This is a genomic window from Niallia circulans (assembly GCF_003726095.1).
GTDB classification, from domain to species: Bacteria; Bacillota; Bacilli; order Bacillales; family Cytobacillaceae; genus Niallia; species Niallia circulans_A.
This window is the reverse complement of sequence record NZ_CP026031.1, coordinates 3,962,501-4,077,843: the sequence shown is the minus strand read 5'-3', so window position 1 is coordinate 4,077,843 and position 115,343 is coordinate 3,962,501. Positions and strand designations below refer to the sequence as shown.

The window sequence follows — 115,343 nt, the reverse complement described above, 5'->3', positions numbered from 1 at the left end:
ACCACCAGCAAGATTATTAAAACCGTATGACATACCAAAACCTTGGATAAGAGCTAGAACGATTGTAAAGTAACGCGTAAATTGCGTTAACTTTCTTCGTCCAGCCTCACCCTGCTTTGACCATTCCGTAAATTTTGGCACAACATCCATTTGTAATAAGCTTACTATAATAGATGCTGTAATATACGGCATGATCCCCATCGCAAGAATAGAAAAGTTTTTTAGTGCTCCACCACCGAAAGTATTTAAAATTCCGAAGGCGCTAAAAGCATCTTGTGCTTTTAAAAAGTCTGCATTCACGTATGGTACAGGAATAAATGTACCAAGGCGAAATATAATCAACATTAATAGGGTGAATATGATTTTTCGTCTTATTTCACCCACGCGCATAAAATTGGAGATTGTCTGAAACATCAGATCACCTCTGTTTGACCGCCGGCAGCTTCAATAGCTTCCTTTGCAGCAGAGGAGAATTTATGAGCTTTAACAGTAAGCTTTTTCTCTACATTGCCTTTTGCAAGAATCTTAATTCCTGCTTTTTCGTTGCTAACAACTCCTGTTTCGATAAGAAGTTCTGGAGTTACTTCAGTTCCCTCTTCAAAACGATTTAGAGTATCTAAATTAACAATAGCGTATTCTTTACGGTTGATATTAGTAAAACCACGTTTAGGTAAACGACGGAATAAAGGCGTTTGACCACCTTCGAATCCAGGTCTTACACCCCCACCTGAACGTGCGTTTTGACCTTTATGACCTTTACCAGCAGTTTTACCATTACCTGAACCGATACCGCGCCCTTTGCGTTTACGTTCTTGACGAGAACCTTCTGCAGGTTTTAATTCATGAAGTTTCATTTTGGCACCTCCTTATTGAAGAAGAATGATTTTTAGTTTTCTTTTACAGTTACAAGATGTGATACTTTATTGATCATACCGCGAATTGCAGCATTATCTTGTTGAACAACTGTTTGATTTACCTTACGTAATCCTAAAGCTTTAACTGTTTCGCGTTGGTCTTGCGGACGACCAATTACGCTTCTAGTGAGGGTAATTTCCAGATTGTTTGCCATTTAATTTCCCTCCTTATCCTAACAGTTCTTCTACTGATTTTCCACGTAACTTCGCTACGTCTTCAGCACGTTTTAATTGTTTTAAACCGTCTAAAGTTGCACGAACCATGTTAATTGGTGTGTTAGTACCTAATGACTTAGATAAGATATCAGCTACACCAGCTAATTCAAGCACAGCACGTACTGGACCACCAGCGATAACTCCTGTACCTGCAGAAGCAGGCTTTAATAGAATTTCACCAGCTCCGAAATGTCCGATAATTTCGTGTGGAATTGTTGTACCAACCATTGGTACTTCAATAAGATTTTTCTTCGCATCTTCAACCGCTTTGCGAATTGCATCAGGTACTTCTTGAGCTTTACCAGTACCAAAACCAACGTTACCATTTTTGTCCCCAACTACTACTAGAGCAGAGAAACGAAAACGACGTCCACCTTTAACAACTTTCGCTACACGGTTAACTGTAACTACGCGTTCTTCAAGTTCAAGTTTGTTTGGATCAATACGACGCATCTTTTTATGTCCCTCCTTTGTCTATTAAAATTCTAGGCCGTTCTCACGAGCAGCATCAGCTAAAGCTTTTACGCGACCATGATATAAATATCCTCCGCGGTCAAATACTACTGATTTAATTCCTTTTTCTACAGCACGTTTAGCTACTAATTCACCGATCTTAACTGCAGCTTCTAAATTACCAGTAGATTCAAGGTTAAGCTCTTTATCTAATGAAGATGCACTTGCGATTGTTACACCGTTAACATCATCAATTAATTGAGCGTAAATGTGTTTGTTTGAACGGAACACATTTAAACGAGGACGAGCTTCAGTTCCGCTAAGTTTAGAACGCACACGTGCGTGTCTTTTCTTACGAACTTGATTTTTATCAGCCTTCGTAATCATTTAGGTCACTCCTTTCGTTTACCTATGCGGCATTACTTACCAGTTTTACCTTCTTTTCTACGTACATATTCGCCTTCATAACGGATACCTTTCCCTTTATAAGGTTCTGGTGGACGAACGTCACGAATGTTAGCAGCAAGTGCTCCAACACGCTCTTTACTAGTTCCTTTTACAACTACTTTCGTAGCAGATGGTACTTCGATTTCAATACCAGCTTCTGGTTCGATTTCTACTGGATGAGAGTAACCTACGTTCAATACAAGTTTGCTTCCTTGTTTTTGAGCACGGTAACCGACACCGATTAATTCAAGACCTCTCTCAAAGCCTTTTGAAACACCCTCCACCATGTTAGATAACAATGCACGAGTTGTTCCATGTAATGCACGATGTTCCTTCACATCAGAAGGACGAGTTACATTAATCACGTTTTCTTCTAAGCTGATCGCAATATCAGAATTAAAAGTACGAGTTAATTCACCTTTAGGACCTTTCACCGTTACAGTACTTTTATCAATAGTAACTGTAACGCCTGCTGGTACTTCGATTGGTTTTTTACCTACACGAGACATTTAGTTGCACCTCCATTCATTAAACCTATTATTACCAAACGTATGCTAATACTTCTCCGCCAACTTGTTTCGCACGAGCTTCTTTATCAGTAAGTACTCCTTGAGAAGTAGAAACTAATGCAATTCCAAGACCGTTTAATACACGAGGTACTTCTGTTGCTTTCGCATAAACACGAAGACCAGGTTTACTAATTCTTTTAAGTCCAGTTATTACACGCTCGTTGCTTGAACCGTATTTTAAGAAAATGCGGATAATACCTTGTTTGTTGTCTTCGATATATTCTACATCACGTACAAAACCTTCACGCTTTAAAATTTCAGCGATCTCTTTTTTGATGTTAGAAGCAGGAACTTCTAATTTTTCGTGACGAACCATATTCGCATTACGGATTCTTGTAAGCAAATCTGCAATTGGATCTGTCATAACCATTTGTATTTACCTCCTTCCCAATATCGGGTTTTACCAGCTAGCTTTTTTCACACCAGGAATTTGTCCCTTATACGCTAATTCGCGGAAACAAATACGGCAAAGCTTAAATTTACGGTACACAGAATGTGGACGACCACAACGTTCGCAACGTGTGTATTCTTGTACTTTATATTTAGGCGTGCGTTTTTGTTTCGCAATCATTGACTTCTTAGCCACATCTTCGCCTCCCTCTAATTAGAGATTACTTTTGGAACGGCATTCCAAATTGAGTTAACAGTTCACGAGCTTCTTCATCTGTTTTTGCAGTTGTAACGATAACAATATCCATTCCTCTAACTTTGTTTACTTTATCGTAATCAATTTCAGGGAAAATCAATTGTTCTTTAACACCTAGAGTGTAGTTACCGCGTCCATCAAATGATTTTTTAGATACACCACGGAAGTCACGTACACGTGGAAGAGAAACAGATACAAGTTTATCAAGGAATTGATACATGCGTTCTCCACGAAGAGTAACTTTTGCTCCGATAGGCATTCCTTCACGTAGACGGAAACCTGCAATTGACTTCTTAGCACGAGTGATTACTGGCTTTTGACCTGTAATTTGTGCTAATTCTTCAACAGCAACATCTAATGCTTTAGCGTTTGCTACCGCATCACCGACACCCATGTTAACAACGATTTTTTCCAGTTTTGGAACTTCCATAACTGATTTATAATTGAACTTGCTCATAAGAGCAGGAGTAGTTTCTTTAACAAATTTTTCTTTTAGGCGGTTCATTCATTGTACCTCCCTTCTTCATTTGAACTATTTATCTAGAATTTCACCGGATTTTTTCGCTACGCGTACTTTTTTACCATCAACCGTTTTTGATCCTACACGAGTAGGTTCACCAGTTTTAGGGTCGATAGGCATAACGTTGGATACATGAATAGCAGCTTCCTGGTCATTGATTCCACCTTGTGGATTCAATTGGGATGGCTTAGAGTGCTTCTTAACAATGTTGATTCCTTCAACGATCACGCGATCTTTTTTAGGGAATGCAGCAAGAACAACACCAGTTTTGCCTTTATCCTTACCAGAGATGACCATTACTTTGTCACCTTTTTTAACATGCATCTTTTCGCACCTCCTTAAAGGCAATTAAAATTTATATTATAGTACTTCTGGAGCTAATGATACAATCTTCATAAAGTTGTTATCGCGAAGTTCGCGTGCAACTGGTCCAAAGATACGTGTTCCACGTGGACTCTTATCATCACGGATAATTACACATGCGTTTTCATCGAAACGAATGTAAGTACCGTCTGCACGACGAACACCACTTTTAGTTCTAACGACTACTGCTTTAACTACGTCACCTTTTTTAACAACGCCACCTGGTGTTGCTTGTTTCACAGTAACGACGATGATATCACCGATGTTTGCAGTTTTACGTCCTGAACCACCAAGAACTTTAATAGTAAGTACTTCACGAGCACCAGAGTTGTCAGCAACTTTCAAACGTGATTCTTGTTGAATCATGTGTGTAACCTCCCTTCGGGATGCTTAATTCCGAACAATTATATAATAACTGCTTTTTCTACTACTTCTACAAGACGGAAACGTTTTGTAGCTGATAACGGGCGAGTTTCCATAATGCGTACGATATCGCCAGTTTTTGCTGTGTTTTGCTCATCATGAGCTTTATACTTCTTAGAGTATTTCACGCGTTTGCCATATAAAGGGTGTTTTTTGTATGTTTCAACAACAACTGTAATGGTTTTATCCATTTTATCAGATACAACACGACCAGTATAGACTTTGCGTTGATTGCGTTCGCTCATTCTACGAACCTCCTCTCAACTTATCGATTATTGACGCCGATTTCTCTCTCACGAATGACAGTTTTCATTCGAGCGATCGCTTTGCGTACTTCACGAATGCGAGCTGTATTTTCAAGTTGTCCAGTCGCTAATTGAAAGCGAAGGTTGAAAAGCTCTTCTTTTAAGGATTTAACTTTTTGTTCAATTTCAGCAGTGGTAAGGTCACGAATTTCATTAGCTTTCATTAGTTTCACCACCAATTTCTTCACGTTTTACAAACTTACATTTAACAGGAAGTTTGTGCGCTGCAAGACGAAGAGCTTCACGAGCGATCTCTTCAGATACACCAGCTACTTCGAACATAATTTTTCCAGGCTTAACTACCGCTACCCAACCTTCAGGAGCACCCTTACCGGAACCCATTCGGACTTCAAGAGGCTTAGCAGTATAAGGCTTATGAGGGAAAATTTTAATCCAAACTTTACCGCCACGTTTCATATAACGTGTCATTGCAATACGAGCAGACTCGATTTGACGGTTTGTAATCCAAGAAGCTTCTAAAGATTGTAAACCATATTCACCGAATGCAACTTCTGTACCACCTTTTGCTTGACCACGCATTTTACCACGATGAACACGACGATATTTTACACGTTTAGGTAGTAACATATTATTTGCCTCCTTCCTCAGTTTTCTTCTTCGTTGGAAGGATCTCTCCACGATAGATCCAAACTTTTACACCTAATTTACCATAAGTTGTATCAGCTTCAGCAGTTGCATAGTCGATATCTGCGCGTAGAGTGTGCAATGGAACAGTTCCTTCGCTATAAGACTCTGAACGAGCGATATCTGCGCCGCCTAGACGACCTGATACCATTGTTTTGATACCTTTAGCACCAGCACGCATTGAACGTTGGATTGCTTGTTTTTGAGCACGACGGAAAGATACACGGTTTTCTAATTGACGAGCAATGTTCTCAGCAACTAGTTTCGCATCCATATCTGCTCTTTTAATTTCTAAAATATTGATGTGTACACGTTTGCCAGTAAGTGAGTTAAGAGCTTTACGTAAAGCTTCAACTTCTGTTCCACCTTTACCAATAACCATACCTGGTTTAGCAGTGTGGATAGTAACATTTAAGCGGTTAGCAGCACGCTCGATTTCTACTTTAGAAACAGAAGCATCACTTAGGCGTTTTGTAATATACTCACGTACCTTTAGGTCTTCGTGTAAAAGATCAGCATAGTCTTTACCTGCGAACCATTTAGATTCCCAGTCACGAATGATCCCGACACGTAAACCGACTGGATTTACTTTTTGACCCACTAATTACCCCTCCTTCTTTTCTGATACAACGATAGTGATGTGGCTAGTACGTTTGTTAATTTGACTTGCACGACCTTGTGCACGTGGACGGAATCTCTTTAGAGTTGGTCCTTCATTAACGTATGCTTGCTCAACCACTAGGTTATTAATATCCATTTCGTAGTTATGCTCTGCGTTAGCAATAGCAGATTTTAAAACTTTCTCTACGATTGGAGAAGCTGCTTTTGGAGTTAACTTCAAAATAGCTACCGCTTCACCAACTTGCTTTCCTCGAATTAAATCTACGACTAAACGAGCTTTACGAGGAGCAATACGAACTGTATTTGCAACAGCTTTTGCTTGCATTAGAATGCCCTCCTCTCATTAACGTCTTGTTTTCTTATCGTCACTTGCATGACCTTTGTAAGTACGAGTTGGAGCAAATTCTCCAAGTTTGTGACCTACCATGTCTTCAGTAACATAAACTGGAACATGTTTACGACCATCATAAACAGCGATTGTTTGACCGATGAATTGTGGGAAGATCGTAGAACGACGAGACCAAGTTTTCACAACTTGCTTCTTATCACTATCACTTAATTTTTCGATCTTTGTTAGTAAATGATCATCAACAAAAGGTCCTTTTTTTAAGCTGCGACCCATAATGGAACCTCCCTTCGTGATTGTTCTACGGTTCTATCATTGAACCGTAGTTCAACCCCGTTATTTTTTACGGCTACGTACAATAAATTTATCAGATTTATTTTTCTTGCTACGCGTTTTGTAACCAAGTGTTGGTTTACCCCATGGAGACATTGGTGATTTACGTCCGATTGGAGCGCGTCCTTCACCACCACCGTGTGGATGGTCATTAGGGTTCATTACAGATCCACGTACAGTTGGGCGTTTACCTAACCAACGATTACGACCTGCTTTACCAATGTTGATTAATTCATGTTGTTCATTACCAACTTGACCGATTGATGCACGGCAAGTAGCAAGAATTAAACGAACTTCACCAGAATTTAAACGTACAAGTACGTATTTCCCTTCTTTACCAAGCACTTGAGCGCTTGTTCCAGCAGAGCGAACTAATTGTCCACCTTTACCTGGTTTTAACTCGATGTTGTGGATTACTGTACCAACTGGAATGTTAGCAAGTGGTAATGCATTACCTGGCTTGATATCAGCCTCAGGCCCTGACATAACTTCTAATCCAACTTCTAAATTTTTCGGTGCAAGAATGTAGCGTTTTTCACCGTCTACATAATTGATTAACGCGATATTAGCAGATCTATTTGGATCGTACTCAATTGTAGCAACGCGTCCTGGAATGCCATCTTTGTCACGTTTAAAATCGATTACACGATATTGACGCTTATGACCTCCACCTTGATGACGAACAGTTAACTTACCTTGGTTATTACGGCCGCCTTTTCTGTGTAAAGGAGCAAGTAATGACTTTTCAGGAGTACTTGTAGTGATTTCACTAAAGTCTGAAGACGTCATATTACGTCGACCGTTGGAGGTAGGTTTATATTTTTTAATCGCCATTTGTGTTCCCTCCTCTTCTAAATATTATTATTAAGCTTCAAAGAATTCGATTTCTTTGCTGTCAGCTGTTAATTTAACAATTGCCTTACGACGTTTGTTTGTGTATCCACCAAAACGTCCCATACGCTTGAATTTACCTTTGTAGTTCATGATGTTAACTTTTTCAACTTTAACGCCAAAGATTTCTTCGACAGCATCTTTAACTTGAGTTTTATTAGCTCTTACATCAACTTCAAACGTGTATTTTTTATCAACCATTAAATCAGTAGAACGTTCAGTGATAACGGGGCGCTTAATCGTATCGCGTGCATCCATTATGCAAGCACCTCCTCTACTTTTTCAACCGCTGCTTTTGTCATGATTAATTTATCATGGTTTAAAACATCTAATACTGTAATTCCAGAAGCAGTAACAACTGTTACCCCCGGGATGTTACGAGCAGATAATGCTACGTTTTCATCAAGGTCAGCTGTAACGATTAATGCTTTCTTTTCTACAGAAAGATTACCTAATACGGCTTTGAAATCTTTAGTTTTAGGTGCATCAAAAGCAAGGCTTTGTAATACTAAAATATTTTCTTCTAATACTTTAGTAGATAATGCGGATTTAATTGCTAATCTACGAACTTTTTTAGGTAATTTATAGCTATAGCTACGCGGAACCGGTCCAAATACCGTACCACCACCACGCCATTGTGGAGATCTGATAGATCCTTGACGTGCACGTCCTGTACCTTTTTGGCGCCATGGCTTACGTCCACCACCAGCAACCTCAGAACGAATTTTAGTTTTATGAGTTCCTTGACGTAAAGAAGCTCTTTGCATAACAACTGCTTCAAATAAAACACTTTTGTTAGGCTCGATACCAAATACTGATTCATTTAATTCGATATCTCCAGCTTGCTTACCGTCTTGGTTGAATAATGCAACTTTAGGCATTCTTATTTCCTCCTTTCCAGATTAATAATTATGCTTTAACAGCAGTTTTGATTTTTAATAAAGCTTTTCTAGCTCCAGGTACATTACCTTTAATTAATAGAAGATTGCGTTCTGCATCTACTTTAACGATTTCTAAGTTTTGAACAGTAATTTGTTCTCCACCCATACGTCCTGGTAATGCTTTCCCTTTAAATACACGGTTTGGTGCTACAGGTCCCATTGAACCCGGACGACGATGGTAACGAGATCCGTGAGCCATTGGTCCGCGGGATTGTCCATGGCGCTTAATTGAACCTTGGAAACCTTTCCCTTTAGAAACACCTGTTACATCCACTATATCGCCTTCAGCGAAAATACTTACATTGACTTCTTGACCAACCTCGTACTCTTCCACGCTAACATCTCTAAATTCACGAACGAAGCGCTTAGGAGCAGTACTTGCTTTAGCAACATGTCCTTGTTCAGGTTTGTTAGCTAACTTTTCACGTTTGTTTTCAAATCCGATTTGTACTGCTGCATAGCCATCAGCTTCAACAGTTTTCTTTTGAAGAACAACGTTCTCAGCAGCTTCCACTACAGTTACAGGGATAAGATTGCCGTTATCAGCGAATACTTGAGTCATACCTATTTTTCTTCCTAAGATTCCTTTGGTCATTTAAGTCACACCTCCTGATTGTTTAAATGTTTATTTCAATTATAATTTAATTTCGATATCTACACCTGATGGTAAATCCAGACGCATTAGTGAATCAACTGTTTGTGGAGTTGGGTTCACGATGTCGATTAGACGTTTATGCGTACGCATTTCAAACTGTTCACGAGAATCTTTATATTTATGAACCGCACGTAGGATTGTGTATATAGACTTCTCTGTTGGTAACGGAATCGGTCCAGATACAGCAGCACCAGAACGTTTTGCAGTTTCAACGATTTTCTCAGCTGATTGATCCAAAATTCTATGATCATACGCTTTTAAACGAATACGAATTTTTTGTTTTGCCATTATTTTCCCTCCTTTTCGCCTATTTTAGAATAGACATTCTCCGCAGGAATTTCCCACACACTCGCCATGGCAAAGCGGCCGGGTGTGTCAGCAACCTCCCACATCATCGCAAGTCAAAGACCAACATTGTCTATTATACATAAAAACGCCTAGAAAAGCAACAACATTTATTATTTTTCTTTCGTTTTAGTACACTCAGATTATTATACATATTCCATGATCATATTTCAACCCAATGTATAATTGTCAGTCAATTGGTAATGAACCGTTTAGATTGAGAAAACTATTATTAAGACTTTTATATTCTAACAAAAAATAGTGAAAGATTATATAGAAAGATTTTGGAAAACGTCTTTCTTCTATATTAATAACCCTATCTATTATAGCTAACCTGAGAATATTTAAACATTATTCCTTTATACAATCATTATCCAAATAGCATAATAACTATTTGCGCTCCTAAATCTATTTTAATACGATAGATTTGTTCACAAAAAAAACAAGCTGATTCGTCAGCTTGTTTTTTATCAAAGGTTATTATTCAACGATAGTAGCAACGACACCAGCGCCTACTGTACGTCCACCTTCACGAATAGAGAATTTAGTTCCTTCTTCGATAGCGATAGAAGAAATTAATTCAACATCCATTTCGATGTTATCGCCAGGCATAACCATTTCTACACCTTCAGGTAAGTTACAAATACCAGTTACATCAGTTGTACGGAAGTAGAACTGAGGACGGTAGTTTGTGAAGAATGGAGTATGACGTCCACCTTCTTCTTTTGATAATACGTAAACTTCTGCTTTGAATTTTACGTGTGGAGTAATTGAACCTGGTTTTGCTAATACTTGACCACGTTGGATTTCTTCACGAGCAACCCCACGAAGAAGTGCACCAATGTTATCTCCAGCTTCAGCATAATCAAGTAATTTACGGAACATTTCAACACCAGTTACAGTAGTTGATTTTTTCTCTTCAGCTAAACCGATGATGTCTACAACGTCACCAACTTTAACTTGTCCACGCTCAACACGACCTGTTGCAACTGTACCACGACCAGTGATTGAGAATACATCCTCAACTGGCATCATGAATGGTTTGTCAGTGTCACGAGTTGGAGTTGGGATATATTCATCAACTGCAGCCATAAGCTCAGTGATTTTTTCTTCCCAAGCAGCATCTCCTTCAAGAGCTTTAAGAGCAGAACCTTTAATTACAGGAATATCATCACCAGGGAATTCATATTCTGTTAATAGGTCACGTACTTCCATTTCTACTAATTCTAATAATTCTTCATCATCAACCATATCACATTTGTTTAAGAATACTACTAAGTGAGGTACACCAACTTGACGAGAAAGAAGGATGTGCTCACGAGTTTGTGGCATTGGACCATCAGTAGCAGATACTACTAAGATACCACCATCCATTTGAGCAGCACCAGTGATCATGTTTTTAACATAGTCAGCATGTCCTGGGCAGTCAACGTGTGCATAGTGACGAGTAGCAGTTTCGTACTCAACGTGTGCAGTTGAGATTGTGATTCCACGCTCACGCTCTTCTGGAGCAGCGTCGATTTGATCATAACCGCGAGCTTCACCGCCACCAACTTTAGAAAGTACAGTTGTGATAGCAGCTGTTAATGTAGTTTTACCATGGTCAACGTGACCAATTGTTCCAATATTTACGTGTGGCTTAGAACGATCGTATTTAGCTTTTGCCATTAGGAAAATCCTCCTTTGATTTGTAAAAAATAAGTATTTTTATAGAGCTGTGATTAATGATCACAGCTTTATTGCCTACATAGTAGTTATACTTCATTAAAAAGGTAAAATCAACAATTACCCTTTATTTTTTTTGATGATCTCTTCAGAGATTGATTTTGGTACTTCTTCATAGTGATCAAACACCATAGAGAATACTCCACGACCTTGCGTGCTTGAACGTAATGTCGTAGCATAACCAAACATTTCAGAAAGAGGAACCATCGCACGAACAACTTGTGCGTTACCACGAGCTTCCATACCTTCAACACGTCCACGACGTGAAGTGATATTACCCATGATATCACCCATGTATTCTTCAGGGATGATAACTTCTACCTTCATAACAGGTTCAAGAATTACAGGATTACATTTAGATGCTGCATTTTTCAATGCCATTGAAGCAGCGATTTTGAACGCCATTTCAGATGAGTCAACATCATGGTATGATCCATCAAATAATTTAGCTTTGATGTCTACCATTGGATAACCAGCAAGTACTCCTCTTTGTAATGCATCTTCTAAACCAGCTTGAACCGGAGCGATGTATTCACGTGGAACAACACCACCGACGATAGCATTTTCAAATTCGAATCCTTTACCTTCTTCGTTTGGTGAGAACTCAATCCAAACGTGACCATATTGTCCACGTCCACCAGATTGACGTGTGAATTTCCCTTCAACTGCAGCAGATGAACGGAATGTTTCACGGTAAGCAACCTGAGGAGCACCAACATTAGCTTCAACTTTGAACTCACGACGCATACGGTCTACAAGAATATCTAAGTGAAGTTCACCCATACCAGCGATGATAACCTGACCAGTTTCCTGGTTTGTATGCGCGCGGAATGTTGGATCTTCTTCTTGTAATTTTTGTAGTGCAGTTGTCATTTTATCTTGGTCAGCTTTTGATTTTGGCTCAATAGACAATTCGATAACCGGCTCTGGGAATTCCATTGATTCTAAGATTACTAAATCCTTTTCATCACATAGAGTATCTCCAGTAGTAGTATCTTTTAAACCTACAGCTGCTGCGATATCACCAGCATATACTTCTGTAATCTCTTGACGACTGTTTGCGTGCATTTGTAGAATACGTCCTACGCGCTCACGCTTACCTTTTGTAGAGTTTTGTACATATGAACCAGAGCTCAATGTACCAGAGTATACACGGAAGAATGTCAGTTTACCAACGAATGGATCTGTCATTACTTTGAATGCAAGAGCAGCGAATGGCTCATCATCACTTGAATGCTTTTCGATCACTTCATCTGAATCAGGAGCAGTACCTTTAATTGCTGGTACGTCTAATGGAGATGGTAAGTATTCAATAACAGCATCAAGCATTTTTTGAACACCTTTGTTTTTGAAAGCAGAACCACAGATTACTGGGTAGAATTCAACGTTAACTGTACCTTTACGGATAGCAGCTTTTAATTCATCAGTAGTGATTTCCTCACCACCAAGATATTTTTCCATTAACTCTTCATCAAGTTCAGCTACAGCTTCAACCAATTTCTCATGGTATTCTTCTGCTAACTCTCTGTAGTCTTCTGGAATTTCACGTTCTTGAATATCTGTTCCTAAGTCATTTCCGTAGAAAGTTGCTTTCATTTCAACTAAGTCAATGATACCTTCGAATTGATCTTCAGCACCAATTGGTAGTTGAATTGCATGAGCGTTTGCTTGTAAACGGTCATGTAAAGTTTTTAATGAATAAAGGAAATCTGCACCGATTTTATCCATTTTGTTTACGAATACTACACGAGGTACACCATATGTTGTTGCTTGACGCCAAACAGTTTCTGTTTGTGGCTCAACACCAGATTGTGCATCAAGTACTGCAACAGCACCATCAAGTACACGCAGAGAACGTTCAACTTCAACAGTGAAGTCTACGTGTCCTGGAGTATCAATGATGTTTACACGGTTACCTTTCCATTGTGCAGTTGTTGCTGCTGATGTGATGGTAATTCCACGCTCTTGTTCTTGCTCCATCCAGTCCATTTGAGATGCACCTTCGTGAGTTTCACCAATTTTGTGGATACGACCAGTGTAGTAAAGTACACGCTCAGTTGTAGTCGTTTTACCAGCATCAATATGTGCCATGATACCAATATTACGAGTGTTTTCTAAGGAGAACTCTCTTGCCATTTGGTCTTTCTCCTTTCATAATGAAAGTATTTTTGTAAATTATAATTTTACCAACGGTAGTGAGCAAACGCTTTGTTCGCTTCTGCCATTTTGTGTGTATCTTCACGTTTCTTAACTGATGCACCAGTGTTGTTAGCTGCATCTAAGATTTCGTTAGCTAGTCTCTCTTCCATTGTTTTCTCTCCGCGAAGACGAGCATAGTTAACTAACCAGCGAAGACCTAAAGTTGTACGTCTTTCAGGACGAACCTCCACTGGAACTTGATAGTTAGAACCACCAACACGGCGTGCTCTTACTTCAAGAACTGGCATGATATTCTTTAATGCTTGATCAAATACTTCAATCGCTTCTTTTCCAGAACGCTCAGCAACGATTTCGAATGCTGAATATAGGATAGCTTGCGATTTCCCTCTTTTACCATCAATCATCATTTTGTTGATTAAACGAGATACAAGCTTTGAATTGTAAATCGGATCTGGTAATACGTCTCTTTTTGCTACAGGACCTTTACGTGGCATTTGATTTCCTCCTTTCAATTATGCTATAAATTCTATTTTATTATTTTTTAGCTGCTTTTGGTTTTTTAGTACCGTATTTAGAACGACCTTGCATACGGTTGTTAACTCCAGCAGTATCAAGCGCACCGCGTACGATATGATAACGTACCCCCGGTAAGTCTTTTACACGTCCTCCACGGATTAGTACAACACTATGTTCTTGTAGGTTGTGACCAATACCAGGAATGTATGCTGTTACTTCGATACCATTTGTTAAACGAACACGTGCATATTTACGTAATGCAGAGTTTGGTTTTTTCGGTGTCATTGTACCAACACGAGTACATACCCCACGTTTTTGAGGTGAAGATACGTTTGTTTGTGCTTTTTTGAAACTGTTATAACCTTTGTTTAACGCAGGAGACTTCGACTTCTCTTCAGTAGATTGACGAGGCTTGCGCACTAATTGGTTAATTGTTGGCATTTCTTTTTCCTCCCTTCCTTTATGTTTGAAGCCCACACATCCAGGTGGTTCATATTAGGGCAAAAACAAAGTTCTCATGGTTAATTCCATAAAAACAGTTTTAAATAATTATGGCAACAGTTGCTGCGCCTACTTCTATTCCGCATGATTCGCCAAGCTTCTTCATGGATTCAACAAGTATAATAGGAATATTCACTTCTTCAGCTACCTCAGATACCTTTCTAATGATCATCGGATCGGCATCCTCTGCAACGATAACCTCAGTTGCAATCCCTTTTTTTAACGCTTTTACTGTTTGCTTTGTTCCTACTACTATTTTACTTGCCTGTCGTACTTTTTCATAAGACATTTTTATATCCTCCAAAGCAACAGGTGAATAGGAGCACCTTTGATATAGTATCATCTATAAAATTAGATGTCAATTATTTTCCTAAAAAACTTTCCTTTAAAAAATAGATATATTCATAAAAGGTATGGATGTTGACCTATCTATCAATTCACAAATGATAGATAGGTCAACGTAATAACCATATGCCTTTTTTGGAAAAGATCTAATTTATCGCTATTACTCTACAGTAACAGACTCTTCTGTTAGTTCTTCTGCAGTAATAGGTTCAGCATGACGATATCTTGGCATACCAGTTCCAGCAGGAACTAATTTACCAATAATTACATTCTCTTTCAATCCTAGTAATTCATCGCGTTTACCTTTAATCGCAGCATCTGTCAGAACTCTTGTAGTTTCTTGGAATGATGCAGCTGATAAGAATGAATCTGTTTCAAGAGATGCTTTTGTGATACCAAGTAATACCGGTCTTCCTGTTGCAGGAAGTTTTCCTTCTCTTAAAGCTTTTGCGTTTGCATCAGTAAATTGGTGAATGTCTAATAGAGTACCTGGTAATACATCTGTCTCACCAGCATCTACCACTCTGATTTTGCGTAGCATTTGGCGAACCATTACTTCTACGTGCTTATCACCAATTTCTACCCCTTGCATACGATAAACTTTTTGTACTTCACGAAGTAGATATTCTTGTACTGCTGTAACGTTTTTCACTTTAATTAATTCTTTCGGATCAATAGAACCTTCTGTTAATTCCTGCCCTTGCTCTACTACATCATCAACTTTTACTTTAAGCCTTGCTGTATAAGGAGCAGTATATGTTCTAGTTTCTAATTCACCTTGAACAACAATTTCATGTTGACGGTCTCTACCTTCGTTGATACCAACAACAACCCCTGCCATTTCCGTAATAACCGCTTGCCCTTTTGGATTACGAGCTTCGAATATTTCTTGGATACGAGGTAAACCTTGTGTGATATCGTCTCCAGCAACCCCACCAGTATGGAATGTACGCATTGTTAACTGTGTACCCGGTTCCCCGATAGATTGTGCTGCAATAATACCAACAGCTTCTCCAACTTCCACTTCTTGACCAGTTGCTAGGTTGCGACCATAACATTTTTTACATACACCATGACGAGTATTACATGTAAACGCCGAACGGATCCATACTTCTTCGATATTAGCTTCAACAATTTCCACTGCTAAATCTTCTGTAATAAGTCCATTTTCAGGAACAATAACTTCGTTCGTTTCTGGGTGTTTAATTGATCTTCTTGCATATCTTCCGATTAAACGCTCATCTAGTGATTCGATAATTTCTGTACCTTCTTTAAGCGCCGAAACTAATAATCCTCTGTCTGTACCACAATCATCCTCACGAACAATGACATCTTGTGCTACGTCAACAAGACGACGAGTCAAGTAACCAGAGTCTGCTGTTTTTAGTGCTGTATCGGCAAGACCTTTACGCGCACCATGTGTAGAGATAAAGTACTCTAATACCGTTAAACCTTCACGGAAACTTGAGATAATCGGTAATTCGATGATTCTACCAGCCGGGTTGGCCATCAAACCACGCATACCAGCAAGCTGTGTAAAGTTAGATGCGTTACCACGGGCTCCGGAGTCACTCATCATAAAGATTGGATTACGTTTATCTAAGGATTTCATCAGTTTTGCCTGGATTGTATCTTTTGCAGCACTCCAGATAGAAATAACGCGATCATAACGCTCTTCCTCTGTGATTAATCCACGTCTAAACTGTTTCATTACATTATCTACTTTGCTTTGTGCTTCTTCGATAATTTCTTGTTTTTCGCCTAATACTACGATGTCAGCTACACCAACAGTAATACCAGCTTTAGTAGAATGTTTAAATCCTAAGTCTTTCATTCTATCCAACATCTTAGAAGTTTCTGTTATCTTGAATCGTTTAAAGACTTCAGCAATTATATTACCTAAAATTTTCTTTTTGAACGGTTCGATAATTGGCAACTCTCTAATTGCAGCAGGTACATCTACACCTGGCTCAACAAAGTATCTTTCAGGAGTTTTTTCTTCTAAGTTTGTTTTCGTTGGTTCGTTAATGTACGGGAAAGATTTTGGTAAAATTTCATTGAACACTAACTTACCTACTGTTGTTAACAACAATTGTTTATTCTGTTCTTCTGTAAATGTTTCGTTATTTAAAGAACTAGCACGTACCGCTACACGAGTGTGTAAATGCACATAACCATTTTGATAAGCTAATAAAGCCTCATTTGTATCATTGAAGATCATACCTTCTCCAACTGCACCTTCACGCTCTAATGTTAGGTAGTAGTTTCCTAATACCATATCCTGCGAAGGAGTAACAACTGGCTTACCATCTTTAGGGTTCAAAATGTTTTGGGCTGCAAGCATAAGTAAACGAGCTTCTGCTTGTGCTTCAGATGATAACGGAACGTGAACCGCCATTTGGTCTCCGTCAAAGTCAGCGTTGTAAGCTGTACATACTAGCGGATGTAGACGAATTGCACGGCCTTCTACTAGCGTTGGTTCAAATGCTTGAATACCTAATCTGTGTAAAGTTGGGGCGCGGTTAAGTAAAACAGGGTGCTCCTTAATAACTTCCTCCAGCACATCCCAAACTTCCGGTTGAAGTCTTTCGATTTTTCTTTTCGCAGATTTAATATTGTGGGCAATACCCTTTTCTACTAACTCTTTCATTACGAAAGGCTTAAATAATTCAATCGCCATTTCTCTAGGTAGACCACATTGATACATCTTTAAGTTCGGACCTACAACGATAACAGAACGACCAGAATAATCAACACGTTTTCCTAATAAGTTTTGACGGAAACGTCCTTGTTTACCTTTAAGCATATGTGACAATGACTTAAGTGGTCTGTTACCAGGACCAGTTACTGGACGTCCGCGACGGCCGTTATCAATCAACGCATCTACAGCTTCTTGGAGCATACGTTTTTCGTTTTGTACGATAATGCTTGGTGCACCTAAGTCTAATAATCTTTTTAGACGATTATTACGGTTAATAACACGACGGTATAAATCATTTAGGTCAGAAGTCGCAAAGCGGCCACCATCTAATTGAACCATCGGGCGCAATTCTGGAGGAATTACTGGAAGCACGTCAAGAATCATCCAAGAAGGCTCATTTCCAGAACCACGGAACGCTTCTAATACTTCTAGTCTTTTAATCGCACGAGTTCTTCTTTGCCCTTGTGCTGTTTTTAATTCTTCTTTTAATGCATCTACTTCTTTATTTAAATCAATATCTGATAATAACTTCTTTATAGATTCAGCACCCATTGAAGCTTGGAACTTCACACCGTATTTATCACGGTATGCTCTATACTCTTTCTCTGAAAGAAGTTGTTTCTTCTCAAGAGCAGTGTCACCTGGATCTGTTACAACATAAGAAGCAAAATAAATAACTTCTTCCAGTGCACGTGGAGACATATCTAACACTAGACCCATACGGCTTGGGATTCCTTTGAAATACCAAATATGTGATACCGGAGCCGCTAATTCGATGTGTCCCATACGTTCACGACGAACCTTTGCACGAGTAACTTCTACTCCACAACGGTCACAGACTACCCCTTTGTATCTAACACGCTTGTATTTACCACAGTGACATTCCCAGTCTTTTGTAGGACCAAAAATACGCTCACAGAACAAGCCATCTTTTTCCGGTTTTAAAGTACGATAGTTAATTGTTTCTGGCTTTTTGACTTCACCAAATGACCATGAACGGATTTTATCTGGCGAAGCTAGACCTATTTTCATATATTCAAAATTATTAACATCCAACAAGGGTCCTACCTCCCTTTCGATCTTCAGGCTTTTGCCTTACTTAAAAACTTCTAAAAACATTTATAATCAAAGACAGGCCGTCACAAAAGGGTCTGACTTCACTTGAATAATCTATTTTAAAAGATATAAAAGGATCTTCTATCTAGATGTCTTCGCAGTGGAGTCTGACCCTTTTGTTTTTAGACAGGCCATGTTCATTACTTTATTATTCTTGCATGCCTACCTTTTCTGACTCAGGCTCTTGTGTTTCGGAAACAATTGTCAGAGATTCAGCTTGATGAATATCATCGTCATCATCTGTGTCTCTCATTTCAATTTCTTCTTCTGTGCTAGATAAGATTTTCACATCTAATCCTAAACTTTGCAGCTCTTTCATTAATACGCGGAATGATTCAGGAACTCCTGGTTCTGGAACGTTTTCTCCTTTAACAATCGCTTCATATGTTTTCACACGACCAACAACGTCATCTGATTTAACAGTAAGAATTTCTTGTAAAGTATAAGCAGCTCCATAAGCCTCCAGCGCCCAAACCTCCATCTCTCCAAAACGCTGACCACCGAACTGAGCTTTTCCTCCTAGTGGTTGTTGCGTTACTAAAGAATATGGTCCTGTTGAACGAGCATGTAGTTTATCATCAACCATATGAGCAAGTTTGATCATATACATAACTCCAACGGATACACGGTTATCAAAAGGTTCACCTGAACGTCCGTCATATAGTACTGTTTTCGCATCTTGCGCCATTCCAGCTTCTCTAATTGTTTCCCATACATCTTCCTCACGAGCACCATCAAATACTGGTGATGCAACATGGATATTTAAGCTTCTTGCAGCCATTCCCAGATGCAATTCTAAAACCTGACCGATATTCATACGTGATGGTACACCTAGTGGATTTAACATGATATCAACTGGTGTTCCGTCTGGTAAGTATGGCATATCTTCTTCAGGTAAAATTCGGGAAATAACCCCTTTGTTACCGTGACGACCTGCCATCTTATCGCCTTCATGGATTTTACGTTTTTGAACAATATATACACGTACTAATTGGTTAACACCTGGTGGTAATTCGTCTCCATCTTCTCTATTGAAGACTTTAACATCGTGGACGATTCCGCCGCCACCATGTGGAACGCGTAAACTTGTATCACGTACTTCACGTGCTTTTTCACCAAAGATAGCATGTAATAATCTTTCTTCTGCTGTTAATTCAGTTACCCCTTTAGGTGTAACTTTACCAACAAGCAAATCACCATCTTTTACTTCGGCACCGATACGAATAATACCACGATCATCTAAGTTACGTAACGCATCTTCTCCGACATTCGGAATATCACGCGTAATTTCTTCTGGTCCTAATTTTGTATCACGAGATTCTGATTCATATTCTTCAATATGAATAGAAGTATAAACATCATCTTTTACTAAGCGTTCACTCATGATAATAGCATCCTCATAGTTGTATCCGTCCCATGTCATAAAGGCAACTAATACGTTACGTCCAAGGGCTAATTCACCAAGTTCCATAGAAGGACCATCAGCTAAAACCTCACCTTTTGTTACTTTATCACCTACAGCAACAATCGGGCGTTGATTATAACAAGTACCTTGGTTTGAACGAACAAACTTAAGCATCTTATATTTATCAAGATTTCCTTTTACTTCTTGACCATCTACTTCAGAAATACGTCTAACCCATACTTCACGAGCTTCTACATGTTCAACAATACCAGGATGCTTACAGATAACAGCTGCCCCTGAGTCTTTTCCTGAAACGTATTCCATTCCAGTTCCTACTCTTGGAGCTTCTGGCTGCATTAAAGGTACTGCTTGACGCTGCATGTTCGCACCCATTAAGGCACGGTTAGAGTCATCATTTTCTAAGAACGGGATACACGCTGTTGCAGCAGATACAACCTGCTTTGGAGATACGTCCATATAGTCTACACGATCACGCTTAACAACAACGTTCTCATCACGGAAACGTGCTACTACATCTTCATCTAAGAAAGAACCATCTTCCCCTAAACGAGCATTCGCTTGGGCAACAACATAGTTATCTTGTTCATCAGCTGTTAAATAATCAATTCGTGACGATACTTTACCTGTCTCAGGATCAACACGTCTGTATGGTGTTTCAATAAAACCAAAACGGTTTACTTTTGCATAAGAAGATAAAGAGTTAATCAAACCAATGTTTGGTCCCTCAGGTGTTTCAATCGGACACATACGGCCATAGTGAGAATAGTGAACGTCACGAACTTCCATTCCTGCACGTTCTCTTGTTAAACCACCAGGTCCTAATGCAGATAAACGACGTTTGTGTGTTAATTCTGCTAATGGATTTGTTTGGTCCATGAATTGAGAAAGCTGAGAGCTTCCAAAGAATTCTTTAATAGATGCAATAACAGGTCTGATATTAATTAACTGCTGCGGTGTAATAGTATTCGTGTCTTGAATAGACATTCTTTCACGAACAACACGCTCCATTCTTGATAAACCAATACGGAATTGATTTTGCAACAATTCGCCTACAGAACGAAGACGTCTGTTACCTAAATGGTCAATATCATCTGTTAGACCTACTCCATGTAATAAATTAAAGAAATAACTGATAGAAGCAATGATATCTGAAGGAGAGATGTTTTTCACAGCTTCTTCTACATATGCATTACTAATAACATTAATTTCTTTATCCCCTTCATCTAGTGGTGAATAAATTTTCACTGATTGTACAACAACATCATCTTCTAATACTCCGCCATACGGGCTCAGCTTTTTAAAGCCGATATTGTTTTCTAGATTAGGAATAATACGGTCAAGCGCACGGCGATCTAAAAGAGTTCCTTTTTCAGCGATAATCTCGCCAGTTTCAGGATCCACTAATGTTTCTGCTAAACGCTGATTAAATAATCTATTTTTAATATGAAGCTTTTTATTGATTTTATAACGACCTACATTCGCAAGGTCGTATCTTTTTGGATCGAAAAATCTCGATACCAATAGACTTTTTGCGTTTTCAACAGTAGGTGGTTCTCCTGGACGAAGACGCTCATAAATTTCTAATAGCGCTTTGTCTGTTCCTTCTGTGTTATCTTTTTCTAAAGTATTACGCAAATACTCATTGTCACCAATCAATTCAATAATCTCTTGATCGGAACCAAATCCTAATGCGCGTAAAAGAACAGTAACAGGAAGTTTACGTGTACGATCAATACGCACATATACTACATCCTTTGCATCTGTTTCATACTCTAGCCATGCTCCACGGTTAGGAATTACTGTTGCAGTAAATCCTTTTTTACCGTTTTTATCAAGTTTTCCATTATAATAAACACTTGGAGAACGTACTAACTGAGAAACGATAACTCGTTCCGCACCATTAATAACAAAAGTACCAGTTTCAGTCATAAGCGGGAAATCACCCATGAATACATCTTGGTCTTTTACTTCTCCTGTTTCTTTATTTACAAGACGAACCTTCACACGCAAAGGTGCAGAATATGTAACATCTCGCTCTTTCGATTCTTCCACTGAATACTTAGGATCTCCCAAGCTATAATCAATGAAATCAAGTGATAAATTGCCAGTAAAATCTTCAATAGGCGAAATGTCCTGGAACATTTCTCGCAATCCCTCATCTAAAAACCATTGATAGGAAGAGGTTTGGATTTCAATAAGATTTGGTAATTCTAAAACCTCACTAATTCGTGCGTAGCTTCTCCGCTGGCGGTGTCGTCCATACTGAACAAGTTGACCTGTCAACTGATTCACCCCTCAAATCAAACGTTATAGTACATCTATTAACATCTTATAAAAAAGGATATTAGACCCATTTTTATAAGACAAAAAGAAAAAGGGTTTTCCAATCAAAAAACCACATTTTCATATTTCTAATATTATTCTGTTAGTTTTTCCTTCTTACACCAATTTTATACAGTAACTTAGATAAAATTGCGAGTTTCAGAAAAATATTATATTGGCATTATACAATGCTATCACAACAAAAAGGACTAGTCAATCTTTTTTGCTTGAATTATAAAATAGCCTTTTTTCTTTTCTACTATGTTTACCTCTTTAAAGAATTCTTCTAATTTCGCAATAGCAGAGGGTGCTCCTTGTTTCTTTTGAATCACAACCCATAATTCCCCATTAGGTACTAAACACTCATAGCTTTGCTCAAAAATATCATGAACTACTTTCTTCCCCGCTCTTATCGGCGGATTAGTTAAAATAGAGGCAAACTTTTGTCCTTTCACACGAAGAAGTCGATCACTTTCATATACGCGAACATTTTCAACGCCGTTTTGTCTGGCATTTTCTTCTGCTAATTCAATAGCACGTAAATTAACATCAACCATATGGACCATTCTATTTGGGGAAGTCTTCGCAATAGATATACCTATCGGGCCATATCCACAGCCTACATCTAATATATCTCCATCTAAATCAGGCAAGGTATACGTCTCTATCAATAATCTAGACCCAAAGTCCACTTCTTTTTTAGAAAAGACTCCATTATCTGTTTTAAAACGTATTGTATTACCTTTAAGCGTAAAATTCCAGTAATTTGGATCGCTATTTACATTTTGGGTTCGGGAATAATAATGTTCCGTCATACGAACACCTCCTTAGGAGAATTTATTTAAGGAAGACTACTTGAGGATTGACTACAAAGCACAGCATCGTAATCAATTAAAAAGCGCAGACGACTTTTCCTAAAGTTATCTTATACCATCAGTAGCTTATTCATAGAACTCCTTAGAAGATAAATTCCCCCAGCAGTTCACATTCACTTCTAACTTGGTAAATTGCGCCTAACTTTTCTTAAGTCCTTCTCACTTTTCAGGAAAAAAAAGCCCGCTAAAATAGCGAGCTTCTTTTCAACTAACATTACTTAACTTCAACGTTAGCTCCAACTTCTTCAAGTTTAGCTTTGATTTCTTCAGCTTCTTCTTTAGAAGCTCCTTCTTTAACTGCTTTTGGAGTGTTGTCAACAAGTTCTTTTGCTTCTTTAAGACCAAGACCTGTGATTTCACGTACAACTTTGATAACTTTGATTTTTTGATCTCCAGCAGATGCAAGAACTACATCAAACTCAGATTTTTCAGCAGCAGCTTCTCCGCCACCTGCAACTACAGCTACAGGAGCAGCAGCAGTTACTCCAAATTCTTCTTCAATTGCTTTTACTAAATCGTTTAATTCTAAAACAGTCATATTTTTAACTGCTTCTAAGATTTGTTCTTTAGACATTATATGTTTCCTCCTTGTTTTTTGGGGTTTTATGATACGTTTCCGTATAAAATATTAAGCGCCTTGTTCTTCTTTTTGATCTGCAACTGCTTTTGTAGCAAGAGCAAGGTTGCGGATTGGTGCTTGAAGAACGCTGAGTAACATAGAAAGTAAACCTTCGCGTGATGGAAGTTCTGCTAGAGCTTTCACTTCTTCAACTGTCGCTAAGTTCCCTTCGATTACTCCCGCTTTAATTTCTAATGCTTCATGGTTTTTAGCGAAGTCATTTAGAATTTTTGCTGGTGCAACAACATCCTCATTACTGAACGCAATAGCGTTTGGACCAGTTAAGGATTCGTTTAAACCTGCTAATTCAACAGATTCTGCAGCACGGCGAGTTAAAGAGTTTTTGAAAACTTTAAACTCGATTCCTGCATCACGAAGTTGTTTACGAAGTTCAGTTACTTCTGAAACAGTCAAACCACGGTAGTCAACAACGATAGTTGATTTACTTGCTTTGAATTTCTCCGCAATATCAGATACTATTTGTTTCTTTTGTTCGATTACGCTGCTCATCTTTACACCTCCTGTAGAATTTCTACATTCATACCGACAAATAAAATCCTCCATATCTATTAGACATGGAGGTGTATACAATAGTCGTTCTCACAACTGATCAAATAATCTATCGTATTACCTCGGCAGGAAATTAAGCTAAAATTTAGCACCTACTGTCTACGGTACAAATGTTATTTATTTTTTCAACAAGATGAAGTATATGCTATCCATCTTGTTTTGTCAAATACCAATTTTTATCAAACAGTAGATGGATCTACTTTTACGCCAGGTCCCATTGTTGAAGTAACAGATACATTCTTCATGTAAGTACCTTTCGCAGCAGCTGGTTTAGCTTTTGACATTGTGTCAAAGATAGTTTGGAAGTTCTCAACTAGTTTAGCTTCATCGAAAGAAACTTTACCGATTGGAACATGTACGTTACCAGCTTTGTCTACACGGTATTCTACTTTACCAGCTTTGATTTCGTTAACTGCTTTTGTTACATCAAATGTAACTGTACCAGTTTTAGGGTTTGGCATTAAACCTTTAGGTCCTAATACACGACCAAGTTTACCAACTTCACCCATCATATCTGGAGTTGCAACGATTACGTCAAAATCGAACCAACCTTGTTGGATTTTATTTATAAATTCAGCATCGCCTACATAGTCTGCTCCTGCTGCTTCTGCTTCTTTTAATTTTTCACCTTTAGCGAAAACTAAAACGCGTTGAGTTTTACCAGTACCGTTTGGAAGAACTACTGCTCCACGGATTTGTTGGTCTGCTTTCTTAGGATCTACTCCTAGACGGAAAGCAACTTCAACTGATGCATCAAATTTTGTAGTGCTAGTTTTTTTCACTAACTCAATTGCTTCTTGAATTGGGTAAGCTTTAGTACGATCAACAAGTTTGATAGCTTCTAAATACTTCTTACCTTTTTTAGCCATAACTATATTTCCTCCTTGAATTGTGGTTTTAGCGGAATTACCTCCCACGAATAAAGGTTGCGACTAAAGATTCACCGTCGTCACAACCTTAATCAACACTAACCATATATAGGTTTAGTCTTCAATAACAATACCCATGCTGCGGGCAGTACCTTCAACCATGCGCATAGCAGATTCAACACTAGCTGCATTTAGATCAGGCATTTTTGTTTCAGCAATCTCGCGTACTTTATCACGCTTAACAGTTGCTACTTTATTACGATTTGGTTCACCAGAACCAGACTCGATACCAGCTGCTTTTTTAAGTAAAACTGCAGCAGGTGGAGTTTTTGTAATAAATGTAAATGAACGGTCTTCGAAAACCGTAATCTCAACAGGAATGATTAAACCAGCTTGTTCAGCTGTACGAGCGTTAAACTCCTTACAGAATCCCATGATATTTACGCCAGCTTGACCCAATGCAGGACCAACTGGTGGTGCCGGATTCGCTTTAGCTGCTGGGATTTGCAATTTAACAACTTTAATTACTTTTTTAGCCACGAGACACACCTCCTTAAAGTCCGTGATGTGGTAATAGGGGTTTCCCCTCCCACTCAACTTATCGTCTTTATATGAAATAAAGAAATTTGACAATATCTTATCTCTTTATGAGATATACTGACCTATGAAATAGTAACACTTTTTCAATACCATTTCAAGTTTTCTAGTTAAAATTTTTCAATTTGTGTAAAATCGAGCTCCACAGGAGTATCTCTACCAAACATATTTACTAGTACTTTAACCTTTGCTTTATCCTTATCAATTTCCTCAACTGTACCAGTGAAATTAGCAAATGGACCTTCATTTACTTTTACTGTTTCTCCTAATTCAAACTCAATTTCAATTCTTTGTTCCTCTACGCCCATTCTTTTCAGAATTACTTGGACTTCTTCTGGTAAAAGCGGCGTTGGTTTTGATCCAGACCCAGCGGAACCAACGAATCCAGTTACACCAGGGGTATTACGTACGACATACCAAGAATCATCAGTCATAACAATTTCTACCAACACATAACCTGGGAATACTTTTCTTTTTACTACTTTTGTTTTACCGTTTCTGATATCTGTTTCTTCTTCTTCAGGTACAACCACGCGAAAAATTTTATCTTGCATCGCCATTGTTTCTACCCGTTTTTCTAAATTCGCTTTCACCTTATTCTCATATCCAGAGTACGTATGCACTACATACCAGTTTTTTTCCATAAAAGAGGACTACTTCGTCCGTCCCTCCCTGCAACATTATTTTTTTCGTGCTGTTTTTTATAGTATCTGTAAGGAACAAGTCATTTATTTTTCAGCAAATGAAAAAACCCGTTACCGGGCTTTTGTAAATGTTTCCTATCGTTTTACCATTATACCATGAGTAGACAACTGTTATTCAAGTATTAAACGAATAAGTTCGGAAATTCCTAAATCAACAACAGCAAAGAAGATAGCAAAAAAGACAACTGTCACAAGGACTGTGAGTGTATAATTAGTTAACTCCTTTTTTTTCGGCCAGCTAACTTTCTTTAATTCTCTACCAACTTCACGAAAATACTTAACAGCACTTTGCATTTTTGTTACCTCCATCTTTAAGAGCGGGCATTATCCAAAATCATTATTTTGTTTCTTTATGAACAGTATGAGCATTACAATTTTGACAAAATTTCTTTACTTCTAAACGTTCTGTACCATTGTTACTCACAGTAGAATAATTTCTTGACCCACATTTTTCACATGCTAACACAATCTTTTTTCTCATTCCACTTACACCTACTACGTCCTTTATATCTTCTCAAACTGTATCATGGACACGCGTAAGATGTCAATATCAGTAAATATTTGCTATTCCAAAAAAACTTTTACGCTCATAGCGAGAATTCTCTTATTTCTAAATACCGCTCTAATTTTCTTTTCACCCGCTGAAGGGCATTATCAATAGACTTCACATGCCTATTCAATTCCTCAGAAATTTCTTGATAAGATTGACCATCAAGATATAGAGACAATACTTTTCTTTCTAAATCACTCAATAATTCAGACATTTTGATCTCGATGTGATCATATTCTTCCTGATTAATGATCAATTCTTCTGGATCAAGAACCTTTGCTCCAGAGATAATATCCATTAACGTTCGATCAGACTCTTCATCGTAAATGGGCTTGTCCAAAGAAACATAAGAATTTAAAGGAATATGCTTCTGCCTAGTGGCCGTTTTGATAGCAGTAATGATTTGTCTTGTTATACATAATTCAGCAAATGCCTTAAAGGAAGAAAGTTTGTCCTCTTTAAAATCGCGTATTGCCTTATAAAGACCAATCATTCCCTCTTGCACAATATCTTCTTTGTCTGCTCCGATTAAGAAATAGGATCTGGCTTTAGCTCGCACAAAGTTACGATACTTTTGAATTAAATAATCCAAAGCATCACTTTCCCCTTGATGCACCAATTCCACCAACACTTCATCTTCAAGTTCCATATAATTTCCAGTATACTCGTTACTCTTAGTCCAGCTGTCAGTACTCATACAGATCCCCCGACCGTGCAATCATGGATAAATCCATTATACTCTAGCCTTTTTTTGAGCGTCAACAACTCATTTCTCTCCACGTCGCCATTTTTCGAAAATTTCTTCCACTTCTCTTGAAAGCGGAATCTTTGCAACTGGTTTTTTTTCTTTAATTTTTTTTACTTTTTTTCCGATTTCCTGTTCCATTCCAGCCATCTCTAACAATAATTCTCGTGCTGATTTCCGCAGGGCACCTTGTCCAAAAATAGCCCATTGCTCTGTAAAATCTGAAGTCGCAACATGAATTTGTGTTTTTCTGTTATTTAGTTCAATAGCTAGTTTTTCGATACGCTCATCAGCAGTTTCATTTTCACGGGTAAAAATGACTTCTACCTTGTAATCTTTATATTTTTTCTCTGTGCCTTTTACATAGTATGCATCAAAAACAACCATTACTCTGTATCCGGAATAGCCTTGATATTCTGCCATTTTTGCTACTAAAGCATCCCTTGCTGCTGCAAGATCTCTATTCTTTAAAGCATTTAGTTCTGGCCAAGCACCAATAATGTTATAGCCGTCAACAATAAGAATATCCATTATTATCCCTCAAGTGGATGGCGTTTCCGATATACCTCATACATTAAAAGTGCCGCTGCAACAGAAGCATTTAAAGACGTAACAGCTCCAGCCATCGGTAAATGAATAAGAAAATCGCATTTTTCCTTAATCAATCTTCCCATGCCTTTTCCTTCACTGCCAATCACTAATCCTAATGGTATCGTTCCATCAAATTTGCGATAATCTTCACTTCCTTTTGCATCCGTTCCCGCAATCCATATTCCTCTCGTTTTAAGCTCCTCTATCGTCCTTGCCATATTTGTTACTCGCACAACGGGAATATGCTCGATAGCACCAGTAGATGCCTTTGCAACTGTAGCCGTTAACCCAACTGCTCTTCTCCGTGGAATAATAATCCCATGAGCACCTACCGCATCAGCCGTTCTCATGATGGATCCTAAGTTATGAGGATCCTCAATTTCATCAAGCAACAAGAAAAAAGGTGTTTCCTGCTTCTTTTCTGCAAGTGCAAATAAATCATCTATTTCAGCATATTGATAGGCGGCAACTTGCGCTACTACACCTTGGTGATTCGCGTCTACTAAGCTATCCAATTTCTTTTTAGGAACAAACTGAACAAGCACATTTGCCTGTTTAGCCAAACCAATTACTGTTTGCATTTGGCCTTTTTGGGAACCTTCCGCAATAAGTATTTTATTTACATCTCTTTCTGATTTTAACGCTTCAATAACTGCATTTTTTCCAACAATAAAGTCACTTGACACTTTTGCTCCTCCTATTTGCTTTCAATGATAGAAAAAGCAGCTTTGATTATTTCCTCAAGTCGCTCTTCTCGCTTCGCTAAATATAAATAACCTAAAACTGCTTCAAAACCAGTACTATATCGGTAGGTTTGTACATCGGTATTTTTAGGAATAGTGCCTGATTTCGCATTTCGCCCTCGCTTTAATACCGCAATCTCTTCTTCAGAAAAAAATCCTTTTTCTAAAAGACTATGCACTACCTTTGCCTGTCCTTTTGCCGAAACATATTTTGTTGCTTCTCGATGAAGCTGATTAGGCTTCACCTTCCCGCTATACAACAAATGTCTTCTTACATATATTTCAAGAACAGCATCGCCCATATAAGCAAGGGCAAGGCTGTTCAGTTGTTTTTCATCCACTTTTTTATCATAGAGGAGCATCTTTTTACCCTCTTTTCCATCGTATACCTTGTGCGGTGTCTTCTAAAATGATGTTCATTGCTTTTAATTGATCTCTAATTTGATCAGCAAGCACAAAGTCTCTATCCTTTCTAGCTTGCGTTCTTTTTTCTATTAGCGCCTCGATTTCTTCATCTAATAATTCCTCATTCGCAGATAAAGATAACCCAAGCACTGTAAATAATTCTTCAAACTCATTCATAAAAGCATGAATAACAGCAGGAGAGGTTGTTTTTTCAAGCAGGTAATAATTTGCTTGCTTCGATAATTCAAAAAGAACAGAAATACCATTCGCTGTGTTAAAATCATCATCCATACTATCAACGAATTGTTTTCGAAGATCGGCAATTTTTGCAATCCATTCCTGATTGGTATCTGTAAGATCCGTACTCGCGATACTGCGATGTTTTAAATTTTCATAAGAAGTTCTGATTCTCTCTAACCCTGCTCTCGTATTTTCCAATACTTCTTCACTATAGTTAATTGGATTACGATAATGTACAGAAAGCATAAAGAATCTTAACACTTGTGGATCATGAATCTTAATAATATCGTTTACAGTGATAAAATTCCCTAGGGATTTAGACATCTTTTCATTATCAATATTAATATAACCATTATGCATCCAATAATTAGCAAAGGTCTTACCTGTTAATGCTTCTGACTGGGCAATTTCATTCTCATGATGCGGAAATGCTAAGTCCTGCCCACCTGCATGGATATCAATTGTATCACCTAAATATTTACGCACCATCGCAGAGCATTCAATATGCCAGCCTGGACGCCCATTCCCCCAAGGACTCTCCCAGAAAATTTCGCCTTCTTTCGCCTTCTTCCATAGGGCAAAATCTAATGAATCTTGTTTCTTCTCCCCAACTGCAATTCTTGCACCTGAACGAAGTTCATCAATAGATTGATGAGAAAGCTTTCCATATCCATCAAAGGCTCTAGTGTGATAATACACATCTCCTTCTGACTCATAAGCAAACCCTTTATCTATTAATGCTGCAATAAAATCGATAATAATATCCATATTTTCTGTTACACGTGGATGAGAATCAGCTTTTTTGCAGCCTAACGCAGAAACATCTTCAAAATATGCGTCAATAAAGCGGTCAGCAATAACCGGCACCGTTTCTCCAAGCTCATTTGCCGCTTTTATTAACTTATCATCGACATCGGTAAAATTCGATACGAATTGTACATCGTATCCACGAAACTCTAGATAACGTCGCACAGTATCAAAGACAATTGCTGGTCGAGCATTTCCTATATGGATATAGTTGTAGACAGTCGGTCCACATACATACATTTTTACCTTTCCCTCTTCTAGCGGAACAAAATCCTCCTTTGCTCGTGTTAATGTGTTATATATTTGAATAGGCATTACTTATAACTCCTTTCTTCCTGTAATTCTTTTAGTTGTTCTCTTAAATAGCTAATTTCCAATTCCATTTCTTTCAGTCGATCCGCAATTGGATCTGGTAAATCACAATGATTTAAGTCTTTCTTTATTTTAATACCATCTTGTACTTTAACTCTTCCTGGAATACCTACTACTGTCGAATTTGCAGGAACATCTTTTAACACTACTGATCCTGCACCAATTTTGGCATTTTCTCCAATTACAATAGATCCTAATACTTTTGCACCAGAGGCAATAAGAGCATTATCTTTAACGGTTGGATGCCTTTTCCCTTTTTCTTTTCCCGTTCCCCCAAGCGTTACTCCCTGAAAAATAGTGACATTATCCCCTATCTCACAGGTTTCCCCTATCACTACACCCATACCATGATCAATGAATAGACGATTGCCGATCTTTGCTCCGGGATGTATTTCCACCCCTGTCATAAAGCGGCTAAATTGCGAGATAACTCTTGCTAAGAAAAAACGATTATGCCTAAAAAAGAAATGAGCAATTCTGTGAAACCATATAGCATGCAACCCAGAATAAGTTAAAATAACTTCTATCGAGCTCCTTGCAGCAGGATCTTGTTCAAACACTACAGCAATATCCTCTTTCATGCGCCGAAACATACAAATCTCCCCCCTGTTTTGCAACTATAATGCAGCTATCTAGCAATCATCACTCTCGTAAAAGATGTCATTTCCTTTACCATTGTTTCCCTTTAAACGTCTATATATCTTATATACAAGAAAACCATTTTAATCCCTATTTTTTACTACTTCATTTCAATCCCATAACTCCCACTAAAAAAGTAAAACTATTACATTCTCTTTCCTTGATGCCACTGAAGCTTTTTATCCATATAAAAAGCGTCTCTGTCTAAAAGACAGAGACGCTTATTTAGGCGCGGTTCCACTCTGTTTAGATTACTGCTTTTAAGCAATAATCTCCACTCATCCCTGTTAACGGATAGGTTCCGCCTCTATCTACTAAATAAATTCTTTTTCGATACAGGACTCTGAGGCGCACTTCAAAAAAGAGGTTACTTGAATCACTTTCAGCCGGGTGATGATTCTCTCTAATAAGCTTCTCCTTTTTTACTTTTCCTCATCTTCGTTTTTTCTATATAGCTTTCCTACTACTATATTATATTTTCTCCAAAATGTTAACTAATTAATGCTGTTAATCGCGCATCAATTTTTTCTTTACCTAATAGTTCGATCGCCTTTGGTAAATCAGGACCATGTGTTTGACCTGTTGTAGCCACGCGAATCGGCATAAATAAGTTTTTGCCCTTTTGACCAGTAGCTTTTTGAACCACTTTAATAGCGGCTTTAATTTGCTCGGCACTCCACTCTGGCATTTCAGCTAATGCTTCTTTAAATGCTTGGACTACAGTCGGAACATGTTCACCAGCTAAAACCTCTTTTGCCTCTTCATCATATTGGACTTCATCACTGAAGAATAACGTAGATAAGTTTACAATATCAGCTCCGCAGCTCATTTGCTCTTGATATAAACCAACCAGATTATTTACCCATGCCTCTTCATCAGCTGAGCGATTTTCACTTACTAAGCCTGCTTTCTCTAAATGAGGAACAGCTAGACGAACAACCGTTTCTAAATCTGCCTTTTTGATATATTGATTATTCATCCACGCTAATTTATTTTGATCAAATAACGCAGGAGACTTAGACAATCTTGCTGGATCAAAGATGCGAATAAATTCTTCTATAGTGAATAATTCCTCTTCTCCCTCTGGAGACCACCCTAATAAAGCAATGAAATTGAACAATGCTTCAGGTAAATAGCCTAATTCTTCATATTGCTCAATAAATTGAATAATGGATTCATCCCGCTTACTCAATTTCTTTCTGCTTTCATTAACGATTAAAGTCATATGTCCAAAGATAGGTCTGTCCCAACCTAGTGCATCATAGATCATTAATTGTTTTGGTGTATTGGTAATATGATCATCTCCACGCAATACATGTGTGATATCCATCAAATGATCATCAATTGCTACTGCAAAATTATAGGTTGGAGTACCATCCTTTTTCACAATAACATAATCGCCAATTGTTGCTGATTCGAACGAAACGTCCCCTTTTACCATATCATTAAATTCATATACAACATTTTCAGGAACACGAATTCGAATACTCGGCTGTCTTCCTTCCGCTTCTAATGCCGCTTGCTGTTCCTTTGTTAAATGACGACATTTGCCAGAGTACTTAGGTGTTTCCCCTCTACTTACTTGGTCTTCTCTTTCTGCTTCAATTTCCTCTTCTGTACAGTAACACTTATAAGCAAGTCCCTTTTCCAGCAATTCTGTGTAGTACTTCTTATAGATGTCATTTCTTTCAGATTGACGATACGGACCATATTCTCCACCAACATCCGTACTTTCATCCCAATCCATTCCAAGCCATTTTAAATATTTTAATTGGCTTTCTTCTCCACCCTCAATATTCCTTTTTTTGTCCGTATCTTCAATACGAATAATAAATTTCCCGCCTTGACTACGTGCAAATAAATAATTAAATAACGCTGTACGCGCATTCCCTATATGCAAATGCCCTGTTGGACTTGGAGCATAACGAACACGAATTTCGTTAGACATGCTTGTGCCTCCTTGATTACTTACGCTTTTTTCTAATCTATTCTATCACTTTGCTTTTTCCTTTAAAAGGTGTTCGCCTCTATAATTGGTTATCAATTATACATTTCTTTTTTGGAGCAATACAACTGCTTGGGAAGCAATCCCTTCCCCTCTTCCGGTAAATCCCAATTTCTCTGTGGTTGTTGCTTTCACATTAATATTATCTTGTTCTGTCTCCAGCAATTCTGCAATTCTCGCTTGCATTGCTTGAATATGTGGCGCCATTTTCGGCTGTTGAGCCATTATCGTACAATCAGCATTCACTAATTCATAACCCTTTTCCTTTACTATTTGCCATACATGCTGCAATAATTTTGCAGAATCAGCATCTTTAAAGGCTTCATCTGTATCAGGAAAATGTTTTCCGATATCCCCTTCACCAATAGCACCTAAACAAGCGTCAGCAATCGTATGTAGTAAAACATCTGCATCAGAGTGTCCTAGTAGACCCTTTTCATATGGTATCTCTATCCCTCCGATAATCAGGGGCCTTCCGCTTACTAATTGATGAACATCAAACCCTTGGCCTATGCGAAACATCTATAACTCCTCCATTCTATTTTGCTTGTATTAAAACTTCTCAAAGCTCATCTATTTACTTTCTGCTATATTTTCTTTTCGCTTTGCCACAATTGCTTCGGCAAAGTATAAATCTTCTGGTGTCGTTAATTTAATATTGTCATAGTTTCCTTCTACGATTTGAACAGCTTGTCCTAATCGCTCCACCAAACTAGCATCATCTGTACCTATATATGTATCGAGAATCGCCTTTTCATGTGCTTCTTTTAAAATAGAAACGCGAAAAGCTTGTGGGGTCTGAATCGCCCACAAGCTTGAACGCTCAACTGTTTCCACTACCAAATCACCATCAACTTTTTTGATCGTATCTTTAATTGGTACTGCTAAAACAGCTGCGCCGCTTTCTACTGCAACCTTTGTTAATCTAGCTATTTGCTCTGTTTGAATAAAAGGTCTCGCCGCATCATGAACAAGAACAATTGTATCATCCGATATTTCCTTTACTGCATGGTAAACACTATGCTGTCTTTCTGTACCACCCTCAATAAGAGCAATAACCTTTGTAATTGCATATTTTTTTACTAGTTCATTCATTTCTTTTTTATCATCTGAACTAACTACCAACCAAATTCCATTACAGTTTGGATCATTTTCGAAAACAATTAAGGTATGAATAAATACTGGTAAACTGTCTAGCTCAAGAAATAATTTGTTTTTTCCTAGTCCCATTCGTTTCCCTTGTCCTGCTGCCGGAATAATGACTTCATAAGTCATATAACTAACCCCTATTCTTACAATGCTTTTTCTAATAATTTTGGTTTTGCAAAGATCATTCGACCTGCAGATGTTTGCAATACACTCGTTACAAGAACATCTATATGTTTTCCAATATAATTGCGACCTTCTTCTACTACAATCATCGTGCCATCATCTAGATAGGCAACACCTTGATTATGTTCTTTTCCATCTTTAATAATTTGTATTTTCATCTCTTCCCCTGGAAGAACTACTGGCTTTACTGCATTTGCCAAATCATTAATATTGAGAACAGCAACCTTCTGCAGTTCACAAACTTTATTTAAATTAAAATCATTTGTTACAACAACACCATTTGTTAATTTAGCTAATTTGACTAGTTTACTATCTACTTCAGTGATATCTTCAAAATCACCTTCGTAAATTTCCACTTTAATCGCTAATTCCTTTTGAATTCGATTTAGAATATCTAGCCCTCTTCGTCCACGATTACGTTTTAGCGCATCGGATGAATCTGCTATATGCTGAAGTTCTCCCAGCACAAATTGCGGAATAACAATTGTGCCCTCCAGGAAGCCCGTTTGACAAATATCAGCTATTCTTCCATCAATAATAACACTAGTATCCAATATTTTTAAATTACTTTTCTCAACTTTTGTGGGTTCCTCTTCCACTACCTTCTTCTTTCTAGCTGTGAAGAGTGTTAATAGCTCATCTCTCTTTTTAAACCCAACTTGAAAGCCTAAATACCCAAAAAGTAATGATAAAAGGATTGGAGCGACAGTATTAAGCACAGGAACAGACGTTAATGCATAGCCTACTAAAAAGGCTAAAGTTAACCCAAATCCTATTCCAAGACTACCGAAAATTATATCCGTAATCGGAGCCTTTACAATTGATTCTTCTAAAAACTTAATAAAGTTAACAATATAATCAATCGCCCAAAAAGTAATAAGATAAAAAATAATGGCACCAAGTATTGCAGACACATATGCGTTATTAATAAGATCATGATCGATAGACATTACTGAGAATAAATCAGGAATAAATAAAAACCCGATTGTTCCTCCAATAATTAAAAAACAAACTTGAACAATGCGTTTTAACAATACTTCCACCTCCTCTTTCACATTATAAACAAATTCCCAGTTTTGAAACCTAATATTACAGGAATTTTTTATTTGTAATGAAAAAGTTATTTTTATAGATATGATGACTATGTCATATACTAATGTTAAAAATGCCCTTTTCCATTGCTCGGGAAATAATGACCAACTATTTATATTTAATAGAAACATTTATAATAGCTCAGAAAAACCCTTAAACCCTTACAAAAATGGAAATATAACACAGACAAAGAGATAAATACCTATTTAATTTATAAAACTAGATTAGCATTAAAAATAAACGCAAGTCAAATAATTAAATATTACATTTTAACACAACTAAAAATTCACATCAATGTATTTTTTCGAAAAACTAATCGCTTAAAGCCGCTTTTAAAGCATCCGCAACCGTATGAACGCCAACGACCTCTAAGCCTTTTGGAGCCTTCAAACCACTTAAATTATTAGCTGGAATAATAACACGCTCAAAACCTAATTTAGCAGCCTCCTGCACCCTTTGCTCAATACGGGATACTCTTCTAACTTCTCCAGTTAAGCCAACTTCCCCAATAATACAGTCAGTTGCTCTTGTTGGTTTATCTCTAAAACTCGAGGCAATGCTTACAGCGATCGCCAAATCTATAGCAGGCTCGTCAAGTTTTACACCACCAGCTACTTTTAAATAGGCATCCTGATTCTGGAGTAACATTCCAACTCTTTTTTCTAATACCGCCATTAACAACGGCACTCTATTATGATCTATGCCCGTTGCCATCCTTCGTGGATTCCCAAAACTAGTCGGTGAAATCAATGCTTGGATTTCAACCAGAACCGGTCTTGTTCCTTCCATTGATGCTACAACAGTGGAGCCAGCGGCACCCTGTGATCGCTCTTCTAAGAAAATTTCAGAGGGATTCTCTACCTCTTCCAGTCCAAATTCCTTCATCTCAAAAATACCCATCTCATTAGTAGAGCCAAAACGGTTCTTTACAGCGCGTAAAATACGATATGTATGATGTCTTTCTCCTTCAAAATACAATACAGTATCAACCATATGCTCCAGTAATCTTGGTCCTGCAATCGATCCTTCCTTTGTGACATGTCCTACAATGAAGATTGCTATTCCTTTGGTTTTTCCTATCCGCATTAATTCTGCTGTACATTCTCTAACTTGAGAAACACTTCCTGGAGCAGAGGTGACCTCCGGATGATAGATGGTCTGAATCGAATCAATAACCACAAATTCCACATTCGTATTTTCAATGGTTCTACTTATTTCCTCTAGATTGGTTTCTGAATAGACGAGCAAATGATCAGAAACTACCCCCAATCTGTCTGCTCTTAACTTTGTTTGCTTTTGCGATTCTTCTCCTGAAACATATAAGACAGAATGTTTCTTATGTGCTAACTGCGAGGATACTTGTAAAAGAAGCGTTGATTTACCAATTCCGGGATCTCCACCTATTAATACAAGAGAACCACGCACAACTCCTCCACCAAGAACACGGTTTAACTCCATTAAGTCGGTATATATTCTGGGCTCATTAACCGTTTCAATGCTTGTTATAGGAATAGGCTTTGCAGCAACAGTAGTGGTTGCAGAATGAGCAAACGCACCTTTTCTTTGAACAGCACTCTTCTCTACTTCTTCCACCATTGTATTCCAATTTCCACAACCAGGACATTTCCCCATCCATTTTGCTGATTCATATCCACATTCCTGGCAAAGAAATTTTGTTTTTCTTTTGGCCATATTCAGCCTCCTTCCCCTTTTATTACTAACATCTCCAACCCAAATAATAGATATTAATTTTTTTCTATTTTTATCTTAAATAAAGAAAGGACACACGTAAAGCTGTAATACGTGTGTCACCTTATAAATGTTCTAGGTATTATTTTTGTAGGTTTACTGCTGGCTCTGCACCGTTCACCTTCACAGTAAACTCACCATTTTCGACATCCAATTCAATTTGTTGACCAGTTAATACTGTTCCCTTTAGAAGTTCTTCAGATAATCGATCTTCTATATGCTTTTGTATTGCACGACGAAGTGGTCTCGCTCCATACTCTGGATCATAGCCTTCTTCCGCAATTTTTTCTTTGGCCGCTTCTGTGATACTCAATTGAATATCCTGTTCTGATAGACGTTTAACTAACTGATCTGCCATTAAAGTAACAATTTCTTTTAAATGCTTCTTCTCTAATGCATGGAAAACAATTGTTTCATCGATACGGTTTAAGAACTCTGGACGGAATGCTCTTTTCAGCTCTTCCATTACTTTGCCCTTCATATCTTTATAATCTTGATCTCCATCTTGCACATTAAAACCAACATATTTATTTTGTTTTAATGCAGAAGCTCCAACGTTGGAAGTCATAATTAACACTGTGTTTCGGAAATCAACCGTTCTTCCTTTCGAATCTGTTAAGCGACCATCCTCCAGCACTTGAAGTAAAATATTAAATACATCGGGATGCGCTTTTTCAATTTCATCTAAAAGAACAACAGAATATGGCTTTCTTCTAACCTTCTCTGTCAATTGTCCGCCTTCTTCATATCCTACATAACCAGGAGGAGATCCTACCAATCTAGAAGTAGAATGCTTCTCCATATATTCAGACATATCAATACGGATCATGGCATCTTCATCACCAAACATGGACTCTGCCAGTGCCCGAGCAAGTTCGGTCTTCCCTACTCCAGTAGGGCCAAGGAAAATAAAGGAACCTATTGGTCTCTTTGGATCTTTCAAGCCAGCTCTTGCGCGTCTTACAGCTTTAGAAATAGCAATAACGGCTTCTTCTTGACCAATCACGCGATTATGAAGGATATTTTCCATGTTCAGTAATTTATCGGTTTCTGTTTGTGCAAGCTTAGATACAGGAATTCCAGTCCAGCTAGATACTACACTTGCAATATCTTCTACTGTCACCTCTGTATTTTCTTGTCCTTGCTTCTCTTTCCAATTTTTCTTCGTTTCTTCTAACTGTTCTCTCAATCTTTGTTCTGTATCTCGTAAAGATGCAGCTTTTTCGAATTCTTGACTTTGCACAGAAGCATCCTTCTCTTTACGTACTTCTTCTAACTTGACTTCTAACTCTTTCAAGTTAGGTGGAGTTGTATAAGATCTTAAACGAACCTTAGAACCAGCTTCGTCAATTAAGTCAATTGCTTTATCTGGTAAGAAACGATCTGAAATATAGCGATCAGATAATTTTACAGCTGCTTCAATTGCATCGTCTGTAATTGATACTCGATGGTGCGCCTCATAACGGTCTCTTAAGCCTTTTAATATTTGAATAGATTCATCACTAGTAGGCTCATCAACCGTGATCGGCTGGAATCTTCTTTCTAATGCTGCATCTTTTTCAATATATTTACGATATTCATCTAGTGTTGTGGCACCAATACATTGAAGCTCTCCTCTAGCTAAGGATGGCTTTAGAATATTAGATGCATCAATAGCACCTTCTGCACCACCTGCACCGATTAATGTATGCAGCTCATCAATGAAGAGAATGATATTACCAGCTTGGCGAATTTCATCCATCACCTTTTTCAAGCGATCTTCAAATTCACCACGGTATTTCGTACCAGCAACAACTGTTCCCATATCTAATGTCATTACACGTTTATCTCTCAAAATTTCTGGAACTTCATTTTGAACAATTTGTTGTGCAAGACCTTCCGCAATAGCAGTTTTACCAACACCAGGTTCCCCTATTAATACAGGATTATTTTTTGTCCGTCTGCTTAATACTTCAATAACACGTTGGATTTCTTTGCTTCTCCCTATAACTGGATCAAGGCTTCCTTCTCTTGCAATAGCAGTTAAATCTCTAGCTAAGCTATCAAGCGTTGGTGTATTAGCACTAGCAGCAGAGCCACCGGGATGGTTTCCTGATTCACTACTACCAAGCAACTGGAGGACTTGTTGACGCGCTTTATTTAGGCTTACACCTAGATTATTTAATACTCTAGCAGCTACCCCTTCGCCTTCTCTAATTAAGCCTAAAAGAATATGCTCTGTTCCCACATAAGAATGACCTAATTTTCTTGCTTCATCCATGGATAGTTCGATCACTTTTTTAGCTCTGGGTGTATAATGTGGTACGGTTTGTGTTGTATCTTGACCACGACCAATCAAGTTTTCTACTTCCTCTTGGATTTTTTCAGCACCTAATCCAAGTGCTTGTAACGCCTTTGCAGCAATTCCTTCTCCTTCACGGACTAATCCTAATAAGATATGCTCTGTACCAATATTATTGTGACCTAATCGAATTGCTTCTTCCTGGGAAAGTGCTAATACTTTCTGCGCTCTTTCTGTAAATCGGCCAAACATCATACTTTCATCCTCCTTAGAATCTCTATTCAGTTTCCAATTTTAATCTTTCTCTTATTAAGACTGCACGACGAATATCGCGTTCATTTGGATTCATCTCTTCTCCAGCATATAGTTGTAGAAACCCCGGCTGGGTAAGAATCATTAATTCATTAAGGATGCTTTTCGATATATTTTTTATATATCCCATATCAATTCCTAACCGAACATCGGATAGACATTTAGCTGCTTCCTTTGTTTCCATAATACGACTATTACACAGTATTCCGTATGAACGAAAAACCCTATCTTCTAATTGTATGTTTGAGGTTTGCGCTAATGCATTCCTTGCTTCTTTTTCTTGCTCAATTAATTGAGTAACAACGCTTTTTAGTTCCTCAATGATGTCCTTTTCTGATCTTCCTAGTGTTATCTGATTAGAAATTTGAAAAATATTTCCGAGGGCTTCGCTGCCTTCTCCATATATTCCTCTAACTACTAAGCCAAGCTGTTGAATCGCCGGAATGATTCGGTTCATTTGCTGGGTTAATACCATTCCCGGTAGATGCATCATAACAGAAGCTCTTAATCCTGTTCCGATATTAGTTGGACAGCTTGTCAGATATCCCATTTCTACATGGTAAGCATAATTGACCTTTTTTTCTAATAAATCATCAATTGTATTAGCTTCTTTAATCGCTTCTTCTATTTGAAGACCAGGCTTTATACACTGAATACGAATATGGTCTTCCTCATTAATCATAATACTTACTTCTTCATCCTCTGATAAGATTGCTGCACCATTAGGAGATTGTTCTGCCAGCTGAGGACTAATTAAATGTTTCTCTACAAGGACTCTTTTTTCCAATGTATTTAAATTATTCATTGCAAGAAGTTCCAATTGACCAAAGGGTTGATTGGACTCATTTATGATTGCACCCTCAACCTGTTGAATCACATTCTCAGCTTCTTCTTTTGAAAATAATAGAGGAAATTTCACACCCTCTATATTCCTTGCTAATCGGATTCGAGAGGTAAGAACAATTTCAGAGTCGGGACCATCGGAACACATCCATGAAGTTCGTGCTTTACTTATAAATTTTTCTAAAGACACGTTACTCCCCTCCCTCAGTAAAAGAAGTTAACTGCTTTTCTTTATCTTTTATTTCATCTCGAATGATTGCAGCCTTTTCAAATTCTTCGTTGTTTATTAGTTCTTTCAACTCTATTCGCAACTGCTCAATTTCCTTTTTAATGAGAAAATGCCCTCCAATGCGCTCTGGGATTTTTCCTTTGTGCTCAATATTCCCACCATGGAGACGCTTTATAAATGGCAGCAGCTGGTCTTTAAATGTATCGTAGCAATGAGGACAACCTAGTTTACCTAATTTCCTGAATTGAGAAAATGTCATATTACATTCTTTGCACTGTAACGGCTGCTGTCTCTTATACGTATCTTCTGTGATATGTTGAAAACTTGGCTCTATATTTAATAACCCAGCTAATAAACTATTCAAAGATAAACCAGATGAGCCATTCGTCATAAATATATCACCATTTTCCTTTGCACAATGCTCACATAGATGAAACTCTGTTATTTTGCCATTGATATTCTTAGAAAAATGTAAAGTAGCTGGTCTTTGATTACATTCAGAACACATCATAATCTTCACCTCAATTTATACACAGGGATATTATTTATATTTTAATGAAGTTAACATCGCCTTTAATAATCTTGCTCTTAATTCATCTCTATATGGTAATTCTAAATATAATACAGAACGATCAATTACGCTTAACATTATCTTCGCTTCTCGCTTACTGATAACATCTTCTTCTACTAATCGAAGAATTAAATCTTCTGCACTATTTTGAGGTATCCGACTTTGAATAAGGGATAGTAATTGGTCAATTAAATGGGCATGATCATATGTTTGGACTTTCATAATTCGAATAAAACCACCGCCACCACGTTTACTTTCCACCACATACCCTTTTTCTATCGTAAAACGGGTATTAATTACATAATTAATTTGTGATGGTACGCACTCAAACTTATCAGCGATTTCACTTCGTTTTATTTCTACTAATGATTTTTCGCTCATTTCTAATACTTCTTTTAAGTAATTCTCAATTATATCCGAAATATTTCTCACCAAGCCTCCCCCTTCTGACTTTGACTATATTTGACTATAATTATACACGATAAAAATATTATTTAGCAAGGAAGACGTTTTATTAATTTTCCCATTTTTTAGTTATTCCAAACCTGCTATCGTTATTCTTTCATGGAAGGAAAGGATATGTTTAAAGATTATATTAACTATAGTCTGATTTATTGCAATTTTCAAGTTTAAGAATTTATGTAATGTATATCTTTTAATGTATTAAAAAAGAAGGAGTTTTTTGCATAGTATGGGGAATTAGCAGAAAGTTATTTATCGATAAAAAAACAATAAAAAAAGCCCTAAAAGCTAAATGCTTTTAGAACTTTTTGACAGCCTGGCGACGTCCTACTCTCACAGGGGAGAACCCCCAACTACCATCGGCGCTGAGAAGCTTAACTTCCGTGTTCGGTATGGGAACGGGTGTGACCTTCTCGCTATCGCCACCAGACTATTTAATTTTGAGGTTGTTCCCTCAAAACTAGATTATGAAGTAAAAGAAAGAAATGAGTAATCATTATTGTCCAGCTCCAACGCCGATAAACAGGCGTTTCCGCTTTTCATTTTAGTTAAGTCCTCGATCTATTAGTATCAGTCAGCTCCACATGTCGCCACGCTTCCACCTCTGACCTATCAACCTGATCATCTTTCAGGGATCTTACTAGCTTGCGCTATGGGAAATCTCATCTTGAGGGGGGCTTCATGCTTAGATGCTTTCAGCACTTATCCCTTCCGCACATAGCTACCCAGCGATGCCTTTGGCAAGACAACTGGTACACCAGCGGTGCGTCCATCCCGGTCCTCTCGTACTAAGGACAGCTCCTCTCAAATTTCCTACGCCCACGACAGATAGGGACCGAACTGTCTCACGACGTTCTGAACCCAGCTCGCGTACCGCTTTAATGGGCGAACAGCCCAACCCTTGGGACCGACTACAGCCCCAGGATGCGATGAGCCGACATCGAGGTGCCAAACCTCCCCGTCGATGTGGACTCTTGGGGGAGATAAGCCTGTTATCCCCGGGGTAGCTTTTATCCGTTGAGCGATGGCCCTTCCATGCGGAACCACCGGATCACTAAGCCCGACTTTCGTCCCTGCTCGACTTGTAGGTCTCGCAGTCAAGCTCCCTTGTGCCTTTACACTCTACGAATGATTTCCAACCATTCTGAGGGAACCTTTGGGCGCCTCCGTTACTTTTTAGGAGGCGACCGCCCCAGTCAAACTGCCCACCTGACACTGTCTCCCACCCCGATCAGGGGTGCGGGTTAGAATGTCAATACAGCCAGGGTAGTATCCCACCAATGCCTCCACCGAAGCTAGCGCTCCGGCTTCCAAGGCTCCTACCTATCCTGTACAAGCTGTACCAAAATTCAATATCAGGCTGCAGTAAAGCTCCACGGGGTCTTTCCGTCCTGTCGCGGGTAACCTGCATCTTCACAGGTACTATAATTTCACCGAGTCTCTCGTTGAGACAGTGCCCAGATCGTTACACCTTTCGTGCGGGTCGGAACTTACCCGACAAGGAATTTCGCTACCTTAGGACCGTTATAGTTACGGCCGCCGTTTACTGGGGCTTCAATTCAGAGCTTCGCACTAACGTGCTAACCCCTCCTCTTAACCTTCCAGCACCGGGCAGGTGTCAGCCCCTATACTTCGCCTTGCGGCTTCGCAGAGACCTGTGTTTTTGCTAAACAGTCGCCTGGGCCTATTCACTGCGGCTCTCGCAGGCTTGCACCCGCAAGAGCACCCCTTCTCCCGAAGTTACGGGGTCATTTTGCCGAGTTCCTTAACGAGAGTTCTCTCGCTCACCTTAGGATTCTCTCCTCGCCTACCTGTGTCGGTTTGCGGTACGGGCACCCTAAATCTCGCTAGAGGCTTTTCTTGGCAGTGTGGAATCAGGAACTTCGGTACTATATTTCCCTCGCCGTCACAGCTCCGCTTATGTGGTAATGGGATTTGCCTCATTACCAGCCTAACTGCTTGGACGTGCTAATCCAACAGCACGCTTACCCTATCCTCCTGCGTCCCCCCATTGCTCAAACGATTTAAAGGTGGTACAGGAATATCAACCTGTTGTCCATCGCCTACGCTTTTCAGCCTCGGCTTAGGTCCCGACTAACCCTGAGCGGACGAGCCTTCCTCAGGAAACCTTAGGCATTCGGTGGATGAGATTCTCACTCATCTTTCGCTACTCATACCGGCATTCTCACTTCTAAGCGCTCCACCAGTCCTTACGGTCTAGCTTCAACGCCCTTAGAACGCTCTCCTACCACTGACATCAAAGATGTCAATCCACAGCTTCGGTGATACGTTTAGCCCCGGTACATTTTCGGCGCAGAGTCACTCGACCAGTGAGCTATTACGCACTCTTTAAATGGTGGCTGCTTCTAAGCCAACATCCTGGTTGTCTAAGCAACTCCACATCCTTTTCCACTTAACGTATACTTTGGGACCTTAGCTGGTGGTCTGGGCTGTTTCCCTCTTGACCACGGATCTTATCACTCGTAGTCTGACTCCCAAGAATAAGTATTTGGCATTCGGAGTTTGTCTGAATTCGGTAACCCGATGGGGGCCCCTAGTCCAAACAGTGCTCTACCTCCAATACTCTAAATCTTGAGGCTAGCCCTAAAGCTATTTCGGAGAGAACCAGCTATCTCCAAGTTCGATTGGAATTTCTCCGCTACCCACACCTCATCCCCGCACTTTTCAACGTGCGTGGGTTCGGGCCTCCATCCAGTGTTACCTGGACTTCACCCTGGACATGGGTAGATCACCTGGTTTCGGGTCTACAACCACATACTATTTCGCCCTATTCAGACTCGCTTTCGCTGCGGCTCCGTCTCTTCAACTTAACCTCGCATGTAATCGTAACTCGCCGGTTCATTCTACAAAAGGCACGCTATCACCCATAAAAGGGCTCTAACTACTTGTAGGCACACGGTTTCAGGATCTATTTCACTCCCCTTCCGGGGTGCTTTTCACCTTTCCCTCACGGTACTGGTTCACTATCGGTCACTAGGGAGTATTTAGCCTTGGGAGATGGTCCTCCCTGCTTCCGACGGGATTTCTCGTGTCCCGCCGTACTCAGGATACACTCAAGAGGGAACGAAGTTTCGACTACAGGGTTTTTACCTTCTACGACTGACCTTTCCAGATCGATTCGTCTACCCCGTTCCTTTGTAACTCCATATAGAGTGTCCTACAACCCAAGAGGCAAGCCTCTTGGTTTGGGCTAATCCCGTTTCGCTCGCCGCTACTCAGGGAATCGCGTTTGCTTTCTCTTCCTCCGGGTACTTAGATGTTTCAGTTCCCCGGGTCTGCCTTCAGTACCCTATGTATTCAGGTAAAGATTCTATCCCATTACGGATAGAGGGTTTCCCCATTCGGAAATCTCTGGATCAAAGCTTACTTACAGCTCCCCAAAGCATATCGGTGTTAATCCCGTCCTTCATCGGCTCCTAGTGCCAAGGCATCCACCGTGCGCCCTTTCTAACTTAACTTAGTTTCGACCAAAGATAAGCGGCGTATCTCTTCGTCAGCTTCTTCACTCTGCTCCTCACGTACTGTCGTACGCTCTGGTGCTCGTTCGGTCGCTTCCTTGACCTACTTGCTTCTCTTTGCTCTCCAATCTTTGAAGGAGTATTCGTTTAATACGACTACTTTCCAAAGAAGTAATTCTCTAAAATAGAGAATCTAAGATGGCGATTACTCGGTTTCTTTCTTGGTTCTTACTATTCATAATCTAGTTTTCAAGGAACAATTTCGGCTAAAGATAAACTTCGCATCTCTTCGTCAGCTTCTTCGCTCTGCTCCTCACGTACTGTCGTACGCTCCGGTGCTCGCGCATTCGCTTCCTTGATCTACTTGTTTCTCTTTACCCTCAAACTTATTACTGTTTTGAGGAATTAATTGCTCCCTCAAAACTGAACAACAAATCGTCAACAATCTTTGATGGAATGTAAATTCCATTTTCCTTAGAAAGGAGGTGATCCAGCCGCACCTTCCGATACGGCTACCTTGTTACGACTTCACCCCAATCATCTATCCCACCTTAGGCGGCTGGCTCCAAAAGGTTACCCCACCGACTTCGGGTGTTACAAACTCTCGTGGTGTGACGGGCGGTGTGTACAAGGCCCGGGAACGTATTCACCGCGGCATGCTGATCCGCGATTACTAGCGATTCCAGCTTCATGTAGGCGAGTTGCAGCCTACAATCCGAACTGAGAATGGTTTTATGGGATTTGCTCGACCTCGCGGTTTTGCTGCCCTTTGTACCATCCATTGTAGCACGTGTGTAGCCCAGGTCATAAGGGGCATGATGATTTGACGTCATCCCCACCTTCCTCCGGTTTGTCACCGGCAGTCACCTTAGAGTGCCCAACTGAATGCTGGCAACTAAGATCAAGGGTTGCGCTCGTTGCGGGACTTAACCCAACATCTCACGACACGAGCTGACGACAACCATGCACCACCTGTCACTCTGTCCCCCGAAGGGGAACGTCCTATCTCTAGGAGTGTCAGAGGATGTCAAGACCTGGTAAGGTTCTTCGCGTTGCTTCGAATTAAACCACATGCTCCACCGCTTGTGCGGGCCCCCGTCAATTCCTTTGAGTTTCAGCCTTGCGGCCGTACTCCCCAGGCGGAGTGCTTAATGCGTTTGCTGCAGCACTAAAGGGCGGAAACCCTCTAACACTTAGCACTCATCGTTTACGGCGTGGACTACCAGGGTATCTAATCCTGTTTGCTCCCCACGCTTTCGCGCCTCAGCGTCAGTTACAGACCAAAGAGTCGCCTTCGCCACTGGTGTTCCTCCACATCTCTACGCATTTCACCGCTACACGTGGAATTCCACTCTTCTCTTCTGCACTCAAGTCCCCCAGTTTCCAATGACCCTCCACGGTTGAGCCGTGGGCTTTCACATCAGACTTAAAGGACCGCCTGCGCGCGCTTTACGCCCAATAATTCCGGACAACGCTTGCCACCTACGTATTACCGCGGCTGCTGGCACGTAGTTAGCCGTGGCTTTCTGGTTAGGTACCGTCAAGGTACAAGCAGTTACTCTTGTACTTGTTCTTCCCTAACAACAGAGTTTTACGATCCGAAAACCTTCATCACTCACGCGGCGTTGCTCCGTCAGACTTTCGTCCATTGCGGAAGATTCCCTACTGCTGCCTCCCGTAGGAGTCTGGGCCGTGTCTCAGTCCCAGTGTGGCCGATCACCCTCTCAGGTCGGCTACGCATCGTCGCCTTGGTGAGCCGTTACCTCACCAACTAGCTAATGCGCCGCGGGCCCATCTGTAAGTGACAGCGTAAACCGTCTTTCAGCTTTTCCTCATGAGAGGAAAAGGATTATCCGGTATTAGCTCCGGTTTCCCGAAGTTATCCCAGTCTTACAGGCAGGTTGCCCACGTGTTACTCACCCGTCCGCCGCTAACTTTAAAAGCAAGCTTTTAAAGTCCGCTCGACTTGCATGTATTAGGCACGCCGCCAGCGTTCGTCCTGAGCCAGGATCAAACTCTCCAATAAAGAGTTGATTAGCTCATTGCTAAACTCTAGCTTTTTGTTACTTTTTGTTCTATAACGCTAGTTATAAAACGATTATTGTTGACGTTTGTTTGTTCAGTTTTCAAAGAGCAATTTATTGTTGCTATCAGAAGCAACTTTTATATAATAACAGTTATATATCAAACCGTCAATATATTTTTTTGGTGGAGCCTAGCGGGATCGAACCGCTGACCTCCTGCGTGCAAGGCAGGCGCTCTCCCAGCTGAGCTAAGGCCCCGTATAATGAGAATAATGGTCGGGAAGACAGGATTCGAACCTGCGACCCTTGGTCCCAAACCAAGTGCTCTACCAAGCTGAGCTACTTCCCGAAATATAATGGCGCGCCCGAAAGGAGTCGAACCCATAACCTTCTGATCCGTAGTCAGACGCTCTATCCAATTGAGCTACGGGCGCATTTATATAAAAAAACAATGGTGCCGAGGACCGGAATCGAACCGGTACGGTAGTCACCTACCGCAGGATTTTAAGTCCTGTGCGTCTGCCAGTTCCGCCACCCCGGCATTGTTTTATGGAGCGGAAGACGGGATTCGAACCCGCGACCCCCACCTTGGCAAGGTGGTGTTCTACCACTGAACTACTTCCGCATGTATTTAATTGATAATAAATTGGTGCGGGTGAAGGGAGTCGAACCCCCACGCCTTGCGGCGCTAGATCCTAAGTCTAGTGCGTCTGCCAATTCCGCCACACCCGCAGACAAAAATAAGATGAGCCATGGAGGATTCGAACCTCCGACCCTCTGATTAAAAGTCAGATGCTCTACCAACTGAGCTAATGGCTCATAAAATGGTGCCGGCTAGAGGACTTGAACCCCCAACCTACTGATTACAAGTCAGTTGCTCTACCAATTGAGCTAAACCGGCGTAATATAGTTTGTCCAATAATAAATGGTGGAGGATGACGGGATCGAACCGCCGACCCTCTGCTTGTAAGGCAGATGCTCTCCCAGCTGAGCTAATCCTCCATATATAATGCCTGGCGACGTCCTACTCTCACAGGGGAGAACCCCCAACTACCATCGGCGCTGAGAAGCTTAACTTCCGTGTTCGGTATGGGAACGGGTGTGACCTTCTCGCTATCGCCACCAGACTATTTAATTTTTGAGGTTATTCCCTCAAAACTAGATTATGAAGTAAAAGAAAGAACAAGTAATCTTTCTTAGCTTACGCTAAGATTATTTTAGTTAAGTCCTCGATCTATTAGTATCAGTCAGCTCCACATGTCGCCACGCTTCCACCTCTAACCTATCAACCTGATCATCTTTCAGGGATCTTACTAGCTTACGCTATGGGAAATCTCATCTTGAGGGGGCTTCATGCTTAGATGCTTTCAGCACTTATCCCTTCCGCACATAGCTACCCAGCGATGCCTTTGGCAAGACAACTGGTACACCAGCGGTGCGTCCATCCCGGTCCTCTCGTACTAAGGACAGCTCCTCTCAAATTTCCTACGCCCACGACGGATAGGGACCGAACTGTCTCACGACGTTCTGAACCCAGCTCGCGTACCGCTTTAATGGGCGAACAGCCCAACCCTTGGGACCGACTACAGCCCCAGGATGCGATGAGCCGACATCGAGGTGCCAAACCTCCCCGTCGATGTGGACTCTTGGGGGAGATAAGCCTGTTATCCCCGGGGTAGCTTTTATCCGTTGAGCGATGGCCCTTCCATGCGGAACCACCGGATCACTAAGCCCGACTTTCGTCCCTGCTCGACTTGTAGGTCTCGCAGTCAAGCTCCCTTGTGCCTTTACACTCTACGAATGATTTCCAACCATTCTGAGGGAACCTTTGGGCGCCTCCGTTACTTTTTAGGAGGCGACCGCCCCAGTCAAACTGCCCACCTGACACTGTCTCCCACCCCGATCAGGGGTGCGGGTTAGAATGTCAATACAGCCAGGGTAGTATCCCACCAATGCCTCCACCGAAGCTAGCGCTCCGGCTTCCAAGGCTCCTACCTATCCTGTACAAGCTGTACCAAAATTCAATATCAGGCTGCAGTAAAGCTCCACGGGGTCTTTCCGTCCTGTCGCGGGTAACCTGCATCTTCACAGGTACTATAATTTCACCGAGTCTCTCGTTGAGACAGTGCCCAGATCGTTACACCTTTCGTGCGGGTCGGAACTTACCCGACAAGGAATTTCGCTACCTTAGGACCGTTATAGTTACGGCCGCCGTTTACTGGGGCTTCAATTCAGAGCTTCGCACTAACGTGCTAACCCCTCCTCTTAACCTTCCAGCACCGGGCAGGTGTCAGCCCCTATACTTCGCCTTGCGGCTTCGCAGAGACCTGTGTTTTTGCTAAACAGTCGCCTGGGCCTATTCACTGCGGCTCTCGCAGGCTTGCACCCGCAAGAGCACCCCTTCTCCCGAAGTTACGGGGTCATTTTGCCGAGTTCCTTAACGAGAGTTCTCTCGCTCACCTTAGGATTCTCTCCTCGCCTACCTGTGTCGGTTTGCGGTACGGGCACCCTAAATCTCGCTAGAGGCTTTTCTTGGCAGTGTGGAATCAGGAACTTCGGTACTATATTTCCCTCGCCGTCACAGCTCCGCTTATGTGGTAATGGGATTTGCCTCATTACCAGCCTAACTGCTTGGACGTGCTAATCCAACAGCACGCTTACCCTATCCTCCTGCGTCCCCCCATTGCTCAAACGATTTAAAGGTGGTACAGGAATATCAACCTGTTGTCCATCGCCTACGCTTTTCAGCCTCGGCTTAGGTCCCGACTAACCCTGAGCGGACGAGCCTTCCTCAGGAAACCTTAGGCATTCGGTGGATGAGATTCTCACTCATCTTTCGCTACTCATACCGGCATTCTCACTTCTAAGCGCTCCACCAGTCCTTACGGTCTAGCTTCAACGCCCTTAGAACGCTCTCCTACCACTGACATCAAAGATGTCAATCCACAGCTTCGGTGATACGTTTAGCCCCGGTACATTTTCGGCGCAGAGTCACTCGACCAGTGAGCTATTACGCACTCTTTAAATGGTGGCTGCTTCTAAGCCAACATCCTGGTTGTCTAAGCAACTTCACATCCTTTTCCACTTAACGTATACTTTGGGACCTTAGCTGGTGGTCTGGGCTGTTTCCCTCTTGACCACGGATCTTATCACTCGTAGTCTGACTCCCAAGAATAAGTATTTGGCATTCGGAGTTTGTCTGAATTCGGTAACCCGATGGGGGCCCCTAGTCCAAACAGTGCTCTACCTCCAATACTCTAAATCTTGAGGCTAGCCCTAAAGCTATTTCGGAGAGAACCAGCTATCTCCAAGTTCGATTGGAATTTCTCCGCTACCCACACCTCATCCCCGCACTTTTCAACGTGCGTGGGTTCGGGCCTCCATCCAGTGTTACCTGGACTTCACCCTGGACATGGGTAGATCACCTGGTTTCGGGTCTACAACCACATACTATTTCGCCCTATTCAGACTCGCTTTCGCTGCGGCTCCGTCTCTTCAACTTAACCTCGCATGTAATCGTAACTCGCCGGTTCATTCTACAAAAGGCACGCTATCACCCATAAAAGGGCTCTAACTACTTGTAGGCACACGGTTTCAGGATCTATTTCACTCCCCTTCCGGGGTGCTTTTCACCTTTCCCTCACGGTACTGGTTCACTATCGGTCACTAGGGAGTATTTAGCCTTGGGAGATGGTCCTCCCTGCTTCCGACGGGATTTCTCGTGTCCCGCCGTACTCAGGATACACTCAAGAGGGAACGAAGTTTCGACTACAGGGTTTTTACCTTCTACGACTGACCTTTCCAGATCGATTCGTCTACCCCGTTCCTTTGTAACTCCATATAGAGTGTCCTACAACCCCAAGAGGCAAGCCTCTTGGTTTGGGCTAATCCCGTTTCGCTCGCCGCTACTCAGGGAATCGCGTTTGCTTTCTCTTCCTCCGGGTACTTAGATGTTTCAGTTCCCCGGGTCTGCCTTCAGTACCCTATGTATTCAGGTAAAGATTCTATCCCATTACGGATAGAGGGTTTCCCCATTCGGAAATCTCTGGATCAAAGCTTACTTACAGCTCCCCAAAGCATATCGGTGTTAATCCCGTCCTTCATCGGCTCCTAGTGCCAAGGCATCCACCGTGCGCCCTTTCTAACTTAACTAATTGGCTTAAAGCCTTAGTTTTTTTAATTCTACTATTTAAAATAGAGAATCTAAGATGGCGATTACTCGGTTTCTTTCTTGGTTCTTACTATTCATAATCTAGTTTTCAAGGAACAATTTCGGCTAAAGATAAACTTCGCATCTCTTCGTCAGCTTCTTCGCTCTGCTCCTCACGTACTGTCGTACGCTCCGGTGCTCGCGCATTCGCTTCCTTGATCTACTTGTTTCTCTTTACCCTCAAACTTATTACTGTTTTGAGGAATTAATTGCTCCCTCAAAACTGAACAACAAATCGTCAACAATCTTTGATGGAATGTAAATTCCATTTTCCTTAGAAAGGAGGTGATCCAGCCGCACCTTCCGATACGGCTACCTTGTTACGACTTCACCCCAATCATCTATCCCACCTTAGGCGGCTGGCTCCAAAAGGTTACCCCACCGACTTCGGGTGTTACAAACTCTCGTGGTGTGACGGGCGGTGTGTACAAGGCCCGGGAACGTATTCACCGCGGCATGCTGATCCGCGATTACTAGCGATTCCAGCTTCATGTAGGCGAGTTGCAGCCTACAATCCGAACTGAGAATGGTTTTATGGGATTTGCTCGACCTCGCGGTTTTGCTGCCCTTTGTACCATCCATTGTAGCACGTGTGTAGCCCAGGTCATAAGGGGCATGATGATTTGACGTCATCCCCACCTTCCTCCGGTTTGTCACCGGCAGTCACCTTAGAGTGCCCAACTGAATGCTGGCAACTAAGATCAAGGGTTGCGCTCGTTGCGGGACTTAACCCAACATCTCACGACACGAGCTGACGACAACCATGCACCACCTGTCACTCTGTCCCCCGAAGGGGAACGTCCTATCTCTAGGAGTGTCAGAGGATGTCAAGACCTGGTAAGGTTCTTCGCGTTGCTTCGAATTAAACCACATGCTCCACCGCTTGTGCGGGCCCCCGTCAATTCCTTTGAGTTTCAGCCTTGCGGCCGTACTCCCCAGGCGGAGTGCTTAATGCGTTTGCTGCAGCACTAAAGGGCGGAAACCCTCTAACACTTAGCACTCATCGTTTACGGCGTGGACTACCAGGGTATCTAATCCTGTTTGCTCCCCACGCTTTCGCGCCTCAGCGTCAGTTACAGACCAAAGAGTCGCCTTCGCCACTGGTGTTCCTCCACATCTCTACGCATTTCACCGCTACACGTGGAATTCCACTCTTCTCTTCTGCACTCAAGTCCCCCAGTTTCCAATGACCCTCCACGGTTGAGCCGTGGGCTTTCACATCAGACTTAAAGGACCGCCTGCGCGCGCTTTACGCCCAATAATTCCGGACAACGCTTGCCACCTACGTATTACCGCGGCTGCTGGCACGTAGTTAGCCGTGGCTTTCTGGTTAGGTACCGTCAAGGTACAAGCAGTTACTCTTGTACTTGTTCTTCCCTAACAACAGAGTTTTACGATCCGAAAACCTTCATCACTCACGCGGCGTTGCTCCGTCAGACTTTCGTCCATTGCGGAAGATTCCCTACTGCTGCCTCCCGTAGGAGTCTGGGCCGTGTCTCAGTCCCAGTGTGGCCGATCACCCTCTCAGGTCGGCTACGCATCGTCGCCTTGGTGAGCCGTTACCTCACCAACTAGCTAATGCGCCGCGGGCCCATCTGTAAGTGACAGCGTAAACCGTCTTTCAGCTTTTCCTCATGAGAGGAAAAGGATTATCCGGTATTAGCTCCGGTTTCCCGAAGTTATCCCAGTCTTACAGGCAGGTTGCCCACGTGTTACTCACCCGTCCGCCGCTAACTTTAAAAGCAAGCTTTTAAAGTCCGCTCGACTTGCATGTATTAGGCACGCCGCCAGCGTTCGTCCTGAGCCAGGATCAAACTCTCCAATAAAGAGTTGATTAGCTCATTGCTAAACTCTAGCTTTTTGTTACTTTTTGTTCTATAACGCTAGTTATAAAACGATTATTGTTGACGTTTGTTTGTTCAGTTTTCAAAGAGCAAGTTTATCGTCGTCATCGGCGACTTTTTAATATTACCAGAAGTCGTTTTCGATGTCAACACTTTTTTGAATTTCTTTTTTGTTTCATCGTCACTTATTTCAGCAACGAATATTAATATACCACCGTTTAACTCTCTATGCAACTACTTTTTAAAAGAAAAAATATTCTTATTATTCACCTGCGTATTCTCTCTTTATTTAGATAATATAATAAGGGATAAATAGGTTTTTCAGATAACCTTATACTATTATGCTTATCCCTTTACTACCTCTTCTATATAGTTCTATAACAACCATTACTATTATAAAAAATAAGACACCTTCAAAAGGTGTCTTATCCTACTTAGCGATGTCTCATTAACGGGAATAATAATACATCTCTAATGGAAGGAGAATTTGTTAACAGCATTACTAGTCGGTCAATACCAATACCTAATCCACCTGTTGGAGGCATACCATATTCTAATGCTTCTACAAAATCCTCATCCATTAAGTGTGCTTCATCATTTCCTTGTTCACGCTCTTTTAATTGTGCTTCAAATCTTTCACGTTGATCGATAGGATCATTTAATTCAGTGAAGGCATTTGCGTGCTCTCTTCCTACTATGAATAGTTCAAAACGATCTGTAAAACGAGGATCTTCCTCATTTTTCTTCGCTAATGGCGAAATCTCTAAAGGATGACCATAAATGAAAGTAGGTTGAATTAATTTTTCTTCTACTCTTTGCTCAAAAAACTCATTAACAATATGGCCATACGTCATATTATCATTAATTTCAATATCATTTTCTTTCGCTAATCTTCTAGCCTCTTCTACAGTCATTTTTGGCCAGAAGTCTACTCCTGTGTATTCCTTAATTGCATCTACCATATGAAGTCTTGTCCATTCTGGTTTTAAATCAACTTGGTAGTCTCCATATGTCACAGTTGTAGAACCATGGATTTCTTGTGCAATATGAGCAACTAAGTTTTCTGTAAGACTCATAATATCACGATAATCAGCATAAGCTTCGTAAAGTTCGATCATCGTAAATTCTGGATTATGCCTTGTTGATACTCCTTCATTACGGAATACGCGGCCAATTTCGTATACTTTTTCTAATCCACCAACTATCAATCTTTTTAAATGAAGCTCAATAGCGATACGCATATATAAAGGCATGTCTAACGCGTTATGATGTGTAATAAACGGGCGTGCAGAAGCTCCCCCTGCAATAGAATGCATCATTGGCGTTTCTACTTCTAAATAGCCATTGCTATCTAAATAACGGCGCATAGATTGAATGATCTTACTGCGCAGAATAAAGGTATTCTTACTTTCTTCACTTGAAATTAAGTCTAAGTAACGTTGGCGATAACGTTGCTCAATATCTTTCAAACCATGGAATTTATCAGGTAAAGGACGAAGAGCCTTTGTAAGTAAAGTAAAATCTTGAACTTTAACCGAAAGCTCCCCTACGTTTGTTTTAAATAAAACACCCTCAACACCAACAATATCTCCTAAATCGACAGAGTTAAAAATTGCATATTGCTCTTCCCCTACATTATCTTTACGGACATACAGTTGAATTTGTCCTTCAAGATCTTGAATATGAGCAAATCCAGCTTTCCCTTTTCCTCTTTTTGTCATTACTCTTCCAGCAATAGAAACAGAGATATTCTTTTCCTCTAGTTCTTCTTTCTCTAGGGATTCATATTGTTTTTTTAAAGCTTCAGATAAATGAGTTCTATCAAAACGTTTACCAAACGGATCTATTCCTTGTTCACGCAACTCATTCATTTTGTTACGTCTAACTAGTAATTGGTCATTTAAGTTTAATTCTTCATGACTCATGCTTAATCATCTCCAACATCTTTTTATGTATGATCACCTAAAAAAGGAATCGTTCAATTTATACATACTTTATTATTCTACACAATGTCACGATTACAGACACTAAAAAAGAAAAAAAACTGTCAGATTTTTGTCCAACAGCTTTATTTTTACACATATTACAGGAAATTTAAACAGTTACGTTTAAAATTAACCTACTTCGATCCCAGATTGTTCTCTTGCTTCTACTTCCAAGACCAACGCATTCAAGATCGTTACTAATTGTTCCCTAGTCTCACATTCATTAATAGCACTTCTTGTTTTTGCATTTCCTTTAATGCCTTTCAAATACCAAGCAGCATGTTTTCGCATTTCTCTAACGGCTACATACTCCCCTTTTAAATGGATTAACCGATCTAAGTGCAATATGCATACATCCATCTTTTCTCGAACCGATGGGTCACTAACTAACTCACCCGTTTCTAAATACTTAACCGTACTATAAATCATCCACGGATTTCCAAGCGCCGCTCTGCCAATCATAACACCATCACACCCAGTTTCATCTAACATTCTTTTCGCATCTTGGGGTGTATTTACATCTCCATTCCCCATTAAAGGAATATTGATCGCTTGTTTTACTTCACGAATAATATCCCAGTTTGCAGTTCCCTCATATAGCTGAACACGAGTTCGGCCATGCAGGGCAACTGCCGCTCCACCTGCGCGTTCAACCGCTTGAGCATTTCTTACTGCATATATATGGTCTTCATCCCAGCCCATACGCATTTTAACCGTTACAGGTTTACGAACATTGTCTACAACAGCAGAGACCATATCATAAATTTTATCCGGGTCTAACAACCACTTAGCTCCTGCATCACATTTTGTAATTTTAGGTACCGGACATCCCATGTTAATATCGATAATATCTGCATTGGTATTCTGATCAACAAATTGCGCCGCTTCTACTAACGTTTCCTTTTCTCCGCCGAAAATCTGTAAACTCATTGGATTTTCACGCTCATCAATATAGAGCATGTTCATTGTTTTCTTGTTTTTCAAAACAATCCCTTTATCACTAATCATTTCCGCACAAACTAGACCCGCTCCAAATTCCTTCACTGTTAGACGAAAAGCAGAATTTGAAATACCAGCCATTGGCGCAAGTACAACACGGTTACTAATTTCAACATTTCCTATTTTAAACAATCTTTTACCTCCCTAACGAACCGTGCTCATTTATTTTGATGTGGATCTAACTCTTCTCTCGTTATCTTTAGCACACCTACAATAGAATCGATCATTTCTTCTGAAGGCATCCGATTCCCTCGCTCAATCTCCCCTAAAATAGAAACAGAAACAAGTAACTCTTTTGCTAAACCTTCCTGTGTATATCCTTTTAGCTTTCGAAAAGCGCGAATACGTCTTCCCCATTTTTCTGTTGTTTCCATACCCTTACTCCTTCTCTATCTCGCAAAAGTTGCAAACTTTCTTTTAAAAGTATTGGTTTATTTGGTAACTTTATGTCTGGAGCAATTTCTATTAACGGCACTAAAACAAATGCTCTTTCTTCTATTCTTGGATGTGGAATAATTAGCTTCTCTGATACTATATTTTCTTGATTATACAATAAAATGTCAAGGTCTATTGTTCTTGGTCCCCATCTGATTATCCTTTTTCTTCCAAGTTCACTTTCAATCTTTTGGCATTGTTCTAATAAAGACAATGGATTTAAGGAAGTTTCAACCTGTATGACAATATTCAAAAATAGTGCTTGCTCCTCATATCCTACTGGATCCGTCTCATAAACAGATGAAATATTTACCACCTTTATCTCTTCCTGATTATGTAGCATTTGTACAGCTTCACGTATATATTCTAACCGATCTCCTATATTGGATCCTAAAGATAAATAAACTTTATTCATTCTTTTCTCTTCCTTGTGATTTCTACCGCAACTGATTTATAATGGCCCGGAATCGGGGGATCTGGCTTAATGATCCGAACAGTTAAACCTTCAATAAGAGAGTAAGATTCCAATAGTTTCTTTGCAATATTCTCTGCTACTGCTTCAATCAATTTATATGGCTCCCCCTCCACAATCTCCTTTACATCTAAGAATAGCTGGCCATAATTAACCGAATACTGTAAGTCATCTGTTGCTCCCGCTTTCGCTAAATCTACATCTACTTGTAAATCCACTATAAAACGCTGACCTAACTTAGTCTCTTCTTTAAACACACCATGGTAACCATAGAATTCCATTTGGTTTAATATTATTTTATCCACTGTATTCGCCCTTTCCCATTAAAGCATCCATCATACGTGCCATTCTTGTCATTTCTTTCACATCATGAACACGAATTAACTGACATCCTTTTTGAATGCCATAGCATATTGTTGCACCTGTTCCTTCTAATCGTTCGCTAACAGGTAAATTTAATACATTGCCAATCAATGATTTCCTCGAGGTTCCCAACAAGACAGGATAGCCCATTTCAACAAGCTTATCTAATCCTCGCATCATGTCCAAATTCCCCTTTAAATCTTTCGCAAATCCAATACCTGGATCAAGAATGATTTTCTCGGTAGAAACTCCTGCTCTTTTTACCATATCAATACTTTCCCGCAAATCAGACACTACATCTTCCAAAAAAGAAGTATAACTTAGATTATCTCTATTATGCATCAAAATAATAGGAGCTTGAAACTCGGCTGCAACCTCAGCCATATTAGGGTCTCTTTTTGCTCCCCATATATCATTGATAATATGAGCACCCGCCTGTAAAGATTGTCTCGCCACTTCTCCTTTATATGTATCAATCGATAAAGGAACATTCACTTCGTTAGCTAATCGTTCAATAATCGGAATAACTCGTTCTAATTCTTCCTCAACTGATATTTCTGTATAACCTGGTCTGGTGGATTCCCCGCCTATATCAATAATATCTGCTCCATCCTCCACCATCTGGACCGCACGCTTAACAGCTCTATCCATTTTGTTATATTTTCCTCCATCAGAAAAAGAATCAGGATTCACATTTAAAATTCCCATGATGATTGTTTTTTGTTCATAGTTTAACGTATATGGGCCACAAACAATTTTATTTACCATTCCTTTATTCCCTCCAACTCTTTTACGGACCATAATTGACTAGTATGTTTTCTATATTCTTTATATAGCATTGTAACAACAGGACCCTCTTTTCCCTTATATTCATACTTATCGATTCTTTTAATCGGGATAATTTCCTGAATGGAATTGGTTGCAAATACCTCTTTGGCACGTGCAAGAATATTTAGTGAAAAAACGCCTTCTTTCACAGCCACCCCATGATCCTGTGCAAGTTTTACAATAAATTGCCTTGTGATGCCATTTAATATTCCTGTCTGCAAGCTAGGAGTATAGAGCTCTCCATCTACAACCCAGAAAATATTAGAGGTAATACCTTCTGCTAAATATCCTTCCTTCGTCAAAAAGATTCCTTCCATAGTCTGCTCTGGCCCAATCTCTCGCTTGGCAAGAATATTATTTAAATAATGATGGGATTTTAAGCGAAAGAATCCCTCTGGTGTATTCCTTGGAACTGTAACTATTTGCCCTGTTTTTTCAACCATATCAACTACCTTTGGAAGAGGTTTTATATACACAATCGTATTTGGTTGTGTATACGTCTCTGTTTGCAGTCCGATCATGCCAATTCCTGCTGAAACATTCCAGCGAATATAGGCATTTTCTATGTTATTTTTACTGAGCAGTGTTTTTATAACGGATACTGCATCTTCTCGCTCAAAAGATTTTTCTATATTCAACTCCGATAACCCATCATTTAATCGTTTAAGATGATCATCTAATAAGAAAGGATGTCCATCATAAATACGCAATGTTTCAAATAAGCCTAAGCCATACATAAATCCATGGTCAAAAACAGAGATAACCGCTTCTTCCTGACGAATTATTTGTCCATTTAAATATATATACATCTTCTACTTAGTTCCTTTTTGATAAAATTGGATAAAATTATGTAAGATTTCCATTCCCGCCTTAGTCATGATAGATTCTGGATGAAACTGAACTCCTTCGACAGGAAGCTCTTTATGTCTAAGCCCCATAACCTCTCCTTCTTTCGTCCAAGCAGAGATCTCTAAACACTTTGGCAATGATTCCTTTTTAACAATCAGTGAATGATAGCGCGTAGCTGGGAAGGGATTAGGTAAACCCTGAAAAATGGTTTGATTATCATGATAAATAAGGGATGTCTTTCCATGCATTAAATTGGCAGCTTTCACAACCTCTCCTCCAAAAACCTGCCCAATTGCTTGATGACCAAGACACACACCAAAAATCGGTATTTCACCAGCAAAGGTACGAATCGCTTCCAAACTAATACCTGCATCATTAGGCGTACATGGTCCAGGAGAAACCATTAAGTACATCGGCTTTTCCCCTCTGATCTCCTCGATAGAAGTCTCATCATTTCTTTTCACTTGCAGTTCCTGCCCTAATGAACCTAAGTATTGAACTAGATTATAGGTGAAGGAATCATAATTATCAATCATATAAATCAATTGCCATCACCTAATTTCTCTTCTGCTAATTCTTTCGCATTCCACAACGCTCTGGCCTTTTTCATCGATTCTTTATATTCATTTGCAGGAATAGAATCAATTACAATTCCCGCACCTGCTTGTACATATGCTTGGTTTTCCTTCACCAACATAGTTCTGATCATAATATTCAATTCTATATCATGGTTAAAACCAATCCATCCTAATGAACCGGTATATGGGCCTCGTCGCACTGGTTCTAGTTCCTCAATAATTTCCATTGTTCTTATCTTTGGCGCACCCGTAATGGTTCCACCAGGAAACATACTATTAATAAGATCATACTCATCTTTATTGTCCGCAAGCTGCCCTTTTACATTGCTCACAATATGCATAACATGAGAATACTTTTCTATTACCATAAATTCGTCTACTTGAACACTTCCGTATGTACATACTCTTCCTAAATCATTTCTTTCAAGGTCTACTAGCATTACATGCTCTGCTCTTTCCTTTTCACTCTCGATTAATTCACGAGCAAGCTCGACATCCTCTGCTTCATCTCTCCCACGGGACCTTGTTCCTGCTATAGGTCTTGTGCTTACTTCCTTTCCTTTCTTTTTAACTAGGAGTTCTGGTGATCCACTAACTAGCTGAAATTCAGGTGTATGAAAATACCCCATATAAGGAGAAGGATTTAAAACTCTTAGCTGCCGGTACACTTCAAGCGCAGACACATGCAGTGGTTTAGCCTGCCGAACAGACAAGTTAACCTGAAACACATCTCCTTCAGAAATATAGTTCTGAATCTTGCGGACAGATTGTTGAAATTCATTGTCCGCCATCGATACTTTTAATCCTACCGATTTCTCTGTATGGCTTTGAACTGTCTCTTCCTTCTCCTCATCCATCCAGCCTTGCGCATAGGTTTCTACTTTATCTTGAATCATCACTAACTGATTTTCTTCGTATAAGGCTGATATCCATAATTTATTTTCTTTATGATCATAAGTAAACCATTCCTCGAATAACAAAAAGAACACATCCGGTATTTCCATATCATCTGTCGTCAGATTGGGGATTTTTTCAATATAACGGATATAATCATAACTAATAAATCCTATCGCTCCTCCTTGGAAATCTGGCAGATCTGGATTAGTCTCTACAACATACTTATTCATCACTTCTTTTATAGAATGGAGGGGATTTCCTTCGATTCGTACAGTTCCTTTTCCGTCTATCACTTCTAAACCATTACTTCGGCCTATCATTTTCACTATAGGTGAAACTCCGCCAATACTATATCTGCCACCACGTCCACTTTCTAACAGAACATAATGGGACTTATCTTCAGCAATGGTTAAAAAGCGCCTAAAAAACTGGTCATATGAAAGAGGAATAGTCTTACTATATACTTTGTAATTTTTCAAACAGACTTCGCTCCTTATATTTTATCTGTTCTCATCATACAAGATGTACAGAGAGAAATACAAAAAAATCACCTATTCGGCAGATAGCTGCATAACAAGAGTTTTTTAATCTAAAACAAAAAGCCCCCTTTTCAAAGGAGGCCTATTTCCAAGGCTGATTTTTATGCTTATTCTTCATCAAATTGATAAAGAGGTGTGCTTAGGTAACGTTCTCCATTACTTGGGATAATTGCAAGTACTTTTTTACCTTTTCCTAGCTCTTTTGCAACTTGTAATGCTGCGTAAATAGCCGCACCAGAAGAAATTCCACCTAATACGCCTTCTTCTTTCCCTGCACGACGAGCATATTCAAAAGCGTCTTCATTTGTAACCTTAATAATACCGTCATAAACTTCACTATTTAAAATTTCCGGAACAAATCCAGCACCGATACCTTGGATTTTATGTGGTCCTGGTTTTCCACCTGACAGTACAGGAGAATCAGCAGGCTCTACTGCATATATTTTGATATTACTGTATTTTTCTTTAAGCACTTCCCCAGCACCAGTAATAGTTCCACCTGTACCGATACCAGCAATAAATGCATCTAAACCTCCCTCGCCAAAAGCCTCCACAATTTCTGGCCCTGTCGTTAATCTATGTACTTCAGGATTTGAAATATTTTTAAATTGCTGTGGAATAAAGTAACCATTCTCTTTTGCCAATTCTTCTGCTTTGCGAATAGCTCCACCCATCCCCTCTGGTCCAGGGGTTAATACTAATTCAGCACCGTAAGCTTTCAAAAGTCGACGACGTTCCATACTCATCGTTTCAGGCATAACCAAAATCGCACGATAACCTTTTGCAGCAGCAACCATTGCAAGGCCAATACCAGTATTTCCACTTGTTGGTTCAATAATCGTACTGCCTGGTTTTAAGTCTCCGCTTTTTTCAGCAGCTTCAATCATCGCAAGCGCAATACGATCTTTTACACTGCTTCCTGGATTCATGTATTCTAACTTTAAATAAACATCTGCACTTGAATCATCCACTAAACGATTTAATTTTACAATGGGTGTGCCACCGATAAGATCTACTACAGAATTTGCGATTCTTGACATGTTCTATCTCCCCTTATCTTTATTCCGAGTATTTTAATTGGTTTTATAATATTAATTTACCAAATAACCCTTTTGTTTGTCAATTGATATGTTTGTATTTTCCGAAAAATTAATCTTTAGTTGCTTTCTATCGCAGTTTATACTTAAACAGGGACAAAGAGGATAAACACAAGGACATATCAGCCAAACCACTTAATCTCCACTTTATTCTAAAAAAAGAAACTCCTTATTCAGCTATTCTACATAAAAAAAACCTGCAAGGGATAGTAAGTCCCAATTCTGCAGGTGTCTTATAACTATTTTGCTTCTTTTAATAATGTTTCTAGCTCATCCTTTGTAAACAGATATTTCTCATTACAAAAATGGCATTCCGCCTCTGCCTGACCGTCTGTGTTGATAATATCTTCAATTTCTGCTTGACCTAAACTAATAATTGCATTTGAAAATCTTTCTTTCGAACATGTGCAAGTAAAGGAAATTGGCATATTCTCAATTACCTTCACATTATCTTTTCCACAAATTTCTTCCAAAAGCTCTTCTGGCGTTAAACCTTTTTCAATTAATTTCGAAATAGGCGGAATTTCACTTAATCTTTGTTCAATCTTTGTAATTGTTTCATCCTTCGCTCCGGGCATTAATTGAATAATGAAGCCTCCAGCTGCTAAAATGCTGTTATCTGGGTTTACTAAAACACCCACGCCAACAGAGGAAGGCACCTGTTCTGAATTAAACAGGTAATAAGTAAAATCTTCTCCAAGCTCTCCAGAAACAATTGGCACCTGCCCAGTGAAGTAATCACGCATTCCAATATCTTTTACAACCGATAGCGTGCCCTCCGTTCCAACAGCTCTTCTAACATCTAATTTTCCATGTTCATTTAAATCGAAATGTACTTGTGGGTTAGTAACGTAACCGCGGACTTCCCCTTTCGCATTCCCATCTACTAGAATAAGACCAATCGGACCGCCGCCATCGATTTTCACTGTTAGCTTTTGATCACCCTTTAGCATTGCTCCTAACATTGCTGTAGCTGTTAATGATCTCCCTAAAGCAGCGGATGCTGTTGGCCAAGTATGATGTCTTCTTTGTCCTTCTCCTACTGTTTCTGTACTTCTTACTGCATATGCACGAACTTCACCATCAAACGCTAATGCTTTTACTAAATAATCGCTCATTGTTTACTCCTTATCTTCTATCAGTTAATGAACGGAATGAAAGTTCCGTTTAAACATATTTTATTTTAGTGTATCCTTATTCTTCTTATAAATAAGCTGTAATCCCTTTAAAGTAAGAAACGGATCTATTTCATCAATAATATTTGACTCTTTTGCAATAAGATTCGCTAATCCACCTGTAGCAATAACCTTTGGCTGTACATTGCTTTCTGCCTTCATCCTTTTCACAATGCCTTCTACCTGACCGACATACCCAAAAAGAATTCCTGACTGCATAGCTGATACAGTATTTTTACCAATTACTCCTTCTGGCCTTGCAATTTCAATACGCGGTAATTTAGCTGCTTTTGAATACAATGCCTCTGTCGCAATGTTAATACCAGGCGCTATCGCTCCACCCATGTATTGCTTTTGCTCATTTATATAACAAAATGTTGTAGCAGTTCCGAAATCAACAATAATCAATGGACTTCCATATTCGTGAATAGCCGCAACTGCATTAACAATTCGATCAGCTCCGACTTCCTTAGGATTATCATATTTTATGTTTAGTCCCGTTTTTGTTCCTGGACCAACAACTAACGGTTTTAAGTGAAAATACTTTTGACACATTCTTTCTAAAGAAAACATAATTGGAGGAACAACAGAAGAAATAATTATTCCATCAATATCTGAAAACGTTAAATCAACATGATCAAATAGGGATTTAATGATCATACCATATTCATCTTCCGTTTTATAACGATTTGTTTCAATTCTCCAATGATGTCTTAATTCTTCTTTATCATAAACACCTAATACTATATTTGTATTTCCAATATCAAAGACAAAAATCATTATAGTCACCACTTTTTATTAATTTCATTTTCCCGTCATATCTTGTATCGCTTTATATACTTAGGAAAGCTATATCTAGAGTCTATCCAATACTGGAAATATCATAACATACAACAAGAAAGAGACAAAGCCTAAAGCAATGGCTGTTTCCAAAAGATGTGGTTGTAAAGGTTCTCTAACAAAAAAAAGACACGCTTGAAAGCGCATCTTTTTTCAACGATTACTCGTTATCATCTTTTTTGTTAATATTTACTTTTAGATCTTCTGTGCCTAAAGTAGTATCAGCCTTCTTTGTACGGTCAGGCAAGACACCATCTTTGTATAAACTATTGATTTGTTCTGCATCCAACGTTTCAATTTCAAGAAGTGTTTCAGCGATTAAGTTCAACTTCTCACGGTTTTCTGTAAGAATTTGTTTTGCTCTTTCATAACATTCCTTTATAATTCGTTGAATTTCTAAATCAATGTCATATGCAATTGCATCTGAATAATTTTGTTCATTATTTAAGTCACGACCAAGGAATACTTGACTTTGCGCTTGACCAAATTGTAATGGTCCAAGTTTATCACTCATTCCGTATTCTGTTACCATTTTACGGGCAATACCTGTAGCTCTTTGGAAATCATTATGGGCTCCAGTACTTACTTCCCCAAATACGATATCCTCTGCAACACGACCGCCAAGTAATCCAGTAATCTTATCAAGAAGCTCTTGTTTCGTCATTAAGAAACGATCTTCCTTAGGAAGCATAACTGCATATCCACCAGCTTGACCTCTAGGTACGATTGTTACTTTATGAACCATATCCGCCTCATCTAATACAACACCAATAATCGTATGTCCAGCTTCATGGTAAGAAACAATGTTTCTTTCTTTTTTGGAAATAACACGACTTTTCTTGGAAGGTCCAGCAATAACACGATCTGTCGCTTCATCCATGTCTTCCATGTCGATTTTCTTTTTATCCGCTCTCGCTGCAACAAGTGCAGCCTCGTTTAGAAGGTTTTCTAAATCCGCACCAGAGAATCCCGGAGTACGTTGAGCGATGCTTTTTAAATTAACAGACTCATCTAAAGGCTTATTACGAGCATGTACACGTAATACCGCCTCACGACCATTAACATCAGGTCTATCTACCGTAATTTGTCGGTCAAAACGACCTGGACGTAATAATGCAGGGTCAAGAATATCAGGACGGTTTGTAGCAGCAATGATAATAATCCCTTCATTTGCACCGAATCCATCCATTTCAACTAATAGTTGGTTTAACGTTTGTTCACGTTCATCGTGTCCTCCACCTAAACCAGCGCCACGTTGACGACCAACAGCATCGATTTCATCAATAAAGATAATACAAGGAGCATTTTTCTTCGCATTTTCAAATAAATCACGAACCCTAGAAGCCCCTACCCCAACAAACATTTCCACGAAGTCAGAACCACTGATAGAGAAGAAAGGTACACCAGCTTCTCCTGCAACAGCTCTAGCAAGTAATGTTTTACCTGTTCCTGGAGGTCCATTAAGAAGGACACCTTTTGGTATTCTAGCACCTAGCTCAGCAAATTTTCGGGGATCTTTTAAGAATTCCACTACTTCTACTAGCTCTTGCTTTTCTTCATCTGCGCCCGCTACATCATTAAAGCGAACCTTTTTCTTTTCTTCGTTGTATAGTTTTGCTTTACTCTTACCAAAGTTCATTACACGGCCGCCGCCGCCACCTTGGGCTTGATTTAACAAGAAGAAAAATAAGATAAAAATAATCACAAACGGAATAATTGAAGTAAAGAATGTGATCCATCCACTTGTTTCTTGTGCAGGCTTGACATCGATTTTGGAACCTTCTGTAGCAGCCTTTAAGATCACTTGAGCATTTGTTTCATTATTAGTTACATAGGAAACAAATGTTTCATTTTCTTTATAGCCCTTTAATTTCCCGCGTATTTCAAGGACACCTCTTTCAGGCTGCTGCGTTATTTCGGCAACATCACCAGCATCAAGGTGATTTATTAATTCAGTATATGTTAATTGCTTGGTAGGCTGATTATTTCCATTGAAAAAACTAACCACACCGATAATTACTAAAAATATTAATAAATAAAAAATGGTATTACGAAAAATACGGTTCATCCCTTACCTCCTCCCACGGTAAACAAACTATAGAGTATAGTAACATAGAAAATTAAGTAAATTCAAGGAATTACCCTCTTCGGGCTAGAATTCCTCTTTTCATGTACTTATTCACTGTCACTAGTATAAACTTCCGGTTTTAAAACACCAATATATGGTAGATTTCGATACCTTTCCGCGTAGTCTAATCCATAACCAACAACAAAAGCGTCTGGTACGATAAATCCTACATAATCTGCTTTAAGATCTGTCTTTCTACCAGTTGGTTTATCAAGAAGTGTCACAATTTTGATTGATTTTGCTTTACGATAACGGAACAACTCTACAAGATAGCTTAAAGTTAATCCACTATCAATAATGTCCTCGATAATTAGTATGTCTCTTCCTTCCACAGAAGTATCCAAATCTTTTAAGATTTTTACTTCTCCAGAAGATACAGTAGAATTACCGTAGCTTGACACATCCATAAAATCCATTTCAAGGTATGTATCCACGCGTTTTAAAAGATCTGCCATAAAGGGCATAGCACCTTTTAATACTCCAATTGCCAAAGGAAATTTATCTTGATATTCCTCTGTAAGCTGAAATGCCAAATCTTTGATTTTACCTTGTATTTCCTCTTCAGATATCAATATTTTTTCAATATCGTGTTTCATTTCTTGTGTGCCCCCTAGAAGATCATTGCTTTTTATATGTTATTAATAGATTACTACCACTATTCGTATTACTATGAGAATATATCGATTTTTTTAGTCCTGGTATCCAAAGAATTTCACCTTTGCTATCCGTAACGATTGGCCAATGATCTCTCTTATGGATTGGAATCTTTTCATCGATAAAAATACGGTTCACTTTTTTCCTTCCATCCATTCCTTTTAAATGAATTCTATCACCATCTCTTCTAGTACGGATAATAAGAGGAAAAGAAATAGAAGTTGCATCCAAAAGAATACAATGGTCATTAGTAATCGTTTCACCGTTTATATATTCTACCTTAATATTGTACCCATTTGGTAATAATAACTCTCCCATTTTTGATAATTCATAATAAAAGGATTGTGCTGGAGATAAATTAAGTTGAAAATGAAGAAAATGATACGACTTTTTCACTTTCAAACCATTCGGGAGATCAATATTTCCAGAAGAATGAGGACTCTTAAGTAATATCATCATTTGCTCAGTATGTAATGCGGATAATGAAATAGGTATCTCGTCATAGAGATAATTTAATATTAGTTGAATACATCTTCTTTGTAAAGGAATAGCTATTAAAAGAAAACGATTAATATCAACTACTACTTCCGCAGCCTTTTTTTCAACCAATACCTCAGAAAGCTTTTCTTCAGCCTGCTTCATTAAATAGGTTTCATCATCTGTTAATTCTTCACTAAACCGTTGAAAATGCTTTGCCGCATGAATGTTTTCTTTTTTTAAAAAGGGCACAACTTGTTTTCTGTATCTATTGCGGCTATAGGTATCTTTTTCATTGCTTGGATCTCTTCTTGGATTAAGATTATGTACTTTACAATATTCCTCAATGTCTTCCCTTTCTAAACATAAAAAGGGACGAATAATTTTTCCTGTACCAAATGGACGCATAAAAGGAATTCCAGCCCTTGATTTACCTAAACTTCCTCTCGTTAATCGCATCAAGATGGTTTCTATTTGATCATCTCCATGATGACCTAATGCTAAGTAATCTAAGTTGTGCTTCTCCATTACTTTTTCATAGAAGGAATACCTGCATTCTCTTGCTGCCTTTTGTGAATTCATTCCTGTTTTTTGGATAAATGCTGGTAAATCTATTCGCTCCCAAGAAAAAGGAATATTTCTTTCTTCACAGAACGATTTTACAAACTCAGCCTCCTCGAGCGACTCCCCCCCTCTAAACATATGATCCACATGTCCAGCAAAAACCTTGATTTTCCATTCTTCTTGTTTTGTCCATAAAAAATGAAGGAGTGCTAAAGAATCTGGTCCTCCAGAAACTCCAACCAAGATTTTCTTACCTTCTAGGTTCATATTTTTTCCTTGCAGGTAATTTAAAATTTGATCCTCAAACATTTTTGATTACTTCCTTATCACTATCACTATTCTACCAGCCCTGATGTTATTACTTTTTCATCAGAGGTTGTAGTTACTATAGTCTAGGATATCACTTTTTTAAAAGTGATACCAAAGACTATTCTCTAAAAATTGCTAAAAATCCTCTTTTCAAGTTAATTGACCATATATATACAAAATATAACAAATAGAGATAAGGATAATGATGACTATAGATTCAGCCCATCCTGCCTTTTTCTTCTTTTTAACCAATTTACTTCTTGTCTGAGCAGAAGGAGCAGGTTGACTGTTCGCTTGGCGAGCTTTACTTCTATTCGTTCCAGCTGTTATTGTGCTTCTACTTGTTTTTTTTGATTCTCCACTTGTTAAATTTAAATAATCTAATCGCATTTCTTTTGCCGATAGATATTTTCCTGTTAACGCATTTACTAGAATCCCCTCAAAACGCATTAATCCTTGCTTTTGTCGAATCATCATATGCAGCTGTTTGATTCCGCCCTCCTTTTTATTAAAACGCTGTGGATAATAAAGATTCAGTATAATCATCGCAACAGCAAACAAATCATATCCTGGCTCTGCCTTTCTTGTTCCTAACCCCCAGTATCCTCTATCAAAGAACTCTGTAAATTCTTTAATCGCTCTCCCTTTTATGGTTGTCCCCCCTACATCAATGCATCTAATTTTCGTTGGGGGCCCTGTAATAATTAGGTTTTCTGGTTTTAAATCTCCAAAGACCCAATTATTTTCATGAAGATTTTGTAAATCCTTTAATAATTGGATCATTAGCACATCAATCCATAATACTTCCTTATTATGAATAAAGGTTAGTAAATCTGGTCCACTAATATACTCCATTACATAAAAAGAAGTAGTTCCTCTATTTGTTACCCAATCATCTACATCTATTAAAGAAGGTCCAAGGCTATAACCTTGGACCTTTGCGAAGGATTTCAAAACATTTACTTCAGAAGTTATAGATACACTATTGTTGCTTAATTTCAAAGCAACTCTTCCTATTTTGGAATCTGCTAAAAAAACTGTACCATTCGCTCCATAGCCAAGTTCCTTTAAGACTGTATATTGCTTGTTATGCCACTTTCCTTTTATTACTGTTCCACTATTTATTTTAAATTGACTCTTCGATGTATTCATCATCACTTGAAATCAAGCTCCTTAATGAGCGCTTATGCTTAAAGTAACGAATGGCTTCTTTTAAAGCTGGACCTGTTGGTGTAATGCCTCCTGTCGATAACTTTGGAAAGATACTTGTTAGAGATTCTAGACGAGGTGTCCAATCCATTAATTTTTCGACATCTTTCTTTTTCCCGGGAAATACAAACACAGAGTAGCGATTCTCGCCAGATCGGGCATTCAAGCTTAAAGATAGGTCAAGTAAGGCTTCTTTTACAGTTGGTAATTTATGCTTCATACTGGCGCTTGTATCTAGTAATACTAACACCTCCAGTTCAACTGTTTCCCCCAGTTCGTCCACAACCTCCATTACCTCTCCTCTTTTTTCTGGAGGAAGATCCTCCATTGTTTTAGAGGAACCTAGTATTTGCTGAAGCTCTTTATTTACTACCCCTTGGAGTGTTTGGGTCATCGCCTTTTTCGTTACCATTTGGACAGTCTGACTTAACTGCTGCGCATACACAACTTGACTAACACCGCCTCCAGAGAGTGCAATGCCTTCAATTTCTTTCATTCCCTGCTCATCAATTGTATCTTGTTCCATGACTCCAATAACATTTACCGTAATTCCTTGTTCATTTGCTAATGCTGCCATTGCGATAGGATCTTCTCCTTTATTAGAACATCCATCTGTGATAAGCAAAACCTGCTTTAACGTACCTGTTTTCATAAATATCTCCCCTCCATCTTTATGAGTTAGTCCCATTCTCGACGAAAAGAGAAGTATTTATACCTTTTCCAAGAATAAACAGATTAGTATAATAAAAACTAACACACAGTGTTTTTCTCCTACTGAATGTTAGTCCTTTAAATTTATATAAAACTAGAAAGACCATTTTAAACGATCACATTTAGTTTGCGATTTGCTTAAAACCTTTTACTGGAATGGACGCCCACTTCGGAATATTATGGTCAATTTTCGCAACTAACACGGTCATGTCGTCTTCAATTAAGCCTAAGCGAGATCGGATAACCTCCTCCATAATTAAATCTGCTACCTCTTGAGGGTTCTCTGTTTTCAATTCCTTAATTTTTCTCTTCATCCAAATCTCAAAGTTCTCAACATGTTTTGGTCCTTCAAACACACCGTCACTCATCATAATGAGAAGATCTCCAGCCTTTAATTGTTCACTCACAACATCCACATCAAATTCTTGGAGAATTCCCATTGGCAGATTACTTGCCTGTATTTTCATAACCTTTGAACCTCTTTTGATGAAACTAGGTGTAGAGCCAATTTTCAGAAATTTAACCGCTGCGTTTTGGAGATCAATCATTGCTAAATCCAGTGTAGAAAAAATTTCATCTGTTGTTCGCAAAGATAGAATGGAATTAATTGATTTTATCGCTACTTGTTCTTCAATTCCTGATTGCAGAATTTTTTGCAATAATTGAAGGGTCTCTTCGCTTTCTACATGGGCCCGCTTCCCATTTCCCATTCCATCACTAATTGCCATAGCGTATTTACCTAAACCTAGTTCAATAGTAGAGTAGCTATCTCCTGAAATAAACCCGCCATCCTTTGCTGCATGCGCAACACCAGTCTCTATTGTATAAGCTTTCGCTGACCGGAATGTTGCATGACTATAATCTTTGGAGTACTCAGATACCTCCTCTTTATTTACAATAATGGTCTCGCCAAGAATATCCGATAGCATTGGCGCAATTAGTTTTTCACATTCTCCATAGCCTGTGTTGTATGGAATAGTGATATCGATATCTACATTTCCTTGTTCCAAGCTGTATATTTCAACATTTTCAATATGAATGCCAAACTCTTGAATAGCTTCTAGGATTAATTCCTCCTGTTTGTAGTGATTTTCTCTTTCTCTTTGAATTTCTTTTGCAAAATCACCCATTACCTCAGATACACCAAGCAATTGATCTGCAACTAATTTCCTGCTTTCCTGGACTTGTTTTTTTAATTTTTGGTTTGCCTGGTACAATGTCAATTCTTGATGGATTGCATCCGTCACCTTCTTCGACCTTGTACAATGTTTATCCCACTCCCTTTGAAGACTAGTGGAAATATTTCCACCAGTATCAGCCATTTCAGTCATAATATCTTTCATATAATCATAGGTTGTATTAAAGTTACGTGCCCAGCAATGTTCTTTACGAAAACATGTCTGACACGTCTTTTCTGTCACATTGCTTAAAAAGTAATCTAGCTCCTTATCCTCTTCCTCTATCATTTCACTTATATTTGGGGAAGAAAAACTTTTAGAGAGTGCTTGAAATACATTGGAGAATTGAGATACTCTTTGAGCTGTTACATCTCTCATTTTTCTCATATATTGCTGTTGTTCTTGGGAATATTCTGCTGTTCCTGGTATATGCTTTGCTATGCGTGAGGTTAAACTTCTCGGTGTCATAAGAAACAGGAAAACAGCTATAGTTGTTTCCATTAACGAAACAGATAGGACGCCACCACCTTCTCCATACATGCCAATAAGGAGAGTGGCAATAAATAAACCAAGTGCTACACCGATTTTCTTTCCTTCTTTCAGCAATCCACCTAGAAGACCAGAGAAAGCCAATAAGCTCATATGATAGAAGCTAGAAATGCTTGCAAGACTAAAAATTAATCCGGTCACAACGCCAACAGTCGAGCCAATAGTGGCCCCTGCCATAAAGGAAAATAGGAGAACTAAATAACGAGACATAATATGTTCAATCGATAAGCCATAAACGGCCCAGCCAATTGTTCCAGTCATAATAGAAGCTAGCATAATGATAAGACAGACAATTTCTTCTGTTTTAAGGGCTTGTCTTCTTTTATTGACCGTAAGTAACGGCAGACTTTGTAAAAAAATTAATGTAAGTATATAGCCAAGACTTCCTTCTACAAACGCTAACATTCCACCATACAGTGTAAAACCATTTGTTAAAAGATAGGCTTTCACTAAGCTGCCTAAAAAGACTAGTCCAAACACAAATAATGGGACAAGTTGCTGCTCTTTATTTTTCCAATTTAAAATAATTTTATAGCTAATCAAAAATAAGAAAGACAAGACAAAGTTAGAAGCTGCCTCTGTTACCCCTAAAGTAGCAGCGCCGGCTATTAATCCAATAAGCGCGAGTGGTGCTTTATCTTTCCTTGATAGATATACTGCCGCAAAAAATGGAAGAGCAAAAGGGGTAAGTTGTCCTAATATTAAAGCTCGTCCAAGTAAAAATCCGAGAATCAACAATAAAAAGCCTTTTACTAAAAAGAAGTTTTCTACTTTTGTATAAAATTTATGAACTAATGTACTGAAGCTATCTCGCGACTTCCCAAAATCAACTTCACCAATCGGATCGATTATATCCCTTTCCACTTTCTCCATAAACCACACTCCCTAACAAGTATCGTTGCTCCACATTATAGAAGCTAGTTATTTAAAAGTTTGTCAAAATAACGAAGCAGTTCCAATCTTTCGCTCGACTTCTTTCCTCCATTTTTTTATGGAAATACAAAATTCGATAGATTCCTTCTATCAAGCAAAAAGAAGTTACTTTATAATTAGTCAGCCTTACCAACAGACAATCTTAATATAAATGATCTTTTCTACAGTCACTTTTTTATATTTATTGCTTATTTTTGTCATTTCATGCAATATGCTTTTTGGTCTTTCAACTCATTAACAAGTGCTTAAACATACACCATACTAACATATTAAATAAATGTCTAAAATCTATTGACATTGCGATTATTTATTTGTATTATATTAATTGTCTTGTTAATATTATGGCGGTGTAGCTCAGCTGGCTAGAGCGTACGGTTCATACCCGTGAGGTCGGGGGTTCGATCCCCTCCGCCGCTATCACAAAAAAACCCACGTAAAAATTTTTACGTGGTTTTTTTGTGTTCTTTTTACGGGAATAGCTAAACAGACAAACTTCCTATAAAATATAAAAAGCAAGCCAAATTGGCTTGCCTAAGCTATGGGAATATATAAACGATAAACCCTGCTATCTATTTGGTTATTCAGCAGCAAGTTACCCTCGTCTAGCGCCTCTTCCCCCGCGTTTCGACTCAGTATTTCGTTTCAGAGAAGCTAATCGATCTTCACTGTCTTTTAAGAAACGAGCCATTTTCGATTCGAAATTCTCTTTAGGAGCACGATTTTCATTTGATTTTGCATTACGTGACCTTTGAGAATTCCCACCGGAATAGCCGCCTCTTGATTCTCTTCTTTCTCCGCGTTCGTATTGTGGTCTTTCTGGTCTCTCGGGTCTTTCTGGTCTATCTTTTGCTTTCTTAATAGATAGTCCAATTTTTCCATCTTTCTCGACATTAATCACTTTCACTTCGACTTCATCGCCTACTTTTAAATGATCATTAATGTCTTTTACATAATTGTCTGCGACCTCACTAATATGAACAAGACCTGTTGCGCCTTCTGGGAGCTCAACAAACGCACCAAAATTAGTAATTCCTGTTACCTTTCCTTGTAACTTGCTGCCTACTTCGATTGACATAAAAAAGTTTTGCCTCCTTAAGGATATAAAAAATCGTACTTACTTATATTATACAGAATGGAAAAAAAGAGTGTCAATATTACTGCCAACCTTATTATTTTCCAGTTGTGTTTTTTGCATCTTTTTCAGGGATATTAAAAATAATTTCCCCTTTTTTTGAAAGTAATAAGTCTTTCCTTGCTAATTTAGCTAAATACTCTTCATCATTTAACTTAGCAATTTGGTCTTTTAGGTCTGCTTCTTTCTTTTCTAATGCAACAAGTTGTCCATCTAACTGTTCTTTCTCTGCTCTTTTCTCTTTTAAAGTGGAGCTTTGTGATATGAGTGTGGAAATCATAATAAAGCCAATAACAGCAGCACATACGAAGAACGTTGTCAGCCTGCGCATCAATAGCTTTTTCTTTCTAGCTCCACTAAGACTATTAGCTTGATGCTGTAAATTATATTCTGTTGGAAATGTTGTAACATCTGGTTTTCTTATAGCACTCATATGAGGCTCCTCCTTTCCATTATTTTTTTCTTTTAGCCATCCATTGTTTCAAATAGTTCTTTATTTTAAAGTAATATCCTGCCAATTTATTAAAAATTCTCTCGACGAATAATTTACCCTTTTTCGGCACAATTAGCCACAGTAGAGATAAAAGCCATTCAATTGGTTTAAAGAGTATCCCTATAATAAATCTTAATGTCCTAATTATACCACTGACAAGTGCCATAAGTCCCCTGCCCAGAGCAATTATTATCGAAAAAAGGAAGAAAATGATAGATTTAATTGGCTTGTATACAATATTTACTCCTACTCTAAGGAAAAAACGATAAGTATGGACGCAAAAAGAAATGATTCCTTTTAATAATTGAAGATAAAGAGTTTGAAACAAACTTTTATACATAGCAAAACCTAATAGCAATGCTAGGACCAAATAAATGCGAACTTCTCCTTTGTTTACTAGGAAAAGAACATAAAACATAAGAAGAGCTTGCAAAACCCAAAAAAGGATATCATGGATAAAGACAATACTTCTTTTCCTTTTTGGCCTTTTCAAGAAGTATTGATATGTATCTAAACTTATACCAAAGAATAGACCCATGCTAACCATAGCCAGCATGGTCATAAATTGTGTAGATAGTGTCATCGGAATATCTTGCTAAAGAATCCCTTAGCCTTATCTCCACTTTGATCGTCTACATAAACTAAATCAAATACTTTACCTTTAATAGAGACGATTCCCTTTTCTACATCAAGGTTTTTCATTTGCAGATTTTGACCACGAATAGATAAAAATCCCATTACTGTCTCTAATATAAATTCTTCGTTATCAAAACTCTCTACTTGCTTTACTCCCGTAATATCGAGCAGCTTTCTTCCTCTCATGATCACATCATGGTCTACCGTATTATTACTTTTCGTCATATTTGATTCATGATATTGGCTCATCATTATCCCTCACAATCCATTAGTACAATCTCTACTTGTACAAATATATGTGAGGAATCCTTATTTTAGAACAAGCCTTATAGGCGAAGAAAAGAACTCTACTTTGTTTATTGCCATCTATTTCGATTACTAAACTTATGAAAGTGTTTCTTCTTTAATTATTTTATACATATTGGCAGCATCTTCTTTCTTCGTGGATTCCTGCAACATTTCCACCTTAGCTGTAACTAGCTTTTGCCCAAAACGAACCTGCAGCTCATCACCGACCTTTACATTGGTGCTTGCTTTCGCCTGCTGTCCATTCACTAAAATTCTTCCTTGATCCGCAACTTCCTTTGCCAATGTTCTTCGTTTGATTAAGCGCGAAATTTTCAAGAATTTATCTAGTCTCATTCTAATAGCTCCTTCACGTTGTTATTTTTTCTTTGCTTCATTCCAAAAGCCGTCTAATTCTTCTAAACTCATTTGGCTCCATTCCTTCTCAGACTCTTTTACCCTTTCTTCTATATAAGAAAAGCGCTCAATAAACTTTTTGTTTGTCCGGAAGATGGCTAATTCTGGATCTACTTTATAAAACCTAGCAATATTTACAAGCGAAAACAAAATATCGCCAAATTCACTTTCTATTTGTACATTATTATTAATCTCTTTTAATTCCTCTTGAAACTCCAGAATTTCCTCTTTTACCTTTTCCCAAGCTCCTTCTGCATTCGGCCAATCAAACCCTACTTTTTCCGCTCTTTTTTGCAGTTCGTAAGCTTGCATCAAATTAGGTAACGCACTATTTAATCCTTCTAAAACAGACTCCCTGTCCGTTTTCACTTCTCGTTTTTTCGCGTTTTGCCAGTGCTTCATCACATCATCAACAGAATCTGCTTGTTCTTCTCCAAATACATGTGGATGTCTACGAATCATTTTATCGGAAATCCCTTCCACTACATCATCAATTGAAAAATATCCCTCGTCTTCTCCAATTTGACTATGAAGCATCACTTGCAATAACACGTCTCCAAGCTCTTCAATAATGTGGTCAATATCTCCTTCATTAATGGCTTCAATTAATTCATAGCTTTCTTCCAATAAATATTTTCGTAAGCTTTCATGAGTTTGTTTTTTATCCCATGGGCAGCCATTTGGTCCACGAAGCTCCGCTATTATCTGTCTCAGCTGAGAAAAGTCTTTATATAAGATCTTTTCTTCTTGAACAGGTGGTACATATATGCTTGTTAAATTATTTAAGTCTACCTCTCTATCTAACTCATGCAGCTCTATTTCTTTTATCTTTTCTAGACTACTTCCAGCTGCAGTAACAACTTTAATTGGATAATCATGCGGGAGAATATCCATCAAGGTTAACTTCACTTCCGATGCAGAAAAAGTATCATATACCTGGCCAATAATCAAATGATTTCTAAGCTGAATACTTGCTCGATTAAGAGCAGTTCCATCTAGCAGCTGGAATCCTTCGATTGGATCGATTCGCAACGCCTGGAAAATACTGTCTAAGAAGCTTTGACCACCAGCAATTTCGATAGAGGCCATTCCTTCTTTATCTTTTTCTATTAAGATTTGTACCGTTTTTTCTGCAACAAGCGGGTGACCTGGAACAGCATAGACAATATCCGTTTCTTTTGCTTTCTCTAATAGAAATTCAACAATCTCTTCATATACAGCATCAAATTGATTATGTTTTTCATAAATAGAATCAAAGGAATAAAAGGTTATTCCTTCTTGCTCAAGCATAGAGAGAACAGGATGATCCTTCGTTCGTACATATATAGTCTTATTCTCATCGACTAAGCTGCGATAAACGCCCAACGGCAGCTGGTTTATATCTCCTGCCCCTAATCCAATAATTTTTATTTGACTCATTTTATTTCCTTCCTTTTTTCGGTAAAAACCATTTTAGTTTACTTCCTAACGGTAATAAAGATAATTCCTTTTCTTTAAAAACATTTCCTCGTACCACTATAACCACATATATTATTCCACCTATTACTACTCCAGATACTGCTTGAATAGCGCTTTTTATCCGGCTATGCTCTATCCCTTCAAGCAGTAAAGAAGAAAGTGGTATATACCCTCTAAGCACAAGTAACATAACTAAACTCGCACCACTTATAATCAATACGTGCCTTATACTAACAAGCGGCTCTTTGACTATTTTTTTTAATTTTACTGCCATTAAAATTAGAATGATAGATAATACAATAAGTGATGCATAGGCTGCTCCATATATCCCAAAAGAAGAAATGAGTATGATGTTAAGAACATACTTCCCTATAAAGCCTAATACAATCAAAACAGCTGGATAGAAAGAATGCCCTAATCCTTGCAGGATGGCCATTATTGTTGCAATAATAGCATTAAGAAATATTACAAAAAACAGAACAGTAAGAACCTCTGAACCGGCATCATTCTTAAACAGCATGCTGTTTGTCTCTCGAATGATACCAATTAGTCCTACTGTTGCTCCAAGTCCAATAAAAAAACTAACTATAAGAGAAAAATGAATATTTCTCATAAGATCTTTCTTACTTGTTTTTTGGCGATTCTTTGTAATAAGAGGGACAATACTTAAAGCCATCGAAGTAGAAATGATACTTCCAATTTGTATGAGCGGCTGCCCTCTATCATAAATTCCCTTCATCACTTTGGCCTTTTCATCAGCCATGCCATCTTCCATTAATAAGGAATATAAATTCAATGAATCCGCTAATTGCAATAACACTAAAAGCATACTACTAATAGAAATAGTTATGCCCTCATATAGTATTCTTTTACAAAGAATACGATTCTCCTTTTCAAAAAGAAGCGAAAAGCGAAACAGAGAAAAAGAAAGGGCGGATTTTCTATAAAAATAGATTAAGACGAACAAGGAGAGTAAGCCTCCGACAACAGAGCCAAACATAGCACCTGACCCAATGGCATATAAGGAGTAATTTTGATAAGAAAAAAACACAGCGACAAACAGAATAATCCCTACTCTGATTAATTGTTCGCCCACCTGTGAAACTGCAGTCGGAATCATATTTCCCTCCCCTTGGAAAATCCCTCTCAAAATAGCGATCAAAGGGGAAAACAGAAACGCAAAAGAAATAACCTTCAATAAGGATGCCAAATAAGGATCCCCCATCCATGAAGCTAGTCTCCCTGCATTAAAAAACAAAGCCAGAAAAGCTATCATTCCAATGGGAACAAATAAGAAAAAAGAGGAACTCACAAGTCTATTTATACCCGATTGATTCCCCTCTACTTTCATTTCCATATACAATTTTGATAGTACAACTGGAAAACCATATGTAGATAAAGCAATGATTACCCCATAGAAAGGATAAACCTGCTGATAGATATAAAAGCCTTTATCACCGACAATATTTTGAAACGGTATTCGATATACAGCACTTAGTACTTTAGTTATTAAGGCAGCTATCATAAGAATAAAAGCGCCTTTAAACCAGACATTTGATTGCGAAGTCTTCACATGTCTAGCTCCTTCCATAATTACTTTCGCTAGTATTATAGCATAGTTAGATGGAAGATGTATCCTTGTACATAATACTTTTTCCATATATTAACACAAAAAGAAGACGGTGGGATATAAGTATTTCAATTAACTTTAACTCCGAACAATTACACGAAATTTTTTGTGTGTACGTATAATTGTTCGGGGGTTAATTAATTTCAAGAAAGAAGGTTTGTGGTGATCACCCGCAGCCTGAATACACTTTACTTTCCCTGGGGCGAGCGCCAAGCCTCCCATAGGAGTCTACGTGTATTCAGCCTGCTCCGTTTTTCCTAGTAATGTTAGTTTGCTTAAAAACTAAATGGTCTGTGTCCAATAGAATATTGAACTCAGACCATAGGTTAAAATAATGTGTCTAATTTTTTCTTTATCCATTATATATTTTGTTTTGTACCAGCAGCCTAAAAACAATTCCTTTATTCTATAATGCTTAGTAAGATAATAATTAGCAATGGAACAAAAACAATGACATACCCAATTGGATTCGCAAAGTTCAATGTCCAACCAACACCAAAACGCTTCTCTACAAAAATAGAAGGATCGCTTTTATTAAAATAAATTAAACCACCCTTCCAATAGCTATCCCCATCAAAAGATGAGATTTCTTTGGTGTCCTGTTCTTCCCCCTCTGCTCCGCGATTTAATCTTTCTAATTTAATCGTAAATAAAATTGCCCCAATTAATATAGATAAGGTAATAATAATTGGAATAAGAAAGACTAAGTGATCACTGAAGATATTATCGTATAAAATAGTTAATTGTAACAATATAATAAGAACTGTTATAGCAATAGACGTAAGAAGGAAAAACCAGCTTGTATATTTGCGATACTTTAGCTGTCTAAGCTTAGATGCATGTTTATTATTGGCACTTATTTTAATCCCTGATTTTTTAGTGGCGCTGTTTATGCTTAAGAACATAATCTGCATAACCAGTAAAATCAGTAGCATGGACACACCAGATATAGGCGTCTTCTTCGTAAATCGATCAGCTTTTCCAGACAATCCCCAGTGTACAGGAATTTCCGCTGGTAATAAATGATACTGTGTTGCCGTAAAGATCAAAAATCCTACCGTAATAATTATTGGAATAAGAAAAACATACCACGGGAGCATCTCATCCTTTTGTCTAACTCCAATTTCTGTTATATTTATTTCTTTTAGCTCCGCCTCCCACTTGTTCTCTGCTTTTAGTGCCATCATTTTTCCGTGAAAATAAAAGTAGAGACTTAAACTCCAAAACAAAATAGCAAACAGCAAAACGGTTCCACCAATCGCTACTTGATCTGCTTGAATATTATTCGCAGCTTGCCAAATATAATAAGCAATAATTCCAATAAGAGAAGGAATGATAACCAAGAGAGAATATCGTCTTTTATAGGTTGAAATTTGCGGATTATTTACTTGTTTGTTGGGAATGGTTACCCCAAATACAACTGTTTTTCGTACTAGAAAAGGCATAGCAGCTTCAAAAAAAACAGTTATGATGATCATACTAATAAAAATAATGGTCTCCATATTTTATTCCTCCTTTAATTTATGGATAATGGATTGTATTAACCCCGTTATTTCTTTTTCCTTCATTCCTATTACTAAAGCTTCCACAATCATTGGTTTTAGGCTATTTGAAATTCTGCCCTGCTCTTCTTGGGTTGGAATCCCATTGTTTGTTCGAATGATTGCACCAGATTTAGGAATAATTTGAATGAGCCCCTTTTTTTCGAGAGCATGATAACTTTTATTCACAGTATGCATATTGACACCTAAATCAGCGGCCAGTGAACGAACAGATGGTAACACATCACCATTCTGTAATTCTTGCCTAATTATCCCTATCATGATTTGCATGGTAAGTTGTTCATAGATGGGCATTTCCAATTCAGGATTTATTTGTATATACATCATTAATCACCTCATACTGTTATATTCTTATTATAACAGATTTGTTCTACGTTTAATAGAACAATTTTCATCATAGAGTCTATTCTATTCGTAAATGAAAAAAGTCGACAACTCTTTTTCGAGTTTGCCGACTTTAAAATTTATGCTTTAGTAAAATTGTTAGGTAAACCTTATGATTCCATTTGGCGAGCTAAAAATCCTGCTGCGGTTTCTACTGCCTTTTTCTCTACATCACCAAGTGAGTCCTCTTTTGCGAAAATGACAACCGCCCCAATTGGATCACCATTTGCAATAATAGGACCAATAGTATAGGCAGAAATCGTTTCAGTAGTACCATCAACTAAGGATACTTGATCTTGTTGATTCATCAGAATGGACCCTCTATCCTCCATGGCCTTTTCCACTACACTACTAATGTTCTTATTTAAATAGTCCTTTTTCGATCCACCCGAAACAGCGATGTAGGAATCTCTATCACAAATTAGCACAGCATTTCCTAAACTATCATAGAGAGCCTCTGCATATTCCTTAGCAAAATCGCTTAATTCACTTATAGGTGAATATTTCTTTAAAATAACTTCTCCATCTCGATCAACAAAAATCTCTAATGGGTCCCCTTCGCGAATTCGTAATGTTCTTCTGATTTCTTTTGGGATAACGACACGACCCAAATCATCGATTCGACGCACAATTCCAGTTGCTTTCATTCCGTGTTGCCTCACTTTCATCAGATGATTTTTTAAAATTGGCGAAAGCATTCTCACTATACATGAAATGTTCACCATATTTAAACATAGTATCTTTCATATGGTAAGTTCTATACATTAATCATGCAAAATTTTCTCTAGGTAGCTTTATTTTCCTTTTTGAATATTTCACGAAGGAAAAAGATTTACCATATTATCAATCTTGACTCCCATATTGGGATAAATCATTTATTTATTCCTGTATTTACTTAGATGTCATTCAAAGGAAAATCTACTATTGTTATCTATATTGTTTATACCCTTGTCCCCCTATATTAAACATCCTATTAACGCAATTTTCTTTATAAAATAGGAACAGGAAGGACGGGCGGCACAAACAAGTTAGCTAGTGGGGAAAGATAAGCACTCTATATAACGATTTAAATAATGACTGGTTTATAGTATTTATATAAGCCAATAGAGAACACTTATCCGAATTAGAGGACTTTAGATTTTTGAAAACGAAAAACCCAAATGATTATACGAAATTTTATTAGCATCCGTATAATTACTCGGGTTTCTCTTGTTTGGGGATACTTACGCTCCTATTACAAGACTGTAAGGAAGTTCGTCCCCATTATTTAGTTACTTGTTCTGGTTCTTTTTTAAATGTATTTAATGCTTCTACCATTTCATGGCAAGCTTTCAGCCACTTTTCTTTTTCGACACCTTTTACATGGAAGATCATTTTTAATTTTCTTCCTTCCATACCAAGACCAATCATTCGACCATACTTAGAACTTTTCTCAAATATTTTTTGGCCATCCATTCGATCGCTTCCATGTTCCGATAATAAAATAAGAACTTCATCCTTCGTCTGCTTGATCAATTCTACTCCTGCTTGCTTTCCATAAATCTTCATTTCTGTGATTTTGAAAAGATACGAAACTTCTTCTGGATAGTCTCCAAAACGATCAATTAATTCTTCTCTTAGCTCTTCCATATCCTCTAAGGAAGTAACACCTCTAAAGCGTTTATACATTTCAATTTTTTGCTGTCCATCATTAATGTAAAAATCAGGAATATAGGCATCTATATCTAGGTCAATTTCAATCGTCTGCCTTTGTTCATCACTAATTGTTCCTTTTCTCTCTTCAATGGCTTCTTTTAGCATTTGAGAGTATAAATCAAACCCAACTGAATCAATAAATCCATGTTGTTGGGCACCGAGAAGATTTCCAGCACCACGAATAGTCAAATCACGCATAGCAATTTTAAAGCCAGATCCTAATTCCGTAAACTCTTTAATTGCCTGCAATCTCTTTTCCGCAACTTCTGTTAGAACTTTATCCTTCTTATACGTAAAATATGCATAAGCTACTCGATTCGAACGTCCAACCCTTCCTCGTAATTGGTATAATTGCGACAACCCCATGCGATCTGCATCCTGGACAATTAGTGTATTTACATTTGGTATATCTACTCCTGTTTCAATAATCGTCGTACTTACTAAAACATCATATTCCCCTTCTAAAAACCCAAGCATTACTGATTCCAATTCATTTTCTGTCATTTTCCCATGAGCATAAGTAACTCTAGCGTCAGGCACCAACATTGAAATTTCCTCAGCCTTTCTCTCAATGTCTTCTACCCGGTTATACAGAAAATAAATTTGGCCATTTCTAGCAAGTTCTCTTTCAATCGCTTCTCTTACAAGCCCACCGTTATACTCCATTACATAGGTTTGAATAGGGAATCTATTTTCAGGAGGGGTCTCGATAACTGATAAGTCACGTACACCTAGCATAGACATATGGAGTGTTCTTGGAATTGGTGTAGCCGTTAGCGTCAATACATCAATGTTGGTTTTTAATTGTTTTATTTTCTCTTTATGCGTTACACCAAAGCGTTGTTCCTCATCGATAATCAATAAACCTAAATCTCGATAAGAGATATCCTTTGATAAAATCCGATGCGTTCCTACGACAATATCAATTGTTCCCGCTTTAAGACCTTTTAGCGTGTCATTTTGCTGTTTTCTCGTTCTAAATCTGCTGAGTAAGCCAATTTCAATTGGATAATCCTGAAAACGCTCTCTCAATGTTTCATAATGCTGTTGCGCTAAAATAGTTGTTGGAACCAAGAAGGCTACTTGCTTTCCATCCGCTATCGCTTTAAAAGCCGCTCTGATTGCAACCTCTGTTTTCCCATAACCAACATCTCCACAAAGAAGGCGATCCATCGGTCTTTCTCTTTCCATGTCTTTTTTAATCTCATGAATAGACCGTAATTGATCCTCTGTTTCCTGGTAGGCAAATCCACTTTCAAATTCTCGCTGCATTTCTCCATCCGGAGAGAAGGCATAACCAACAGAAGCCTCTCTTTCTGCATATAGCTTAATAAGATCATCCGCTATATCCTGAACAGAAGACTCTACCTTTTTCTTTACTTTCTTCCAATCGTTACCGCCCAATTTGTATATCTTTGGTTCTTTGCTCTCTGATCCAACATATTTTTGGACCAAATCAATCTGCTCAACAGGAACGTATAACTTATCATTTCCTTGATATCGCAAATGTAGGTAATCCTTGTGGACACCATTAATTTGAAGTGTTTCAATCCCAAGATATTTACCAATACCATGGTTAACATGGACTACATAGTCACCAACATTTAACTCAGAGTAGCTCTTAATACGCTCTGCATTTGTCAGCTTTTGTCTTCTTTTGGATATCTTTTTAGTCTTTGTCTTAAATAGTTCTTCTTCTGTTATTACCGCTAATTTTAGGATAGGAAGCTCGAAGCCTGACTGAAGATGTCCTTCTAATAATTGAATTTTCCCTTCAGAAATCTTCTTAGCATTTTTTTGAATCATTACTTCCATATCATAATCTTGAAGAACTTGCTCTAACTTTTCTAAGCGTTCCTCACTATTACCAAGCAGAACAACGGTGTAATGATTTTTTTTCCACCTTTCCATTTCTGTCTTCAAAACATTCATTTGCCCGTGGAAATTCTGCATTTGTTTACAAGAAACATTTATGATATTTTGCGGATTAGTATTTGGCACATGGCGTAAAAATAAAGATAAGTAGACAATGGGCTGTTTTGCCTGATGTAAAAGATGATTGATACTCTGCGATAAGGTTAACCCATGAATAATTTCTCCCTCACCTAACAAGCTTGTATACCAATCAGCTTCCTCTTTCTCAAGCGTGTCATTCATTTCTTGCACTCTACTAATTTCATCGACAATTAAAAAACCGTTATTCGGTAAATAATCTATTAAACTGATATGCTCTCCATAAAGAATGGATAAGTATTTATATAATTGTTCTGGCTTTTGCCCATTTCTTAGCTGTTCCATTTCCCTACTAATATTTTGGGTCAGTAACGTCTTTGTCGCTTCATCTTTTATTTTCTTTAAGCTTTGGGCTAAGCCTTTTTCCAACATAGCCAGCAAGTCGCCGACTGCATTCTCATCATAAAGAATTTCTGTCGCTGGTCCAATGCTAACGTTTTCCTTTTTTTCCTTCGAACGTTGATCTTCAAGTGAAAAGGCTCTAATCGAATCAATTTCTGTATCAAATAATTCAATCCGGAGCGGATCTTCCTCTGTTAATGGATAAATATCTAAAATTCCACCGCGCACACTAAATTCTCCCGGCGATGAAACCATCTCCGAGCGTACATATCCCATATGAACAAGCTTTAATAAAAAGGCTTCTAAATCAAGATCTTGCCCAATCTCAAGTTTTAGCTGAGCTTCCTTCCATAACTTTTTTGGAGGAAGTAGCTTTCTCAGACCTGCTACTGGCGCAATCATGATTCCCGACTTTTTTTTCGCCCAATAATTCAATACCTCTATACGCTGAGCCTTTAATTCTGGACTTGCAATACTAATTTCAGCTGCAATTAACTCATTTGCAGGATAGAGAAAAACATCCTTTTCATCCACAATATTGGTAATATCATCGTATAGTTTTTGCGCCTGTAATAAATTATGAGTCACAATTAGTAATGGCTTTTTTGTTTTTTCATAAATTGAAGTCATATATAGAGTACGTGCTGAATTGGAAAGTCCTGAAACCAATTGTTCATGTAACCCAGCTTCTAGTCCTGAAATGACATTTTGTATATCTTCTTGCTGTTTAAATAATTGTTTTAGCCCTAACAAAAAATTTTCCCTCCCATTCGAAAGCAAAAGACACCATAAAAGTGGTGTTGAGCTAGTTTTATCTTATTTTTTTAGTAAAGTATATGACTGCCTGCTCGCTAGCTCTTTTTATTTTCAACGTGCATCCATTTCTGATAATTTGTTCTTATCTTACAAGAAATAATTATGATTGCAATCTATTTATTTCGTGATTAATGACATAGTTACTATTAATCCTTCAGTTCATGCCCCCTTAAGCAGAATGGAACCGTGCTTATCATGGCATCATTTAAAAAAAGGTTAAAGAAAATACTCCTTAATGTTGTTATATACGAGATATCTTGCCTATATTCCTGCTAACCGCAAGAAAACAAATATATAGACAACGGAAAAATGCTTTGGATTATTCCAAAGCTTTTCCCGAATTAAAAAACAGCCAAATCTCCTCTAATGAATCAAATAATCATTTTCATAGTAGCCAGGGTTTTTTGACAATGACTCTTGGCAATCTTCACAAATAGACTTTACCTCAATATTACCTGTTTGATGATATTGAATCATTTCTGATCGATCTTCATCTGATAAATGATCAAATCCTAAGCGATTTGCTGCAATGGATTCTGCATCAAGTGTTCCCATATGCACACCACAATGTCTGCAATGATAATGTATAGCCATCCCTAGGCCTCCTTACTAGCACATTAATATTGCTAGTATTCACCTATTCGGATGTAAATATAACCAAAATAAGCGGATGATTCTCTATCTTACTGGATATTATATTTATTCATTACTTGCAAAAAGGGTTCTTCTGCCCATTGCGCACACGCATCTGCACATTTTTTAATGGTTCCCTCTAATATATCCATTTCTTCTTTCGTAAATTTCCCAAGGACATAATCAACTACTTTCATTCCGTTTTTAGGACGATCAATTCCAACTCTTATACGATTGAATTTTTCTGTACCAACATGAAGAATAGTTGACTTAATCCCATTATGTCCGCCAGAGCTCCCTTTTTGTCGAAGTCGGATTCTTCCGACTGGCAGATCTAGATCATCATAAATAACGACTAAATCTTCTGGCACTAGATCATAGTAATCCATAATGGGGCGAATAGACTCCCCAGAAAGATTCATATATGTAAGCGGCTTTAATAAAATCACTTTTTCACCGCCAATAACTCCAATTCCATAATTCCCTTTGAATTTTGCCTTATCTAATGGAATATTATAATGACTTGATAAAAAATCAATTACTTCAAATCCAATATTATGTCTTGTTCTATCATATTGCTTCCCTGGGTTACCAAGGCCTACAATTAATTTCATATGAATCCCCCTGCTTTTCATTCTATACTTATATCATACAAGAAAAAGGTTTGGCCATTAGAATGCTAATCGGTCAAACCTTTTTCTTGCTTTTGCTTTTCTAGAAATCCCTTTCTAAAAACGTACAGGGAGAATACATTTTGATAAATCGGATTATTCTTCAGCTGTTTCCGGCTCTGTTTCTCTGCCTTCTACATTATCCGGCATACCTTCTTCTTGTTGTTCTCCTGTACTAATCTCTTCTTCCTGTCTCGGTGCAAGAATTGATGCTATTACTTCCTCTTTTTCATGGTTAATTTCTATTTTATCATAACCCTTCACATCTTCGATAGTAATCGTATCTCCTACCTGAAGCTCTGTTACATCAATGTCAATACTAGATGGTATATCATTAGGCTTTGCTGTAACTGTTACTTCGTGTAAAGCCTGCTGCATAACGCCACCATCCTTTACTCCAGCAGCATCCCCCACTAAAGATACTTTTACTGGTGCGCTGATAGCCTTCGATAAGTCTACCGCTAAAAAGTCCACATGTATAATGCCTCGCTTAATTGGATCAGCATCATACTCATTTAAAACGACATTATAATTTTCCCCATCAATATCTAGTGAAATAACGCCATTTCTCCCAACTTCACGAATCGTTTTCAAGAAATTAGCCTCACTCAAGGAAATAGCCGTATTTTCTACTTTTGATCCATAAACGATACCTGGAATTTCTCCATTATTTCTTAATTTTGTTAAGCTTGAATGTTTGTCCATCGTACGTTTTTTTGCCTGTAAAGTAGTTGTCATGATTTCACCTTCCATTATTTTATCAAATGAACACTCTTATATAAAAAATGCCCTAAATGGAAGATATTTAAACATAAAGAATTTACTATCTGTTTAAAAGAAAGGCACAATACTAATAGCCGCCTGCCTTTTAGACAAGCGACTAATTAGAATGATATAAAGGGTTTTATCAATCAAATAAGAAACTTACTGATTGATCTTGATGAACACGTAAAATTGCTTCACCTAATAGATCAGCAACTGATAATTGAATAACATTAGCTGAAAGTTTCTTTTCACCCAATTCAATTGAGTTTGTTACAACTAATTCTTTGATTTTAGAATTGTTAATTCTCTCCATTGCAGGTCCTGACAAAACAGGATGTGTACAGCAAGCATAAACCTCTTTTGCTCCATTTTCTGCTAGAGCATTGGCACCAAGTGTAATGGTACCTGCTGTATCAATAATATCATCAATAAGGATAGCAATTTTCCCTTCAATATTACCAACAATATTCATTACTTCCGCAACATTTGGCTTTGGACGTCTTTTATCAATAATAGCAATTGGCGCCTTTAATCGTTCTGCAAGTTTTCTTGCTCTTGTAACCCCACCATGATCTGGAGAAACAATAACAAGCTCTCCATCAAATTCTCGTTGACTGAAGTAATTACCAAGGATTGGCACACCCATTAAGTGATCAATCGGAATATCAAAGAAACCTTGAATTTGTGGTGCATGCAAGTCTAATGTAATAACACGAGTTGCTCCAGCTGTCTCTAATAAATTGGCAACTAATTTCGCTGTAATTGGTTCTCGTGCTCTTGCTTTTCTATCTTGTCTAGCATACCCATAATAAGGAATTACTAGGTTAATCGTCTTAGCTGAGGCACGCTTCAATGCATCAATCATAATTAATAACTCCATAATATGTTCGTTAACGGGTGCACTTGTTGACTGAATAACATATACGTCACAACCACGGATACTTTCCTCAATATTAATTTGAATTTCACCATCGCTAAAACGTGTTACTGAACATTTCCCTAATTCTACTCCAATTGAATCGGCAATTTCCTGCGCTAAGGCAGGATTAGAGTTTAAACTGAATACCTTCAAATTTGGATCTAAATTCTTAACTGGCATGCTGAACCTCCACTGGTCTTTTTCCACTTATAGTACGAAGAATGAAACATATCTATTAAACGAATTATTCTTCCTTTTAACCTATTTATTTACGTTTATAATTCTCTTTATTAACTTGACGTGCACGGGCAATTGAAAGTGCCTCAGAAGGAACGTTATCTGTAATGGTGGAGCCTGCTGCAACATAAGCACCCTTACCAACTGTGACAGGTGCAATCAAATTGGAATTGCATCCAATAAATGCGCCATCTTCTATCGTCGTCAAAAACTTCTTTTTTCCATCATAATTAACTGTAATGGTACCACAGCCAATATTGACATCACTACCAACATTCGCATCTCCAATATAACTTAAATGTGATGCCTTACTGCCTTTTCCAAATGTCGCTTTCTTGATTTCAACAAAGTTTCCAATTTTCACTTCATCATCAATCATAGAGGCTGGACGAATATGGGCAAACGGTCCAATATTCACATCAGACCCAATGCTGCTATCGTGAGCAACAGATTGTTTAATAGCCGTATTATTTCCCACTGAACAATTATTTATTTCTGTATTTGGCCCAATAATACAATCTGAACCTATTACAGTATTTCCTTTAATCATACTTCCAGGATATATAACTGTATCCTCTTTAATCATTACGTCTGCTCCAATATAAGTATTGGTCGGATCAATAATTGTTACGCCATTGCGCATATGCTGTTCATTGATTCGCTTTCTCATGATTGATTCTGCTTCAGATAAAGCAATCCGATCATTCACACCAATTGTTTCATTGAAATCTGTGGTTTGGAATGCACTTACAGTTTCTCCCTGCTGTTTTAAAATCTCGATAACGTCTGGCAGATAATACTCTCCTTGAACATTTTCATTGGAAACATTATCTAAAGCCTGAAATAATAGAGCATTATCAAATACATAGGTACCTGTGTTAATTTCTGTTATTTTTCTTTCTTCATCCGTTGCATCCTTGTGTTCTACGATTTTCTCTACTACGCCCATTGAATTACGAATGATTCTGCCGTACCCATCTGGCTTACTTGCCTTTGCCGTTAAAATGGTTGCCTTCGCTCCTACTTTCTCATGGTGTAAAAAGAGCGCTTCTATCGTTTCACTTGTCATGAGAGGCGTATCCCCACATATAACAAGTGTCACTCCTTCTTTGTCTACAAGAAGATCTTTTGCTTGTATTACTGCATGTGCCGTTCCAAGCTGTTCTTTTTGATTTACGTATTTAACACTATTGCCAAGCTGTGCTTTTACTTTTTCTGAACCGTGGCCAATTACTGTTACGATTGAATCCATTTGTAGCTTTTCCACTTGATCTACAACGTGCTGTACCATCGGTTTCCCACAAACAGGATGAAGTACTTTATAAAGTTTTGACTTCATTCTAGTACCCTGTCCTGCGGCTAAAATCACTGCGTAACGAGTTGTCATTCACAGGCCTCCAATAACCTTTTTATCCACTAAAAAATATATCTTAAATAACTCTTGATTTCAAGGAAGGATTCACATTTTATGTACGCTTCTTTATAAAAGCTGTTTATTAATTGTAACATTTTCCTTTTTTATACGGAGAACTACTTCCAACAACCATGAAAAATAAAAAAAACTTATCTCTTTTATGATACTAGAAGAACTAATTGTTTTCATTGGAAAATCAAGGGGTAAATAGGAGAGAAATAGGAATAAAAAAAGAGCCTTACTCTTAGGAAGTAGGCTCTAGCTGCAGATTATTTTAGGAAGCACCAGCTTCTTCAAATTCAATTTCTAATTCACCCAGGCGGTGGTATTCTGCCAAAACTGCTTCCTGGATTTTTCCTCTTGTACCAGAGTTAATTGGATGAGCGATATCTCTAAACTCACCATCTGGAGTTCGTTTACTTGGCATCGCTACAAATAGTCCATTATTTCCGTCAATTACCCTAATATCGTGAACAACAAATTCATTATCTAGTGTAATAGAGGCAATAGCTCTCATACGTCCATCCGTGTTAACTCGGCGTAGCCTTACATCAGTTACTTCCATCCTGTTCACCACCTTTACTAGAAGATAAAATCTAGTTATTAAATTCAACAGAATTCTCATAACTCCTTCTTTAAAGGTGAAATTTTTTAGAATATTTAGGAATAAAATAAAGAAAAAGTGCCTAAAAGTGATAAAATCTTCTGTTTTTCCACTTAATCTCCGACTATCTTCCTTTATGAAGTAACTTATTTACAAAGTGCGATAACTTCGATTTCAACTAATACATCCTTAGGAAGTCTAGCTACTTCTACACATGAACGAGCGGGCTTATGTGTAGAGAAATATTCTCCATATACTTCATTGATTGCTTGAAAGTCTTCCATATTTTTAATAAACACCGTTGCCTTCACAACCGTTTCAAAGGATGCTCCTGCCTCTTTAAGGACGGCTGCTAAATTTTTGAATACTTGATGTGTCTGTGTCTGCACGTCTCCCTCTACTAAGGTACCTTCTGCAGTTAAAGGAATTTGACCAGAACTGAAAAATAAATTATTCACAATAATCCCTTGAGAATACGGTCCGATAGCTGCTGGTGCGTTACTTGTTTGAACAACTTTCATTTGTCTTTTCCCCCTAAGAGTTACTTTTTGTCGAAATAATTACCATTTTCCACAGAAATTTTCTTTTCTTTTACATCAACACCGGATAATTTTACTAGTGATAAATAATCATCCACTAGTCTTTCCTCTGCTTCCTCTGCTTCTACTAATACTGCGATTCCTGCAACGCTTGCATTGAATTCCTCTAATAGACTAATCATACCATTGATGGTACCGCCAGCTTTCATAAAGTCATCCACAATCAATACTTTTGAGCCATCTTCTAAACTTCTTTTAGAAAGCAGCATCGTTTGGATTCTTTTTGTAGAACCAGAAACATAATTAATACTCACCGTGGAGCCTTCTGTTACTTTACTGTCTCTTCTAACCATAACTACCGGAACATTTAAATAAGTTCCAACTGCATATGCCAAAGGAATCCCTTTAGTAGCAACTGTCATGACCACATCAATATCCGTATCAGCAAAAGCAGAGGCAAACAGCCTTCCCACTTTTTGCATGATAGTCGTATTTCCCAGAATATCATTCATATATAGATATCCGCCGGGCAAAAGCCTTTCTGGACTTTTTATCAAATCACAAAGCTCCTCAACAAATGGTTTCGCTGCTTCATCACTGACTTTTACTTGATACTTTACTCCACCGGCTGCTCCTGGCAATGTATGTAAAGTCCCTATTCCTCTTTGCTCAAATGTTTCTTTAACAATAGCCAAATCTTCACTGATTGAAGACTTGGCTGCACCGTACTTTTCTGCAAAGTAAGAAAGAGATACTAACTGCCTAGGATGCTCCAGCAAGTAATTCGTCATGTCTATTAAACGCTCACTACGACGAAATTTCATAACTGAACCCCCAAAATCCGAATATTTAAAGACAATTTTACATTATTATACGGATTTAATCAAGAGTATGTCGTTGCCCAATCATTCGAACCGCAAATACTTGATCACAAAATCCTCTCAAACCATTGTAAACCCGATTCATCCTTGAATCATGTTGAATCAATCCAAAAACAGTGGGTCCACTTCCGCTCATAAGAACAGCATCTGCACCAAATTTGCAAATTTGTTCTTTAATTTGAGCAACCTCTGGGTATAAGGATAGAGTAACATTCTCTAACACATTCCCAACGCTATTACACATAAGATCATAATCTTTCGCTGAAATGGACTCAATCATTTTCTCCGTATTGGGATGCTCAATTGTCTCAATATCTAGTCTTTTATAAATATCAGCTGTTGATACACCAATAAATGGTTTTGCTAAAATAACCCAGCACACTGGTGGCGCAGGCAACTCCTTAATGATTTCCCCTCTTCCAGTTGCAAGGGCAGTGCCCCCATAGACGCAAAAAGACACATCAGACCCAATTTCAGCTCCAATGACAGCTAATTCATCTAATGTTAATCCTAAATCCCATAACTTATTTAAACCGCGTAATACTGCCGCTGCATCGCTGCTTCCTCCAGCAAGACCTGCTGCAACAGGAATATGTTTCTCAATTTTAATTTCTACGCCTTTTTTCACATCAAACTTTTCCTTTAATATACTTGCTGCCTGATAAGCAAGATTTCTTTGGTCATCAGGAACAAACCTATTAAGAGAAACTATTTTTATTACATCGTTATCTAACAATGCTAGCTCAATTCTATCTGCTAAATCAATTGTCGTCATAATCATTTCTACTTCATGATACCCATCTGGTCTCTTATGAAGCACATCTAATGACAAATTGATTTTAGCTGGCGCTTTCACCAAAAGCTTCAATATTTCCACCCACTTAACAATTTCATCATTTACTTTTTTCTCCAACTAACGAAAGAGGATTTTCCTTAAAGGAGATAATAATAGTAGGCTAGACGAACTTTATCTTACCCTTATTCCGTGCCTAACAAGCTTTATGCTCATCTAATCTTCTATATAGATATAGTGATTTTACCACAAATTATTCTCTTACATACAATTGAGATTGTGTTTTCCTATAATTTATCAACAATTGAGGTGAGCTCTTACTCCCCATCATCCTTGAATAAAAAAAGAATCTATCATTAACTCCTTATATCTATACTATTTAATCGATAATATAGATATACGCTAATGATAGATTCTATAAATTGCCGTGGGTAAATCCAATTTGATTATCGTACAAATAAGATGGACGTAAAGTGAATTTCGAAGTTACACATTACTCTTTATTTTGAGTAAGAAGACTTTGCTCTGCTATTTCTATTGCCCTTTTGACCATATTCCCTGCGTCTCTTGCACGAATACCGCCCCAGCCCTCTTTCTGGACTACATCATAGAAACCAAGCTCTTTTGCTAATTCTTCCTTCAATCCTTCAGACATAATTCCTTTTCGTCTACCCAAAGTGAATCTCTCCTTTCATCACCCACGGTAAGCTTAGTATGTATCCATCACTAGTTTTTCATGTTATCTATTTGTTGCCAAAACATATGCTTATTTATACATCTGCAATCATCTTTATTTGCAAATCATTATTTTTCTCCATGAAAAAAGCAGCAAACAAATTGTTCACTGCCGCTTAATGCTTTCAAGCAATAATAGTTAGCTTAAAGCAATTTGTCCTGATGTATCCTCGAAGAAGGTAATTTGAACCGTTTCTGTTAAAACATCTGCATAGCTGTATGATACACGTTCAAATGCATTTTCATCCTGATCTAACTCCACTACAAACACAGATGGATAAGTCTCTGCTAATACTCCTGAACGTTCAATTGTCTTCCGACGACCGCCATTTGCCTTCAGCATAAGTCTTTTTCCTAAATTTGAATCAAGAGCTTTTTTTATATCTGATAATGTTTTTGCCATTCGGTCCACCTCACTGTGTAAAGTATATCATACTGACACAACAGAGTCAAATAAAAACATAAATTATAACAGTCTTTTTTAGAAGTTGTCAATATTTTTTATTCTTATTTTTCTCCAATTTTTCAACAAAGATAGTTTGCACAAAGTGAGCATAAATATGTAGAAAATTTCAATTTTTTTCAACTACTTATATCTTTCAAAGGAAATAAAGCATCTTCTAGCTAAAAACACACAGAATCCAGATAGCCCACCATTTATTAAAGGGTAAAAGCATACCTTATCCTGTGTGTAATATTTAAATGCTTCTGTCTTTGTTACACCTCTTCCGCCGAATCTACATGATATGGCATGCCTGTTCGCAGTACTCCCTTTGTTTCAATTCCACCTAGTCCCTTTTCACCCGTTAATGTATTCCTTAAAACATCCCAAACGTTTACCCTTTCCATAAAAGGTGTAAAGCTTATCTTGGCAACGATATAAACTGGATCAAGGGCATGAATATTTACTCTTGAGGGGGAACTTGCAAAATTAGCTCCTGCATAAATAAGGGATTCAAAGTGGGATTGACAAGCACCAGCAAAAATAACTAACTGATCCAGATTAGGAAGCTTCTTTCTCGCCTCTCTGACGGTCTGTACAAAGTATTTAGAGTGTCGGTATGCATTAATATCACTTTTGTCTCCTAGTGCTTTAGAATAAGCATCATGACCTGTTATAACCAGTATATCAGGGCGATAGTAATCCAAAAGACTGCCTATTTTACTTGGCATCTCTTTTTCATTGCAGTGCACTCCATTGACGGGTATCCCAATTTTTTCGTATAAAGTGAGACACTTTTTCAAATAGTTGGGATCTCCATCAATATGGAGTACTTTACCCGGTAATTGAAAATAGTTAGAAGGCTTGCTATAAGCTTCTGTTACTTGATACTCCTGCTTTCTTCGCAAAAGATTCACATCTTGTCGAAATAATTGGAGAGATTGTTCCTCCATTAACTGAACCTTTTGGGAAATTTTTCGTTGCATCGGTTGATTAATTAATACTAAATCCTCATATGGAGCATCTGCAATCAAGCGAAAATCTTCTCCATAAAGAATGGCAATTTTTTGGCCATTTACCTCTTTCGTGTCAATTATTCGAAACAATAAATCACATTGATAAGACTCTCTACCGACGATATCCATGATATTTATAGTCACTCTTGTCACTCCAATTAACCCAAACTTGTTTCTCCTGAGTGGATATTATTATTCAATATCTATCTCTGATAAATTATGCATACGTCTATAAAGTTGTGAGCAATTCGAAAAAGAAGAATGAGAACATCGGCTGCTCCCCTTTCTAACAACAACCTTTACCAAATAAAACATCATATAAAAAGGTGCACAGAAAGCTTCCTCTTCCTTGATATTTTTTAGGAAAAGCAATTAATCTGTACACCTATTTATCATCATTATTTTCCAAACGTTTCATAAAGTATGTCACTGAGCTTCGCGAACTCTTCAATAGATAATGATTCTCCGCGTCTAGAAGGCTCAATTTCCGCTTGTTCCAGCGCTTCTATGATTTCTGCCTTCTTTTCTTTTCCACCCTCTAATTGGCTCGATAAGTTATTGAGAATCGTTTTTCTTCTTTGTGCAAAGCTGGCTCTTGTTATTTGAAAGAAAAATGCTTCATTTTTCACTACAACAGACGGTGTTTCTCTAATCGTAAGACGAATAACAGCTGAATCCACATTTGGTTGAGGGACAAAAACAGTTTTTGGTACAATCATAACCACTTCTGGTTTTGTATAATACTGAATGGCAATTGAAAGAGAACCATATTCCTTCGTTCCTGGCTTCGCTGAAATTCGTTCTGCCACTTCTTTTTGTAGCATTACCACAATGCCTCTTAAAGGTAACTTTTCTTCTAGTATCTTCATAATAATCGGCGTTGTAACATAATAAGGTAAATTAGCAACAAGCATAATATCCTTGATATCTTTAAACTCTGTGTCTAACATTTCCTTAACATTTGCCTTTAAAATATCCTGGTGGATAATTTTTGCGTGAGGATATGGTTCAAGTGTCTCTTTTAAAATCGGTAATAGACGTTGATCAATCTCATACGCTACAACCTTTTTGCTCCGCTTTGCTAATTGTTCTGTTAATGCGCCAATTCCAGGGCCAACCTCAATTGCACCTGAATCTTCTGTTAACTGCGCATGATCCACAATATTTCTCAAAATGTTTGTATCAATTAAAAAGTTCTGTCCTAAGCTTTTCTTAAAGGAAAAACCATATTTATCTAGTATTGCTCTTGTCCTTGCGGGTGTTGCTATATCTTTATACATGCTTATCCTCCTGGCGTATTTCCTTAATCGCTTGTGCAAACTCTGCCTTTGTAATATGAAACATCAATAATCGTTTATAGAGCTGTTTTCCATTTGTATACCCAATTTTAAGCAGCTTACCTAACTGTTCTCTTCGCTCCTTAGAATCAGCACCGCCAATTAAGCCCGCATCAATTAAATCTTCCTTTGTAATTTCTTCCTTTATTGTTTCTTGCATCAGATGTGCTTCTTTTAATGCTTCTCTAATTACTTCTACTGATGCATGTTCCACCCCAACACCTTTACCATGCTTATGGATAGCAAGCTCCTTCGGAATAAAGGCATGCTTGCATTCAGGAACATGCATTTCAATTGTATGACGAATTTTTTGACCTGGATAGTCTGGATCTGTCAAAACAATAACTCCTCTTGTTTTTTGGGCTAGCTTTATTTTATCCAATGTCTCTTGATTAATAGCTGAACCGTTTGTTTCAATTGTATCTGCATCTACCGCTCGCTTAATAGCGGTAGTATCATCTCGACCTTCCACTACTATTATTTCTTTAATCTTCATGGAACCTCCAAAAAAATATTTAAAATTTGAAAAAAAAATGAAACATAATTGTAACATGAATCGTCTATATATACAGAGAGAAAGAAATGTTTTAATTATTATCATTATAGCTAATATTTATGTTTAAACAAATGGCTGATTCATTGCAATTTAATTAACAAGTGATGAAACATAAAAAAGGACAGAGGAGATGCTCCCTCTGCCAAATTAGCTAACTTTCTATCATCTGATATTGGATGATAAATTGTCGAGATTTCTATTTTACCTAATTAATTATTTTTATCTTAACTTGCCTGTTACCCCAACGGTAAGCTTCGGCTTTTGTGGAAAAGAAAACATCAATTTTCTGCCCTTTTACACTTCCGCCAGTATCGGCAGCAACAGCGTAGCCATAGCCTTCCACATAAACTTTTGTTCCTAATGGGATAAAACTTGGGTCGACAGCAATTACTTTTGCATTAGGATTAGCTTTCAGATCAATTCCAGTAGCCGTTCGGCCAGAACATCCATTACAGCTAGCAGTATATGCTGTTGAATTGACGAACACTTCTTGCCCACGTTCTTCACCACGGGATGCAAGTTGAATGACTTCGTCTTTTGTTCCAACAGAGACAATTTTATCCTGCTTTTCTTTTACTGTTGTTTCACTTAGCAATTTTCGGGAAATCTCTTTGCCATTTTCCTTCGTCACTTCATACTTTTTAGAGACCACTCCTTCAGTTCCCTCTTTAAGTACTTTTTCTGTTCCGTGTGGAAGATCATCGTCCTTTTGGGTGATTACGGCAAAATTAATCGGTTGTTCCACTACATCGGTGACCTTTTCTATTCTTGTTATATTAACAATAGCTTCTTCTTTCACTTTTTCCTTTAGAGCTGGTTCAACTCGGTCTAATTTATCAAGTGAGATCTCCTGTTGTGTTAAAAAGTCAGCGACCGTAGTCGAAGTGGACCATACTTGCTTTTTCTTTCCTGCGTCTACTAGCGTTACTGGAAATGCTGTATGTACGACAACGTCCATTTTATGTTCTATAGGGTTATTTTCTTTCTGATTGATCTGGTCGTGCTCGTTCAAAGAAATTTTTTGTTCTTCTAAAAACTCCTTAACAGTATCTACTGTTGTCCAAACCGTTTTCTTCTCGTCGTCTTTTTGCAATTCAACCTGTTTAGCTTTTTTCCAGACAACTTCTAGGTTATCTGTCACCTTTGTGTTTAACGAGGGAAACACATAATCTTTTGAACCGACGGTAATATCTAAATCATCAAATATTTGTTGTATAGTAGATGAGTGCGTCTCGATGATTTGTTCTTTACCATTTAGCGTTAGTGCCACAGTACTTTTAGTAGTTTCATAAATTATAAATCCAATACTACTCGCAAAAACGATGAAACTAGCTAAAAAGATAGACACTTTCTTCTTGCTCAAAGATTTTGAAAACAGGTTTTTCATGTTTTTGATTACGATGAAAAACGCCTCCTTTTCTCTCGGAGTGATTATATAGAGTATCATGTCCGCTGTCAACCCTTTAGAATCTTTGAACGTATATCCTATTATGCAAAAAAAACAAGCGAAAGGAAAGAAAGAAATCTCGACATAATTAGTCTATGAGAAAAGGAAGCAATGTAGAACGATTAAAAATAAGAGGAAGTTCGGACAAGCTCTTTCTTCATTCGACAAAAATCTTTATCAGTTTATGCCGAATAATTTTTTTGCGTTTTCTGTTGTTTTTGACGCCACCTCTTCGTAGGAAATCCCTTTTATAGCAGCAATCTCTTCTGCTACTAGTTTTACATAACTAGGTTCATTGCGTTTTCCTCTAAAAGGGGTCGGTGCTAAATATGGGCAGTCCGTTTCGATTAATAAATGATCTAACGAAATGGCTTCTGCAACTTCCTTTGGCTTTCGTGCATTTTTAAAAGTAACCGTTCCACCAAGCGAAATATAAAAATTCATATTTATACATTCAAGCGCAGTTTCTACACTTCCTCCATAACAATGCATAATCCCGCCTACCTCTTTTGCATCCTCTTCTTTTAAGATTTCAACAATATCAGCAGTCGCTTCACGATTATGAATAATTATCGGAAGTTTTACTTTTTTTGCTAATTGAATTTGCTTTCTAAACACTTCTTTTTGAATATCTTTTGGCGATTTATCCCAATGATAATCTAGTCCCATTTCTCCTATTGCAATGACTTTTGGATGCTTTGCCAATTCTTCAATCCAAACCAAATCTTCATCTACCATATCGATAGCATCTACAGGATGCCACCCTATGCTTGCGTAAACAAAATCATACTGCTCAATAAGCTCCATCGCCTTTGTAATAGTAGGTCTATCAAACCCAACCACTACCATTTTTTCCATTCCTACATCGAGTGCTCGTTGTATCACTTCTTCTATATCATCTTGAAACTCATTTGCATTAATATGTGTATGTGTATCAAATAACATGATAAACATCCCTCCATCTGTTAAATATATTTACACTTTATTTTCTCAGACCGTTCTATCCTTGCCACCACAGTCTTAATGAAAGAAGAAAAAACATAGAGATGATTAAAATATGGAGTTTTCTCGCCCATTCCCATTAAAGATCTTGGCGATTTCCCCAATTAAAACATCTCCATGTTTTTCCTATCATTTTATTTTACTTTTGCTCCAAGTGGTAAAGCCTCTGCGATTGTCGCAAGAGACAATTCGCCGTCATGACTTCCAGCTAAAATCATTCCTTGAGAAAGTTCGCCTCTTAATTTAACTGGTTTTAAATTTGTTACACAAATAACCTTTCGTCCTACCAAGTCTTCAGGAGAATAATATTTAGCAATTCCAGAAACTACTTGTCTTTTCTCATAACCAAGATCCAATTGTAACTTCAATAACTTGTCTGCTTTTTTCACAGGTTCAGCTTCCAGCACTTGTGCTACACGTAAATCTACCTTCATAAAGTCATCTATTGTGATTTCCTCTACGTCCGGAACTTCTTGAACCTCTTGTTTCGTTTCTTCTTCCTTTTGAGGTCCCTTCATTTCGCTCTTAATAAATTCCACTTCTTCTTGGATATCTAATCTAGGGAAAATAGGATCTCCCTTCTCTACTATAGTACCCGCAGGGATTATGCCAAAACGTTCCAAGCTGTCCCATGTCTGTAAGGATTCATCTTGTATGTTCAACTGTTTAAAAATTTTATCAGGTGTTCTTGTTAAGAATGGTTTTAACATAATTGCGATTCTTCTTAAAGATTCTGCTAAGTGATTCATCACAACTGCTAATTCTTCTGTCTTTTCCTCTTTCGCTAATACCCATGGCTGTGTTTCATCGATATATTTATTATTTCTGCTGACTAATTGCCATAACGTTGTTAGTACAACGGAGAACTCCATATTTTCCATATGCTCCGCATATTTCTTAACCGTTTCTTGATGTGCTTCCACAAGTGACTTTTCAAAAGTTCCCTCTGAATTTTTATAGGTAGGAATTTCACCATTAAAGTACTTATTAATCATCGCCACTGTACGATTTAATAAGTTCCCTAAGTCATTCGCTAAATCAAAGTTCACTCTCTCTACAAACGCTTCTGGAGTAAACACACCATCAGAACCAAATGGTACTTCTCTTAATAAATAATAACGAAGAGCATCTAATCCATAACGATCAATTAACGTCACTGGATTAACCACATTTCCTTTTGATTTAGACATTTTACCATCTTTCATTAGAATCCAGCCATGTGCAAAGACTTTCTTAGGCAATGGTAGATCTAATGCCATAAGCATGATTGGCCAATATATCGTGTGAAAACGAACAATTTCTTTCCCAACTAAATGTACATTTGCTGGCCAGAACTTTTTATATAATGTTTCATCGTCAGAGCCATACCCTAGCGCAGTAATATAATTGGAAAGGGCATCGATCCATACATACACAACATGCTTCGGATCCCCTGGCACTTTAATTCCCCAATCAAAAGTCGTTCTTGAGACTGCTAAATCTTCCAATCCTGGTTTGATAAAGTTATTAATCATCTCGTTCTTGCGAGATTCTGGTTGGATAAATTCTGGATTTTCCTCGTAAAATGCTAACAAGCGATCTGCATATTTCCCCATTCTAAAGAAATATGATTCCTCTTTTACTAGTTCAACGGCATGACCACTGTCGGGGCTTTTCCCTCCAATTACTTTGCCATGTTCATCATATATAGGATCAACTAACTGTAGTTCTGTATAATACGTTTCATCAGAAACAGAATACCATCCTTGATATTCATCTAAATAAATATCTCCTTGATCCACTAATTTCTTAAACATTTTTTCGACAACATCCGTATGTCGTTTTTCTGTTGTACGGATAAAATCATCATAGGAAATATCAAGCTTATCCCATAATTCCTTTATTCCTGCCACAATTTCATCTACATACTGAATAGGTGTAATTCCTGCTTCTTCTGCTTTGCGCTGAATTTTTTGCCCATGTTCATCCGTTCCAGTTAAGTAACGAACTTCATATCCTCTCATTCTTTTATAACGAGCCATTGCATCTCCAGCAACTGTTGTGTAGGCATGCCCAATATGTAAATTGCCACTTGGATAATAGATTGGCGTAGTAATATAAAAAGTTTTTTCTTGATCCTTCACTTAGTTTCCTCCTATGTATATGTATATAATATGTACCTTTAGTAAAATAACTGCTATTACTATTGTAACCATTCTTCTTTTTTATCGAAACAAAAAAGTATAAGAACATTTATAAACCGCATAATTATTGCCATTTTTCCTTTTATCCCATCAAAATATACCTAAAAATAATTAGTAATGCAACAGCGATGTTTTGGAAGAAAAAATGACAAATAAAAATGTTGTTTTTTGTCGAAAAAATAACAAAAATAGAACGAAAATACTATACCAATTTATCCCATCCTATGTTTATTTATCATTTCATACTCCAGAAAAGCCTACTTTAATAAGGTTTTTTAAAATACATTTATTTCAAAATAAATAATTGACGTTTATGGGAATGGCTGGTATTATAATAAACATACAAAGAAATTTGTCGAAAATTAGCGAAAAAAATATAAATACTTACTTTTGGGAGGAGAAAAGAAAATGAAATCTACAGGTATTGTTCGTAAAGTTGATGAATTAGGTCGTGTGGTAATTCCAATCGAATTAAGACGTACATTAGGAATTGCGGAAAAGGATGCTCTAGAAATTTATGTAGATGATGAAAAAATCATCTTAAAAAAATATAAACCAAACATGACTTGCCAAGTTACTGGAGAAGTATCAGATGATAATCTATCTTTAGCTGGTGGTAAATTAATTCTTAGCCGTGAAGGTGCAGAGCAATTAATCGCGGAAATTAAAAGCAATTTTGAACTTGCAAAATAAGAATAAAGTTAGAAATGTGTAAGTACATCACTCTTTATTTATTCATAGTTTCTTGAATGAATAAATAAGAAAAGCTTATTCGTTCTTTTTTATAAACTAAAGGACTGCCGCCTTAAAGGGGAACACCATCATATTTTTGATGTTCCGATTTAAGGCAGCAGCCCTTTTTCTTATTGAATATGGTATTCTTGGTAAATGTCTCTTTTTTGCATTTCTCTATCTAATGCAGTCTTTTTAATTGCTTCTTTTACCGTAATTCCCTCTTTTTCCACATAGTGATCTACATGTTGAACAATAGATAAGTCTTCCCACCAATTATTGTCTTCCGTTTGTAATTCTCCTTGTTCGATAACTAAACAGAACTCTCCTCTTATTTCTTCTGACTGAGACCAAGCAATTGCCTCCTCTAGAGTTCCACGAATAAATTCCTCATATAACTTTGTCAACTCTCTACATAATGTGATCTTTCTATTACCGAGAATTTCCCTTATTAAAACCAATGTTTCTTTTAAACGATGCGGGGATTCATATAAGAGCAACGTACCTGGAACACTCTTTAGGAAAAGCAACTCCTTCTTCTTCTCCTTCTTTTGACGATTAAGGAAACCATAAAAGTAGAAAGGATGTGTCGGAAGTCCCGAAGCAATCAGAGCTGTTAATGCTGCATTTGCTCCTGGAAGAGGAATAACTGGGATTTCTTGATTAATAGCATCCATAGCTAGCTCATATCCTGGATCTGCAATGGTTGGCATTCCCGCATCGCTTACTAATGCGATTATTTTATCCTCTTTCAAAGCTTGTATTAGCTTTTGACCACTAGTCTCTTTATTATGTTCATGATAGCTGACTACTGGAGTTGCAATTTCAAAATAATTACATAGTTTTTTTGTATTACGCGTATCCTCTGCAGCAATAATATCTGCCTCTTTCAAAATTCTAATTGCTCGAAAACTCATATCTTCTAAATTCCCGATAGGAGTAGGGACTAAATACAGCGCTCCCCTTTTTTCTTTAAAGCTTTTTTGTTGTTTCATTTCCTTCACCTACTTCCTTCCATAAAAACTTTTCCTTCTTCTTTCTATCTAACTGTTTAAAAGCATACTCTGCTTTCATGGCCTCTTGTTTTGTCTGAAATTCCTCATAGTAAATAACAGATACCGGTAAACGCCCTCTTGTATACTTTGCCCCTTTGCCATCATTATGCGTTTTTACTCGCTTTTGAAGATCATTTGTATAACCAGCATAATAGCTGCCATCCTTACACTTTAATACATAAAAATAATGATTCTTATTTTCCATACAGTATTCTGCTCATTTCCTCTGTATAATTGTTGCCATCTTTATAAACAAATAACGGAGGGAGAACTTTTAAGTCTGGTTTCCCATCTTTTATTGCTTCAACTAATAAAATATTCGCTTCTTTACCTTCTTTTGGATAGACAAATCGGATTCGCTTTGGTTCCAATCGATTCTCCCTCATTAATGTAATGATATCTAATAGCCTGCCAGGTCGATGAACAAAAGCTACTTTTCCACCTTGTTTAACCAATTGACTAGATATACTAATTGTATCCTCAAGTGTACAGAGAATCTCATGCCTAGCTATAGCAAGATGCTCATTACCATTAATCTCTGCCATTGAGTTCGTCTTCTTAAAGTAGGGAGGATTACACGTCACTGCGTCATACTTCTCATACCCAAGTAAACTAGGAGCATCCTTAATATCACCATGAATCATTTTTATTTTTTGTTCTAAATGATTATACTGAATGCTTCTATTTGCCATATCATATAATCTTTCTTGTATTTCTACTCCTACAATATCTCCCTCTGTTCGAAGTGACAAAAAGAGTGGAATTACTCCATTCCCACTACATAAATCAACAATTGCCCCCCTCTTCAAAGGAATAGAGACAAAATCCGCTAATAATACTGCATCTAATGAGAAAGAAAAAACAGATGGACTTTGAATAATTCTTAATCGTTCATCCAGCAAATAATCTAATCTTTCATCTCCAATTAATGGAACCACTCTTTTTTTACCTCCATCTTTCCTATTCCTGCATAGAAAAAGAGATGTCTCAAGAAGAAGAGTCATCCCCTGACAATACATTGATTGTATTGCTTACATACTCGGGCAATAATTTCTTTGAGACATCCTTATTTTTTATTAAGAAACGATAAACAAAAAAGACAATCTCCATCTTTTCGAGGACTTCCAAAATGAAGATTACAAATATGAAAACCTTCTTGATATAGTCTTGCCAGGTTGTCATACCCTTCCCCTATATCAATATTTTTTTCCTCCATCGTCTTACCTTGTTTTATGTTCCTTCTTTTATTTTTATCCTGTTTCGAATCTTTTTCTCTTGGTATATCCTCTAAGTGCCTTCTTAGATTTTCATTTTCTAGCTGCAGCCTATTATTCTCTTCAATAAGCTCAGCTACATGCTGTTTAAGATCACCTAATTGCTTATACAAATTACCAATTTGACTTTCCATATTTATTACTGATTCAAAAACTTCTTTTTTATCCACTCTTCCACCTCATTAATCTGTGGATTGAACTGAAACAGCATCCTCTTGCAGTATCTCATCTAATGTATATTCAAGCACTCGTTCTTGTTCAGAAATTTCCACTTGGAGTACACGTTCTAAAATATTTAAACCAACAACTTTTCCCTTTCCATCCGGTGTATTAATCCAATCACCTAAGTCTGGTAAAAGTTCCTTGGCAGCTTCATAATCGTCATTCTCATACTTTAAACAACACATTAATCGTCCGCATAATCCGGAAATTTTCGTTGGGTTTAAGGAAAGGTTTTGGTCTTTTGCCATCTTAATAGATACTGGTTCGAAATCCCCTAAGAATGTCGAACAGCATAACATTCTTCCACAAGGACCAATTCCACCTAGCATTTTAGCTTCATCTCTTACACCAATCTGACGAAGTTCAATTCTTGTTCGAAAAATGGAAGCTAAATCTTTTACCAATTCCCTAAAGTCTACTCGACCATCAGCGGTAAAATAAAAAATAATTTTATTACGGTCAAATGTATATTCTACATCCACTAATTTCATATCTAATTCATGTAGCGTAACTTTCTCACAACAAACATCATAAGCCTCTTTTGCTGCAACCTTGTTTTCGGCTACAATCATTTGATCTTTATGATCCGCAATTCTTAATACTTTTTTCAAGGGTAAAACAACATCGTTTTCATCTACTTTTTTCGGTCCAATAACTACTCTCCCGAATTCTACACCTCGAACAGTTTCGACGATGACGAAGTCTCCCTTTTGAATGATTAATTCATTTGGATCAAAATAATATATTTTTCCAGCTTTTTTAAAGCGGATTCCTACAACATCATACAACTGAAGATCCCTCCTGCAGCTCTAGCACCAGCTGCTCCATCAATAACTGTGGATTCATATTCCCCTGCAGCTTTCGCTTTGCTTCAAAAATAGCTGTCATTTGTTCCGTTAAGCGCCTGTTAGAAGTTCTTAAAGCATAAGTCTCTAATCGTCCCTTTTCGCTAACGTATACAATCTGATCGTGCTTGCCAAGCTGTATATATAATAAATCTTTATAAAGCAGCAATAATAAATCGAGTCCTCTATCAAACTGATCCTTTTCCTTAAAATGAGAAAACCAGTCCCTTTGAAGAGCTACTAATGCTTCTAAAGGAGCTCCTTTAAGAGCCTCATATAATTTTACCACTATTTTTTGCGCTTGTACAAACCATTCATCCGTACTAAGTGTCAATGCCTCTTCAAAATTATTGGTAATTTGCGCAAGTAAAGGGGCTTCATTTGGTTTTATGCCATTTCTTACTAGTTCTTTAGCCATTTCATTTGGGGATAATGGTGTAAAGGAAAGGACCTGACACCGAGACAAAATAGTCGGCAATATTTGCTGAATTTGTTCTGTTATTAGAATGGCCGTTGTTTCTGCATTTGGTTCCTCTAAAAATTTCAGTAAACTATTAGCCGCATTTGTAGTCATTTTATCTGCATGAACAAGAATATACACCTTTTGCTTTGACTCTACTCCAGTCTTGGAAAACTCTTCTTGTAGGCTTTGTATTTGATGCTTCTTTATGGATAATCCATCTGGCTCAAGTAAATGCACATCAGGATGGTTACCATTATTTATCCGCTTGCAATTTGAACATGTTTCACATGGAACATATCCATCTATAGTATTTTCACATAAAATGCTCTTAGTGAGAACTAGACTTATTTCCCGTTTACCAGTTCCCTTCATTCCTTCAAAAAGATATGCATGAGCTAATCTCTCTTTTTTCAAGCTGTTTTTTAGCATTTTTAAAACAATGGGTTGTGTCTGTTCAAGCTGTTCCCACGTCCTTGTCAAGACAATCACTCCATTTACGTATATATATTAATTAGTAAACCTTTAATTTCACCAATTTTATCTAAGATATTTATGCCATTTTTTCTCAGTCGCAATTACTTCTTCTGTTAATTCTACTAACTTATCATCAATTACCTGTACAACACGCAAGTCTCTCCCTTGGCCAAACTGATCCCACGAGTTGTCTTTTTTTACTTTCATCCCTAATTCAACAGCTTCTTTTACAAACTGTTTAACAAGAGATTTATATTTTGTTAAGTCTTTTAAATTTTGGGATCGCCCTAACCTATTGCCAATATCATCGATGTTCTTCATCAATTTTGAAGCTGATCGACCTTTAATTTCTCATTTTGTTGTTGGACATATCCCTGAAATTTAGAGTCCCTAGACTACCTTTTGTTCCTAATCTATTCCCTTCCAGATTGATTCGAATGTCTTTATTAATCTTCATATTCTTCCTCCTGAAGAACGATCTACTACTTATTAGTAAAAGGATCTGTATCCTACTTTTAACTTTTATCATTTAACCATGAAAGTACATCGGTAACAGAAGTTAACCGATGTACAGCTTAAAATTGTTTAAATTGCTCTACAGGTAATACAAAGACTGTTGCTCCACCAACTTCCACTTCTACTGGATAAGGGACATAAGAATCTGCATTTCCTCCCATTGGCGATACAGGTGCTACTAATTGGTCTCTTGATTGACAATTTTCTTTAATGATTTGCAGTGCTTTTTCCACACGTATATCTTCCGTTCCTATCATAAAGGTGGTATTTCCAGATTTCAAGAATCCGCCAGTACTCGCAAGCTTTGTTGCTCTAAAATTATTTTCAACTAGTGCATTAAGTAATTTGTTACTATCTTTATCTTGAATGACTGTTAGAATTAATTTCATTTTATCCCGCCCCTTATTATAGTTTCCGAATGATTTTATAACTTGTTCCTATTATAGCAATAAATATAAAAACAAACAGCTGAAAGGAAAATAATTCTTTGAAAGCCTATCTATTTTTTGTTTGTTATCACTATATGCATAATACCCTAATATATAATTAGCAACGCACTTCTACTTTAAAAAACGATTAATAATATCCACTGTATCCTCCAAAACCTGTTCTAGTGGTTTCGATGCATCTACTTTTATTATTCTCTCTGGAAATTTCTCTATTACCTTAGAATAGCCTTCTTGTACTCTTTCATGGAATTCAATCGTTTCTAAATCCAAACGGTTAATTTCTCTATCACTCGTATTATTAATTCTTGCTAAACCAACCCTTGGATCTAAATCAAAATAAATGGTTAGTTCAGGCATGATATCTCCAATTGCAAATTGATTAATTTTCCAAATTTCATCCATATCAATTCCTCTTGCATACCCTTGATATGCCAATGAACTATCAATAAAGCGATCACATAATACAATTGCTCCGCCGTTTAAAGCTGGAACGACCTTCTCTACTAAATGCTGTCTTCTAGCAGCTGCATATAGTAACGCTTCTGTCCGAGCATCCATTTCAATATGCTTAGGATCTAATATAATATTTCTAATTTTTTCTGAAATAGGAATTCCACCTGGTTCCCTAGTCTTTATAATCTGTAGTTCTTTTTCTTGATAATAATTTAACAACATATCGATAACGGTTGTCTTTCCCGCTCCTTCTGGTCCTTCTAATGTAATAAAGAGCCCTTTTGTCACCTTATTGTCCTCCTAAGTTGTCATTTCTTAAAAATTGTAATTCTATTTTTATAAATAGATGGACTTCCTTGAAATCTTGCTCCATCCTTTAATAAGTTCGTTATTTGTTTAATATGATAGTTCGTTATCTCCTCTCCAGGCATTAAAATAGGAATTCCTGGAGGATATGGAATAATTGTTTCTGCACAAACTGCATGTAAAGCTTCACTTAATGAAACTTCTACCTTACTTCGTATTGCTTGTTCTTTTTCACTAAGTTTTAATTCTACTATATCCTGACGCTTTTTTATAGATTCAACTGTCTCACTCTGTGAAGAATAAGCATGTGTATGTTTAAGAAGTGCCCTTTTTATTTTATAAATAACCTTTTCTAATGGGTAAGAGATTCCTTTCTTTAACAATGGAAAGACAAATAATATATTATTTGAATCAGCTAACTCCGTATAAATGCCCTCTTTTTCTAATTCTTTTTGTAATTCGAATCCGCTTCTATTTTCTGTTGATTGAATAGTAATTTTTAAAGGATCTCCATCATAAGGATAATTTAGTACATTTAGCTGGGGTATTGTATGAAGTTGTTCCCGAAAAAGTGTAAGCATCGTATGTAGGTATTCCCAATCCTCCATGCTATAGTTTGCTATATAATGCCTAGCCTTATCTAGAGAGGCCATAATAAGATAAGATGGACTGCTGGACTGTAAAATGTCTAAGTAATGTTTAACATCCTCTTGTTGAACGAATGCTGTATTATAATGTAAATAAGCACCCATTGTTAATGCAGGAAGCGTCTTATGTGCTGATTGAACAACTATATCTGCACCTAACTCAACTGCTGAAGGTGGAAAATGTGGGTTTCCTTTAAAATGTGCTCCATGCGCTTCATCTACTAATACACAAATGCCATTAGCATGGGCTAAGTCAATAATCTCCTGTAAATTTCCAACCATTCCATAATAATTAGGAGAAGTTAAAATAAGCTTTTTGACTTCTGGGAATCGTGCAATTGCCTGTTCAATTGTTTTTTTTGAAAGGACAGTATCGACTTTCCAATCTTCCTCATAATCAGGGCTAAGTAAAATAGGCTCTGCCTTTGCTAACTTTATTCCATTCATAATTGATTTATGGCTATTCCTTTGTACAAATACTTTGTCACCCTCTGTTAAGGCCGCTAATATCATTGCTAAATTCCCAACAGTACTTCCATTTACAAGAAAATAACTTTTCTTAACTCCATAAAAATCTGTTAGTAATTTTTCTGCATCTGCAATAACACCTGTTGGTGCATGTAAATCATCTAAGCCATTGAGCTCTGTCACATCAAAATTCCATAAGGGTCCTTTCCACTCCTCTTCCGAAGAAATTAATTCCCCATTCTTATGACCAGGTACATGAAAAGAAATATTATTTTTCGACTGGAATTGCAACAGTTTAGAATATAACGGTGTGTTTTCTTGCAATAGTATTCCTCTTTTCTTTTTTCACTCTATTTATTTTATCACTTTTTCTTCATAGGAAGTAATTTACGTTTCCTTCTTTCCATTTTCTTATCTAAGTATTTCAGATAATATAAATCCCTTATCCACCCATATTGGGCTATATTATCAATCCCCCTTTAGTCTTTCCTATTTTGTAGTATTTTAGTTTGGTAGTTTTTAAGAATAAAGGTATGAGTGATTACTAAAATGGATAGAATAATGTCTATGGAGGTGGAGAAATGGGGAAATATCAATCAAGTAGAGCAGAAGCCTGTCTCATATGTGAAGAACATAAATTAGAAGGTATTCATCTATTCGAATCCTTTATATGTATGGATTGCGAAAGAGAGATTGTTAATACGAAAACAAATGATCCCAAATATCTATTTTTTGTTCATCAAATGAGAAAAGCACGAACTCTTCAGGAAAGACGGCAAGCTTAGATATAAGTAAGTATCCGCCGGTAGAACCGGCGGTTTTAATTTCGCCCTATAAGGGCACTTTACCAACGAAGCCCCTAAAGGGACCTCTAAATTGACCGCCAACCGTTTACTCTCCCTACTTATCTTTAAATGGATCGACGTATTCTCGTTTGCTCATATTATCTCGCAAACGGTCCTCTGCTTCTTGCTCTCGTATATACTTTGCAATTGTTTTTTCGTTTAATCCAACCGTACTTACGTAATATCCTTTCGCCCAAAACGTTCGATTTCCATGATTATATTTTAAATTTGCATGTCTATCATGGATCATCAATGAACTTTTACCTTTTAAATATCCCATGAAATACGAAACAGACATTTTCGGTGGTATTTTTACCAGCATGTGTATATGATCTGGCATGGCATGTGCTTCCATTATTTCTACATCTTTCATTTCACATAGTTTTCTCAATATAGCACCTATATCTTTTCTTAATTTCCCATATACTACTTTCCTTCTGTATTTGGGAATAAATACGATATGATACTTACAATTCCATCTTGTATGTGATAAACTATTGTCGCTCGACATGAGCAGAACTCCTCTCGTTATTTGAAGTTGGTTTGACGGCCATCTTCTATTATAACGATTGGAGTTTTTTTCTAATACGACTCTACAAGTTTTATTTTCACACAGGCAGAGCCTGTGGTTTAAAAAGAGTAAATAAAAAACAAGCATCTAATGAATAGATGCTTGTTTCCTTATTGCCTGGCGACGTCCTACTCTCACAGGGGGAGAACCCCCAACTACCATCGGCGCTGAGAAGCTTAACTTCCGTGTTCGGTATGGGAACGGGTGTGACCTTCTCGCTATCGCCACCAGACTTATTTATTTAGAGAATTATTCTCTCAAAACTAAATCATTTAGAAGTATTCCAATTTGCCAAGTAATCATTTTGTCCAGCTCCAACGCCATAAACAGGCATTTCCGCTTTTCATTTTAGTTAAGTCCTCGATCTATTAGTATCAGTCAGCTCCACATGTCGCCACGCTTCCACCTCTGACCTATCAACCTGATCATCTTTCAGGGATCTTACTAGCTTGCGCTATGGGAAATCTCATCTTGAGGGGGGCTTCATGCTTAGATGCTTTCAGCACTTATCCCTTCCGCACATAGCTACCCAGCGATGCCTTTGGCAAGACAACTGGTACACCAGCGGTGCGTCCATCCCGGTCCTCTCGTACTAAGGACAGCTCCTCTCAAATTTCCTACGCCCACGACGGATAGGGACCGAACTGTCTCACGACGTTCTGAACCCAGCTCGCGTACCGCTTTAATGGGCGAACAGCCCAACCCTTGGGACCGACTACAGCCCCAGGATGCGATGAGCCGACATCGAGGTGCCAAACCTCCCCGTCGATGTGGACTCTTGGGGGAGATAAGCCTGTTATCCCCGGGGTAGCTTTTATCCGTTGAGCGATGGCCCTTCCATGCGGAACCACCGGATCACTAAGCCCGACTTTCGTCCCTGCTCGACTTGTAGGTCTCGCAGTCAAGCTCCCTTGTGCCTTTACACTCTACGAATGATTTCCAACCATTCTGAGGGAACCTTTGGGCGCCTCCGTTACTTTTTAGGAGGCGACCGCCCCAGTCAAACTGCCCACCTGACACTGTCTCCCACCCCGATCAGGGGTGCGGGTTAGAATGTCAATACAGCCAGGGTAGTATCCCACCAATGCCTCCACCGAAGCTAGCGCTCCGGCTTCCAAGGCTCCTACCTATCCTGTACAAGCTGTACCAAAATTCAATATCAGGCTGCAGTAAAGCTCCACGGGGTCTTTCCGTCCTGTCGCGGGTAACCTGCATCTTCACAGGTACTATAATTTCACCGAGTCTCTCGTTGAGACAGTGCCCAGATCGTTACACCTTTCGTGCGGGTCGGAACTTACCCGACAAGGAATTTCGCTACCTTAGGACCGTTATAGTTACGGCCGCCGTTTACTGGGGCTTCAATTCAGAGCTTCGCACTAACGTGCTAACCCCTCCTCTTAACCTTCCAGCACCGGGCAGGTGTCAGCCCCTATACTTCGCCTTGCGGCTTCGCAGAGACCTGTGTTTTTGCTAAACAGTCGCCTGGGCCTATTCACTGCGGCTCTCGCAGGCTTGCACCCGCAAGAGCACCCCTTCTCCCGAAGTTACGGGGTCATTTTGCCGAGTTCCTTAACGAGAGTTCTCTCGCTCACCTTAGGATTCTCTCCTCGCCTACCTGTGTCGGTTTGCGGTACGGGCACCCTAAATCTCGCTAGAGGCTTTTCTTGGCAGTGTGGAATCAGGAACTTCGGTACTATATTTCCCTCGCCGTCACAGCTCCGCTTATGTGGTAATGGGATTTGCCTCATTACCAGCCTAACTGCTTGGACGTGCTAATCCAACAGCACGCTTACCCTATCCTCCTGCGTCCCCCCATTGCTCAAACGATTTAAAGGTGGTACAGGAATATCAACCTGTTGTCCATCGCCTACGCTTTTCAGCCTCGGCTTAGGTCCCGACTAACCCTGAGCGGACGAGCCTTCCTCAGGAAACCTTAGGCATTCGGTGGATGAGATTCTCACTCATCTTTCGCTACTCATACCGGCATTCTCACTTCTAAGCGCTCCACCAGTCCTTACGGTCTAGCTTCAACGCCCTTAGAACGCTCTCCTACCACTGACATCAAAGATGTCAATCCACAGCTTCGGTGATACGTTTAGCCCCGGTACATTTTCGGCGCAGAGTCACTCGACCAGTGAGCTATTACGCACTCTTTAAATGGTGGCTGCTTCTAAGCCAACATCCTGGTTGTCTAAGCAACTCCACATCCTTTTCCACTTAACGTATACTTTGGGACCTTAGCTGGTGGTCTGGGCTGTTTCCCTCTTGACCACGGATCTTATCACTCGTAGTCTGACTCCCAAGAATAAGTATTTGGCATTCGGAGTTTGTCTGAATTCGGTAACCCGATGGGGGCCCCTAGTCCAAACAGTGCTCTACCTCCAATACTCTAAATCTTGAGGCTAGCCCTAAAGCTATTTCGGAGAGAACCAGCTATCTCCAAGTTCGATTGGAATTTCTCCGCTACCCACACCTCATCCCCGCACTTTTCAACGTGCGTGGGTTCGGGCCTCCATCCAGTGTTACCTGGACTTCACCCTGGACATGGGTAGATCACCTGGTTTCGGGTCTACAACCACATACTATTTCGCCCTATTCAGACTCGCTTTCGCTGCGGCTCCGTCTCTTCAACTTAACCTCGCATGTAATCGTAACTCGCCGGTTCATTCTACAAAAGGCACGCTATCACCCATAAAAGGGCTCTAACTACTTGTAGGCACACGGTTTCAGGATCTATTTCACTCCCCTTCCGGGGTGCTTTTCACCTTTCCCTCACGGTACTGGTTCACTATCGGTCACTAGGGAGTATTTAGCCTTGGGAGATGGTCCTCCCTGCTTCCGACGGGATTTCTCGTGTCCCGCCGTACTCAGGATACACTCAAGAGGGAACGAAGTTTCGACTACAGGGTTTTTACCTTCTACGACTGACCTTTCCAGATCGATTCGTCTACCCCGTTCCTTTGTAACTCCATATAGAGTGTCCTACAACCCCAAGAGGCAAGCCTCTTGGTTT

Annotated in this window: 111 protein-coding genes, 10 tRNA genes, 8 rRNA genes and 2 other annotated features (2 of these 131 running past the window's edge); of the genes, 3 read left to right on the top strand and 126 right to left on the bottom strand. The window is 38.3% G+C overall.

The window, feature by feature from the left end; all coding sequences use genetic code 11:
• The 85 genes from secY to spoIIE all read right to left on the bottom strand — a co-directional run.
• Positions 1–414 carry the 5' end (the start) of a preprotein translocase subunit SecY gene (secY, locus tag C2I06_RS19560; RefSeq protein ID WP_095333642.1) on the bottom strand. Its footprint begins 882 nt before the window's first position, so only the first 414 of its 1,296 coding nucleotides appear in the window; its start codon is at positions 412–414; its stop codon lies beyond the left edge, outside the window.
• Positions 414–854: a 50S ribosomal protein L15 gene (rplO, locus tag C2I06_RS19555; RefSeq protein WP_047943723.1), complete on the bottom strand. Its 441-nt coding sequence runs from the start codon at positions 852–854 to the stop codon at positions 414–416. Before rplO ends, secY begins: the two co-directional genes overlap by 1 nt.
• A 32-nt stretch (positions 855–886) precedes the next feature.
• On the bottom strand, positions 887–1,069 hold the full coding sequence (gene rpmD / locus C2I06_RS19550) for a 50S ribosomal protein L30 (protein ID WP_016204574.1): 183 nt from the start codon (positions 1,067–1,069) through the stop codon (positions 887–889).
• 13 nt (positions 1,070–1,082) lie between these two features.
• Positions 1,083–1,583, bottom strand: coding sequence for a 30S ribosomal protein S5 (rpsE, locus tag C2I06_RS19545; RefSeq protein WP_047943722.1), 501 nt, complete (start codon positions 1,581–1,583; stop codon positions 1,083–1,085).
• Between the two features lie 24 nt (positions 1,584–1,607).
• Entirely contained in the window at positions 1,608–1,970 is a 363-nt protein-coding gene (gene rplR, locus C2I06_RS19540; protein ID WP_047943721.1) for a 50S ribosomal protein L18, read from the bottom strand.
• Between the two features lie 32 nt (positions 1,971–2,002).
• The gene (rplF, locus tag C2I06_RS19535) at positions 2,003–2,539 is read right to left on the bottom strand and encodes a 50S ribosomal protein L6 (protein WP_095333640.1); all 537 of its coding nucleotides are present in this window, start codon (positions 2,537–2,539) and stop codon (positions 2,003–2,005) included.
• A gap of 31 nt (positions 2,540–2,570) precedes the next feature.
• A complete protein-coding gene (rpsH, locus tag C2I06_RS19530; protein WP_016204570.1) occupies positions 2,571–2,969 on the bottom strand; it encodes a 30S ribosomal protein S8 in 399 nt (132 codons plus the stop codon).
• Between the two features lie 30 nt (positions 2,970–2,999).
• A complete protein-coding gene (gene rpsN, locus C2I06_RS19525) occupies positions 3,000–3,185 on the bottom strand; it encodes a 30S ribosomal protein S14 (protein WP_009499044.1) in 186 nt (61 codons plus the stop codon).
• A gap of 25 nt (positions 3,186–3,210) precedes the next feature.
• On the bottom strand, positions 3,211–3,750 hold the full coding sequence (gene rplE / locus C2I06_RS19520; RefSeq protein ID WP_047943719.1) for a 50S ribosomal protein L5: 540 nt from the start codon (positions 3,748–3,750) through the stop codon (positions 3,211–3,213).
• Positions 3,751–3,777: 27 nt separating this feature from the next.
• Entirely contained in the window at positions 3,778–4,089 is a 312-nt protein-coding gene (gene rplX / locus C2I06_RS19515; RefSeq protein ID WP_016204568.1) for a 50S ribosomal protein L24, read from the bottom strand.
• 36 nt (positions 4,090–4,125) lie between these two features.
• Positions 4,126–4,494 carry a 50S ribosomal protein L14 gene (rplN, locus tag C2I06_RS19510; RefSeq protein WP_016204567.1) on the bottom strand — a complete coding sequence of 123 codons (369 nt, stop codon included), beginning with the start codon at positions 4,492–4,494 and terminating at the stop codon, positions 4,126–4,128.
• Between the two features lie 38 nt (positions 4,495–4,532).
• On the bottom strand, positions 4,533–4,796 hold the full coding sequence (rpsQ, locus tag C2I06_RS19505; RefSeq protein ID WP_031537905.1) for a 30S ribosomal protein S17: 264 nt from the start codon (positions 4,794–4,796) through the stop codon (positions 4,533–4,535).
• 20 nt (positions 4,797–4,816) lie between these two features.
• On the bottom strand, positions 4,817–5,020 hold the full coding sequence (gene rpmC / locus C2I06_RS19500; protein WP_003351417.1) for a 50S ribosomal protein L29: 204 nt from the start codon (positions 5,018–5,020) through the stop codon (positions 4,817–4,819).
• Positions 5,010–5,444: a 50S ribosomal protein L16 gene (rplP, locus tag C2I06_RS19495; RefSeq protein WP_016204565.1), complete on the bottom strand. Its 435-nt coding sequence runs from the start codon at positions 5,442–5,444 to the stop codon at positions 5,010–5,012. The genes rpmC and rplP overlap by 11 nt, the downstream gene beginning before the upstream one ends.
• 1 nt (position 5,445) lies before the next feature.
• The gene (gene rpsC / locus C2I06_RS19490; RefSeq protein ID WP_047943718.1) at positions 5,446–6,102 is read right to left on the bottom strand and encodes a 30S ribosomal protein S3; all 657 of its coding nucleotides are present in this window, start codon (positions 6,100–6,102) and stop codon (positions 5,446–5,448) included.
• A 3-nt stretch (positions 6,103–6,105) separates the two neighbouring features.
• Positions 6,106–6,447, bottom strand: a complete 342-nt coding sequence (gene rplV, locus C2I06_RS19485) for a 50S ribosomal protein L22 (protein ID WP_047943717.1) — start codon at positions 6,445–6,447, stop codon at positions 6,106–6,108.
• 18 nt (positions 6,448–6,465) lie between these two features.
• On the bottom strand, positions 6,466–6,744 hold the full coding sequence (rpsS, locus tag C2I06_RS19480; RefSeq protein WP_016204562.1) for a 30S ribosomal protein S19: 279 nt from the start codon (positions 6,742–6,744) through the stop codon (positions 6,466–6,468).
• Positions 6,745–6,804: 60 nt separating this feature from the next.
• Positions 6,805–7,635 (bottom strand): 50S ribosomal protein L2, encoded by an 831-nt coding sequence (gene rplB, locus C2I06_RS19475; protein WP_016204561.1) that lies wholly within the window; start codon positions 7,633–7,635, stop codon positions 6,805–6,807.
• Positions 7,636–7,665: 30 nt separating this feature from the next.
• Positions 7,666–7,950 (bottom strand): 50S ribosomal protein L23, encoded by a 285-nt coding sequence (gene rplW, locus C2I06_RS19470; protein WP_016204560.1) that lies wholly within the window; start codon positions 7,948–7,950, stop codon positions 7,666–7,668.
• On the bottom strand, positions 7,950–8,573 hold the full coding sequence (rplD, locus tag C2I06_RS19465; protein WP_095333638.1) for a 50S ribosomal protein L4: 624 nt from the start codon (positions 8,571–8,573) through the stop codon (positions 7,950–7,952). Before rplD ends, rplW begins: the two co-directional genes overlap by 1 nt.
• 28 nt (positions 8,574–8,601) lie before the next feature.
• Entirely contained in the window at positions 8,602–9,228 is a 627-nt protein-coding gene (rplC, locus tag C2I06_RS19460) for a 50S ribosomal protein L3 (protein WP_095333636.1), read from the bottom strand.
• A 39-nt stretch (positions 9,229–9,267) separates the two neighbouring features.
• On the bottom strand, positions 9,268–9,576 hold the full coding sequence (rpsJ, locus tag C2I06_RS19455; RefSeq protein WP_009336571.1) for a 30S ribosomal protein S10: 309 nt from the start codon (positions 9,574–9,576) through the stop codon (positions 9,268–9,270).
• Between the two features lie 537 nt (positions 9,577–10,113).
• Positions 10,114–11,301, bottom strand: a complete 1,188-nt coding sequence (tuf, locus tag C2I06_RS19450; RefSeq protein ID WP_095333634.1) for an elongation factor Tu — start codon at positions 11,299–11,301, stop codon at positions 10,114–10,116.
• A gap of 117 nt (positions 11,302–11,418) precedes the next feature.
• Entirely contained in the window at positions 11,419–13,494 is a 2,076-nt protein-coding gene (gene fusA, locus C2I06_RS19445) for an elongation factor G (RefSeq protein ID WP_095333632.1), read from the bottom strand.
• 47 nt (positions 13,495–13,541) lie between these two features.
• Positions 13,542–14,012: a 30S ribosomal protein S7 gene (gene rpsG, locus C2I06_RS19440; protein ID WP_016204554.1), complete on the bottom strand. Its 471-nt coding sequence runs from the start codon at positions 14,010–14,012 to the stop codon at positions 13,542–13,544.
• Between the two features lie 40 nt (positions 14,013–14,052).
• Positions 14,053–14,475 carry a 30S ribosomal protein S12 gene (gene rpsL / locus C2I06_RS19435; RefSeq protein WP_047943712.1) on the bottom strand — a complete coding sequence of 141 codons (423 nt, stop codon included), beginning with the start codon at positions 14,473–14,475 and terminating at the stop codon, positions 14,053–14,055.
• Positions 14,476–14,575: 100 nt separating this feature from the next.
• Positions 14,576–14,824 carry a 50S ribosomal protein L7ae-like protein gene (locus tag C2I06_RS19430; protein WP_047943711.1) on the bottom strand — a complete coding sequence of 83 codons (249 nt, stop codon included), beginning with the start codon at positions 14,822–14,824 and terminating at the stop codon, positions 14,576–14,578.
• 216 nt (positions 14,825–15,040) lie between these two features.
• Positions 15,041–18,640, bottom strand: a complete 3,600-nt coding sequence (gene rpoC, locus C2I06_RS19425; protein ID WP_047943710.1) for a DNA-directed RNA polymerase subunit beta' — start codon at positions 18,638–18,640, stop codon at positions 15,041–15,043.
• Positions 18,641–18,845: 205 nt separating this feature from the next.
• The gene (gene rpoB / locus C2I06_RS19420; RefSeq protein ID WP_047943709.1) at positions 18,846–22,406 is read right to left on the bottom strand and encodes a DNA-directed RNA polymerase subunit beta; all 3,561 of its coding nucleotides are present in this window, start codon (positions 22,404–22,406) and stop codon (positions 18,846–18,848) included.
• A gap of 248 nt (positions 22,407–22,654) precedes the next feature.
• Positions 22,655–23,260 carry a class I SAM-dependent methyltransferase gene (locus C2I06_RS19415; protein ID WP_123258673.1) on the bottom strand — a complete coding sequence of 202 codons (606 nt, stop codon included), beginning with the start codon at positions 23,258–23,260 and terminating at the stop codon, positions 22,655–22,657.
• Positions 23,261–23,534: 274 nt separating this feature from the next.
• Positions 23,535–23,894, bottom strand: coding sequence for a 50S ribosomal protein L7/L12 (rplL, locus tag C2I06_RS19410; RefSeq protein WP_095333626.1), 360 nt, complete (start codon positions 23,892–23,894; stop codon positions 23,535–23,537).
• A gap of 54 nt (positions 23,895–23,948) precedes the next feature.
• Positions 23,949–24,449: a 50S ribosomal protein L10 gene (rplJ, locus tag C2I06_RS19405; RefSeq protein ID WP_047943706.1), complete on the bottom strand. Its 501-nt coding sequence runs from the start codon at positions 24,447–24,449 to the stop codon at positions 23,949–23,951.
• A gap of 32 nt (positions 24,450–24,481) precedes the next feature.
• Positions 24,482–24,632: a sequence feature (ribosomal protein L10 leader region), on the bottom strand.
• Positions 24,633–24,688: 56 nt separating this feature from the next.
• Entirely contained in the window at positions 24,689–25,378 is a 690-nt protein-coding gene (rplA, locus tag C2I06_RS19400) for a 50S ribosomal protein L1 (RefSeq protein WP_095333624.1), read from the bottom strand.
• 114 nt (positions 25,379–25,492) lie between these two features.
• Positions 25,493–25,918 carry a 50S ribosomal protein L11 gene (rplK, locus tag C2I06_RS19395; RefSeq protein WP_031537888.1) on the bottom strand — a complete coding sequence of 142 codons (426 nt, stop codon included), beginning with the start codon at positions 25,916–25,918 and terminating at the stop codon, positions 25,493–25,495.
• A 167-nt stretch (positions 25,919–26,085) separates the two neighbouring features.
• On the bottom strand, positions 26,086–26,619 hold the full coding sequence (gene nusG, locus C2I06_RS19390) for a transcription termination/antitermination protein NusG (RefSeq protein ID WP_016204544.1): 534 nt from the start codon (positions 26,617–26,619) through the stop codon (positions 26,086–26,088).
• Positions 26,620–26,790: 171 nt separating this feature from the next.
• Complete coding sequence (secE, locus tag C2I06_RS19385) at positions 26,791–26,973, bottom strand: preprotein translocase subunit SecE (RefSeq protein ID WP_047943704.1); 183 nt, start codon at positions 26,971–26,973, stop codon at positions 26,791–26,793.
• Between the two features lie 43 nt (positions 26,974–27,016).
• Positions 27,017–27,160: a 50S ribosomal protein L33 gene (gene rpmG, locus C2I06_RS19380; protein WP_047943703.1), complete on the bottom strand. Its 144-nt coding sequence runs from the start codon at positions 27,158–27,160 to the stop codon at positions 27,017–27,019.
• Between the two features lie 106 nt (positions 27,161–27,266).
• Positions 27,267–27,926, bottom strand: coding sequence for an RNA polymerase sporulation sigma factor SigH (gene sigH, locus C2I06_RS19375; protein WP_095333622.1), 660 nt, complete (start codon positions 27,924–27,926; stop codon positions 27,267–27,269).
• 69 nt (positions 27,927–27,995) lie between these two features.
• The gene (locus C2I06_RS19370; protein WP_047943701.1) at positions 27,996–28,505 is read right to left on the bottom strand and encodes an NYN domain-containing protein; all 510 of its coding nucleotides are present in this window, start codon (positions 28,503–28,505) and stop codon (positions 27,996–27,998) included.
• Between the two features lie 2 nt (positions 28,506–28,507).
• Positions 28,508–29,251: a 23S rRNA (guanosine(2251)-2'-O)-methyltransferase RlmB gene (gene rlmB, locus C2I06_RS19365; protein ID WP_095333620.1), complete on the bottom strand. Its 744-nt coding sequence runs from the start codon at positions 29,249–29,251 to the stop codon at positions 28,508–28,510.
• Between the two features lie 11 nt (positions 29,252–29,262).
• Entirely contained in the window at positions 29,263–29,670 is a 408-nt protein-coding gene (locus C2I06_RS19360; RefSeq protein ID WP_095333618.1) for a Mini-ribonuclease 3, read from the bottom strand.
• Positions 29,671–29,674: 4 nt separating this feature from the next.
• Complete coding sequence (gene cysS / locus C2I06_RS19355) at positions 29,675–31,075, bottom strand: cysteine--tRNA ligase (protein ID WP_095333616.1); 1,401 nt, start codon at positions 31,073–31,075, stop codon at positions 29,675–29,677.
• On the bottom strand, positions 31,075–31,725 hold the full coding sequence (gene cysE / locus C2I06_RS19350; protein WP_047943697.1) for a serine O-acetyltransferase: 651 nt from the start codon (positions 31,723–31,725) through the stop codon (positions 31,075–31,077). The genes cysS and cysE overlap by 1 nt, the downstream gene beginning before the upstream one ends.
• A 256-nt stretch (positions 31,726–31,981) precedes the next feature.
• Positions 31,982–32,219, bottom strand: a binding site (T-box leader).
• A gap of 42 nt (positions 32,220–32,261) precedes the next feature.
• Positions 32,262–33,719 carry a glutamate--tRNA ligase gene (gene gltX, locus C2I06_RS19345; protein WP_123258672.1) on the bottom strand — a complete coding sequence of 486 codons (1,458 nt, stop codon included), beginning with the start codon at positions 33,717–33,719 and terminating at the stop codon, positions 32,262–32,264.
• A 96-nt stretch (positions 33,720–33,815) separates the two neighbouring features.
• Positions 33,816–34,298: a 2-C-methyl-D-erythritol 2,4-cyclodiphosphate synthase gene (gene ispF, locus C2I06_RS19340; protein ID WP_061800919.1), complete on the bottom strand. Its 483-nt coding sequence runs from the start codon at positions 34,296–34,298 to the stop codon at positions 33,816–33,818.
• A gap of 51 nt (positions 34,299–34,349) precedes the next feature.
• Positions 34,350–35,051, bottom strand: coding sequence for a 2-C-methyl-D-erythritol 4-phosphate cytidylyltransferase (gene ispD / locus C2I06_RS19335; RefSeq protein ID WP_095333612.1), 702 nt, complete (start codon positions 35,049–35,051; stop codon positions 34,350–34,352).
• A gap of 17 nt (positions 35,052–35,068) precedes the next feature.
• Positions 35,069–36,142 carry a PIN/TRAM domain-containing protein gene (locus C2I06_RS19330; protein ID WP_095333610.1) on the bottom strand — a complete coding sequence of 358 codons (1,074 nt, stop codon included), beginning with the start codon at positions 36,140–36,142 and terminating at the stop codon, positions 35,069–35,071.
• 370 nt (positions 36,143–36,512) lie between these two features.
• Positions 36,513–37,892: a DNA repair protein RadA gene (gene radA / locus C2I06_RS19325; protein WP_123258671.1), complete on the bottom strand. Its 1,380-nt coding sequence runs from the start codon at positions 37,890–37,892 to the stop codon at positions 36,513–36,515.
• 139 nt (positions 37,893–38,031) lie between these two features.
• Positions 38,032–40,485: an ATP-dependent protease ATP-binding subunit ClpC gene (clpC, locus tag C2I06_RS19320; protein ID WP_095333605.1), complete on the bottom strand. Its 2,454-nt coding sequence runs from the start codon at positions 40,483–40,485 to the stop codon at positions 38,032–38,034.
• 22 nt (positions 40,486–40,507) lie between these two features.
• Positions 40,508–41,575 carry a protein-arginine kinase McsB gene (locus C2I06_RS19315; protein ID WP_095333603.1) on the bottom strand — a complete coding sequence of 356 codons (1,068 nt, stop codon included), beginning with the start codon at positions 41,573–41,575 and terminating at the stop codon, positions 40,508–40,510.
• 1 nt (position 41,576) lies between these two features.
• Entirely contained in the window at positions 41,577–42,125 is a 549-nt protein-coding gene (locus C2I06_RS19310) for a protein-arginine kinase activator protein McsA (protein WP_095333600.1), read from the bottom strand.
• 30 nt (positions 42,126–42,155) lie between these two features.
• On the bottom strand, positions 42,156–42,617 hold the full coding sequence (locus tag C2I06_RS19305; RefSeq protein WP_095333598.1) for a CtsR family transcriptional regulator: 462 nt from the start codon (positions 42,615–42,617) through the stop codon (positions 42,156–42,158).
• A gap of 344 nt (positions 42,618–42,961) precedes the next feature.
• Positions 42,962–43,077: ribosomal RNA gene (gene rrf, locus C2I06_RS19300) — 5S ribosomal RNA — on the bottom strand.
• A gap of 114 nt (positions 43,078–43,191) precedes the next feature.
• Positions 43,192–46,126, bottom strand: a 23S ribosomal RNA gene (locus C2I06_RS19295).
• A 478-nt stretch (positions 46,127–46,604) separates the two neighbouring features.
• Positions 46,605–48,152, bottom strand: a 16S ribosomal RNA gene (locus C2I06_RS19290).
• Positions 48,153–48,332: 180 nt separating this feature from the next.
• Positions 48,333–48,408, bottom strand: a tRNA-Ala gene (locus C2I06_RS19285).
• 15 nt (positions 48,409–48,423) lie between these two features.
• Positions 48,424–48,499 (bottom strand) — tRNA-Pro (locus C2I06_RS19280).
• A gap of 8 nt (positions 48,500–48,507) precedes the next feature.
• Positions 48,508–48,584, bottom strand: a tRNA-Arg gene (locus C2I06_RS19275).
• An 18-nt stretch (positions 48,585–48,602) separates the two neighbouring features.
• A tRNA-Leu gene (locus C2I06_RS19270) sits at positions 48,603–48,691 on the bottom strand.
• 9 nt (positions 48,692–48,700) lie between these two features.
• Positions 48,701–48,775: transfer RNA gene (locus C2I06_RS19265), tRNA-Gly, on the bottom strand.
• A gap of 22 nt (positions 48,776–48,797) precedes the next feature.
• Positions 48,798–48,882 (bottom strand) — tRNA-Leu (locus C2I06_RS19260).
• 14 nt (positions 48,883–48,896) lie between these two features.
• Positions 48,897–48,969: transfer RNA gene (locus tag C2I06_RS19255), tRNA-Lys, on the bottom strand.
• A 6-nt stretch (positions 48,970–48,975) separates the two neighbouring features.
• Positions 48,976–49,051, bottom strand: a tRNA-Thr gene (locus tag C2I06_RS19250).
• A gap of 25 nt (positions 49,052–49,076) precedes the next feature.
• Positions 49,077–49,152 (bottom strand) — tRNA-Val (locus tag C2I06_RS19245).
• 9 nt (positions 49,153–49,161) lie between these two features.
• A 5S ribosomal RNA gene (gene rrf, locus C2I06_RS19240) occupies positions 49,162–49,277 on the bottom strand.
• 90 nt (positions 49,278–49,367) lie between these two features.
• A 23S ribosomal RNA gene (locus C2I06_RS19235) occupies positions 49,368–52,302 on the bottom strand.
• A 336-nt stretch (positions 52,303–52,638) separates the two neighbouring features.
• Positions 52,639–54,186, bottom strand: a 16S ribosomal RNA gene (locus C2I06_RS19230).
• Together the 16S, 23S and 5S rRNA genes with 9 tRNA genes alongside form the textbook arrangement of a ribosomal RNA operon.
• A 452-nt stretch (positions 54,187–54,638) precedes the next feature.
• Positions 54,639–56,129 (bottom strand): lysine--tRNA ligase, encoded by a 1,491-nt coding sequence (gene lysS, locus C2I06_RS19225; RefSeq protein ID WP_095333921.1) that lies wholly within the window; start codon positions 56,127–56,129, stop codon positions 54,639–54,641.
• Between the two features lie 189 nt (positions 56,130–56,318).
• Positions 56,319–57,320: a tRNA dihydrouridine synthase DusB gene (gene dusB, locus C2I06_RS19220; protein ID WP_095333923.1), complete on the bottom strand. Its 1,002-nt coding sequence runs from the start codon at positions 57,318–57,320 to the stop codon at positions 56,319–56,321.
• A gap of 26 nt (positions 57,321–57,346) precedes the next feature.
• Complete coding sequence (locus tag C2I06_RS19215; protein ID WP_095333925.1) at positions 57,347–57,562, bottom strand: helix-turn-helix domain-containing protein; 216 nt, start codon at positions 57,560–57,562, stop codon at positions 57,347–57,349.
• Complete coding sequence (folK, locus tag C2I06_RS19210) at positions 57,511–58,038, bottom strand: 2-amino-4-hydroxy-6-hydroxymethyldihydropteridine diphosphokinase (RefSeq protein WP_095333927.1); 528 nt, start codon at positions 58,036–58,038, stop codon at positions 57,511–57,513. Before folK ends, C2I06_RS19215 begins: the two co-directional genes overlap by 52 nt.
• On the bottom strand, positions 58,035–58,400 hold the full coding sequence (gene folB, locus C2I06_RS19205) for a dihydroneopterin aldolase (protein WP_095333929.1): 366 nt from the start codon (positions 58,398–58,400) through the stop codon (positions 58,035–58,037). Before folB ends, folK begins: the two co-directional genes overlap by 4 nt.
• A complete protein-coding gene (folP, locus tag C2I06_RS19200) occupies positions 58,393–59,226 on the bottom strand; it encodes a dihydropteroate synthase (RefSeq protein ID WP_095333931.1) in 834 nt (277 codons plus the stop codon). The genes folB and folP overlap by 8 nt, the downstream gene beginning before the upstream one ends.
• Positions 59,220–60,095 (bottom strand): aminodeoxychorismate lyase, encoded by an 876-nt coding sequence (gene pabC, locus C2I06_RS19195; protein WP_123258670.1) that lies wholly within the window; start codon positions 60,093–60,095, stop codon positions 59,220–59,222. Before pabC ends, folP begins: the two co-directional genes overlap by 7 nt.
• Before the next feature lie 3 nt (positions 60,096–60,098).
• Positions 60,099–60,680: an aminodeoxychorismate/anthranilate synthase component II gene (gene pabA, locus C2I06_RS19190; RefSeq protein WP_095333935.1), complete on the bottom strand. Its 582-nt coding sequence runs from the start codon at positions 60,678–60,680 to the stop codon at positions 60,099–60,101.
• Positions 60,677–62,089, bottom strand: a complete 1,413-nt coding sequence (locus C2I06_RS19185; protein WP_095333937.1) for an anthranilate synthase component I family protein — start codon at positions 62,087–62,089, stop codon at positions 60,677–60,679. The genes pabA and C2I06_RS19185 overlap by 4 nt, the downstream gene beginning before the upstream one ends.
• A gap of 167 nt (positions 62,090–62,256) precedes the next feature.
• A complete protein-coding gene (gene cysK / locus C2I06_RS19180) occupies positions 62,257–63,189 on the bottom strand; it encodes a cysteine synthase A (RefSeq protein WP_095333939.1) in 933 nt (310 codons plus the stop codon).
• 296 nt (positions 63,190–63,485) lie between these two features.
• On the bottom strand, positions 63,486–64,364 hold the full coding sequence (hslO, locus tag C2I06_RS19175) for an Hsp33 family molecular chaperone HslO (RefSeq protein ID WP_095333941.1): 879 nt from the start codon (positions 64,362–64,364) through the stop codon (positions 63,486–63,488).
• A 60-nt stretch (positions 64,365–64,424) separates the two neighbouring features.
• On the bottom strand, positions 64,425–65,201 hold the full coding sequence (locus C2I06_RS19170; protein ID WP_163187701.1) for a type III pantothenate kinase: 777 nt from the start codon (positions 65,199–65,201) through the stop codon (positions 64,425–64,427).
• Between the two features lie 220 nt (positions 65,202–65,421).
• Positions 65,422–67,329 (bottom strand): ATP-dependent zinc metalloprotease FtsH, encoded by a 1,908-nt coding sequence (gene ftsH / locus C2I06_RS19165; RefSeq protein ID WP_047944393.1) that lies wholly within the window; start codon positions 67,327–67,329, stop codon positions 65,422–65,424.
• 107 nt (positions 67,330–67,436) lie between these two features.
• Entirely contained in the window at positions 67,437–67,985 is a 549-nt protein-coding gene (hpt, locus tag C2I06_RS19160; protein ID WP_047944392.1) for a hypoxanthine phosphoribosyltransferase, read from the bottom strand.
• Between the two features lie 22 nt (positions 67,986–68,007).
• Complete coding sequence (gene tilS / locus C2I06_RS19155; protein WP_123258669.1) at positions 68,008–69,393, bottom strand: tRNA lysidine(34) synthetase TilS; 1,386 nt, start codon at positions 69,391–69,393, stop codon at positions 68,008–68,010.
• Between the two features lie 150 nt (positions 69,394–69,543).
• A complete protein-coding gene (locus tag C2I06_RS19150) occupies positions 69,544–70,551 on the bottom strand; it encodes a protein kinase domain-containing protein (RefSeq protein ID WP_171509175.1) in 1,008 nt (335 codons plus the stop codon).
• Complete coding sequence (locus C2I06_RS19145) at positions 70,520–71,254, bottom strand: vWA domain-containing protein (protein ID WP_095333947.1); 735 nt, start codon at positions 71,252–71,254, stop codon at positions 70,520–70,522. Before C2I06_RS19145 ends, C2I06_RS19150 begins: the two co-directional genes overlap by 32 nt.
• Positions 71,255–71,435: 181 nt before the next feature.
• A complete protein-coding gene (gene spoIIE, locus C2I06_RS19140) occupies positions 71,436–73,913 on the bottom strand; it encodes a stage II sporulation protein E (protein ID WP_123258668.1) in 2,478 nt (825 codons plus the stop codon).
• 403 nt (positions 73,914–74,316) lie between these two features.
• Between spoIIE and C2I06_RS19135 the strand changes: the two genes are divergently transcribed.
• Positions 74,317–74,390, top strand: a tRNA-Met gene (locus C2I06_RS19135).
• Between the two features lie 175 nt (positions 74,391–74,565).
• On the opposite strand, the gene C2I06_RS19130 is transcribed toward C2I06_RS19135, so the two are convergent.
• The 28 genes from C2I06_RS19130 to metG form a co-directional block, all read right to left on the bottom strand.
• Positions 74,566–75,048, bottom strand: a complete 483-nt coding sequence (locus C2I06_RS19130) for a S1 domain-containing RNA-binding protein (protein ID WP_047944385.1) — start codon at positions 75,046–75,048, stop codon at positions 74,566–74,568.
• A 94-nt stretch (positions 75,049–75,142) separates the two neighbouring features.
• Positions 75,143–75,538, bottom strand: coding sequence for an FtsB family cell division protein (locus C2I06_RS19125; RefSeq protein ID WP_095333951.1), 396 nt, complete (start codon positions 75,536–75,538; stop codon positions 75,143–75,145).
• 19 nt (positions 75,539–75,557) lie between these two features.
• Positions 75,558–76,181, bottom strand: a complete 624-nt coding sequence (gene yabQ, locus C2I06_RS19120) for a spore cortex biosynthesis protein YabQ (protein ID WP_095333953.1) — start codon at positions 76,179–76,181, stop codon at positions 75,558–75,560.
• Entirely contained in the window at positions 76,178–76,483 is a 306-nt protein-coding gene (gene yabP, locus C2I06_RS19115) for a sporulation protein YabP (protein WP_095333955.1), read from the bottom strand. Before yabP ends, yabQ begins: the two co-directional genes overlap by 4 nt.
• A 135-nt stretch (positions 76,484–76,618) precedes the next feature.
• Positions 76,619–76,876 carry an RNA-binding S4 domain-containing protein gene (locus tag C2I06_RS19110; protein ID WP_016204747.1) on the bottom strand — a complete coding sequence of 86 codons (258 nt, stop codon included), beginning with the start codon at positions 76,874–76,876 and terminating at the stop codon, positions 76,619–76,621.
• A 21-nt stretch (positions 76,877–76,897) separates the two neighbouring features.
• The gene (gene yabN, locus C2I06_RS19105) at positions 76,898–78,355 is read right to left on the bottom strand and encodes a bifunctional methyltransferase/pyrophosphohydrolase YabN (RefSeq protein WP_123258667.1); all 1,458 of its coding nucleotides are present in this window, start codon (positions 78,353–78,355) and stop codon (positions 76,898–76,900) included.
• Between the two features lies 1 nt (position 78,356).
• Entirely contained in the window at positions 78,357–79,967 is a 1,611-nt protein-coding gene (locus C2I06_RS19100) for a putative polysaccharide biosynthesis protein (protein ID WP_123258666.1), read from the bottom strand.
• A 458-nt stretch (positions 79,968–80,425) separates the two neighbouring features.
• Entirely contained in the window at positions 80,426–81,526 is a 1,101-nt protein-coding gene (locus C2I06_RS19095) for a DUF1648 domain-containing protein (RefSeq protein ID WP_235850358.1), read from the bottom strand.
• Between the two features lie 3 nt (positions 81,527–81,529).
• Positions 81,530–81,913 (bottom strand): GntR family transcriptional regulator, encoded by a 384-nt coding sequence (locus tag C2I06_RS19090; protein WP_328588027.1) that lies wholly within the window; start codon positions 81,911–81,913, stop codon positions 81,530–81,532.
• A gap of 167 nt (positions 81,914–82,080) precedes the next feature.
• The gene (gene spoVT / locus C2I06_RS19085) at positions 82,081–82,617 is read right to left on the bottom strand and encodes a stage V sporulation protein T (protein WP_047944373.1); all 537 of its coding nucleotides are present in this window, start codon (positions 82,615–82,617) and stop codon (positions 82,081–82,083) included.
• Between the two features lie 616 nt (positions 82,618–83,233).
• Positions 83,234–86,773: a transcription-repair coupling factor gene (mfd, locus tag C2I06_RS19080; RefSeq protein WP_123258665.1), complete on the bottom strand. Its 3,540-nt coding sequence runs from the start codon at positions 86,771–86,773 to the stop codon at positions 83,234–83,236.
• 426 nt (positions 86,774–87,199) lie between these two features.
• Complete coding sequence (locus tag C2I06_RS19075; RefSeq protein WP_123258664.1) at positions 87,200–87,430, bottom strand: anti-sigma-F factor Fin; 231 nt, start codon at positions 87,428–87,430, stop codon at positions 87,200–87,202.
• An 89-nt stretch (positions 87,431–87,519) separates the two neighbouring features.
• Positions 87,520–88,083 (bottom strand): aminoacyl-tRNA hydrolase, encoded by a 564-nt coding sequence (pth, locus tag C2I06_RS19070; protein WP_095333966.1) that lies wholly within the window; start codon positions 88,081–88,083, stop codon positions 87,520–87,522.
• Between the two features lie 153 nt (positions 88,084–88,236).
• Positions 88,237–88,878 (bottom strand): 50S ribosomal protein L25/general stress protein Ctc, encoded by a 642-nt coding sequence (locus tag C2I06_RS19065; RefSeq protein WP_095333968.1) that lies wholly within the window; start codon positions 88,876–88,878, stop codon positions 88,237–88,239.
• 169 nt (positions 88,879–89,047) lie between these two features.
• Positions 89,048–90,004, bottom strand: a complete 957-nt coding sequence (locus C2I06_RS19060; RefSeq protein WP_047944366.1) for a ribose-phosphate diphosphokinase — start codon at positions 90,002–90,004, stop codon at positions 89,048–89,050.
• An 85-nt stretch (positions 90,005–90,089) separates the two neighbouring features.
• Positions 90,090–91,448, bottom strand: coding sequence for a bifunctional UDP-N-acetylglucosamine diphosphorylase/glucosamine-1-phosphate N-acetyltransferase GlmU (glmU, locus tag C2I06_RS19055; RefSeq protein WP_095333970.1), 1,359 nt, complete (start codon positions 91,446–91,448; stop codon positions 90,090–90,092).
• 301 nt (positions 91,449–91,749) lie between these two features.
• Entirely contained in the window at positions 91,750–92,040 is a 291-nt protein-coding gene (gene spoVG / locus C2I06_RS19050) for a septation regulator SpoVG (protein ID WP_026574035.1), read from the bottom strand.
• 185 nt (positions 92,041–92,225) lie between these two features.
• Positions 92,226–92,600, bottom strand: coding sequence for a RidA family protein (locus C2I06_RS19045; protein ID WP_095333972.1), 375 nt, complete (start codon positions 92,598–92,600; stop codon positions 92,226–92,228).
• Positions 92,601–92,620: 20 nt separating this feature from the next.
• Positions 92,621–93,442 (bottom strand): pur operon repressor, encoded by an 822-nt coding sequence (gene purR / locus C2I06_RS19040; RefSeq protein ID WP_095333973.1) that lies wholly within the window; start codon positions 93,440–93,442, stop codon positions 92,621–92,623.
• Positions 93,443–93,497: 55 nt separating this feature from the next.
• Positions 93,498–94,367: a 4-(cytidine 5'-diphospho)-2-C-methyl-D-erythritol kinase gene (gene ispE, locus C2I06_RS19035; RefSeq protein ID WP_095334005.1), complete on the bottom strand. Its 870-nt coding sequence runs from the start codon at positions 94,365–94,367 to the stop codon at positions 93,498–93,500.
• A 418-nt stretch (positions 94,368–94,785) separates the two neighbouring features.
• On the bottom strand, positions 94,786–94,968 hold the full coding sequence (locus C2I06_RS19030; protein ID WP_016204730.1) for a small, acid-soluble spore protein, alpha/beta type: 183 nt from the start codon (positions 94,966–94,968) through the stop codon (positions 94,786–94,788).
• A 198-nt stretch (positions 94,969–95,166) separates the two neighbouring features.
• Complete coding sequence (veg, locus tag C2I06_RS19025; protein WP_016204729.1) at positions 95,167–95,430, bottom strand: biofilm formation stimulator Veg; 264 nt, start codon at positions 95,428–95,430, stop codon at positions 95,167–95,169.
• Positions 95,431–95,744: 314 nt separating this feature from the next.
• Complete coding sequence (gene yabG / locus C2I06_RS19020) at positions 95,745–96,629, bottom strand: sporulation peptidase YabG (protein ID WP_123258663.1); 885 nt, start codon at positions 96,627–96,629, stop codon at positions 95,745–95,747.
• Positions 96,630–96,883: 254 nt separating this feature from the next.
• Positions 96,884–97,765 carry a 16S rRNA (adenine(1518)-N(6)/adenine(1519)-N(6))-dimethyltransferase RsmA gene (gene rsmA, locus C2I06_RS19015; protein WP_095333977.1) on the bottom strand — a complete coding sequence of 294 codons (882 nt, stop codon included), beginning with the start codon at positions 97,763–97,765 and terminating at the stop codon, positions 96,884–96,886.
• A complete protein-coding gene (gene rnmV, locus C2I06_RS19010) occupies positions 97,758–98,318 on the bottom strand; it encodes a ribonuclease M5 (RefSeq protein ID WP_095333978.1) in 561 nt (186 codons plus the stop codon). Before rnmV ends, rsmA begins: the two co-directional genes overlap by 8 nt.
• A 265-nt stretch (positions 98,319–98,583) precedes the next feature.
• Positions 98,584–99,765 (bottom strand): G5 and 3D domain-containing protein, encoded by a 1,182-nt coding sequence (locus C2I06_RS19005; RefSeq protein WP_164463805.1) that lies wholly within the window; start codon positions 99,763–99,765, stop codon positions 98,584–98,586.
• A 237-nt stretch (positions 99,766–100,002) separates the two neighbouring features.
• The gene (locus C2I06_RS19000) at positions 100,003–100,770 is read right to left on the bottom strand and encodes a TatD family hydrolase (RefSeq protein WP_095333980.1); all 768 of its coding nucleotides are present in this window, start codon (positions 100,768–100,770) and stop codon (positions 100,003–100,005) included.
• 191 nt (positions 100,771–100,961) lie between these two features.
• Positions 100,962–102,950, bottom strand: a complete 1,989-nt coding sequence (gene metG, locus C2I06_RS18995) for a methionine--tRNA ligase (RefSeq protein WP_123258662.1) — start codon at positions 102,948–102,950, stop codon at positions 100,962–100,964.
• A 468-nt stretch (positions 102,951–103,418) separates the two neighbouring features.
• On the opposite strand from metG, the gene C2I06_RS18990 reads away from it, so the two are divergent.
• Positions 103,419–103,703, top strand: a complete 285-nt coding sequence (locus C2I06_RS18990) for a transition state genes transcriptional regulator AbrB (protein ID WP_047944355.1) — start codon at positions 103,419–103,421, stop codon at positions 103,701–103,703.
• A 170-nt stretch (positions 103,704–103,873) separates the two neighbouring features.
• Here the strand turns inward: C2I06_RS18990 and rsmI are convergent, their stop codons facing one another.
• From rsmI to C2I06_RS18940, 10 genes are all read right to left on the bottom strand, one after another.
• Positions 103,874–104,737, bottom strand: coding sequence for a 16S rRNA (cytidine(1402)-2'-O)-methyltransferase (gene rsmI / locus C2I06_RS18985; RefSeq protein WP_123258661.1), 864 nt, complete (start codon positions 104,735–104,737; stop codon positions 103,874–103,876).
• Positions 104,715–105,002: a GIY-YIG nuclease family protein gene (locus C2I06_RS18980; RefSeq protein WP_095333986.1), complete on the bottom strand. Its 288-nt coding sequence runs from the start codon at positions 105,000–105,002 to the stop codon at positions 104,715–104,717. Before C2I06_RS18980 ends, rsmI begins: the two co-directional genes overlap by 23 nt.
• The gene (locus tag C2I06_RS18975; protein WP_123258660.1) at positions 104,992–105,735 is read right to left on the bottom strand and encodes a tRNA1(Val) (adenine(37)-N6)-methyltransferase; all 744 of its coding nucleotides are present in this window, start codon (positions 105,733–105,735) and stop codon (positions 104,992–104,994) included. Before C2I06_RS18975 ends, C2I06_RS18980 begins: the two co-directional genes overlap by 11 nt.
• Before the next feature lie 128 nt (positions 105,736–105,863).
• Complete coding sequence (gene yabA / locus C2I06_RS18970) at positions 105,864–106,241, bottom strand: DNA replication initiation control protein YabA (RefSeq protein WP_095333990.1); 378 nt, start codon at positions 106,239–106,241, stop codon at positions 105,864–105,866.
• A gap of 12 nt (positions 106,242–106,253) precedes the next feature.
• Positions 106,254–107,081, bottom strand: coding sequence for a PSP1 domain-containing protein (locus C2I06_RS18965; protein ID WP_095333991.1), 828 nt, complete (start codon positions 107,079–107,081; stop codon positions 106,254–106,256).
• On the bottom strand, positions 107,074–108,081 hold the full coding sequence (gene holB, locus C2I06_RS18960; protein ID WP_095333993.1) for a DNA polymerase III subunit delta': 1,008 nt from the start codon (positions 108,079–108,081) through the stop codon (positions 107,074–107,076). Before holB ends, C2I06_RS18965 begins: the two co-directional genes overlap by 8 nt.
• Before the next feature lie 57 nt (positions 108,082–108,138).
• Positions 108,139–108,396 (bottom strand): YaaR family protein, encoded by a 258-nt coding sequence (locus tag C2I06_RS18955; protein WP_123258659.1) that lies wholly within the window; start codon positions 108,394–108,396, stop codon positions 108,139–108,141.
• Positions 108,397–108,650: 254 nt separating this feature from the next.
• A complete protein-coding gene (locus C2I06_RS18950; RefSeq protein WP_016204713.1) occupies positions 108,651–108,980 on the bottom strand; it encodes a cyclic-di-AMP receptor in 330 nt (109 codons plus the stop codon).
• Positions 108,981–109,151: 171 nt separating this feature from the next.
• On the bottom strand, positions 109,152–109,781 hold the full coding sequence (gene tmk / locus C2I06_RS18945) for a dTMP kinase (protein ID WP_095333995.1): 630 nt from the start codon (positions 109,779–109,781) through the stop codon (positions 109,152–109,154).
• Between the two features lie 20 nt (positions 109,782–109,801).
• Positions 109,802–111,238 (bottom strand): aminotransferase class I/II-fold pyridoxal phosphate-dependent enzyme, encoded by a 1,437-nt coding sequence (locus tag C2I06_RS18940; RefSeq protein ID WP_095333997.1) that lies wholly within the window; start codon positions 111,236–111,238, stop codon positions 109,802–109,804.
• Between the two features lie 257 nt (positions 111,239–111,495).
• Here C2I06_RS18940 and C2I06_RS18935 point away from each other — a divergent pair, with 257 nt between their 5' ends.
• On the top strand, positions 111,496–111,699 hold the full coding sequence (locus C2I06_RS18935; protein ID WP_095333999.1) for a sigma factor G inhibitor Gin: 204 nt from the start codon (positions 111,496–111,498) through the stop codon (positions 111,697–111,699).
• A 115-nt stretch (positions 111,700–111,814) separates the two neighbouring features.
• Here the strand turns inward: C2I06_RS18935 and tnpA are convergent, their stop codons facing one another.
• From tnpA to C2I06_RS18920, 3 genes are all read right to left on the bottom strand, one after another.
• Positions 111,815–112,270 (bottom strand): IS200/IS605 family transposase, encoded by a 456-nt coding sequence (gene tnpA, locus C2I06_RS18930; RefSeq protein WP_095330205.1) that lies wholly within the window; start codon positions 112,268–112,270, stop codon positions 111,815–111,817.
• Positions 112,271–112,445: 175 nt separating this feature from the next.
• Positions 112,446–112,562 (bottom strand): 5S ribosomal RNA (rrf, locus tag C2I06_RS18925).
• 116 nt (positions 112,563–112,678) lie between these two features.
• A 23S ribosomal RNA gene (locus C2I06_RS18920) occupies positions 112,679–115,343 on the bottom strand (it continues 271 nt past the right edge of the window).

Excerpts from the sequence above, each read along its gene's own strand:
- rplO (WP_047943723.1), bottom strand. The coding sequence starts at position 854 with ATGAAACTTCATGAATTAAAACCTGCAGAAGGTTCTCGTCAAGAACGT.
- rpmD (WP_016204574.1), bottom strand. The coding sequence starts at position 1,069 with ATGGCAAACAATCTGGAAATTACCCTCACTAGAAGCGTAATTGGTCGT.
- rpsE (WP_047943722.1), bottom strand. The coding sequence starts at position 1,583 with ATGCGTCGTATTGATCCAAACAAACTTGAACTTGAAGAACGCGTAGTT.
- rplR (WP_047943721.1), bottom strand. The coding sequence starts at position 1,970 with ATGATTACGAAGGCTGATAAAAATCAAGTTCGTAAGAAAAGACACGCA.
- rplF (WP_095333640.1), bottom strand. The coding sequence starts at position 2,539 with ATGTCTCGTGTAGGTAAAAAACCAATCGAAGTACCAGCAGGCGTTACA.
- rpsH (WP_016204570.1), bottom strand. The coding sequence starts at position 2,969 with ATGGTTATGACAGATCCAATTGCAGATTTGCTTACAAGAATCCGTAAT.
- rplE (WP_047943719.1), bottom strand. The coding sequence starts at position 3,750 with ATGAACCGCCTAAAAGAAAAATTTGTTAAAGAAACTACTCCTGCTCTT.
- rplX (WP_016204568.1), bottom strand. The coding sequence starts at position 4,089 with ATGCATGTTAAAAAAGGTGACAAAGTAATGGTCATCTCTGGTAAGGAT.
- rplN (WP_016204567.1), bottom strand. The coding sequence starts at position 4,494 with ATGATTCAACAAGAATCACGTTTGAAAGTTGCTGACAACTCTGGTGCT.
- rpsQ (WP_031537905.1), bottom strand. The coding sequence starts at position 4,796 with ATGAGCGAACGCAATCAACGCAAAGTCTATACTGGTCGTGTTGTATCT.
- rpmC (WP_003351417.1), bottom strand. The coding sequence starts at position 5,020 with ATGAAAGCTAATGAAATTCGTGACCTTACCACTGCTGAAATTGAACAA.
- rplP (WP_016204565.1), bottom strand. The coding sequence starts at position 5,444 with ATGTTACTACCTAAACGTGTAAAATATCGTCGTGTTCATCGTGGTAAA.
- rplV (WP_047943717.1), bottom strand. The coding sequence starts at position 6,447 with ATGCAAGCAAAAGCTGTTGCAAATACAGTTCGTATTGCTCCTCGTAAA.
- rpsS (WP_016204562.1), bottom strand. The coding sequence starts at position 6,744 with ATGGGTCGCAGCTTAAAAAAAGGACCTTTTGTTGATGATCATTTACTA.
- rplB (WP_016204561.1), bottom strand. The coding sequence starts at position 7,635 with ATGGCGATTAAAAAATATAAACCTACCTCCAACGGTCGACGTAATATG.
- rplW (WP_016204560.1), bottom strand. The coding sequence starts at position 7,950 with ATGGATGCACGCGATACGATTAAGCGCCCCGTTATCACTGAACGTTCT.
- rplD (WP_095333638.1), bottom strand. The coding sequence starts at position 8,573 with ATGCCTAAAGTTGCATTATTCAACCAAGACGGTAAGCAAGCTGGAGAT.
- rplC (WP_095333636.1), bottom strand. The coding sequence starts at position 9,228 with ATGACCAAAGGAATCTTAGGAAGAAAAATAGGTATGACTCAAGTATTC.
- rpsJ (WP_009336571.1), bottom strand. The coding sequence starts at position 9,576 with ATGGCAAAACAAAAAATTCGTATTCGTTTAAAAGCGTATGATCATAGA.
- tuf (WP_095333634.1), bottom strand. The coding sequence starts at position 11,301 with ATGGCAAAAGCTAAATACGATCGTTCTAAGCCACACGTAAATATTGGA.
- fusA (WP_095333632.1), bottom strand. The coding sequence starts at position 13,494 with ATGGCAAGAGAGTTCTCCTTAGAAAACACTCGTAATATTGGTATCATG.
- rpsG (WP_016204554.1), bottom strand. The coding sequence starts at position 14,012 with ATGCCACGTAAAGGTCCTGTAGCAAAAAGAGACGTATTACCAGATCCG.
- rpsL (WP_047943712.1), bottom strand. The coding sequence starts at position 14,475 with ATGCCAACAATTAACCAATTAGTGCGCAAGCCTCGTCAATCTACTGAA.
- C2I06_RS19430 (WP_047943711.1), bottom strand. The coding sequence starts at position 14,824 with ATGTCTTATGAAAAAGTACGACAGGCAAGTAAAATAGTAGTAGGAACA.
- C2I06_RS19415 (WP_123258673.1), bottom strand. The coding sequence starts at position 23,260 with ATGACGGAACATTATTATTCCCGAACCCAAAATGTAAATAGCGATCCA.
- rplL (WP_095333626.1), bottom strand. The coding sequence starts at position 23,894 with ATGTCTAAAGAACAAATCTTAGAAGCAGTTAAAAATATGACTGTTTTA.
- rplJ (WP_047943706.1), bottom strand. The coding sequence starts at position 24,449 with ATGAGCAGCGTAATCGAACAAAAGAAACAAATAGTATCTGATATTGCG.
- rplA (WP_095333624.1), bottom strand. The coding sequence starts at position 25,378 with ATGGCTAAAAAAGGTAAGAAGTATTTAGAAGCTATCAAACTTGTTGAT.
- nusG (WP_016204544.1), bottom strand. The coding sequence starts at position 26,619 with ATGGAAAAAAACTGGTATGTAGTGCATACGTACTCTGGATATGAGAAT.
- secE (WP_047943704.1), bottom strand. The coding sequence starts at position 26,973 with ATGCAAAGTGCTGTTAAGTATTTTCGTGAAGTTGGTAGAGAATTAAAG.
- rpmG (WP_047943703.1), bottom strand. The coding sequence starts at position 27,160 with ATGAGAAAAAAGATTGTGTTAGCATGTGAAAAATGTGGGTCAAGAAAT.
- sigH (WP_095333622.1), bottom strand. The coding sequence starts at position 27,926 with ATGAGTACTGACAGCTGGACTAAGAGTAACGAGTATACTGGAAATTAT.
- C2I06_RS19370 (WP_047943701.1), bottom strand. The coding sequence starts at position 28,505 with ATGGATATTCTTATTGTTGACGGCTATAACATTATTGGTGCTTGGCCA.
- C2I06_RS19360 (WP_095333618.1), bottom strand. The coding sequence starts at position 29,670 with ATGCTCCTCTATGATAAAAAAGTGGATGAAAAACAACTGAACAGCCTT.
- cysS (WP_095333616.1), bottom strand. The coding sequence starts at position 31,075 with ATGCCTATTCAAATATATAACACATTAACACGAGCAAAGGAGGATTTT.
- cysE (WP_047943697.1), bottom strand. The coding sequence starts at position 31,725 with ATGTTTCGGCGCATGAAAGAGGATATTGCTGTAGTGTTTGAACAAGAT.
- gltX (WP_123258672.1), bottom strand. The coding sequence starts at position 33,719 with ATGTCTAACGAAATTCGTGTTCGTTATGCTCCAAGTCCAACAGGGCAT.
- ispF (WP_061800919.1), bottom strand. The coding sequence starts at position 34,298 with ATGTTTCGCATAGGCCAAGGGTTTGATGTTCATCAATTAGTAAGCGGA.
- ispD (WP_095333612.1), bottom strand. The coding sequence starts at position 35,051 with ATGACTTATGAAGTCATTATTCCGGCAGCAGGACAAGGGAAACGAATG.
- radA (WP_123258671.1), bottom strand. The coding sequence starts at position 37,892 with ATGGCCAAAAGAAAAACAAAATTTCTTTGCCAGGAATGTGGATATGAA.
- clpC (WP_095333605.1), bottom strand. The coding sequence starts at position 40,485 with ATGATGTTTGGCCGATTTACAGAAAGAGCGCAGAAAGTATTAGCACTT.
- C2I06_RS19310 (WP_095333600.1), bottom strand. The coding sequence starts at position 42,125 with ATGATGTGTTCTGAATGTAATCAAAGACCAGCTACTTTACATTTTTCT.
- lysS (WP_095333921.1), bottom strand. The coding sequence starts at position 56,129 with ATGAGTCATGAAGAATTAAACTTAAATGACCAATTACTAGTTAGACGT.
- C2I06_RS19215 (WP_095333925.1), bottom strand. The coding sequence starts at position 57,562 with ATGGAAACAACAGAAAAATGGGGAAGACGTATTCGCGCTTTTCGAAAG.
- folK (WP_095333927.1), bottom strand. The coding sequence starts at position 58,038 with ATGAATAAAGTTTATTTATCTTTAGGATCCAATATAGGAGATCGGTTA.
- folP (WP_095333931.1), bottom strand. The coding sequence starts at position 59,226 with ATGGTAAATAAAATTGTTTGTGGCCCATATACGTTAAACTATGAACAA.
- pabC (WP_123258670.1), bottom strand. The coding sequence starts at position 60,095 with ATGTATATATATTTAAATGGACAAATAATTCGTCAGGAAGAAGCGGTT.
- cysK (WP_095333939.1), bottom strand. The coding sequence starts at position 63,189 with ATGTCAAGAATCGCAAATTCTGTAGTAGATCTTATCGGTGGCACACCC.
- hslO (WP_095333941.1), bottom strand. The coding sequence starts at position 64,364 with ATGAGCGATTATTTAGTAAAAGCATTAGCGTTTGATGGTGAAGTTCGT.
- C2I06_RS19170 (WP_163187701.1), bottom strand. The coding sequence starts at position 65,201 with ATGATTTTTGTCTTTGATATTGGAAATACAAATATAGTATTAGGTGTT.
- ftsH (WP_047944393.1), bottom strand. The coding sequence starts at position 67,329 with ATGAACCGTATTTTTCGTAATACCATTTTTTATTTATTAATATTTTTA.
- hpt (WP_047944392.1), bottom strand. The coding sequence starts at position 67,985 with ATGAAACACGATATTGAAAAAATATTGATATCTGAAGAGGAAATACAA.
- tilS (WP_123258669.1), bottom strand. The coding sequence starts at position 69,393 with ATGTTTGAGGATCAAATTTTAAATTACCTGCAAGGAAAAAATATGAAC.
- C2I06_RS19145 (WP_095333947.1), bottom strand. The coding sequence starts at position 71,254 with ATGAAAACAGGTACGTTAAAGCAGGTTTTGCTTATCACAGATGGATGT.
- spoIIE (WP_123258668.1), bottom strand. The coding sequence starts at position 73,913 with ATGGAGAAAGTGGAAAGGGATATAATCGATCCGATTGGTGAAGTTGAT.
- C2I06_RS19130 (WP_047944385.1), bottom strand. The coding sequence starts at position 75,048 with ATGTCAATCGAAGTAGGCAGCAAGTTACAAGGAAAGGTAACAGGAATT.
- C2I06_RS19125 (WP_095333951.1), bottom strand. The coding sequence starts at position 75,538 with ATGAGTGCTATAAGAAAACCAGATGTTACAACATTTCCAACAGAATAT.
- yabQ (WP_095333953.1), bottom strand. The coding sequence starts at position 76,181 with ATGACACTATCTACACAATTTATGACCATGCTGGCTATGGTTAGCATG.
- yabP (WP_095333955.1), bottom strand. The coding sequence starts at position 76,483 with ATGAGCCAATATCATGAATCAAATATGACGAAAAGTAATAATACGGTA.
- C2I06_RS19110 (WP_016204747.1), bottom strand. The coding sequence starts at position 76,876 with ATGAGACTAGATAAATTCTTGAAAATTTCGCGCTTAATCAAACGAAGA.
- yabN (WP_123258667.1), bottom strand. The coding sequence starts at position 78,355 with ATGAGTCAAATAAAAATTATTGGATTAGGGGCAGGAGATATAAACCAG.
- C2I06_RS19095 (WP_235850358.1), bottom strand. The coding sequence starts at position 81,526 with ATGGAGACCATTATTTTTATTAGTATGATCATCATAACTGTTTTTTTT.
- C2I06_RS19090 (WP_328588027.1), bottom strand. The coding sequence starts at position 81,913 with ATGATGTATATACAAATAAATCCTGAATTGGAAATGCCCATCTATGAA.
- spoVT (WP_047944373.1), bottom strand. The coding sequence starts at position 82,617 with ATGAAAGCAACTGGAATTGTGCGTCGAATCGATGATTTGGGTCGTGTC.
- C2I06_RS19075 (WP_123258664.1), bottom strand. The coding sequence starts at position 87,430 with ATGGCTATACATTATCATTGCAGACATTGTGGTGTGCATATGGGAACA.
- pth (WP_095333966.1), bottom strand. The coding sequence starts at position 88,083 with ATGAAATTAATTGTAGGCCTTGGTAACCCAGGGAAGCAATATGATAGA.
- C2I06_RS19065 (WP_095333968.1), bottom strand. The coding sequence starts at position 88,878 with ATGACAACTACTTTACAGGCAAAAAAACGTACGATGGACAAACATTCA.
- C2I06_RS19060 (WP_047944366.1), bottom strand. The coding sequence starts at position 90,004 with ATGCCAGTTAAGAATTTAGATCCAAATTTGAAGGTATTCAGTTTAAAC.
- glmU (WP_095333970.1), bottom strand. The coding sequence starts at position 91,448 with ATGACAACTCGTTACGCAGTGATTTTAGCCGCAGGACAGGGTACTAGA.
- spoVG (WP_026574035.1), bottom strand. The coding sequence starts at position 92,040 with ATGGAAGTAACTGATGTAAGGCTACGCCGAGTTAACACGGATGGACGT.
- C2I06_RS19045 (WP_095333972.1), bottom strand. The coding sequence starts at position 92,600 with ATGAAAGTTGTTCAAACAAGTAACGCACCAGCAGCTATCGGACCGTAT.
- purR (WP_095333973.1), bottom strand. The coding sequence starts at position 93,442 with ATGAAATTTCGTCGTAGTGAGCGTTTAATAGACATGACGAATTACTTG.
- veg (WP_016204729.1), bottom strand. The coding sequence starts at position 95,430 with ATGGCAAAAACATTATCAGATATAAAAAAAGCTCTTGATTCAAATTTA.
- rsmA (WP_095333977.1), bottom strand. The coding sequence starts at position 97,765 with ATGTATAAAGATATAGCAACACCCGCAAGGACAAGAGCAATACTAGAT.
- rnmV (WP_095333978.1), bottom strand. The coding sequence starts at position 98,318 with ATGAAGATTAAAGAAATAATAGTAGTGGAAGGTCGAGATGATACTACC.
- C2I06_RS19005 (WP_164463805.1), bottom strand. The coding sequence starts at position 99,765 with ATGAAAAACCTGTTTTCAAAATCTTTGAGCAAGAAGAAAGTGTCTATC.
- C2I06_RS19000 (WP_095333980.1), bottom strand. The coding sequence starts at position 100,770 with ATGTTATTTGATACACATACACATATTAATGCAAATGAGTTTCAAGAT.
- C2I06_RS18990 (WP_047944355.1), top strand. The coding sequence starts at position 103,419 with ATGAAATCTACAGGTATTGTTCGTAAAGTTGATGAATTAGGTCGTGTG.
- rsmI (WP_123258661.1), bottom strand. The coding sequence starts at position 104,737 with ATGAAACAACAAAAAAGCTTTAAAGAAAAAAGGGGAGCGCTGTATTTA.
- C2I06_RS18980 (WP_095333986.1), bottom strand. The coding sequence starts at position 105,002 with ATGGAAAATAAGAATCATTATTTTTATGTATTAAAGTGTAAGGATGGC.
- C2I06_RS18955 (WP_123258659.1), bottom strand. The coding sequence starts at position 108,396 with ATGAAGAACATCGATGATATTGGCAATAGGTTAGGGCGATCCCAAAAT.
- C2I06_RS18950 (WP_016204713.1), bottom strand. The coding sequence starts at position 108,980 with ATGAAATTAATTCTAACAGTCATTCAAGATAAAGATAGTAACAAATTA.
- C2I06_RS18935 (WP_095333999.1), top strand. The coding sequence starts at position 111,496 with ATGGGGAAATATCAATCAAGTAGAGCAGAAGCCTGTCTCATATGTGAA.
- tnpA (WP_095330205.1), bottom strand. The coding sequence starts at position 112,270 with ATGTCGAGCGACAATAGTTTATCACATACAAGATGGAATTGTAAGTAT.